Here is a 112,424-nt window from a genome sequence, read left to right as displayed (position 1 = left end):
GCGCGCCCCCCGGCCGGCCCGCCGACGAGGTGGAAGCCGACGAGGAGCCGGCCACCGGGCGCGAGGACGCCTCGCAGCCTCGCCAGGGCCCGCCGCTCGGTGCCCTCCGCGAGGAGGATGAAGACGTTGCCGACCGCGACGACGAGGTCGAACTCCGTCGGGCCCCCGCGAGCCCCGACTGCCTCCGGGGTGACCTCGAGGATGTCGAGAGGCAGCAGCCCGATGCCCGGGTAGGTGAGCTCCGCCTGCTCGACGAGCGACCGGTCCGGCTCGATGCCGGTGACGCCGTGCCCGCGTGCGCGCAGCGCTGCCGTCACCCGGCCCATGCCGGCGCCCGCGTCGAGCACCCGAGCACCACGGGGCACGAGGGCGTCGGCGAGCCGCGCCTCCCCGTCGACGTCCTCGCCCCGGGCGACGAGGTCGGCGAAGCGTCGGCCGTAGCCGAGGTGCGCCTCGCCACCGAGCGCCCAGCGGGTGGGCGGCAGCTCGCTCACGCCGCGTCCCCCGAGCCGAGCAGCTCGGGTGCACCGAGCCAGGCGTCCGGGATCGCGAAGGCGTCGACGAGCAGCCGGGCGTGTGGTGCCAGGTCCTTGCAGAGGACGCCGACGCTGCGGATGACCCGCTTGGACGCGGTCGGCGTGAGCCGGCCGTGCTCGAGGTACCACGCCCGGTGGCGCTCGATCGTCGAGAGCGCGAACAGGTCGGTCACGTCGTCGAGGAGCGCGGCCACCGCCTCGTTCTCGCACGCCTCCACCGCCGCGCACATCGCCTCGAGGAGCACCCGGTCGATGTGGGCCTCGGCCGCGGCGAGCATGTGGTCCTGCGCGTTGTTGAAGATGCGGAACGCGTCGGCCGGCCCCGCCTTGGCGGCCTTGGCGAGCCGCAGGGCGACACCCTCGAGGAGATGCTTCTCCCGGTCGAGGAAGAGCGAGAGCTGACGGCCCCGGTGGCGTTCCGCGTCGTCGTCGTCGGTGCTCGGGGTGCGCGCCATCAACCGGGCGATGAGCCCCGCCGCCGGCGTCTTCTCGAGGATGGACGAGGCCGTGAACCGCGAGGCGAAGCCGATCATCGCCAGCGGCGAGTTGTCCTCGAACGTGTCCTGGAACTCGGTGAGCAGCCCCTTGGCCACGAGCTGGAGCAGGACCGTGTTGTCGCCCTCGAAGGTGGTGAAGACGTCGGTGTCGGCCTTGAGGTCGGTGAGGCGGTTGCTCGCCATGTAGCCCGCTCCGCCGCAGGCCTCGCGGCAGACCTGGATCGTGTCGGTGGCGTGCCGGGTGGCGACCGCCTTGATCCCCGCCGCCCGGGCCTCCAGCTCGCGCTGGTGCTCCTCGGGTGCGCCACCCTCGTGACCGGCGACCTCGTGCATCATCTCGACGAGGTCGTTCTGGGCGAGCAGAAGCGCGTAGCTCTTGGCGATCGCCGGGAGGAGCTTGCGCTGGTGCGCGCGGTAGCTCATCAGGGTCAGCTCCTCACCGCCGCCGGGCGCGGCGAACTGCCGCCGGTGCAGTGCGTACCTCGTGGCGAGCGTCAGGGCGGACCGGGTCGCGGCGCCGGCGCCACCGGCGACCGAGATGCGACCGCGCACCAGGGTGCCGAGCATGGTGAAGAAGCGGCGCGAGGCGTTGTCGATGGGCGAGGTGTAGGTGCCGTCGTCGGTGATGTCGCCGTAGCGTCCCAGCAGGTTCTCGCGCGGCACGCGCACGTGGTCGAAGGACAGCGTCCCGTTGTCCACGCCCGGCAGCCCACCCTTCGCGCCGTTGTCACCGATGCTCACGCCGGGGATCGCGGTGCCGGTGTCGTCACGGATCGGGACGAGGACGCAGTGGACGCCGTGACCCTTCCCGTCGGCGGTGACGAGCTGGGCGAACACCGCCGCCATCCGACCGTCACGGGCGGCGTTGCCGATGTAGTTCTTCTGCGCGGCGGGCGTCGGCGAGTGCACGACGAGCTCGTCGGTGTCGAGGTCGTGCGTGGCGGTGGTCTCGAGGTGCTGCACGTCGGACCCGTGACCGGTCTCCGTCATGGCGAAGCACCCCATGAGGCTGCCGTCGACCATGCCGGGCAGGTATGCCGTGTGGTGCCGTTCCGTGCCCAGGTTGGCGATCGCCCCGCCGAACAACCCGAACTGGACGCCGGCCTTCACGAGGAGGGACAGGTCGCCGTGGCCGAGCATCTCGAAGGCGGTCACCGAGGCGCCGAAGTCGGCACTGCCGCCCATGCCCTTGGCCAGGCCGGCGCTGGCGAAGTCCTCGCCGGTCAGCGCCAGGAGCTGGGCGGTGGTGAAGGCGCGGTGGTCCTCGATCGACAGCTTCTCCGGCGGCGGCTGGATGCGCTCCGGGGCCTGGTGCTCGCGCAGTCGCCGGCGCACCTCCCCCCACCGTCCGTCGAGGATGCGGGTGAGGTCCTGGGTCAGGTCGTCCACGGTGTCTCCTTCGAGCGGGCGGTGGTGGTGGTGGCGGTCTCGCCGGCAGGATCGGGCAGCGGGAAGACCGCGGAGAGCCCTCCCCAGATGAGCTCGGTCAGGTGTTCCTTGAGGGTCTCGCGCGAGGTCCCCGAGCTGTCGGCGCCGGCGCGCAGCCAGTCGTCGCCGGCGGCGCGGACCATCCCGACCACCGCGTGGCCCCAGGTCGCGGCCGGCGCGGTGCTGCGCCCGGCGGCGCCGAGCGCGACGGCGATGAGGCCGCCGATCTGGACGGCGATCGACTGGCTCACGGTCGAGGCGAGGTCGATGGTCTCGGTGCGCTCGGACGGCGGCACCAGGGGAGCGGCGACGATGAACCGGTAGACCTCCGGGTCGGTCTCGACGAGCGACAGGTAGGCGTCGACCGCGGCGGCGAGCACGTCGCGCGGCGCCGCGGGCGGTGTCGCCGGTGCGCCGGCGAGCGCGAGGACGTCACCGACGGCACGGCTGATGTCGCGCAGGATGCTCGCGTTGACCCGCTCCGCCACGGCGCCGTAGAGCCCGGCACGGTCGGTGAAGTGCCGGTAGAAGACCGTCTTCGAGGTCCCGGCCGAGGTGGCGATGTCGTCGATGCCGACACCCGCCCCGCGCGTGCGGATGGCTCTGAGGGTGGCCTCGACGAGCTCGGTGCGTCGCTGGGCGCGGTGCTGGTCCCAGCGGCTGCTGCGCCCGTCGACCGCCGCGTCCCCGACGGGCGGGCCGCCGCCGTCGGACCCGGGGCTCGTGGTGCTGGTCACAGGTCGGACCGTAGCAGGCGGAAACGGGTACCTGCTACCGTCAGTACCGGATATGTGTCGCATCCCACGCGGCCCGCACGACCTCCGTCTCGACCCTTCCAGGAGCTCAGGGTGACCCCAGCCAGTCCTCGCCGCGCCGCCGTCCTCGGTGGCAACCGCATCCCCTTCGCCCGGCAGTTCGGGCCCTACGCCAAGGCCTCCAACCAGGACATGTTCACGGCCGCCCTCGAGGGGCTCGTCGCGCGCTACGGCCTGGCCGGCGAGCGCCTGGGCGAGGTCGTCGGTGGCGCCGTCATCAAGCACAGCCGCGACTTCAACCTGACGCGCGAAGCGGTCCTCGGGTCGAGCCTCGCACCGCAGACCACGGCATACGACGTCCAGCAGGCGTGCGGGACGGGCCTCGAGAACGCGATCCTCGTCTCGAACAAGATCAAGCTCGGCCAGATCGAGTCCGGCATCGCCGGCGGCGTCGACACCTCCTCCGACGCGCCGATCATGGTGAGCGAGAAGCTGCGTCGCAAGCTGCTGCGCCTCAACCGCGGGAAGACGACGCTCGACATGGCCAAGGGCGTCCTCGCGATCCGCCCCGGCGACATCGGCATCGAGACGCCGGCCAACACCGAGCCGCGCACCGGGCTGTCGATGGGCGAGCACATGGCGATCACCGCGAAGAAGTGGGGGATCACCCGCGAGGCGCAGGACCAGCTCGCCGTCGCGAGCCACCAGAACCTCGCCGCGGCCTACGACCGCGGGTTCTTCGACGACCTCATGACGTCCTACCTCGGCCTCGCCAAGGACCAGAACCTGCGCCCGGACTCCACCGTCGAGAAGCTCGCCGGGCTCAGGCCGGTCTTCGGCAAGGGCGAGAACGCGACGATGACGGCCGGCAACTCCACGCCGCTCACCGACGGTGCGTCCGCCGTGCTGCTCGGCTCGGAGGAGTGGGCCGCGGAGCACCAGCTCCCGGTGCAGGCGTGGTTCGTCGACGGCGAGGTCGCCGCGGTCGACTACGTCCACGGTGACGAGGGTCTGCTCATGGCTCCGGCGTATGCCGTCCCAGGCCTGCTCGCGCGCAACGGGCTCACGCTCCAGGACTTCGACTACTACGAGATCCACGAGGCCTTCGCCTCGACCGTCCTGTCGACGCTCAAGGCGTGGGAGGACGAGGAGTTCTGCACCGAGCGCCTCGGTCTCGAGAAGCCGCTCGGGTCGATCGACCGCTCGAAGCTCAACGTCAACGGCTCCTCGCTCGCCGCGGGACACCCCTTCGCCGCCACCGGCGGGCGCATCGTCGCCACCCTCGCCAAGATGCTTCACGAGAAGGGCCCGGGCAGCCGGGGACTCATCTCCATCTGCGCTGCCGGTGGGCAGGGCGTCGTCGCGATCCTCGAAGGAGCCTGAGCATGGTGTTCAGCTACGGCCAGTTCGTCAGTGGGGGAGTGGGCAAGCAGCTCGCCACCTCCTTGGGCCTCCCGCGTCCGTCGCGACTGCGCCGCCACACCGTCGGCGGTCCGCTCGTCCCCGGCGCCGTGCTCGTCGCAGGGCACGGTGACGCACCGGTCGCGGAGCGGGTGCATCACCTCCTCGAGGGCGCCGGGGTCCAGGTGGCCTCGCAGCCGTCGACGTCGGTCGTCGGTGTCGTCGTCGACCTCACCGCCATCGAGACGCCCGCGGACCTCGAGACCCTCCGTGGGATCGTCGGTCCGGCTCTCAAGACCCTTGCCCCGACCGGCCGCGTCGTCGTGATCGGTCGCCCGCCGGAGGACGCCGGGTCGGTCGCCCGGACCGCGGCTCGCCGATCGCTCGAGGGGGTCGTGCGCTCGATCGGCAAGGAGATGCGCGGTGGTGGCACCGCCAACCTCGTCCTCGTCGCCGAGGGCGCCGACGCCGGCATCGAGGCCACCGTCCGGTTCCTGCTCTCCGGCCGCTCGGCCTACGTCTCGGGCCAGGTGTTCCGGGTCGGCCAGCCGGTCGCCGACATCGTCGCACCCGCCGACTGGGACCAGCCGCTCGCCGGCAAGATCGCGGTCGTCACGGGTGCCGCCCGCGGCATCGGTGCCGCCATCGCGGACACCCTCGCGCGCGACGGGGCCACCATTCTCGCGGTGGACGTCCCCGCCGCCGGGGGACCGCTGGCGACGGTCGCCAACCGCCTCGGCGGCTCGGCCCTCCAGCTCGACGTCACCGCCGAGGACGCCGGCGCCAGGATCGTCGAGCATGCCCGGGCTCGCCACGGTGGCATCGACATCGTCGTCCACAACGCCGGCATCACCCGGGACAAGCTGCTCGCCAACACCGACGCCGACCGTTGGGACTCCGTCCTCCAGGTGAACCTGGTCTCGATCCTGCGGATGAACGAGGCGCTCGTGCCCGCGATGAACGACGGTGGCCACATCGTCAACGTCAGCTCCACCTCGGGCATCGCCGGCAACCGCGGGCAGAGCAACTACGCCGCGTCCAAGGCCGGCGTCATCGGCATGACGCAGGCGCTGGCCGCCGACGAGGTCGTGCTGGCCAAGGGCATCACGGTCAACGCCGTCGCCCCCGGCTTCATCGAGACCGAGATGACGGCCAAGGTGCCGCTTGCCACACGCGAGGTCGGTCGTCTGATGAACTCGCTGTCGCAGGGCGGGCTTCCCGTCGACGTCGCCGAGACCATCGGCTACTTCGCCTGGGACGCCAACCGCGCGGTGACCGGCAACGTCGTCCGTGTCTGTGGCCAGATGGTGCTGGGGGCCTGATGGGCACGACCGAAACGTTCAGCGAGGCGCCCTCTCTCGCAAGGGTGTTCGTCAAGGCTGCCCTGTCGGGCAAGAAGTCGGGCAGCACCCTGCCGAGCACCGAGCTGGTGTTCCCCGGCCACACCGTCGACCGCGGGCACCTCATGGACTACCAGCGGCTCTGCGGCTTCGCCGTCGACGACCTGCTGCCGCACACCTATCCGCACCTCCTCGGGTTCCCGCTCCAGGCCGAGCTCATGGGCCGCGGGTCGTTCCCCCTGCCGCTGGCCGGGCTCGTGCACATCGAGAACACCATCACGGTCCGGCGGGTGCTCACCGCGGAGGACGTCCTCGAGGTCGCCGTGCACGCCGAGGCGCTGCGCGACCACGCCAGGGGTCGCCAGGTCGACCTCGTGACCGAGGTGAGCGTCGAGGGCGAGTCCGTGTGGAGCGGCCGCTCCACCTATCTCGCCCGCGGCCGGGGCAACCCGGACGCCGAGCGCGGCGCGGAGGCGCCTGCCCTGCCCCGAGGCTTCCCAGCCGCGCAGTGGTCGCTGCCCGGTGACCTCGGTCGCCAGTATGCCGCCGTGTCCGGTGACGTGAACCCGATCCACCTGCACCCGCTGACCGCCAGGGCGATGGGCTTCCCGAAGGCGATCGCCCACGGCATGTGGACCTCCGCCCGGGTCCTCGGCGCCCTCGGCCGGTCGGCCGGCGGCCCGAGCACCTCGCACGTGTGGTTCCGCAAGCCGGTGCTGCTGCCCGGGAAGGTGGACCTGCTCGTCGACCGCACCGGACCAGTGGTCGTCGCCGGGCTGCGCTCGACGCGCAGGCCCGAGGTCGAGCACCTCGCCCTCACCCTCTCGCCCCCGCCTGCCTGACCCGCCCCCGCGACAGGAGTCGACCAATAGGTCACGAACGGCGTCAGCGATTCGTGACCTATTGGTCGATTCCTGGTGGCTGGACCAGACGATCAGGGGAGGGGGCTGGGGTGAAACCGAGGACGCGGCCGTAGAAGGCGAGCTCACGGGTCAGCGAGTCCTCGATGGTCGAGGCGGCGCGGAACCCGTGGCCCTCGTCGGGGTAGATCACGAGGTCCACCTCCTCGCCCGCCGCGCGCATGCCCTCTGCCATGCGCTCGGCCTGTGCCTGCGGCACGACCTCGTCGATCCCGCCCTGGAGCAGCAGCACCGCACCGTGCACCTCGTCCACGTGGTGGAGGGGGGAGCGCTCGACGTAGACGTCCCTCGCCTCCGGATAGGGCCCGACGAGGCGGTCGAGGTAGCGCGACTCGAACTTGTGGGTGTCCGTCGCCAGCGCCTCGAGGTCGGCGACGCCGAAGTAGCTCGTGCCCGCCGCGAAGGCGTCGCTCGTCGTCAGCGCACGCAGGACCGAGAACCCGCCGGCGCTGCCTCCGCGGATCGCGAGCCGGTTCCCGTCGACGAGCCCGGCCGCGGCCAGCGACCGGGCGCCGGTGACGATGTCGTCGATGTCCAGCACGCCCCACTGGCCGAGCAGCCGGTCGCGGTAGGCGCGCCCGTGGCCCGTGCTCCCCGAGTGGTTGACGTCGAGGACGGCGAACCCGCGCGTCGTCCAGAACGCCCGCGCGAGCTGGAGCCCCGCCTCGGCCCGGGCCGTCGGGCCGCCGTGCACGAACACGAGCAGGGGTGGCCGCTCACCCTCCGGCCCTTCCACCTCCGGGTGGCCCGGTGGCAGGAAGACCCCGTGCACCTCCTGCCCACCACTGTTGGTCCAGCTGCACGCCTGCGGCGCCGTGGCGTATGCCGGGTCCAGCCCTTCCTCGCGGCTGCGCCGGATCGTCGTGACCGGCCCGCCGACGCGACCCCGGACGATGACCGGCAGCTCGGTGGCCGTGCCGACCTTGACGACGAGCTCGTCGCCGGCGGCCTGGAGGTGGTCGAACTGCACGCCGTCGACCCCGGCGTCGGTGACGTCCCCAGAATCCGGGTCGAGGACCCCGAGGCGCCCCACCCCGTCGGCCCACCAGTGCACGAGCGCGCGACCGTCGTCGAGGAAGGCGAGGTCGCTCATGCCGAGGACCCACTGCGGCTGCATGAAGTCGGCCTCGACCCGGTGGACAGCGACTGGCCCCGACCCGGGATCCCGCAACAGGTTCCACCAGCCGGACGCGTCCGACAGGAACCACAGCGACCCATCGGGGGCGAACCGGGGATGGCCGACGCTGACGTCCTCGTCGGCGGCGACGACCTCCCAGGCGGCCGTTCCGTCGGCCCGCGCGGAGTCGAGCACCGCGCGCCGCAGCGTGGTCGTGTCCCATGGCATGTTCGGGTGGTCCCACGTCACGACGGCGACCTCGCGCTCGTCGGGCGAGAGCGCCGGTCGGCCGACGAAGTCGGTGCCCTCCCACAGGACCGTCCCTCCGTCCGCGTTGTCGCCGTCGAGCGCGAGGCGCACCAGGGTGTTGACCGGCTCGCCGTCGCCCGAGTGGTCCTCGCGGACCGCCACGACGAAGCCGTCACCGAGCACCAGCCCGCCGTAGCGGAAGCCGCCCTCGGGCGAGATCGCACGCATCGACCCGTCGGCCTCCACGAGGTGCACCCTGAGGTCCGGCATCGTCGTGACGACGACGGTTCCGGAGCGGACGGCATACGCACCGCCGCCGTACTCGTGGACCCGGGAACGCACGTTGACCGCGGGACCCACGACGTCCTCGACCGCCCCGCTCGAGCCGACGTGGCGGACGAGGACGACGCGGCCCTCCTCCCACGGGCGCGACTCAAGCCAGTAGGTGTCGGCACCGTCGACGCGGACCTCGTCGAGTCCGCGGGTCGCGGCGGTGAGGGCAGCGGGGGAGAGCGGCGAGGGCCAGGAGCCGAAGGGCAGTGACGTCATGTGACTCAACCTAGGCCGTCGGTGTCAGAGTCGGTGGTGGACCCAGACCCCGGGCTCCACATAGACCGCGTGGTCGTGCTCGACGCTGACGTGCACGGGGTTGAGGGCGTACGGCACCTCCACGTCGCCCGAGGCGTCGAACGGCAGCCCGGTCCAGGACCGCCACTCGGCGAGCGTCCCGGAGATCGTCATGGCCCGGGGGCAGACCTTGACGACCTCGCCGCCGATGCGGGCATGCAGGCGCAGCCACGGGTCCGCCGGGAGCCCGTCCTCGCGGAGCCGAGCCACGTAGTCGGGCATCGGCAGCCGCGGCTCGTGGTGCTTCTGGCTGGGACGCACCGGCGCCACGAGGTCGTGGAACCCGTGACGAGCAGCGTTCTGGCGCTTGGCCTCCAGCATGACCGAGGCGAGGCCCGTCCCCTGGAGGTCGGGCCGGATCGCGACCTCGAGCGCAGACACGTGGGTGGGTGTGCGCCCCGCGAGCTCGTCGTACCAGGCCCAGGTGATGACCCCGTCCCACCCGTCGTCGGGCAGCTCCGTCCGTCCGATGTCCTCGCCCATCGCGAAGGGGATGGAGTGCGACTTGGCCACGAGGCGGGTGGGCTCGGTGGCGTCCCAGGCGACGAGGGTCCATGCGGCGAAGATCGTGGACGCGCGTGAGTAGTAGTAGTCGCTCACCGGGTCCCACTTCATGAACTCCGGCCAGGGGTCGTCGAACGTCCCGAGCAGTGGCGCCAGGTCGGGTCGGTCCGCGAGGCTGGCGACGGCGAGGTCCATGGCCCGACGGTAGGGCCGTGGCGGGCCACGCCGCATCCGGTTTACGGGACGGGTCAGCCGGCGTCGACCGACATCTCACCCAGCTCGGACCAGTCGGTGCCCGGCACCACCGCGTTGACGATGCGCGGCGTCGCGGCGAGGTACGGAGGGAGCTCCTCCCGGGCGGCCCGGAAGTGGTCGGACCCGACGTGGGCGGCGCCCGCCTCGTCGTCGCGGAAGGCCTCGACGAGGACGTACTCGTCCGGGTCGTCGACGCTCCGCGACCAGTCGAACCACAGGCACCCGGCCTCGGCGCGCGTGGCCTCGGTGAACGCCCGCGAGATCTCCGGCCAGCGGTCGGCGTGCTCCGGACGGACGGCGAAGCGGGCAGTGATGAAGATCAAGGCGTTCTCCTGGACTCGGGAAAGGCGGCTGAGGTGCGACTGACCCTAGCGAGCACGCCCGGAACTGCGTCGCGCCCGTGGTTTTGCGGCGGATAGCATCGGTATGCCGTGCCGGGACGTCCGCACACGGCATACCTCCCGCAGTTCCCACCCCAGGAGAAGCCTGTGTCATCCCAGATCAGCGTCCACGTCGCCGGAGACGAGCGATCGGTGGCGTCGGGGACGACCGCGGCGGAGCTGTTCGAAGGACAGCGGGACGTGCTCGTCGCCCGCGTCAACGGCGAGCTGCGGGACCTCGCGCACGTCCTCGCCGACGGGGACGACATCGCTCCGGTGACGGCCCAGGAGCAGGACGGGCTGGACGTGCTGCGGCACAGCGCCGCCCACGTCCTCGCTCAGGCCGTGCAGCAGGTGAACCCCGACGCCAAGCTGGGCATCGGCCCGCCCGTGCGCGACGGCTTCTACTACGACTTCGACGTCGCCGAGCCGTTCACCCCGGACGACCTCAAGGCGCTCGAGAAGGTCATGCAGAAGATCGTCAACGAGGGCCAGACCTTCGTGCGGCGCGAGACCAGCGACGAGGACGCCCTCGTCGAGCTCAAGGACGAGCCCTACAAGTGCGAGCTCATCGGGCTCAAGGGCGGCGCGGCCGGCGACAAGGCGGAGGGCGCGGACGTCGAAGTCGGCGGGGCCCAGCTGACGATCTACGACAACGTCCGTCGCGACGGCACCCGCGCGTGGGGCGACCTCTGCCGCGGCCCGCACGTGCCCAGCACCAAGGTCCTCGGCAACGCGTTCAAGATCATGCGCAGCGCCGCCGCCTACTGGCGCGGGTCGGAGAAGAACCCGCAGCTGCAGCGCATCTACGGCACCGCCTGGCCGACCAAAGAGGATCTGCGAGCTCACCTGGAGAGGCTCGCCGAGGCCGAGAAGCGCGACCACCGCAAGCTGGGCGCCGAGCTCGACCTCTACTCGTTCCCCGACGAGATCGGCTCCGGCATGGCCGTCTTCCACCCCAAGGGCGGGGTCATCAAGCGGGAGATGGAGGACTACGTCCGTCGCCGCCACATCGAGGAGGGCTTCGACTACGTCGGCACCCCGCACATCAGCAAGGACGGGCTGTTCCACACCTCGGGTCACCTGCCCTACTACGCCGACACGATGTTCCCGCCCATGGAGATGGAGCACGCGGAGTACCGCCTCAAGGCGATGAACTGCCCGATGCACAACCTCATCTTCCGCTCGCGCGGTCGCTCCTACCGCGAGCTGCCGCTGCGCTTCTTCGAGTTCGGCTCGGTCTACCGCTACGAGAAGTCCGGGGTCGTCCACGGCCTCACCCGGGTGCGCGCCATGACGCAGGACGACTCGCACTCCTACGTCACCCCCGAGCAGGCGCCGACCGAGGTCGAGCACCTCCTCGACTTCGTCACCGGGCTGCTCAAGGACTTCGGCCTCGACGACTACTACTTCGAGCTCTCCACGCGCGACGCCGACGGCGACAAGGCCGACAAGTTCATCGGTTCGCCCGAGCAGTGGGAGACGGCCACGAAGGTCCTCGAGGAGGCCGCGGGCAAGTACGGCGTCGACCTCGTGCCCGACCCGGGCGGCGCCGCGTTCTACGGCCCGAAGATCTCGGTCCAGGCCCGTGACGCGATCGGCCGCACCTGGCAGATGTCGACGATCCAGTACGACTTCAACCAGCCCGAGCGCTTCGGCCTCGAGTACCAGGCCTCCGACGGCTCGCGCCAGCAGCCGGTGATGATCCACTCGGCGAAGTTCGGCTCGATCGAGCGCTTCATCGGGGTGCTCGTCGAGCACTACGCCGGGGCGTTCCCCGTGTGGCTGAGCCCGGTGCAGGTGCTCGGCGTGCCCGTGGCCGACGAGTACAACGACTACCTCTGGGACGTCCTGTCGCAGATGAAGGCCCAGGGCATCCGCGTCGAGCTCGACGAGACCGACGACCGCTTCCCCAAGAAGATCCGCAACGGGAGCAAGTCCAAGGTCCCCTTCATTCTCATTGCGGGCGAGGAGGACCGGGCGGCGGGCGCCGTGTCGTTCCGCTACCGCGACGGCTCGCAGAAGAACGGCGTGCCGGTGCAGGACGCCATCGCCGAGGTGCTCACCGCGGTCGAGACCCGCGCCCAGGTCTGAGGCGAGCCGTGGCGCCGGTCGTCCGCCTCGCCGAGCCTCGTGACGCGTTCGCCGTCGCGGCGCTGACGCTCCAGGACGACCGGGAGTGCGGCGCCGCGGTCCAGCCGGGCTTCCTCGACCGCTTCGCGGACGCCTGGCTGGCCGACCGCGCCCGGGTGACCTTCCTCGCCGAGGCCGGGGACGGCCGCCCGCTGGGTGTCGTCACGGCCGCGGTCGTCACGAAGCTGCCGAGCTCGCGCCGACCGGACGGCCGGTGGCTGCACGTGTCCCTGCTCTTCGTGACCCAGGATGCCCGTGGCGCCGGGCTCGGCGCCGCCCTCCTCGCTGCGCTGCTCACCTGGGCCGACGAGAACGGGGTCGACCGGATGCAGCTCAATGCGGCACCGCGGGCGCGCAGCCTCTACCAGCGCGCCGGCTTCACCGACCCGAGCCCCGGACTCATGGAGTGGCGCGCCGACGGCGCCCGGTGAGCGGACGGCATACCGGCAGGACACGTCGTATGCCGTCCGCCACCGTCCGCGCGGTCCCGTGCGTCAGGGGGTCCAGACCATTCGGACGTCCGGCGCGCGCTCCTCGTTGTCACCCTCGGTCTCCTCGACGGGCACGAAGCCGTGCCGCTCGTAGAAGCGCAGCGCCTCGGTGTTGCTCTGGAAGGCCCACAGCTGCAGTCCGCGCGGGAACCGCTCGCGAGCCAGCTCCAGGAACCGGGCGCCGAGGCCGCGGCCGGTGTGGTTCCTCGCGAGGTAGAGGTGGCCGAGCTCGTCGGGCTCCCGGAGCGCGAGGAACCCGACGAGGCCCTCGTCGGTCTCGGCCACCCACACCTCGTGCTCGGGCAGCAGGACCTCGCGGACGAAGGGCTCCACGGTGCTCCGGTCGTGCGGGATCGCGGGGATCTGCGGCACCGACTCGGCCCTGACCTCCCAGTACAGCTCAGCGAGGGCAGCGGCGTCGTCGGGGGCGGCAGCCCGGATGCGGGGGACGCCCGGGGAGGTGCTCGTCTCCATCCCTTCATAGGATCACGGGATGAGCGAGATCCTCGAGCCCGACACCGACTTCGCCGGCGCGCCGGACGGGTTCGACCGCCTCTGGACGCCCCACCGCATGGCCTACGTGACGGGGGAGCGGCCCTCGACGGAGGCGGGGGACGGCTGCCCGTTCTGCGCGGCACCGGGGAGGGGCGACGCCGAGGGCCTCATCGTGCACCGGGGGGCGCACTGCTACGTCGTCATGAACCTGTTCCCCTACAACCCCGGTCACGTCCTCGTATGCCCCTACCGGCACGTCTCGCTCTACGTCGACCTGACGGACGAGGAGACCACCGAGTTCACCGCCCTCACCAAGACGGCGATCCGGGCACTCACGGCGTCATCCGGGCCGGGGGGGTTCAACATCGGCATGAACCAGGGCGAGGTCGCGGGTGCCGGTGTCGCTGCCCACCTGCACCAGCACATCGTGCCGCGCTGGGGCGGCGACATGAACTTCCTGCCGGTCGTGGGGCAGACCAAGGCCCTCCCGGTGCTCCTCGAGGACGCGCGGCGCCGCCTCGCCGCGGCCTGGCCGGTGGCATGACATCGGCCCACTAGGCTGACCGCACCATGCTCAACAAGTACGCGCGCCCGTTCTTCACGAAGCTGTTCACCCCGCTGGCCTCGGTCCTCCTGCGACTCGGCGTCAGCCCTGACGTCGTGACGGTCGTCGGGACCCTCGGGGTGAGCCTGGGAGCGCTGCTCTTCTACCCCCGCGGTGAGTTCCTCGTCGGCACGCTCGTCATCACGGCCTTCGTGTTCTCCGACACGGTCGACGGGATCATGGCCCGCCGCTCGGGGCGGTCGAGCACCTGGGGCGCCTACCTCGACTCGACCCTCGACCGCGTCGCCGACGCCTCGATCTTCGGCGGGCTCGTGCTGTTCTACGCCGGGGGCCGCAGCGTGCGGCCGGGCGGGGCGCTCGAGGTCCGGCCGGGCCTCATGGCCGCCCTGGCGCTGGCCTGCCTCATCTTCGGCATGGTCGTGTCCTACGCCAAGGCCCGGGCCGAGGGCTTGGGCATGACCGCCGACGTCGGCATTGCCGAGCGTGCCGAGCGCCTCGTCGCCGTCCTCGTGACGACGGGCCTCGTCGGCCTGTTCCTCCCCGAGGTCTTCCTCACGGTCGTGCTCGCGCTGCTCGCCCTGGCGAGCCTGGTGACCGTGGTCCAGCGGATGCTCGAGGTCCGCCGTCAGGCCCTCGACGTCGCGTGAGCGCGCGTGCCGAAGGCGTGGTCTCCCGGGCGACCGACGCCGTGACCGTGGCCGGCTTCCGGGTCGGCTGGTCCCTCATCCGTCGTATGCCGGAGCGTGTGGCCCACGTCCTCTTCGACCGGATCGCGGACCTCACCGTCGCCCGCGGCGGCGGAGCGCGGATGCGCTCCAACTACGCCACGGTGCGGCCCGAGCTCGACGACGCGGCCCTCGACGAGCTCGTGCGCGACGGGATGCGGGCCTACATGCGCTACTACTGCGAGGCCTTCCGGCTGCCGGTGCTCTCCCCTGACGAGCTGGCCGCGAGGGTGCGGGTCGAGGGCGACGGCCCGGTCCGGGAGGTCCTCGCCGGGGACGGCTCGCTCGTGTGCTTCCTCGGCCACCTGGGCAACTGGGACCTCGCCGGAGCCTGGTGTGCCGTCCATCTGGGGCCGGTCACGACGGTCGCCGAGCGGCTCGAGCCCGAGGAGGTCTTCGAGGAGTTCCTCGGGTTCCGCACCGGGCTCGGCATGACGATCCACCCGCTCACCGGGGGTGACCCGCCGTTCCCGCTGCTCCGGCAGGCGGCCCGGCGCCGCGGTCTCATCCCGCTCCTGTCCGACCGCGACCTGTCGCGCGACGGCGTCGAGGTGAGCTTCTGCGGGGAGCCGGCGCGGATGGCCGCCGGACCCGCGGCCCTGGCCCTGGCCGAGCGGCGCCCGCTCTTCCCCGTGTCGATCCGGCACGAGCGCACCGGCCGACGCTGGGGGATCGTCATCACCTTCCACGACCCGGTGCCCGTCCCCACCTCGGGGACGACGCGCGAGAAGGTCACCGCGATGACCCAGACCTGCGCCGACGCGCTGGGGCAGACCGTGCGCGGCTCCACGGCCGACTGGCACATGCTGCAGCCGGTCTTCACCAAGGACCTCGACCCCGACCGACTCGCCCGGGCCGGTCGCGCATGAGGATCGGCCTCGTCTGCCCCTACGCGTTCGACGTCCCCGGAGGCGTCCAGTTCCACGTCCGTGACCTCGCCGAGTTCTTCACGCGCCAGGGCCACGACGTGGCGGTCCTCGCACCGGTGGACGACGCGGGAGCGGACCTGCCGGCATACGTCACATCCTGCGGTCGTGCGGTCCCGGTCCGCTACAACGGGTCCGTGGCCCGGCTGACCTTCGGGCCGGTGACGTCGTCGCGGGTCAGCCGCTGGCTGGAGGAGGGGGACTTCGACGTCCTGCACCTCCACGAGCCGATCACGCCCAGCGCCTCGGTCATGGCGCTCTGGGCGTCGTCCGAGCCCGTGGTCGCCACCTTCCACACGTCGAACCTGCGCTCCCGCGCGATGCACGCGGCGAACCCCCTGCTGCGACCCTCGACCGAGAAGATCCGGGCGCGCATCGCCGTGTCGGAGGAGGCTCGCCAGACCGTGCGTCGGCATCTCGGCGGGGACGCCTACATCATCCCCAACGGCGTGCACACGCAGCGGTTCGCGCCCGACGGCGCCGTGACCCGCTGGTCCGGGACGGCGGAGCGTCCGACGCTGGCCTTCCTCGGCCGGATCGACGAGCCCCGCAAGGGCCTCGACGTGCTCACCGCCGCGATGCCGGCCGTCCTCGAGGCGCTCCCGGGCGCCCGGCTGGTCGTCGCCGGGCCGGGCGACGTCGACGAGATCGCCGAGCGGCTCGACCCGCGGGTACGCGCTGCGACGGAGTTCCTCGGAGCGGTCTCGGAGGACGACAAGGTGGCCCTGCTGCGGTCGGCCGACCTCTACGTCGCCCCGCACACCGGCGGCGAGAGCTTCGGCATCGTGCTCGTCGAGGCCATGGCGTCGGGTGCGCCGGTGCTCGCCAGCGACCTCGAGGCGTTCACGGCCGTCCTCGGGGACGGGCCGGCGGGTCGGACCTTCCCCGTGGGGGACAGCGCCGCCCTGGCGCGCGCCGTCATCGAGCTGGTCGGGGACCCCGACGAGCGGCGCCGGCTGCGCGACCTCGGGCTGCGACGCGCCCGCTCCTTCGACTGGGGCGTCGTGGCCGAACGCGTCATGGCGGTCTACGAGACCGTGATCGAGGGCGCGGACAGCGCTCCCGTCGAGTCGGCCGTGCGCGCCGGCCTGCTCGGGCGGCTGCGCTGGCCGCAGAGAGGTGAGGTCTGATGGACGTCCTGCAGGTCTCGACGACGGTGGCCCTCGTGCTGCTCGCCGTCGCGTGGTACCTGTCCTACTCCGCGTCCCGGCTCGACCGCCTCCACGCCAAGGTCGAGGGAGCCGTGTCCGCGCTCGACGCGCAGCTGGTCCGGCGGGCCGAGGCCACCCTGGAGCTCGCGACGAGCGGCGCGCTCGACCCTGCCGCGTCGCTGCTCCTCGCCGACGCCGCGAGCGAGGCGCTCGAGCGCCACACGCACCACCCACTGAGCCACGACCCGCTCGACGGGCAGACGTTCGCGGGACGTGAGGACACCGAGACCAACCTCACCGAGGCCCTGCGCGCCGTCCTCCAGGAAGACACCGTGGCCGCCCTCCGCGCCGACGCCGACGGGCCCGGGGCGGGCGCGCTGTCGCGGGTCGAGGCCAGCGCCCTGCGGGTGCAGCTCGCCCGCCGGTTCCACAACGACGCGGTGCGCGAGGTCCGCAGGGTCAGAGCCAAGTGGGTGGTGCGGCTGTTCCGCCTCGCCGGTCACGCGGCCCTCCCGCAGCGGGTCGACTTCGACGACGACTTGCCCCCTGCAGTGGTCGACTGAGACGGATCTACACTGGCCCGCATGAGCGACTCCAGCCCCACCGCGGCAGCCTCCACGACCACTTCCCACACCGGCACCACCCGGGTCAAGCGCGGCATGGCCGAGATGCTCAAGGGCGGCGTCATCATGGACGTCGTCAACGTCGAGCAGGCCAAGATCGCCGAGGACGCCGGCGCGGTCGCCGTCATGGCGCTCGAGCGCGTGCCGGCCGACATCCGCGCCCAGGGCGGAGTCTCCCGCATGTCCGATCCCGACATGATCGACGGCATCATCGAGGCCGTCTCGATCCCGGTCATGGCCAAGGCCCGCATCGGCCACTTCGTCGAGGCGCAGGTGCTCCAGTCCCTCGGCGTCGACTACATCGACGAGTCCGAGGTGCTCACCCCCGCCGACTACGCCAACCACATCGACAAGTGGAACTTCACCGTGCCCTTCGTCTGCGGCGCCACCCACCTCGGTGAGGCCCTGCGCCGCATCACCGAGGGCGCGGCCATGATCCGCTCCAAGGGCGAGGCCGGCACCGGCGACGTGTCCAACGCGACGATGCACATGCGCAAGATCGGCGGCGAGATCCGACGCCTCCAGGGCATGGCCGAGGACGAGCTCTATGTCGCCGCCAAGGAGCTCCAGGCACCCTTCGACCTCGTCAAGGAGGTCGCGAAGGCCGGCAAGCTGCCCGTCGTGCTCTTCACCGCGGGCGGTATCGCCACGCCCGCCGACGCCGCCATGATGATGCAGCTCGGGGCCGAGGGCGTCTTCGTCGGCTCCGGCATCTTCAAGTCGGGCAACCCCGCCGAGCGGGCCGAGGCCATCGTCAAGGCGACGACCTTCCACGACGACCCCGACGTCATCGCCAAGGTGTCCCGCGGCCTCGGCGAGGCGATGGTCGGCATCAACGTCGACGAGATCCCCGAGCCGCACCGGCTGGCCGAGCGCGGCTGGTGACGCCGGCGCCGCTCGGACCACGGGCGGCGCGCATCCGGTCCAGCGGCGGAGCCCACCTCGGTGCGCCGCTCGCCGGGCTCGGTGCCGACGGTGCGACCTCGCGACGTCAGTGCGGGATGCGGTGGGCGTGCGTGTAGACGCTCATCCGTCGGCCGCGCGCGAACCCGACCAGCGTCACGCCGAGCCGGTCGGCGGCCTCGATCGCCAGCGACGACGGCGCGGAGACGCAGGCCAGCACGGCAACCTCCGACACCGCGGCCTTCTGAACGATCTCGAAGCTGGCCCGGCTCGACACGACGAGCAACGCGCCCGACGTGTCGATGTCGAGCACGAGGGCGCCTCCGAGCACCTTGTCGACGGCGTTGTGCCGCCCGATGTCCTCGCGCACGAGGGTGAGCCGGTCCGCGCCCACCGGCACCAGGCCGGCACCGTGGACACCGCCGGTGGCGCCGAACAGCTGCTGCCGGCCCCGCAGCTCGTCGAGGGCCGACGCGACCTGCTCGGCCTCCCACTGCACCTCGGGAGGGCGTGCGCCGGTCACCGCCTCGACCGCCTCGACCGCGGTGGTCCCGCACAGCCCGCACCCGCCGAGTGACGCGAGGTGGCGGGTCGACGTCACCGCCTCGCCGGACCTGGCCCCGGTGACCTGGACGTCGAGCACGTTGAGGCTGTCCAGGTCGGAGCAGAAGCGCGCGGAGCGGACGTCGTCGCGAGCGGCGATCAGTCCCTCGGCCCGGAGGAGCCCGTGCGCGAGGTCCACGTCGTGGCCGGGCGTGCGCATCGTGACGGTGAAGGTCTCGCCGCCCACCCTGATCTCGAGCGGCTCCTCGCCGGCGACGGTGTCGATCGCCCGCGTCACCCCGGAGTCGAGGTCGATGCGGACGACCTTGTGGCGCGAGCTGACCCGGCCCATCAGCGCTGCTCGGCGGACGTCGTCATGCCCTCATTGTCACCCGGCTCAGGTCACGGCGGCGCGAGACAGGTGCTCGGGTCGCTCGAACTCCCGGCCGTCGAGGACGTCGCGCAGGTGCACCGCGGCCGCGAGGGCGTCCTCGTGCGAGAGGTAGAGCGGCGCGAATCCCAGCCGCACGATGTTCGGCTCACGGAAGTCCCCGATGACCCCGCGGGCGATCAGGGCCTGCACGACGGCATACGCCTCGGGGTGGCGCAGGCTCACCTGCGAGCCTCGCCGCGCGTCCTCACGCGGGGTGGCGACGGGGAGCTCGACGCCGAGGGCGTCGAGCGCCTCGACGAAGAACGCGGTCAGCGACAGCGACCGACGGCGCACGTCCGCGACGTCCAGACCGTCGTATGCCGTGAGCGCGCCTTCCAGTGCGGCGATCCCGAGCACGGGCGGCGTCCCCACCCGGGCCCGGGTGATGCCGTCGGCGGGGGTGTGGTCCGGAGACATCGCGAAGGGGGTCGCATGGCCGTTCCACCCGAGGATCGGGTTGACGAAGGCGTCGAGGTGCTCGGGTGCGACGAAGAGAAAGGCCGGCGCGCCCGGTCCACCACTGAGGTACTTGTAGCCGCAGCCGACGGCGAAGTCGGCGCCACCCGCCGTGAGCGCGACGTCGACGACGCCTGCCGAGTGGCAGAGGTCCCAGCAGGCCAGGGCGCCGGCGTCGTGGAGGGCCGTGGTGAGGGCCGCGAGGTCCCACAGCTCGCCGGTCCGGTAGTCGACCTGGGAGTAGGACGCGAGCACGACGTCGTCGGAGCCACGGAGTCGCGCGACCGCCTCGGTGGGGGAGAGCAGCTCGAGGGTGAGACCGAGCTGCTCGCAGACTCCGCGCGTGACGTGGACGTCGGTGGGGAAGGAGTCGGGGTCGGTGAGGACGACGCGGCGGTCCGGGCGGAGTCGTGCGGCGGCGTGCACCGCCTTGTAGAGACTGACCGTCGTCGAGTCACCGACGACGACCGTCCCGACCGGTGCGCCCACCAGCTCGGCGATCCGGTCGCCGACCCGCTCGGGGGCCGACCACCAGGCCGACTCGTTCCAGGCGCGGATGAGCTGCTGGCCCCACTGGCGGGAGACCGCGTCGGCGGTGGCCACGCGGGCCGCTGTCGAGAGGGCGCCCAACGAGTTGCCGTCGAGGTAGACGACGCCTTCGGGCAGCTCGAAGGCGCCCCGGCGGTCGGTGGTGGAGTGCTCGACGTCCAGGGCGCGTGCACGCTGGGCGAGGGTCGTGACGGCGGTGTCGCTCATGCGTCGACCCTCTCATCCTCGAGGAGCATGAAGGCGAGGTCGGGTCGGTGGTCGGGCAGCCAGGGCGGGCGCGCGGTGCCGACCGTCCTCCAGCCGCGCCGGCGGTAGAAGTGGCCCGCGCCGGTGTCCTCGCCCACGACGTCGAGCATGGGGGTGAGGCCACGGCGACGGATCTCGGCCACTGCGGTGTCGAGCAGGACGCTGCCGATCCCGGAGCCACCGCGGCCGTCCGCCACGAAGAGGACGGACACCTCACCGAGCCCTTGGGCAGACAGACCGGTGGCGCGTTCCCACTCCCCGGCCATCCGGCCGCCGATGAGCTCGGTGACGGAGACATGACCGAGGACCGCCTCGTCCTCGACGGCCACCCACGCGGCGACCTCGCCGGGCCGGACGAGGAACTCCTCGGGCGGGAAGGGGAGAGGCCACCGCTGCGGGTACGAGGTCGACGGCTGCTGCGCGGCGAGCAGGTCGACGAGGACCGGGAGGTCGTCGGGACGGCGTTCGCGGATCGTCACGGGCACGCCAGAACGGTAGGCGCAGCTCATGCAGCGGCGCCCCCGGCCCCTTTCCGCAGGTCCGACCGTTATCGGAGCGTCACCAAAGAGGTCGAGGCCAATGTGGTCAACCTCACACGCGTGGGTATAGAACGGAGGTGGGCCGACGTCCTCCCGGTCGGCTCCCAGTCTCTGCGCACCCCAGGCGCGGCCGAACAAGGAGTCATCCCCATGTCACCCTCCGCCTCGTCATCCGACCTCTCCCGTCGTCTCCTGCTCACCTCCATCGGAGCGCTCGGTGCCAGCGCCGCGCTCTCCGCCTGCTCCGGGGGAAGCAGCACCCCACCGGGGGCAGCGCCCTCGAGCGGCTCCTTCGGCGAGGGCGACAAGTACGAGGGACCCAAGGTCGCCCTGGCCTTCTGGAACGGCTTCACCGGCGGTGACGGCCCGTTCATGAAGAAGATGGTGGACGAGTTCAACACGGCGAACCCCAACGTCACCGTCTCGATGAACACCCTCCAGTGGGCCGACTTCTACGCGAAGGTCCCCACCGCGGTGGCCTCCGGCGCCGGCCCCGACGTCGCCTGCATGCACATCGACCAGCTCGCCACCAACGCCGCACGCCGGGTCATCGTCCCGCTCGACGAGATCGCGACGGGACTGAAGCTCGAGGAGGACGACTTCGCCCCCGTGGTCTGGAACGCGGGCGAGTACAAGGACCAGCGCTACGGCATCCCGCTCGACATCCACCCGCTGGGGTTCTACGTCAACAAGTCCCTGATGACCAAGGCAGGGATCACCGAGATCCCGACCGACCGGGCCGGCTTCGAGGCCGCCGTCACGGAGCTCAAGGGCAAGGCCGGCGTCGCCACCCCGTTCTGGGTCACCGCCACCTGGCCGGCGCACCTCATCTTCACCTCGCTCATCGCCCAGTTCGGCGGCAGCATCTTCGACGAGGACGGTGCCAAGGCGACGTTCAACTCGGACGCCGGTGTCGAGTCGCTCGAGTGGATGCGCACGTTCATCGAGAACGGCTCCAGCCCCAAGAACGTCTCCAACGACGCCCAGGCGGTCGCCTTCCGGCAGCAGCGCAATGCGCTCACCTTCGACGGCATCTGGATGATGAACGAGTGGGCCAAGGTCAAGGGACTCGAGTGGGAGGCCGCCAAGTTCCCGACCATCGGCGACAAGCCGGCGGTGTGGGCCAGCTCGCACAACTTCGTCGTCACCAGCCAGTCGGCCAAGGACCAGAACAAGCTGGCCGCCTCACGTGCCTTCATCTCCTACATCTCCGGGAAGTCCCTCGAGTGGGCCAAGTCGGGACAGATCCCGGCCCGCGCGAGCGTGCGCGACTCGGCCGAGTTCAAGGAGCTCAAGGTGCAGTCGACCCTCGCGGAGCAGCTGCCCGACGTGCAGTTCCCGCCGTCGGTGCCGGGCATCGGCGGTGTCGTCGCCCCGACCTACGAGGCAGCGGTCAACGAGGTCATCCTCGGGAAGAAGGAGCCCAAGGCCGCACTCGACGAGGCAGCCAAGAAGGCCGACTCGTTGCTTGAAGCCGACCGGTCCAAGTACCAGGGCTGAGCGTGAGCGCCCTCGCGCCCGTTGCCGCTCAGGCGCCACCACAGGAGAAGGCAGGCGGCAAGGGGAAGGCTCCCAACGCCGATCCGGCCGTCATGCGTGCGGGGCTCGGGACGGCCCTGCTGTTCCTCGGGCCCTACCTCGTCCTGTTCGCCACGTTCGTCCTCGGGCCGATCCTCTACGGCCTGTGGATCAGCCTGCACCAGTGGGACTTCCTCCTGCCCGGGAAGCCCTTCGTGGGGCTCAAGAACTACGCCGACCTCTTCACGGGAGGGTCGACGACGTCGGGACCGTTCTGGAACTCGATGCGCGCCACCGGGATCTTCACCCTGCTGAGCGTGCCCCTGCTCATGGTGCTGCCGCTGGCCCTGGCCGTCGCCCTCAACAAGAAGTTCTGGGGCCGCAACGCGGTGCGCGCGATCTTCTTCGCGCCCTACGTCCTGGGTGTGGCCGTCATCGGCCTGCTCTGGCGCTACCTGCTGGACCCGAACGTCGGGGTCATCAACTACTACCTCGACCAGCTCGGCATGGACCGGATCCCGTTCACCACCGCGACCCCGTGGGTGTGGCTGGCCCTGGTCGTGCCGACGATCTGGTGGACCGCCGGCTACAACATGGTGATCTTCCTCGCGGGCCTGCAGGAGATCTCTCCCGACCTCTACGAGGCTGCCGAGCTCGACGGTGCCAGCGCCTGGCAGCGGTTCAGGCACGTCACGCTTCCCGGGCTGCGTCCGGTGACGATCTTCGTGCTCACGATCACGATCCTCGCCTCGGCCAACGTCTTCGGGCAGTCCTACCTCATCACCCAGGGACAGCCTGGCGAGGAGACCCGCACGGTCATCATGCAGATCGGTGAGGAGGGTCTGCGCCAGTTCAACATGGGCGCCGCCTCGGCGATGAGCACGATCCTCACCCTCGCGCTTCTCCTCATCAGCGTGCTGAGCCTCTCGTTCATGCGTGAGCGCACACCGAAGGAGTCGAAGGCATGAGCACGCACATCGCCGACGCGGACGTGGACGCGACCGAGGAGCCGAACCCGGAGCGGCCGGACGAGGGCGAGGGCGAGGGTCGGTCGCGCTCACCATGGCGAGTCGTCTTCGTCGGCCTGCTCGCTCTGCTCTTCCTCGCACCGATGCTGTGGATGGCCACCACGTCGCTCAAGTCCACGGCCGAGGTGTCACGGGCCGAGCTGAACTTCATCCCGGGCGAGGTGAGCACCGAGGGCTACCAGAAGATCCTCGATGCACCCCAGACCCCGGTCGGCACATGGTTCCTCAACTCGATGCTCGCCGCGACGGGGCAGACCCTGCTCGTGCTCGTCGTGGCCACGATGGCGGCGTACGCGCTCGCCCGGCTGTCCTTTCCCGGAAAGAAGATCCTCACCGGGCTGGTGCTGGCGACCCTGTTCGTCCCGCCCATCTCGCTGCTCATCCCCAACTACGTCATCGTGTCCAAGCTGGGGTGGCTCGACAGCCTCTCGGCAGTGATCGTGCCGGGGGCGGCCGGGGCGTTCGGGGTGTTCTTCCTGAGGCAGTTCTTCATGGGCCTGCCGATCGAGCTCGAGGAGGCTGCGATGCTCGACGGCGCCAGTCGTTTCAAGACCTTCCTCACCATCATCGTCCCCCTGTCGCGCCCGGCGCTGGCGACCCTTGCCCTGCTGACGTTCCTCGCCAACTGGAACGACTTCCTGTGGCCGCTGTACGTCCTGTTCAGCCCGGAACGGCTCACCATCCAACCGGGCCTGTCGACGCTGCAGAGCGCCTACACGACGGACTACGCCACGATCCTCGCCGGCGGAGCGATCGCCAGCATCCCGGTGCTCCTCCTGTTCCTCATCAGCCAGCGGTTCGTCATCGAGGGCATCGCCCGCGGTGGCGTCAAGGGCTGAGGACCATTCCCGACGAGACCGCGACCTCGGCCGTGCCGTCCGCCTCGGACGGCACGGCCGAGGCGCCACGCCCACTGCCACCGCTGTGGGACGGCTACTGCGCCGACCCGTTCGTGCTCCGCGCCCAGGACGGGGGCTACGTCATGTACGGCACGACCCCGCTGTCCCTCCCCGGGGGTCGCGCGTTCCAGATGCTCGTCAGCGAGGATCTCGAGACGTGGGAGGACGCCGGCGGGGCCCTGGTCGTCGGCGAGGAGCGGATGCCCGGGACGGAGTACTGGGCACCGGAGGTGGCCTTCGCCGACGGCCGCTACTGGATGTACTACTCGAGCGGCATCGGCGACAAGGACCACCGGCTCCGGGTTGCGAGTGCGACAAGCGCCACCGGTCCCTTCGAGGACCTCGGGCTGGTCCTCACCCCGGACGTGCCGTTCGCGATCGACCCCTCACCCTTCCGCCACCGTGACGGGTCGTGGTGGCTGTTCTACGCGACCGACCTCGTCGAGGGGGACCGCCCCGGCACCGTCCTCGCGGTGCAACGACTGCTCGACATGACCCGCCTCGAGGGCGACCCCACCATCATCCTGCGGGCCAGCGCGGAGTGGCAGCGCTACGAGGCGGACCGCGAGATGTACGGCGGGATCCACGACTGGCACACCCTCGAGGGGCCCTCCGTGCTGGACGACGGCGCGGGTGGCTGCGCCCTGCTGTACTCCGGCGGCAACTGGCAGACGCCCGGCTACGGCGTCGCGGTGGCCACGGCCGACTCTCCTGGCGGCCCGTGGCACGAGGACCCCGAGCAGGGCCCTCTCGTCACGAGCGCGGGCACCGGCCTCATCGGGCCCGGCCACTGCAGCGTGCTGGTCGACGAGGACGGCTCGCGGCACCTGTTCCTGCACGCCTGGGACCCGACCCTCGAACGACGTCGCCCCCACCGGCTGACGCTCCGCATCGAGGACCAGCACATCTCGGTGTCAGCCGAGCCACCGACACGATCCCCCCGACACGACCAACGGTGAAGGACACGTCCATGAGAAGGAACGCACCAACGACCGGACAGATCACCCCATCAAGGCATGGTCGACGGAAGCCGTGGGCGCTGCTGGCGCCGACGCTCGCGGCCTTCAGCCTGCTGCTCGTCGGCCCGACAGCCACGTCGGCCGCGGGCGCCCCCAGCCTGGCTCCCACCAAGGCGAAGCCGGTCACAACCAGCTACGAGAACCCGCTGGCACCGCAGATCCCGGGTGACGGCACGGTCGACAGCTGCGCCGACCCGATGATCCTCCAGGGCCAGGACGGCGAGACGATCAACGGGGAGCAGGTCTGGTACATGTACTGCACGACCGACCCGCTCAACGACGAGGACGTCGACGCCGAGGGCGACCCGATCTTCCACCGGATCCCGATGAACGTGTCCACGGACCTGGTCAACTGGACCTACGTCGGTGACGCGTTCCCGCTCGAGAACTCCGACCTGCCGGACTGGATCGACCCGAGTGCCGCCTTCTGGGCGCCGGACGTCGTCTACTCCAGTGCGACCGACCAGTACTACCTCTTCACCACCGTCACCGAGACGACCGCCGCGGGCGGGGGCTCGGACACCTGCCGTGGTGACAGTGCCATCGGCGTGGCGGTCGCGGACAGCCCGACCGGTCCCTGGGTGTGGAGTGATGAGCCGGTCATCCAGCCGCGCAAGGACACCACCAGTGGTGACCCGTGTGCCTACTTCTGGACCTTCGACCCCGACGTGCTCGGTGACACCGTCACCGACGAGGGGATCCTCTACTACGGCTCCTACTACGGCGGGATCTTCGCCACCCAGGTCGACTTCACCGAGACCGGCGTGACGGCGGAGACCGAGACCACGGCGGACGACCCTCGCATCACCATCGGCAACCGGTATGAGGGCGCCAACGTCGTCTACAACGAGGAGGAGGGCTACTACTACCTCTTCGCCTCCGCGACGAACTGCTGCAACGGAGCCCTCACGGGCTACAGCGTCTTCGTCGGGCGCTCGGAGAGCCCCTTCGGGCCGTTCGTCGACAAGGAGGGCAACTCCTTCCTCGACGCCAACGTCGGCGGCACGCCGTTCCTCACGATGAACGGCAACCGGTGGATCGGGACCGGACACAACTCGGTCTTCGTCGACGAGGGTGGCCAGTGGTGGACCGTCTACCACGCGGTCGACCAGGAGGACCCGTTCTACGACTTCGCCCCCGGCTTCACCAAGCGGCCCGCACTCCTCGACCCGGTGGACTGGGTCAACGGATGGCCCGTCGTCAATGGCGGCTACATGGCGTCCGACACGAAGATGCCGGCACCGGCCGCCCAACCGGGGGAGCGCACGCGCTACCGGCCGACGCTCGTCAAGCCCGACACGGTCAACCAGCTTCTCGACCGCGACGAGTTCTCGGGCAGCACCCTCGACACGAGCTGGTCCTGGGCAGATCCCGCCGAGCAGGGCGACGTGAGCGTCGCGGGAGGGGTGCTGCGCTACGAGGTGGAGCACACGGACCTCTTCGTCGACAGCAACACGGCCTCGGTGCTCGTCCGGGATGCCCCCTCGGGCGACTACGTCGTCGAGACCAAGGTGCGCCTCGAGGGCCTGCCCGACGAGGGCTGCTGCTTCAACTACGCCCAGGCAGGGCTGGTCATCTACGAGGACGACGACGACTTCATCAAGCTGACGAGCGCCTCGATCTGGGAGACGCGGCAGACGGAGTTCGCCAAGGAGCTCTCCGAGGTGAGTCCGGGGCAGAACCGCTACGGCAACACCGTCGTCGGTCCGCCCGGTGACGACTGGACCTACCTGCGGATCGTGGTGGAGCGGCTCACCGGCGCCGAGCAGGCGGCCGCGGGCGGCGACACCGAGCGCTACACGGCATACACGAGCCAGGACGGTGTGACGTGGGTGCGTGGCGGCACGTGGACCCACAGCCTGGGCGAGGACGCCCTCATCGGGCTGGTGTCCATGGGAGCCACCAACCAGGTGACCACACCCATCACGGCCGAGTTCGACTACGTGCGGGTGTACTCGCTCAAGGGCACCGCGCGGCCGCAGCCCTGACCGCGAAATCCGGCGTCCGCCGTCTCCTCAGGAGAGGAAGCGGCGGACGTCGGTGTGCTCGGCGCCCTCGTGGACGTGCTCGACGATGCGCTCCCGCGTCGCGTCGTCGAGATCGAGGCCGACCTCGTCCAGTGCCTTGTCGAGCTCCTCCCGAACGGTGCCCTCGGGGGCGCTCTCCTGCCACGACAGCACGCGGTCGACCACGGCTTGCAGTGACTCGACGCGCGCCTCCTGGAGCTCGGCGGCCTGGTCGTCTCCGGTCCCTGGTGTCGTCATGACCCCAGCCTAGACATGGCCCGGTCAGGCGCCCTCGGCCAGCATCTGCGCGAGCTTGCGCTTGGGGACACCGCCGAACTTCTCACGCACCCGCAGGACGTGGTTGCGGGCCGTGCCGATCGAGATGTGCAGCTGGTCGGCGATCTCCTGCGCCGTGTAGCCCTGCGCGGCGAGCGTCGCGACCTCACGCTCCCGCGTCGTGAGTCCCGCCGTGGCCACGAGCCGCTGGCTCGCCGGGACGGCTGGGAGGTCCTGCCCGCGGTGCAGCCGCCGGTCGCGGAGCACCCCGGCCAACGACCTGTCCGCCGCGTGGGTCTGGAACAGCTCGATCGCCTGCCGCCTGAGGAGGTTGCCGGTGCTCGCGTCCGGGGCCACGCCCGCAGCGGCATGCAGGAGCCGGCCGGCGGTGAGGGGCTCCGGCAGCGCCCGGAAGCGCTCCGCCGCCTCCAGCAGCACGGCATGCCCGTCGACGCCTCGCACCAGCCCTTCGACGGCGAGCCTGACGGCGATGCCGCGGGGATTGACCGGCCACAACGACGCCATCGACTCCAGGACCTCACGGGCCTGCTCTGGGTCCTCGTGCGCCATGACGAGCACGAGGTCCTCCCACCCGAAACGGACCTCCATGCCTGCTGCCGTGCTCAGCGCCTGCGGGAGGTCGCGCAGGGGGAAGGGCTCCTGGCGCGCAACCCGGTGCGTGGCGCGGACGGCCAGGGCCAGCCAGAGCATCTGCTCGTCGAACTCGATGTGTCCGAGCGAGTCGTCGAGGATCTTCGGGTCCGGGCGGCCCTCGCGCTCGAGGGCGACCGCGCCCAGGACGATGCCCGCCATCCCCGTGGCCATCTGCGGACGTCCTGCCCGAGCTGCCCTCGCGGAGGCCGCGGCCGCGTCCAGGTCACCGGTGCGCCACTGCACGAGCGCCTCGACCGCAGCGAACTTGCGCGCCCACGTGCTGCCGTGGGCCAGCAGCTTGCCCTCGCGCGCCACCCGCCCTGCGAGCGCGTAGTTCCCGTGGCCGTATGCCGTGTGGGCCCAGTTGAACTGGTTGAGGCTGGCGATCTCGGCGGTCACCGCATCAGGACTCGAGGGGAGGACCTCGGCCGCATCCCGCCAGTGCTCGAGGGCCTCCGGTCGGTCGAGATAGGTCTCGCAGCCGGCCAGCCGCCCGGCGCAGAAGGCGATGGCCCAGGGGTCCTTGGTCCGGCGGGCGAGCGCGAGGCCCTCCCTCCCCACGGTGACGCGGTAGTCGCCGCTCAGCCCGTCCTCGCGGGGCCAGCACAGCTCACCCAGCGTGACGGCCTGTCCGCGGATGTCCCCTGCGAGGCGGAACTCGGACAGGGCTCGCTGCAGGATCTCGGGGGTCTCGGCGGCGGTGCCGGCACGGCCGCGGGTGAACAGCAGCGCCCCACGAGCACCCGGGGAGCTCACCTGGGTGGCCAGCGACTCCAGGAAGGGGTGCGCGTCGATGAGCTCGCTGCCCCAGGCGCTGACCACCACGGCGAGCTCGCCGATGGCGACCCGGTCGTCGTCCCGGGCTCCTGAGGGGAGCGCCGCCGCGGTCTCGATGAGCAGGTCGAGTGCGGGGCGGGTGTCGCCGCGCAGCCCCATGGCCTCCGCCTCGCGCAGCACCGGCCGCAGACGCGGTGAGACGGTGTGGGCGAACGACGCGAGCGCGGACCGGGACGAGACCCGACGTCGCGTCGCCGGTGGCGCCTGCCGGCGGGACGCGAGAGGGGTCTGAGCGGGCATGTGACGAGAATATAGGTAGTTTTGACAGGTCCGCGCAGGCATGGCGGAGGCGTTTGCTGGTTCCCTGGCGCGCACACCCCGGCGGGCCACGTCACTGAAGGATGCCCATGCGTTCCATGACCTCGAGGGCCGTGGCCCTCTCGACCGCCGCACTGGTGGTCGCCGCGTTGGCCGCGACCGGGTCGGCCTCGGCGTCGACACCGGGAAACACCACCCTCGAGCCGCCCACGAGTGGCGACACGAGCCGGGTCACCTGGACCGGTGGCCCCTACAGCGGTGCGGTGCTGGCTCCCGAGTCCTGCACGGCCACCACGTGCGACTCGCACACGGTGGACCTCCGCATCCCGGCCGACCACTGGGAGACGCACGAGGGGGGTGTCGAGGTCGCGATCAGCTGGGGCTCGACCTCCGACGATTTCGACCTCTACGTCGACGACGCCTCCGGGCGCCAGATCGGGTCGAGCGCCGCCGGGAGCACGACGAGCGAGTCGGTCGACCTGGGCGCCCTGGCTCCCGGGTCCTACACGGTCCGGGTCGTGCCCTACGCCACGGCAGGTTCCTCCTACACGGGCACGGCCACGCTCAGCGCGACCGCCCTGCCGACCGGCATGAAGTACCCCGAGACCCGCAAGGCCGTCGAGGACGAGCTGGTCGTCGACTACCCGCTCAACGTCGTCTTCGTCGGGCGGCGACCGACCGCGGCAGAGGCGGCCGAGCTGAAGCAGTGGACGCCGGCGAAGTACCGCCCGACGGTGTCCACCAAGACGTCCGCGTCGGGGGAGACGACCCAGGTCGCAGCCGGCCTGCTGAACTGGAACAAGGACCACTTCGAGGGCACCCCCTACTTCCAGGGCATCACCTACAACTACAAGATCAACGTCCTGGCGGCCTCGGACGAGTACGCCAAGGCCCTGTACCAGGTCGCCGAGAACGCGACCGCCCAGGCCCAGACCTACCACGCGGGTGCTGCCAGCACCCGGACCGCGAACCAGGTGAAGTACGACGCCGCGTTCGGCGCGCACCGGGTGACCGCGAAGGGCGGCGACCCGGCATACAAGGTCACCGACCCGGCCAAGACGGACCTGGTCGACGCCTACGCCGTCGAGGACTGGATCTTCCAGAGCCGGTACGACACCAAGTGGTCGTGCGCCTTCACCAACGTCGAGACGGGCGCCTGCGCCGACCCCTCGGTCGTGAACCCGGACAAGGGCGCGTACCACGACCCCTACTACGACAAGAACGGCCTGAACCTCGACCGGATGCCCCAGGGCCCCAACCAGGGCTCGTCGTTCTTCTTCCTCGACACGTTCACACCCGCCTATGCCAAGGACTACTTCCGCCCGAACGCGTACCACACCTACGGCACCGACAAGGTCGTCGACGGGGCGATCATCCCGAAGCGGGTCGAGGACGGTGGCTCGTGGCGGATCACCGACCCGGACACCGGTGACTGGGACGGCATCGACTACGCCCGGACCTGGGGCGGTCGCTACCGGTTCCACTTCGTCGACCTCGGCGCCGCTCCCAACGACTTCGAGGCGGCCACCTGGGCCGGTCGGGGGCTCGGCATGTCGAGCGACTACCCCCACGGTGACCCGCCGGTGTGGCAGTACGCTTCCGACCCGCTGTGGAAGCAGCAGGGCGACAGCTGCGCCACCGACGGGACGCCGGTGGCGGGCATGGACCTGCCCTACAACAACACCACCCCCTGCCGGATGATGCCGCGACTGGCCCGGGACGTGGCCTACGGGCTGTTCTTCCGGTCGACCCCCGGCTTCCTGTACCGGCCGATCCCTCGCGGTGACACCTACTGGCTCGCCGTGTCGAACTGGACCGACTTCTACTCGCGTCCGCAGTGGGTCAACGGCCAGCTCACCAACGCGCCGTACTACGGCACCTGGTGGACCGACATGGACAAGCTCTACAAGATCGGCGACGTCAGCGGCGGCACGCAGCAGGACGACACGCTGCGCTGGCTCTCGTCGGCGACGCCCTACGCCCGCTGGGTGGGTCGCAAGAACGAGACCATCCCTCTCTACGACCCGACGAACAACCAGCCGACCGGCGAGGTGCTCGACACCTCACCCAAGTACGCCGACCTCCCGGCGCCCTCGCACCACGTGCAGACCAAGGACGGCGCGACGAAGGTCCCCGAGCCGTTGCACGACGGCGAGCACAAGCACGCCCACTACGGCGAGAAGTCGGTCGACCTGACCGCGGTCCAGGAGGCGCTGGAGAAGGCGAAGGCGACCGGTTCCGGCCTCGGCCCGGGCTACGACGGCGCCGTCTCGCACGAGTCGTTCCGCGACTTCATCGACGCCAACCCCGACGGGATCGCCGACCAGGTCGAGGGCGTCAACACCATCCCTGCGATCAACGTCGTCTTCGAGAAGGCGTTCACCTGGGCCCTCCCGGCGATCGTCGGCGGCATCGCCGTCGGCACGGCGGACGGCGAGGCCTGGGGTGTCATGAACAACGTCAACGACCGCTTCAAGTCGAGCGCGTCGCACTACCCCGGAGTCCAGGCCGGTGACGCGCCCGGATCCAAGCGCTCGATGACCGACGCCTCGCTGCCGACCCAGGACAGCGGCGGCGGCTTCAGCTACACGATCGAGCACGAGGCGGCGCACAACCTCGGCCTGAGCCACCCGCACGACGGCTCCTACGGGGTCGACAGGTGTCCGAAGGGCCACCCGCAGGCCGGCCAGTGGGAGTGCTACTGGCAGGGGCTGGGCTGGATGTACGACGTCTCCGCGGCCCCGACGACCTACGCCATGTCCTACCGCCCCTACGAGGTCGAGGACCAGGACCAGCTCCAGCGCGGTCACACGGCCGAGTACCTCATCGGCGCCCAGGACGCCCTCCGCACGCGTCTCTCCGACGAGGCGGCAGCGGGCCGGACGACCCCCTCCGATGCGTGGAACGCCGACTTCGGGCGGATGAAGCAGTGGCGGGCCCAGGCCGGTGAGCTGTTCCGCAAGGGCGACTACCTGCACGCGGAGTATGCCGCTCGCAACGGTGCGCTGGCGGCCCGCGGCGTCCCCCAGACCGCCGCCAACACCTCGGCTCCCAAGCTCGTCGAGGCCGGACAGGTCTTCTACTTCACCGTGAACCCCCAGGGCGACGGTCGCCCGACGGCGGTGACCAACCTGAAGCCGACGACGGTCGAGGCGTCCCAGCCGGAGCGCAAGCAGACGACGCTGTCGGTGGCGGTGACCAACAGCGGCACCGCTGCGGCGTCCGGCGTCGTCGTCGAGCTGTTCGACGGCGCGACGTCGCTGGGCCGGACGGCCCCCGTCGAGCTCGCGGCCGGCGCCAGCACCAGGGTGAGCACGGTGTGGGACACCAGGGGCGTCTCCGGAGACCGCGTCGTGCGGGCGGTGGTCGACCCGGCCAACACGGTCAAGGAGTCGAGCGAGAGCGACAACTCCCTGACCCGGACGGTGACCATCAAGGGCAATCGCGTGACCAACGGGTCGTACGAGGTGTCGGCCACGGGCACGGCGCCGGACGGGTGGTCCTCCACCGGCTCGACGACGTACGACCGGTCGGGGGAGCACGCCACCGACGGCCAGTCGGCGGTGGGCCTCACCGGCGGCCTGACCGGGGCCGGGTGGACGAGCGCACCGGTGGACGTGGCGGCGGGGTCGACGTACTCCCTGGCCATGTCGGCGACGGGTGGTTCACCGGCGGTGTCGGCGACGTTCCTCGACGCCACCGGGAAGGTCGTCAGCAAGATCAGCTCGGTCGACGTGGTGGTGAGCAAGATCGACGAGTCGGTGAGCAAGATCGACGGCGCCGTGAGCAAGATCGACGAGACGGTGAGCAAGATCGACGGCGCCGTGAGCAAGATCAGCGGCACCCTCACCGTCCCGGCGGGGGCATCTCGCCTCGTCCTCAGCACCAAGGCACCGGCCACCCTGCCGGCCGGTTCCACGGTGTGGCTCGACGACGTGTGGGTCTGGTGACCGGCACGCGTCCCTGAGGAAGGTGGAGGGGGCAGCCCACGGGTCCCGGCGGTTCCGCCGACCCGTGGGCTGCCGCCGGTCCGGGGGACGTAGTGTCGACGCGTGACCGCGTCCCCCACCATCGGTGTCCTCGCCGTCCAGGGCGACGTGCGTGAGCACGTGCGGGCCCTGGAGTCGGCCGGTGCCACGGCCGTCCCCGTCCGCCGCCCCCGTGAGGTCGAGACCATCGACGGTCTCGTCATCCCCGGCGGCGAGTCGACCACGATGGACAAGCTCGTCCGCATCTTCGAGCTGCGCGACCCGCTGGTCGCCCGCCTGCGCGAGGGACTTCCGGCGTACGGGTCCTGCGCGGGCATGATCATGCTCGCCGACCGGATCCTCGACGGGCACCACGACCAGCAGACCCTCGGCGGCCTCGACATCACGGTGCGCCGCAACGCCTTCGGCCGTCAGGTGGACTCCTTCGAGGAGGACCTGCGCATCCGCGAGATCGGGCCCGAGCCGGTGCGCGCCGTGTTCATCCGCGCCCCGTGGGTCGAGGACGTCGGCCCCGACGTGCAGGTGCTCGCGTCGGTCCACGTCGCCGGCGGAGACCACCCGGTCGCGGTCCGCGAGGGCAACGTGCTCGCCACGAGCTTCCACCCCGAGGTGACGGGTGACCACCGTTTCCACCAGCTCTTCGTGGACCTCGTCCGCACGTCCTGACACCACTGGGCGGGTGACGCCGTCGCGGGGTGACGCACGCGGCAGCGTCCGGCCTACCGCTTAGGATCATCGGCGAACGCCGCACGAACCCCAGCACGAGGAGATCTCTTGTCCGGCCACAGCAAATGGGCGACCACGAAGCACAAGAAGGCCGCCATCGACGCCAAGCGCGGCAAGCTCTTCGCCAAGCTCATCAAGAACATCGAGGTCGCGGCCCGCACCGGCGGCGGCGACATCAGCGGCAACCCGACGCTCTACGACGCGGTCCAGAAGGCCAAGAAGAGCTCGGTGCCCAACAACAACATCGACAACGCCGTCAAGCGCGGATCCGGAGCCACGGCCGGCGGCGCCGACTGGGAGACCATCACCTACGAGGGCTACGCGCCCGGCGGGGTCGCGATCCTCATCGAGTGCCTCACCGACAACCGCAACCGCGCCGCGGCCGAGGTCCGCACGGCACTGACCCGCAACGGCGGCCAGCTCGGCGACCCCGGTTCGGTGTCCTACGTCTTCGACCGCAAGGGCGTGGTCGTCGTCCCCAAGGACCAGGGCGGGACCGAGCTGAGCGAGGACAGCATCCTCGAGGTCGTCCTCGAAGCCGGTGCCGACGAGGTCAACGACCTGGGGGAGGCGTTCGAGGTCATCTCCGCGGCGACCGACTTCGTCTCCGTGCGCAAGGCCGTCCAGGACGCCGGCATCGACTACGACTCGGCCGAGGCCTCGTGGGTCCCCAACCTCCAGGTTCCGCTCGACCTCGACGGCGCCAAGAAGATGATCCGTGTCATCGAGGCGCTGGAGGACTCCGACGACGTCCAGGACGTCTTCGCCAACGGTGACATCCCCGACGACGTGCTCGCCGAGCTCAACGCCGAGGACTGACCTGCGTGTTGCTGCGCGTCGCCTCCGACCACGCTGTGTAGCGTGGCACCGAACACCTGTTCGGTTCTCACGGAAGGCGGCGCGCGTGCGCGTTCTCGGCATCGATCCCGGGCTCACCCGGTGCGGCCTCGGTGTCGTCGACGGTCGCGCCGGTCGCGCCGCGATGGTCGCCGTGGGTGTCGTGCGCACGCCCTCGGACGCGGAGCCGTCGCAGCGCCTGATCTTCCTCGAGCGCGAGCTCGACGGCTGGCTCGACCGGTTCGAGCCCGACGTCGTCGCGGTCGAGCGGGTCTTCGCGGACACCAATGTCACCCAGGTCATGAACACCGCGCACGCCACGGCGGTGGCGCTGCTCACCGCCGGCAAGCGGGGCATCCCCGTCGTCTTCCACACCCCGACCGAGGTCAAGGCCTCGGTCACGGGCTCCGGCCGGGCCGACAAGGCCCAGGTCACGGTGATGGTGACCCGTATCCTCAAGCTCGAGACGCCGCCCCGACCCGCCGACGCCGCGGACGCGCTGGCGCTGGCGATCTGCCACCTCTGGCGTGGCGCAGCGACGGCTCGCCTCGACGCCCTCGCCGTCGCCGCGAAGGCGAGCGTCCGATGATCGCCTCACTGTCGGGCCGCGTCGGCCACGTCGGTCTCGACCGCCTCGTCGTCGAGGTCGGGGGAGTCGGGATGCTCGTCCACACCACGCCCCGCACCGTCGCCGACGTCCGCAGCGGCCAGGACGTCACGGTGTCGACGACGCTCGTCGTGCGCGAGGACTCCCTGACGCTCTTCGGCTTCGGCTCGGCGAGTGAACGTGACATGTTCGAGACGGTGCAGACCGTCTCCGGCGTCGGGCCGCGACTCGCGCTGGCGATGCTGTCGGTGCTCACCCCCGACGAGGTGAGCACCGCGTTGCGCTCCGGCGACCTCGTTACGCTGACCAAGATCCCGGGCGTCGGCAAGAAGAGCGCCGAACGTCTCGTGCTCGAGCTCAAGGACAAGGTCGGTATGCCGTCCGCCTCCGCCGGTGGCGACGTCACCACCCCGGCGGCGCCCCTCGGGGACGCGCGTCGCGACCAGGTGGCAGAGGCGCTCGTCGGGCTCGGCTGGTCGGCCAAGCAGGCGGCCGACGCGGTCTCGACCGTCTCCGGCTCCGCCGACCCCGATGCCTCCGTCGCGGCCCTGCTGCGGATGGCCCTGCGCGAGCTCGGCCGATGACGGAGGCGTCGATGAGACCCACGGCGACGAGCGAGGACGACATGGGCGGGACGGTGAGGGGATTCCGGTCCGACATCGTGGAGGCCGACGAGCGCCACGAGGACGGCTCGCTCGACGCCACGGCGCGCATCGTCGACGCGGGCGCCGAGGACGACGAGCGGGTCGTCGAGGCCGCCCTGCGGCCGAAGCGCCTCTCGGAGTTCCCGGGGCAGACCCGGGTGCGCGACCAGCTCGGCCTCGTCCTCGAGGCCGCCCGGCGGCGGGGGAGCGTCCCCGACCACGTCCTGCTCTCGGGCCCACCGGGGCTCGGCAAGACCACGCTCGCCCTCATCATCGCGGCCGAGCTGGAGCGACCGATCCGGATCACCTCCGGCCCCGCCATCCAGCACGCCGGTGACCTCGCGGCGGTGCTGTCCTCGCTCGACGAGGGAGAGGTGCTCTTCCTCGACGAGATCCACCGCATGTCGCGGGCCGCCGAGGAGATGCTCTACCTCGCGATGGAGGACTTCCGCGTCGACGTCATCGTCGGCAAGGGGCCGGGGGCGACCGCGATCCCGCTCGAGCTGCCGCCGTTCACCGTCGTCGGGGCGACGACCCGCTCCGGCCTGCTCCCGGCGCCGCTGCGTGACCGGTTCGGCTTCACCGGCCACCTCGACTACTACGACGCCTCCGACCTCACGACGATCCTGCGCCGCTCGGCCGGCCTGCTCGGGGTCGAGGCCGACGAGCCGGGCATCGTCGAGATCGCCGGGCGCTCCCGTGGCACGCCCCGCATCGCCAACCGGCTGCTGCGCCGGGTGCGCGACTGGGCGCAGGTGCACGGCTCCGGCGTGGTCGACGAGGCGGCCGCCCACGCGGCGCTGCGGCTCTTCGACGTCGACGACGCCGGGCTCGACCGGCTCGACCGGGCCGTCCTCGACGCCCTCTGCCGCCGCTTCGGCGGGGGACCGGTGGGCCTGTCCACGCTCGCGATCGCCGTGGGCGAGGAGTCCGACACCGTCGAGACCGTCGCCGAGCCCTACCTCGTGCGCGAGGGCTTCATGGTGCGCACCCCGCGCGGCCGTGCCGCCTCGGGCAAGGCCTGGCGCCACCTCGGCCTCACCCCGCCGCGCGACGTCGCGGCCCAGGACGTCCTCCCGCTCGACGAGGGTCCCGGCCGACTCGGCGGCTGAGCGAGCCCAGGTTCGGAGGCCGGTCCTCACCTCGGACCCTCGACCGGACCCCTGCACCCCGACGTGCACGTGCCCCACCTCACGACGCAATGACACCCCCATGCGCTCCCCACGGCGACGCAACGGGCCGCTGCATCACGATCGAGCAGCAAAGGGGGTGTCTTTGCGTCAGGGTGCGGCGCACAGGCACGTCCCTGCAGGGGTGGATGTGCGGGGCGGGAGTCGTGGGCGGGCACTGAGAGCGGGTGTGGCGCGTTGGTCGAGGATGAACACGTCACCTATGCTGACCCGACGGCCCGGCGTCGCCCGGGCCGCTGACGCGCCCGGCCCCACGCGGTCGAGCTGAACCAGACTCGAAGGACTTCCCATGAATTCCGGTGCCGGCTTCGGCAACCTGCTCGTGCTCGCCCTGCCCCTGCTGCTGCTGGCGTTCCTCATGCTCACGCAGCGCAAGCGCGGACGCGAGGTGCAGGCGTTCCAGTCGGCCCTCAACGTCGGCGACGCGGTCGTCATGACCTCGGGGCTCTACGGCACGATCCGGACCCTCGACGACACGACGGCGCTCCTCGAGATCGCCCCCGGCGTGCAGGTGCGCGTCGACCGTCGTGCCATCGGCATGGCCCAGCCCGGTGTCATGGACACGCCCCTCGCACCCGAGGCGGACTGACATGGCGCAGATGAGCCACACCACTTTCGCCCGCCGCGCGCTGGCCGGCATGGCCGTCCTCGCGCTGGCGCTCATGGGTCTGCTCGTCGGCTCGAACCAGTTCGGCGACGGCAGCTACGCCCCCAAGCTCGGCCTCGACCTCGAGGGTGGCACCCAGATCATCCTCGAGCCTCGCGTCACCGGGAACCGCGAGGTCTCGCCGGAGCAGATCGCGCAGGCTCGCGACATCATCGTCCAGCGCGTCGACGCCGGTGGCGTCGCCGGCGCCGAGGTCACCACGCAGGGTGGCCGCAACATCGTCGTCAGCATGCCGGGCACCCCGAGCAAGAGCACCGAGGACGCGATCCGTCGCTCCTCGCAGCTCCAGTTCCGGCCGGTGCTCGCCATCGCGGCCGGCTCCCCCCAGCCCGCTCCGACCGGGTCGGCCAGCCCGTCCCCGAGCGCGCCGGCCAGCCCCGGAGCCAGCGGCACCGCGACGCCGAGTGCGTCGCCGTCCGCCAGCGTGCCGTCGGCGAACCCGGCCAGCCCGTCGGCGACCAACAACTCCGCCATCCCCGGTGCCCTGACAACCGGCACCACGAGCCCCTCGCCGTCGGCGACGCCGTCGGCCAGCCCCTCAGCCGCGCCCAGCCCCAGCCCCAGCCCGAGCCCGAGCGGCTCCGCCTCGACTCCGGCCGCCGGTGACCCGCTCAGCCTCGAGCAGATCACCCCGGAGCTGACCGCCCAGTTCACCGCGCTCAACTGTGCCGAGGACGGTGCGCTCGACGACCTCGTCGACGACGACTCCAAGCCCATGGTCACGTGCGACGCGGACGGCGCCGCCAAGTACATCCTCGGTCCGGTCGTCGTCTCCGGCGACAAGATCAGCGACGCCACCGCCGGCTACCAGGTCGGCCCCAACGGCCAGCAGACCAGCCGCGTCGAGATCCAGCTCAACCTCAACGACGAGGGCGCCGAGCAGTACGCCGACGTCTCCAAGAAGATGGTCGTCCTGCAGCAGCCGCAGAACCAGCTGGCCGCCACCCTCGACTCCCGCGTCATCGTCGCGCCGAGCTTCAACGAGGCGATCCTCGACGGCAACGCGAGCATCACCGGTGGCTTCACCATCGACGAGGCCCGCGACCTGGCCCAGCAGCTGAAGTTCGGTGCCCTGCCGATCTCCTTCGACCTGCAGACCCGCGAGCAGATCAGCCCGACCCTGGGCAGCGAGCAGCTCCGCTACGGCCTCTACGCCGGGCTCGTCGGCCTGCTCCTCGTCGTCCTGTACTCGCTCGCCCAGTACCGGATGCTCGGCCTCGTCACCGTCGCCTCCATCGTCGCCGCCGGACTGCTCACCTACCTCGCCATCACCATCCTCGGCTGGTCGCACAACTACCGCCTCGACATGGCCGGCGTCACCGGCCTCATCGTCGCCATCGGCTTCACCGCGGACTCGTTCATCGTCTACTTCGAACGCATCCGGGACGAGCTGCGTGAGGGCCGCTCCCTCGAGAGCGCCGTCGCCACCGGGTGGAACCGCGCCAAGCGCACGATCCTCATCGCCGACGGCGTCAACTTCCTCGCGGCGATCGTCCTCTACGTCCTCGCGAGCTCGAGCGTGCGCGGCTTCGCGTTCACCCTCGGCCTCACGACCCTGCTCGACATCCTCATCGTCTTCCTGTTCACCCACCCCCTCGTCACGCTGCTCGCGCGACTGCCGTTCTTCCGTGACGGTCACCGGTGGTCGGGTCTGGACCCGCAGAAGCTCGGTGCCGTCAAGAAGACCTCGTATGCCGGCCGCGGCCGGGTCACGACGAGACCGCCCCGTGTCGCGGGCGGCGAAGGGAGCCCGTCGTGAAGTTCTCCGACCTCGGGAACGACCTCTACACCGGCAAGCAATCGATCCCGGTCGTCCGCAGGCGCGCGAGGTTCTACCTCGTCTCGCTGATCCTCATGGCCATCGCCGTGTCCGGCCTGGCCATCAACAAGCTCAACCTCGGCCTCGAGTTCTCCGGTGGCTCCGAGTTCCGGGTGACGAGCACGTCGGTGCCGAGCGACTACGAGGCCACGGCCCGCGAGGCCCTCGGTGCCGCGGACGACTCCCAGGGCGTGCGCGTCTCCAAGCTCGGCGCCGGCACGGTCCGCGTGCAGACCGAGCGACTCGACGACGCCGAGAGCGCCCGGGTCCGCACGGAGCTCGCCGAGAGCTTCTCGGTGCCCGAGGAGAACGTCAGCGCGACCTTCATCGGCCCGTCGTGGGGTGACTCGGTCACCAAGCAGGCGTTGCGCGCCCTCGTCATCTTCATCGTGCTCGTGGCCGCCGTCCTGGCGATCTACTTCCGCAACTGGAAGATGGCCCTGGCCGCGCTGATCGCGCTGGTGCACGACCTCGTCATCACCGTCGGCATCTACTCGTTCAGCAAGTTCGAGGTCTCCCCGGCGACGATGATCGGCTTCCTCACCGTCCTCGGGTACTCGATCTACGACACGGTCGTCGTCTTCGACAAGGTGCGCGAGAACACCAACGAGGCGTTCGCCAACGGGCGGATGAGCTTCGCGAAGGCGGCCAACCTCGCCGTCAACCAGACCCTCGTCCGGTCGATCAACACCACGGTCATCGGCATCCTGCCGATCCTCGCCGTGCTCGTCGTCGGCGCGATCTTCCTCGGTCCCGGCACGCTGCTCGACCTCGCCCTCGTCCTCTTCATCGGCATCCTCGTCGGCGCCTACTCCTCGATCTTCCTCGCCACGCCGCTCCTCGTGAGCCTGCGCGCCAAGGACGCCGCGGTCGTCGAGCTGGACAAGCGGTCGGCCCGGTCGCAGGTCAAGCGTGACAAGGAGAGCCGAGCCACCGCTGGCGCGGGCACAGGCACCGGTGCGACGGCCGTCGACCCCGACGGGCTCGTCGAGGACCCCGAGCGCGACGGCGTCCTCGCCGCGTCCGGCCCGATGGCGCGGTCGGAGGACTCCGCGACGATCACCGGCCGGCAGGTGCACAAGTACGCGCAGGCCGGTCCTCGGAACCAGCCCAAGCGCCCCCCGAAGTCACGACGCAAGTAGCCGTGAGCGACCTCGACGCGATCTCCGGGCTCGTCGCCGGCCGCCTTCGCGACGTCCCCGACTTTCCGAGGGCCGGCGTGGTGTTCAAGGACATCACGCCGCTCCTCGGTGACGGGAACGCGTTCGGTGAGGTGGTCCGCGCGCTGGCGGCACGGCATACGCACACTCCTGGTCGGGTGGACGCCGTCGCCGGCGTGGAGGCGCGAGGCTTCATCATCGGTGCCGCCCTGGCGCACGAGCTGGGCGTGGGCTTCGTCCCGGTCCGCAAGGTCGGCAAGCTGCCCGGCGAGACGGTGCAGCGGAGCTACGACCTCGAGTACGGCACCGCGACGATCGAGATCCACTCCGACGCCGTGACACCGGGGCAGCGCGTGCTGCTCGTCGACGACGTCCTCGCGACGGGGGGCACCGCGATCGCCGCCTGGGACCTGCTCACCGAATGCGGGGCCGAGGTCCTCGAGCTCGCCACCATCGTCGAGCTGGCCTTCCTCGGTGGACGGGCGGCCATGGGGGAGCGCGCGGTCCACGCCCTGCACGTCGTCGGCGGCGAGACGGACGCCTAGACTCGCTCCATGGCAGAGGAGACCACGCCGATCCCGGTGCGCAGTGGGGCGTCAGGCTCCAACCGCGCCCGGGCGCGTGCCCGCCTCGCCCGCTTCGGTGGCGCGCGGCCCTCGGCCCACCCCGTGCTCGAGCCGCTGCTGACCTCCGTCCGGCTGACCCACCCGAAGTCCGACGTCTCCGTCATCGAGCGGGCCTACGAGGTCGCCGAGCGCGCCCACGAGGGCCAGATGCGCAAGAGCGGCGACGCCTACATCACCCACCCGCTCGCCGTGACGACCATCCTGGCCGAGCTGGGCATGACCCCGCCGACGCTCGCGGCGGCGCTGCTGCACGACACGGTCGAGGACACCGACTACAACCTCACCCAGCTCGAGAAGGACTTCGGCGCCGAGATCGCCATGCTCGTCGACGGCGTCACCAAGCTCGACAAGGTCACCTACGGCCAGGCGGCGCAGGCCGAGACCGTCCGCAAGATGGTCGTGGCGATGGCCCGCGACATCCGCGTCCTCGTCATCAAGCTCGCCGACCGGCTCCACAATGCGCGCACCTGGCGCTACGTCTCGCGCGAGTCGGCCCAGCGCAAGGCCCGCGAGACGCTCGAGATCTACGCCCCGCTGGCCCACCGGCTAGGCATGAACACGATCAAGTGGGAGCTCGAGGACCTCTCGTTCCAGACGCTCTACCCCAAGGTCTACGACGAGATCGTGCGTCTCGTGGCCGAGCGTGCCCCGGCCCGTGAGGAGTACCTCGCGACCGTGCGCGAGAGCGTCGAGGGAGACCTGCGCGCCGCCAAGCTCAAGGCGACCGTCACCGGGCGCCCGAAGCACTACTACTCCGTCTACCAGAAGATGATCGTCGGCGGCCGGGACTTCGAGCAGATCTACGACCTCGTCGCGGTGCGCGTCCTCGTCGACACCGTGCGCGACTGCTACGCCGCCCTCGGCGCGATGCACGCCCGCTGGACGCCCGTGCCGGGTCGCTTCAAGGACTACATCGCGACGCCGAAGTTCAACATGTACCAGTCGCTGCACACGACGGTCATCGGCCCGGAGGGCAAGCCGGTCGAGATCCAGATCCGCACGCACACGATGCACCGCCGCGCCGAGTACGGCGTCGCCGCGCACTGGAAGTACAAGGAGAAGGACGGCGCTGCGGCCCCCGAGGCGCCGTCGACGAGCCACACCGGCGCCAACGACATGGCGTGGCTGCGCCAGCTGCTCGACTGGCAGAACGAGACCGCCGACCCCGGCGAGTTCCTCGAGTCGCTCCGCTTCGAGATCAACGCGAGCGAGGTCTACGTCTTCACCCCCAAGGGCCAGCTCGTCGGCCTGCCCGCGGGCTCCACCCCCGTCGACTTCGCGTATGCCGTGCACACCGAGGTCGGTCACCGCACCATCGGTGCCCGGGTGAACGGCCGCCTCGTGCCGCTGGAGTCGCGTCTCGACAACGGCGACACCGTCGAGGTACTCACCTCCAAGGCGGACGGCGCCGGACCGTCACGCGACTGGCTCGGCTTCGTGAAGTCCGCGCGTGCGCGCAACAAGATCCGTCACTGGTTCACCCGCGAGCGCCGCGAGGAGATGATCGACAACGGCAAGGAGTCGCTCGTCAAGGCGATGCGCAAGCGGACCCTGCCGGTCGCCCGCCTGTCCTCGGTCGAGTCCCTGACCGGTGTCGCCGAGGAGCTCCGTCTCGGGGGGATCGACGCGCTGTACGCCGCGATCGGCGAGGGCCACGTCAGCGCCCAGCACGTCGTGGCGCGCCTGCTCGCCGCCCAGGGCGGCGAGGAGTCGAGCGAGGACCTCGCCGAGACGACGATGCCGCGCCCGGTGTCGAACCGTCGCCGCCGCGCCGGCGACCCGGGCGTGGTCGTCACGGACATGTCGGACGTCTGGGTCAAGCTCGCGCGCTGCTGCACCCCGGTGCCGGGCGACGACATCATCGGGTTCGTCACGCGCGGGGCGGGCGTCTCGGTCCACCGGCGCGACTGCACCAACGCCGAGTCGCTGCTGCGCCAGGACGACAAGATCATCGCGGTCGAGTGGGCGCCGACGGCCAACAGCATCTTCCTCGTGCAGCTCCAGGTCGAGGCGCTCGACCGGTCGGCGCTGCTGTCGGACGTCACCCGGGTCCTCTCCGAGAGCGGCGTCAACATCCTCAGCGCGACGGTGCACACCTCACGCGACCGCGTGGCCGGCCTGAAGTTCACCTTCGAGATGGGTGACCCGAGCCACCTCGACCACGTCATCCGCAGCGTGCGAGGGGTCGGAGGCGTCTTCGACGCCTACCGCGTCACCCAGACCTGACCCACGGTCCGACTTATTGCCCATTCCGGTCACCTGCCCGGGTCGTGGAGACTGCGGAGTGACCGGAATGGGCAATACGTCGGGGGATGGCCGGCGCCGGGCGCCGGGCGCGTCAGTCGATGATCCGAGGCCGTCGGACATGCACTGAGCTGCAGGGGCGGCACCGGTGCGCACGCCGGGATGCGTGCACGGGCGCTGTGCATGTCCGCGGGGCCCGCACCGGTTGGACCGGCGGTGGGTGTCGGGGATCCGGTGCCACTGGCCCCACCCAGGACCCCGGATCGCCGACACCCAGCGGCGTCAGGCGCCGAACTCGTCGCCTGCGGCCTCGGCCTGCCTGAGCCAGACCTGCTGGGACTCGAGGCGGGCGGTGAGGTCCTTGACCTTCCTCTCGTTGCCGGAGGCGGTGGCCTTGGCGAGGTCGGCCTCGATCGTCTCAATGGAGGAGCGAAGCTGGGTCACCATCGAGTTGGCACGAGCGGCGACCTCGGGGTTCGAGGACTTCCACTTCTTGTCCTCGACCTCGCGCACGGCGGTCTCGACGCGACGCATCACCTTCTCGGTGCGCTCGATGTCGGCACGCGGCACCTTGCCCGCGGCGTCCCACTTGTCCTGGATCACGCGGAGCTGGGACTTCGCCGACTCGAGGTCGGTCACGGGAAGGATCTTCTCGGCCTCCATCATGAGCGCCTCCTTGACCGCGAGGTTGGCCCGGAACTCCTCCTCCTCGGCGGCCGAGACCTCGTCCTTGGCGTTGAAGAACGCGTCCTGGGCGGCCTTGAAGCGCTCCCACAGGGCGTCGTCCTCGGTGCGCGAGGCCCGGCCGGCCTGGCGCCACTGGTCCATGAGGTTCTTGAAGGCGCGTGCGGTCGGGCCCCAGTCCTTGCTGGCAGAGAGGGCCTCGGCCTCGCGCACGAGTGACTCCTTGGCCGAGCGAGCCTCGGCGCGCGAGGAGTCGAGCTGCGCGAAGTAGGTGCGACGGCCCTTGTCGAAGTGGTTGCGCGCGTGGCTGAAGCGCTGCCACAGCGAGGTCTCGGTGGGCTTGTCGAGCTTGGCGCCGGAGCGCTGGTGGCTCTTCCACTGGTCGAGGAGGGCACGCATCCGCTCGCCGCTCTGCTTCCACTGGGTGTGCTCCGGGTCCTGCCCCGCGATGGCCTCGGCCTCGGCGACGATCGCCTCTCGCTGGGCAGCGGCCGCGGCGCGCGCCTGGGCTCGGGCGGCCTGCTCGGTCTCGCGCTTGGTGGCGAGACCGGACTCGATGGCGGCGACCGTGGCGTCGAGCGCCGCAAGGTCTCCGACGACCTTGGCCTCGGCGACGTGCTCCTTGAGCGTCGAGAGGCCGTCGGCGATCTCCTTGGCGGGCACGTCGGCGTTCGCCAGCCGCTGCTGGAGCAGGTCGGCGGAGGCGGCAATCTCGTCGTACTTGCGGGCGAAGTACTGCAGCGCGTCCTCCGGCGTGGCGCCGGGGTAGGAGCCGACCTCGCGCTCCTCCTCGCCGACCGTGACGAAGACGTGGCCCTCGTCGTCGACGCGACCGAAACGGGCGGAGTCGGAGTGCTCGTGCACCGGGGCCGCGACCGGCGGTGCCGGGCGAGCGGCCATCCGGGAGGCGAGCGCGGCGGGGGAGGGGACCGGCGGACGCGGGACGGCGGGCGACGGGGCCGCGGCCGCGGGTTCCTCGGCAGGTGCTGCCGGCGCCTCGTCTGCGGGCGCCTCGGCCTCGGCCGGAGCGGACACCTCGTCGGCGGGCGCGGCCGGGGCGGGCTCGTCGGAGGGGACCGTCGACTCCTCGACGACCTCGGCCGGCGTTGCCGCGGACTCCTCGGCGGGCACCTCCACGGACTCGGTCCCGCTGGTGCTGCTCGTCGTCTCGTCGCTCACGGCTGTGCCTTCTTCTCTGTCACGGCAACCCGAAGGATGCTGATGGGTGCCTTGGGGGCACCGATGGTCTCCGACTCGCCGCCGGGCTCGACACCCGCTGCGGCGACCTTGTCGACGATATCCAAACCCTGGGTGATCGTGCCGAAGATCGTGTACCCCGTCGCGTCGGGAAGCTTCGTGTCCCCGTTGACGAGGAAGAACTGGCCTCCGTTGCCCTTCGCCGGGTCCTGGGTGCGGGCCATGGCGACCGTGCCCCGGGGATAGGTCCCGTTCGCGGGCGCGTTCTCGACGCCGAACCCGTAGCCGGGGTTGCCCTGCCCGGTGCCCGTCGGGTCCCCGCACTGCAGCAGCTTGAAGCCCTCGCCGACACCGAGCCGCTGGCAGGGGGAGTTGAGCCAGTAGTCGGCCCGTGCGAGCTGGATGAACGAGGCGACCGCCTGCGGCGCCTTGGCACCGTCGAGCTCGAGGACGATGTCGCCGCAGTTCGTGGTGAGCGTGGCGGTCCAGGTCGTGGCCTTGGCCGTCGCCTTGTCGGGGAGCTCGAGCTTCGCGGCGGTGCCCAGCGGCTGCGGCGGCTGCTCGCACCCGGCCGCGGTCGTCTTCGAGGCGGTCGGCGTCTCGGCCTCGGGCTCCGGCTTCAGCGCCACCGCCAGGCCGGCGACGAGACCGGCGACGACGATCCCGGTCCCGAGGATCGCGACAAGTCGCTTGGTGCGCTCACGCCTCTCGGCACGCTGCGCCTGGATCCTCTGCTGCTTCTCCCACCGGCGGCGAGCGCGGTCGCGCTCCTGCTTCTTCGTCACGCGGGGCAGTCTAGGGAGCGGACGTGTGCTCCGCGCACCCGACTAGGGTTGGGCGCCGTGCTGACCATCGCCTTCCCCGCCGCGGCCTTCGCGACCAACTGCTACGTCATCGCTGCCGCCGAGGGGGAGGAGTGCCTCGTCGTGGACCCGGGCATCGGCGTCGAGGAGACGCTGCGCGAGGTCCTCACCGAGCACCGCCTCAAGCCGGCCGCGGTCCTGCTCACCCACGGGCACGTCGACCACGTCTACTCGGTGACGCCGGTCTGCGGGGGCGACACCGCGGCATACATCCACTCCGACGACCGCTACCGCCTCACCGACCCGCTCGGGTCGGCCAGCCCCGGGCTCGTCGAGATGCTCGAGCAGCAGTTCGGCCGGGTGGCGACGTGGCAGGAGCCCAGCACGGTCGTCGAGGTCCGTGACCGGGAGCGGCTCACCCTCGCCGGTCTGGAGGTCGACGTGCTGCACGCGCCGGGTCACACCGAGGGCTCGGTGATGTTCGGGCTCGACCGGCTGCCCGAGGGGGTCCGCGCACCCGAGGAGCTCGACCGCACGATGGTCACGGGCGACGTCCTCTTCGCCGGGTCGATCGGGCGCACCGACCTGCCCGGCGGTGACGGTGACGCGATGCAGCGGTCGCTGCGCGATGTCGTCCTTCCGCTTCCCGACTCCACCCTCGTCCTTCCCGGCCACGGCCCGGCGACGACGATGCGGCGTGAACGGGGCACCAACCCCTACCTGCAAGGATTGGGCGCGTGAAGGTCACCAAGCTGAGCGGGTTCCCCGAGTACCTCCCGGTCGAGAGGATCGTGGAGCAGCACTTCCTCGACGTCATCCGCGAGACCTTCGAGCTGCACGGGTTCACCTCGCTCGAGACGCGAGCCGTCGAGCCGGTGGAGCGGCTCCTAGGCAAGGGCGGCGACGCCGACAAGGAGATCTACGGGGTCACGCGCCTCGCCGAGGAGAGCGTCGAGAACCCGTCCCGCGACGTGGCCCTCGGTCTGCACTTCGACCTCACCGTGCCGTTCGCGCGCTTCGTCCTCGAGAACGCCGGCAGGCTGACCTTCCCCTACCGCCGCTACCAGATCCAGAAGGTGTGGCGCGGCGAGCGCCCCCAGGAGGGCCGCTACCGCGAGTTCACCCAGGCCGACATCGACGTCGTCGACGTCGGGAAGCTCAGCGCCCACTTCGAGGCCGAGATGCCGCTCGTCATCGCCGAGGTCTTCGCGAAGCTGCCGATCGGACGCATGACGATCCAGGTCAACAACCGCAAGATCCCCGAGGGCTTCTACCGGGGCATCGGGATCGGGGTCGAGGACCCCGCGGAGATCCAGGGGACCCTGCGCATCGTCGACAAGCTCGACAAGATCGGGCCGGCCAAGGTCGCGACGCTCCTGCAGGAGGCCGGGCGCACCGCGCAGCAGGCGGAGCAGTGCCTGGCGCTGGCGGCGATCCGCACCGAGGACCTGTCGTTCGTCGACGAGGTGCGCGCGCTCGGCGTCGAGCACCCCACCCTCGACGAGGGCCTCGACGCCTTGGCCGCCGTCATCCGCGCCGGGCTCGAGAACGCGCCCGGCGCCATGGTCGCCGACCTCAAGATCGCCCGCGGCCTCGACTACTACACCGGCACCGTCTACGAGACCCAGCTCGAGGGCCACGAGTCGTGGGGCTCGTTCTGCTCGGGCGGCCGCTACGACGCGCTCGCCAGCGACGGCAGGACGACCTACCCGGGCGTCGGCATCTCGATCGGCGTCTCGCGCCTGCTCGGCCTGCTCCTGTCGCAGGGCCTCGTCACCGCCTCGCGGGCCACTCCCGCCGCTGTGCTCGTCGCCGTAGTCGAGGAGGAGTCACGCCCGCACTCCGACGCGGTCGCCCGCGCGCTGCGCGCCCGCGGGATCCCGTGCGAGGTCGCGCCCACCGCGGCGAAGTTCGGCAAGCAGATCCGGTATGCCGACCGGCGCGGAATCCCCTTCGTCTGGTTCCCCGGGTCGGGCGACGTGGCCCACCAGGTCAAGGACATCCGCTCGGGTGAGCAGGTCGACGCGGACCCCGCCACGTGGTCGCCGCCCGCCGAGGACCTCAGGCCGACCGTGGGGGCGCCAGTCCCGAGTCCCTGAGCTCGAGCAGGGCCAACGCCCGGATCGTCTCGCGGTCACCACGGCGCCACGCCCCACTCGGGTCCGACGAGACCCTGGCCAGGGCGGCCATCGGCTGGTTGGCCATGGCGCGCAGCGCGAAGAGGTCCAGGTCGTCGTCGGCGTCGATGAAGCGCTGCGCCGCCGACGCCCGCCGCACGAAGCGGCCACGCGCGACAGCCCACCAGATGCCCACGACGAGGATGGGGACGAGGGCGGTGGTCCAGCCGAGCAGCACCGCGAGCCGTTCGACGGCGCCGACGAGGTCGGCGCCCGCCTGCTCGATGTCCGTGCCCGCCCCGGCAGCCGAACGGAAGGGCCCGGCGACCCGGTCCTCGAGGATCGGCAGGTCGTCCACGCCGTCACCTGCGCCGGTCATCGTCTCGCGGAAGCCGGAACCCGCGCTCTCGAGCCGGCGCCCGGGCTCGGCGAGCGCCATCGTCACGTCGTGGACGCGCCCGCCGACCCACGCCCACAGCGCGACCCACGCGAGCAGGGAGACGTCGGCGAGGATCTGGACGAGGCGGCGACCGGGGAGGTCTGCATAGAGCTTCACGGGTCCTAGACTCGCATCGCGGCACACCTCCCGCAGCCCACGACGAAGGAGTCACCGGTGCGCATCGGCATCCCCAGCGAAGTCAAGAACAACGAGTTCCGCGTCGGCATCACGCCCGTGGGCGTGCACGAGCTGGTGGGCCGCGGCCACGAGATCCTCATCCAGAAGGGCGCCGGCCTCGGCTCGTCGATCCCCGACGAGGAGTTCGTCTCGCAGGGCGCCCGGATCGTCGACAGCGCCGACGACGTGTGGGGCGATGCCGAGATGGTCATGAAGGTCAAGGAGCCCATCGCCGAGGAGTACCACCGGCTCCGCGAGGACCTCACCCTCTTCACCTACCTGCACCTCGCCGCCGACGAGCGCCTCACCAAGGAGCTCGTCGCCAAGCGGACGACCTCCATCGCCTACGAGACGGTGCAGCTCCCGTCGGGCTTGCTCCCGCTGCTCTACCCGATGTCCGAGGTCGCCGGGTGCCTCGCACCCCAGGTCGGCGCGCACTCGCTGATGAAGCCGCAGGGCGGCCGGGGCGTCCTCATGGGCGGCGTAGGCGGCGTCGCCAACGCCAAGGTCGTCATCATCGGCGCGGGCGTCTCCGGCCAGAACGCCGCCAACATCGCGCTCGGCATGGGCGCCGACGTCACGCTCCTCGACACCGACCTGGACAAGCTGCGGATGAGCTTCTGGCGCTACAACAACCGGGTGCACGGGCTTGCCTCGTCGACGCTGACGATCCGCCAGCAGGTCATGGAGGCCGACATGGTCATCGGGGCCGTGCTCGTCCCCGGCGCCAAGGCCCCGACGCTGGTGTCCAACGAGCTCGTGTCGCAGATGAAGCCGGGCTCGGTGCTCGTCGACATCGCCGTCGACCAGGGCGGATGCTTCGAGGACACGCACGCGACCACGCACGCCGACCCGACCTACGAGGTCCACGACTCGATCTTCTACTGCGTCGCGAACATGCCCGGCTCCGTGCCCAACACAAGCACGTGGGCCCTCACCAACGCCACCCTCCCGTATGCCGTCCGGCTGGCCGAGAAGGGCTGGCTGGACGCGTCCCGTGCGGACAGGTCGCTGGGGCTGGGCCTCAACACCCACGCCGGTGAGGTCGTCTACGCGCCCGTCGCGGAGGCGCACGGACTCGGCCACCGCGACCTGGCGGAGGTCCTCGCCTGAACGCGGTCGACCGCTCGGCGCGCGCGTGGCTGACCCACCTCGACGTCGAGCGGGGGGTGTCGGCCAACACGCTCACGGCGTACCGGCGAGACCTCGCCCGCTGGACGGCATACCTCGCTTCCGTCGGGGTCGACGACCCCGCACGGGTGACGGAGCAGCACGTGACCGAGTTCCTCATGCGCCTGCGTGAGGGGAGCGAGGAGCATCCGGCGCTGGCGGCCAGCTCCGCGGCGCGCACCCTCGTGGCGGTCCGTGGGCTGCACCGGTTCCTCGCGCTCGAGGGCGACGTCGACGCCGACCCGGCGGCCGCGGTCAGCCCACCGCCCTCGCCGTCACGGCTGCCCAAGGCGATCACCGTCGACGAGGTCGGCCGCCTGCTCGAGGCCGCGGCCGTGGGCGACACCCCGGCCTCGCTGCGCGACACCGCCCTGCTCGAGGTGCTCTACGGAACCGGCGCCCGCATCTCGGAGGCCGTGGGGCTCGACATCGACGACGTCGACGTGGACGCCGGGGTCGTCCGGCTCCGGGGCAAGGGCGGGAAGCAGCGGCTCGTCCCGCTGGGGTCGTACGCGCGAGACGCGCTCACGGCATACCTCGTGCGGGGGAGGGGCACGTTCTCGACCCGCGGGAAGGGGACGCCGGCGATCTTCCTCAACCAGAGGGGGTCCCGGCTGTCGCGCCAGAGCGCCTGGACGATCCTGCGTGCTGCCGCCGACCGTGCGGGGCTCGGCGGGCACCTGTCGCCGCACACCCTGCGGCACTCGTTCGCCACCCACCTGCTGGAGGGGGGCGCCGACGTGCGCGTCGTGCAGGAGCTCCTGGGGCACGCGTCGGTGACCACCACGCAGGTCTACACGCTCGTCACGGTGCAGCAGCTGCGCGAGGTCTGGGCGCAGAGCCACCCTCGGGCCCGCTGATAGGGTCCTCCTGATCAGCGGGATGCTGACCGCCTGCACGCCAGTTCCGGGAGAGAGATGGATTCGTCAGACATCGACGCCGTGGTGACCACCGTGGATGACCCCACGAGCACCGCGAGCCGACACGGACACCTGCCCGGGACGGAGAACGCCGGCAACGGGCAGCTCGGCCCCACCGGTCGTCCGCTCCCCGTCTTTCCCGAGCCGCCGCCGCTCGCGAGCCACGGCCCGGCGCGGGTCATCGCCATGTGCAACCAGAAGGGCGGCGTCGGCAAGACGACGACGACCATCAACCTGGGCGCGACCCTCGCGGAGTACGGCCGGCGGGTGCTCCTCGTCGACTTCGACCCGCAGGGCGCCCTCTCGGTGGGCCTGGGCATCCCGGCGCACCAGCTCGACGTCACCGTCTACAACCTGCTCACCGAGCGGGGTCACGACGTGCGCGACGTCATCCAGAAGACCAAGGTCGCGAACCTTGACGTCATCCCGGCCAACATCGACCTCTCCGCGGCCGAGGTGCAGCTCGTCGGCGAGGTCGCCCGGGAGCAGATCCTCGCCCGGGTGCTCCGCCCGGTCCTCGACGACTACGACGTCATCCTCATCGACTGCCAGCCCTCGCTGGGCCTGCTCACGGTCAACGCGCTCACGGCGGCGCACGGCGTGCTCATCCCGCTCGAGTGCGAGTTCTTCGCGATGCGCGGGGTCGCCCTGCTCGTCGAGACCATCGAGAAGATCACCGACCGGCTCAACCCGCGTCTGCAGGTCGACGGCATCCTCGCGACGATGTACGACAGCCGCACCCTCCACTCCAAGGAGGTCGTGGCCAGCGTCGTCGAGCACTTCGGCGAGCGCGTCTTCCACACCGTCATCAGCCGCACCGTGAAGTTCCCCGACGCCTCGCTCGCGGCCGAGCCGATCACGACCTACGACTCGACCCACAAGGGGGCCGGGGCGTACCGCCAGCTGGCCAGGGAGCTCATCGCCCGTGGCGGAGCAGCCTGACACCATGACCGAGGCCCCCGGCGGAGTTCTCACCCGACGGGCGGCGACGACGGCCTTCGAGGTGCACCTCGACGTCTTCTCCGGGCCGTTCGACCTCCTCCTCGGTCTCATCTCCAAGCACAAGCTCGACATCACCGAGATCGCCCTCGCCAAGGTCACCGACGAGTTCATCTCGCACATCAGGACCGAGCAGGCCAAGGGCGGCGACGTCTGGGACCTCTCGCAGGCGTCCGAGTTCCTCCTCGTCGCGGCGACGCTGCTCGACATCAAGGCGGCGCGGCTGCTGCCGCAGGTCGGGCCCGAGGACGAGGACGACCTCGCGCTCATCGAGGCGCGCGACCTCCTCTTCGCCCGGCTGCTCCAGTACCGCGCGTTCAAGGACATCGCCGCCACCTTCGGCGAGCGGATGACGGCCGCGGGTCGGATGACCGCACGCCAGGCGGGGCTCGAGCCGCAGTTCGCGGCGCTGCTGCCGGAGCTCGTCATGACGATCACGCCCGAGCAGCTGGCGATGATCGCCGCCGGTGCCCTGGCGCCGAGGGTTCCGGACACGGTCGGGCTCGGCCACCTCCACGCCCCCACGGTGAGCGTGCGCGAGCAGGCCACCATCCTCGGCGAGCGCCTCCGCCGCGAGGGTGTGTCGTCCTTCCGCACCCTCGTGCGCGACGCCGACAACACCCTCGTCATCGTCGCCCGCTTCCTCGCCCTGCTCGAGCTCTTCCGCGAGTCCTCGATCACCTTCGAGCAGGCCGAGGCCCTGGGGGAGCTCACCGTCCGTTGGACGGGCACCATGGAGGGGGACATCGAGGTCGACGACGAGTTCGACGACGAGGCCCCACCGTCCACCGATCAGCGAGAGGCTGACCATGACTGACCCGTCCGTGACGACCACGGAGCTCCCCGACGAGGGAGTCGTCGAGGAGGTCCCCCAGGACCAGCTGGCCTTCGACGTCGACCAGTTCCCGGGTGGCCGCACGAGCGCCATCGAGGCGGTGCTCATGGTCGTCGACGAGCCGGTCACCGAGCTCGCGCTCGCCTCGGCGCTCGAGATCCCGGTGCCCGACGTCGAGGCCGCCCTCGCCGAGCTCCAGGAGGGGTACGCCGCCCAGCAGCGGGGCTTCACCCTCCGGCAGGTGGGCGGTGGCTGGCGCATCTACAGCCGGCCCGACTTCGCACCCGTCGTCGGCAAGTTCATCCTCGACGGACAGCAGGCCCGTCTCACCCAGGCCTCGCTCGAGACCCTCGCGGTCATCGCCTACCGCCAGCCCGTGTCACGCTCCCGGGTGGCGGCGGTGCGCGGCGTCAACGTCGACGGCGTCATCCGCACCCTCCTCTCCCGTGGGCTCATCGAGGAGCGGGGCTCCGACGAGGAGTCGACCGCCACCCTCTACGGCACCACCCCCTACTTCCTCGAGCGGCTCGGCCTGCAGTCGCTCGACGACCTGCCCGCCCTTGCTCCCTACCTTCCGGAGGTCGACGTGCTCGACGAGATCGCAGAAAGTGGTCGGTCATGACACCGCCCCCCAGCCGACGCGGCGGACCCGCGAAGAAGCCGTCCGGTGGACGAGGCCGAGGCGGCGCTCCCGGTGGCCGGGGTGACGGACCCGCCCGTCGCCCCAGCGGTGTCGGCACGACCAAGGCGAGCCAGCCGACCCAGCTGCCCACGCGGCGGCCGGCCGAGACCGTCGACGTGCACGACCCGGACGGCGTGCGGCTCCAGAAGCTGCTGGCCGCAGCCGGTGTTGGCTCGCGCCGGGTCTGCGAGCAGATGATCGCCGACGGCCGCGTCGAGGTCGACGGTCACGTCGTCACCGAGCTCGGGGTCCGGATCAACGCCGACCAGGTGGTCCACGTCGACGGCGTCCGGGTCACCCTGGACGAGTCCCGGGTCTACCTCGCCTTCAACAAGCCGCTCAACGTCGTGACGTCGATGAACGACGACCTCGGCCGCATCGACATCGGTGACTACTTCGGGGACCGCAAGGAGCGGCTCTTCCACGTGGGCCGCCTCGACGCGGACACCGAGGGGCTGCTGCTCCTCACCAACGACGGCGACCTGGCCCACCGGCTCCAGCACCCCAGGTACGGCGTGCTCAAGACCTACCTCGCCCAGATTCGCGGCCCCGTCCCTCGTGACCTCGGCAAGCGGCTGCGCGAGGGCATCGAGCTCGACGACGGCCCGGTCGCGGTCGACTCGTTCCGGGTCGTCGACCACCAGCCGGGCAAGGCGATCGTCGAGGTCATCCTCCACGAGGGTCGCAAGCACATCGTCCGCCGGATGCTGGCCGAGGTCGGCTTCCCCGTCCTCTCGCTGGTCCGCACCCAGGTCGGCCCGATCCGGCTCGGTGACACCAAGCCCGGCAAGTTCCGCAGGCTCACCAAGGGCGAGGTCGGCGAGCTCTACTCCGCGGCGGGGATGTGACGCAGGGCTCGGTCCCCGCGCGCGTCCACGTCGTCGGCACCGGTCTCATCGGGACCAGCCTCGGCCTGGCGCTGGTGCGTGCAGGCACCGACGTGACGCTCGAGGACATCTCCTCGACCAACGCGGCGCTGGCCCGCGACCTCGGTGCCGGGTCGGTGGCGTATGCCGGTGACGCACCGTCCGCTGCTGCTCCCGAGCTCGTCGTGGTCGCCACACCTCCCGACGTCACCGCCGCCACGGTCGCGGCAGCGCTGGAGCGGTGGCCCGAGGCGTCGGTCACCGACGTGGCCTCCGTCAAGGGGGCGGTCATCAACGGTCTGCGTGCCCGCGGCGCCGACCTCAGCCGCTACTGCGGCTCCCACCCGATGGCCGGGCGGGAGCGCAGCGGTGCGGTGGCCGGGCGCCACGACCTGTTCCACGGTCGGGCCTGGGTGCTCAGCCCGACCGCCGAGACGTCCGCGGCGGCGGTGGCCCTCGTGCGAGCCGTCGCGACCTGCGTCGGCGCGGCCGTCCTGACGCTGGACCCGGCCGAGCACGACGCGGCCGTCGCCTCCGTCTCGCACGTCCCCCAGCTCGTCGCCAGCCTCGTCGCGGCCCGGCTCGAGCACCTCGACGACTCCTCGGTGGCGCTGGCCGGCCAGGGCCTGCGCGACGTCACCCGCATCGCGGCGAGCGACCCCCACCTGTGGACGCAGATTCTGTCCGGCAACGCGTCGGCTGTGCGGGACGTGCTCGCGCTGCTGGCCACCGACCTCGACGACGTCATCGGCGCGCTCGACGCCCTCGACGCGGACTTCGACGCCCCCGGAGCCCGCGGAACGCTGGCCCGGGCGATCGCCGCCGGCAACGCCGGCCACGCACGGATCCCCGGCAAGCACGGAGCCGCGCCCACGGCATACACGACGGTCCGGGTCCTCATCCCGGACGAGCCGGGACAGCTCGGCAGGCTCTTCGCCGACGTGGGCGCGACCGGGACCAACATCGAGGAGTTCCACCTCGACCACGGGCTCGGGCAGGCCTTCGGCCTCGCGGAGATCGACGTCGTCCCGGGTTCGGCGGCGGCGCTGGCCGAGGGTCTCGAGCAACGTGGGTGGCGGCTGCACGGCTGAGGCCCGGCCCTAGGCTGACCGCCATGACCCGCGAGACGCCACCGCTCACCATTGCCATCGACGGACCCTCGGGCTCGGGGAAGTCGAGCGTCTCCAAGGCCGTGGCCGGACGGCTGGGCATCGGCTACCTCGACACCGGTGCAATGTACCGGGCGCTCACGTGGTGGTGCGTCGAGCAGGGCATCGACCTCGCCGACCACCCCGCCGTGGCCCTCGCCGCCACGGAGCTGCCCTTGGTGCTGTCGACCGACCCGGACGACCAGCGCGTCCTCGTCGGCGGCACCGACGTCACGGCGGACATCCGCACCACCGCCATCAGCGCCGAGGTCTCCAAGGTCGCCACCAACACCGACGTGCGCCCGATCCTCCAGCAGGCGCAGCGCGACCGCATGGCCGCCATCACGGCCGAGACCGGCGGAGTCGTCGCCGAGGGCCGCGACATCACGACCGTCGTGGCTCCCGACGCGCTGGTGCGGCTGCTCCTCACGGCGAGCGAGGACGCACGGCTGCGGCGGCGGTCCGCCGAGGTGCACGGCACCGCGGACGAGCGGGCCATCGCGGCGACGCGTGACCAGGTGCTGCGACGCGACCGTGACGACTCCGCCGTCTCCCAGTTCACCGTCGCGGCCGACGGGGTCGTCACCGTCGACACCTCCGACCTCGACTTCGACGAGAGCGTCGAGGCGGTCCTCGCGGTCGTCGCCTCGGTCGCCGGGCACGCCTCCACCGACGTGCCGTGACCCCGGAGCCGCCCGCCGCGTGGCGGGCGAGCGCTGGTCGAGTCGTCAGCCGCACGCTCGTGCGGTCGCTGTATGCCGCGCAGGCGCACGGTGTCGAGCACGTCCCGACCTCGGGCCCGGTGATCCTCGCCGCGAACCACACCGGCTACCTGGACGGCGCCGTCGTGCACGGGCTGTCGCCGCGGCCGGCGCACTTCCTCGTGCTCGCGTCGACGTTCGACCGGGCGATCGGTCCGGTGCTCCGCCACAGCGGGCAGGTCCCGCTCGAGCAGGGCACCGGCTCCCGGGAGGGGCTCACGGCGGCGCTCGGGATCCTCGGGCGTGGGGGAGTGGTGGGCATCTTCCCCGAGGGTGGTCGCGGCCTGGGCGACCTCGCCCGCGCCGAGAAGGGGGTGGCGTGGCTCGCCGTCCGGGCCGGTGCCCCGGTGGTGCCGGTCGCCTGCCTCGGGACCCGGGCGACCGGTGCCCTGGCCGACTCGTGGCCGAGGCTCCGCAGCCGGCTCGTCGCCGACTTCGGGACGCCGGTCGTGCTGGCGGGGGCGCGGGTTCCACGCTCTGCGTGGGCCGGCACACCGGGTCGTGCCCGAGTGGAGCGGGCCGCCGAAGAGCTGCGCGTCGCCCTGGCGCGGCACGTCGCCGGGGCGAGCGCCCGGCACGGCATCCCCCTGCCGACGGACGTGCCGCCCGACCTCCGGGACTGAGCACCACGTCGGCTGGGGGAGAATGGGGCGCATGAACACCCCCGAGACCGACGAGACCGTGACCGACGACGGGTCGCTGGACGAGTCCGTCACGCACGCCCTGCGCGCCGGCCTGGAAGACTTCGAGCTCAGCGACGAGGACCTCGCGCTCGTCGACCGGGGTGACAACTCGCCCGACGACGACGAGCCGCAGGGCGCCGTGCCGGTCGTCGCGGTCGTGGGACGGCCCAACGTCGGCAAGTCCACGCTCGTCAACCGCATCATCGGCCGCCGCGAGGCCGTCGTCGAGGACGTGCCCGGGGTGACGCGTGACCGCGTCGCCTACGACGCCGAGTGGACCGGCACCCGCTTCACGCTCGTCGACACCGGTGGCTGGGCCATCGACGCCAAGGGCATCCACCTCCGCGTCGCCGAGCAGGCCGAGATCGCCGTCGAGCTCGCGGACGCCGTCCTCTTCGTCGTCGACGCCGTCGTGGGTGCGACCGACGACGACGCGGCGGTGGTCAAGCTGCTGCGTCGCTCCGGCAAGCCGGTCATCCTCGTCGCCAACAAGGTTGACGACCAGCGCACCGAGGCCGACGCCGCGGCGCTGTGGAACCTCGGGCTGGGGCAGCCGTGGCCGGTCTCGGCGCTGCACGGACGTGGCAGCGGCGACGTGCTCGACGCGGTCGTCGACGTGCTCCCCGACGTGTCCGCGGTGGGTGCCTACCAGCGGGGTGGGCCGCGCCGCGTCGCCCTGCTGGGGCGGCCGAACGTCGGCAAGTCCTCGATGCTCAACAAGCTCGCCGGGACCGACCGGGTCGTCGTCGACGACGTCGCGGGCACGACCCGTGACCCGGTCGACGAGTTCATCGAGCTGGGCGGCACGACGTGGCGGTTCGTCGACACCGCCGGCATCCGCCGCCGGGTCCACCAGACCCGGGGTGCCGACTTCTACGCGTCGCTGCGCACCCAGACCGCGCTGGAGAAGGCCGAGGTGGCCGTCGTCCTCGTCGACGCCTCCACCCCGATCACCGAGCAGGACATCCGCGTCGTCCAGCAGGTCGTCGACTCCGGGCGCGCGCTCGTCATCGCCTACAACAAGTGGGACCTCACCGACGAGGAGCGCCGCCACTTCCTCGAGCGCGAGATCGAGCGCGAGCTCGTCCAGATCCCGTGGGCACCGCGCGTCAACGTCTCGGCGTCGACCGGGCGCCACATGGACCGGCTCGTACCGGCCCTCAACACCGCCCTCGAGTCGTGGGACACGCGCATCCCCACCGGGCGGCTCAACGCCTTCCTCGGCGAGATCGTCGCCGGGCACCCCCACCCGGTGCGCGGTGGCAAGCAGCCGCGCATCCTCTTTGCCACCCAGGCCTCGACCCGGCCCCCGCGCTTCGTGCTCTTCGCGTCCGGCTTCATCGAGGCGGGGTACCGTCGGTTCGTCGAGCGCCGCATCCGTGAGGAGTTCGGCTTCGAGGGCACCCCGATCGAGGTGTCGGTGAGGGTGCGCGAGAAGCGCTCCCGCCGCTGACCCCTCGCCCCACCGTCCGACCGACGCGAGGACCGACCCATGAGCACGATGGACCGCTTCAGCCTCGAGGGCCGCGTCGCGGTCGTCACCGGTGGGACCCGGGGACTCGGCGAGGGGTTCGCCGGCGCCCTCGCGGACGCCGGGGCCTCCGTCCTGCTCGTCGGGCGTGACGAGGAACGCGGCGAGGTCGTGGCCCGCGCCATGCGCGAGCGCGGCCTGACGGCGGACTTCCTCGCCGCCGACGTCACCGTCCCCGACGACGTGACCCGCATGCTCGAGGTGGTCCTCGACCGGTTCGGCCGGGTGGACGTCCTCATCAACAACGCGGGCGCCTGCGTCCACGCGCCGGCGCTCGAGGTCACCGACGAGGACTGGCGCCACGTCATGGACGTCAACCTCGACGCGGTGTGGCGGTGCGCGCGGACGTTCGGACGGTACTTCGTCGACCAGCGGTCGGGGGTCGTCGTCAACATCGGCTCCATGTCCGGCTTCGTCGTCAACCGCCCGCAGTGGCAACCGGCATACAACGCGTCGAAGGCTGCGGTGCACCACCTCACCCGCAGCCTGGCCGCCGAGTGGGGACCCCATGGCGTGCGGGTCAACGCGCTCGCGCCGGGCTACATCAAGACCGACATGTCACCGGTGGACGAGCCCCGCTTCCGGCGGCACTGGATCGAGGACGCGCCGCTCGAGCGGTACGGCACGGTGGAGGAGCTGGCCCCGGCCATCGTGTTCCTCGCCAGCGACGCCTCGTCCTTCGTCACGGGGTCCGTCCTCGTCGCCGACGGCGGCTACACCGCCTTCTGACCACCACCTGTCGGGCCTCCGGGCGCTGCACGGCCGGGTGCTGACGTGGCCGGCAGCGACTAGGGCGACTCGGACACCCCCATGACGAGACCCTCGATCGTGTGACGCTGCTCGTGGGGCTCCAGCTCCGCGACGGTGCGCACGTGGAGGTGCCGGCGCAGCTCCGCGTCGAGGGAGTCCCAGAACGCCTGGGTGACGACCATGTCGTGCCGCTCCTCGTGGTCACCGGGGGCGTCGACGCCGAGGATGACCACGGGTCGGGCGACGTCGCTGTGGTTCGCCGTGCCCCGGTGCAGGGCCAGGGCGGAGCGGGCCGAGACGTCGCCGCGCCGGGGCATGCGCAGCTCGGAGATCTCCTGCAGCCGCCCCCACTCCTCACGCGGGGGGAACATCCCGTGCTCCCAGTCCTGACCGGCTTCGTACTGCGTCCCGGGGGCGATCTGGAACGGGCCCATCTCCGGCGTGGTGTCCACCGTGGTGAGGTTGAACGCCAACGACGTGAGGCGCCGGTCCCGGTGGGTGTCCACGGGCGAGCGGAAGTCCCGGTGCCACGGCTGGTCCATCGCCCCCGCGAACGGCACGTCGAACCCGATCTCCACGATCTGGTAGTCCGGGCCGAGCACCGCCTCGGACACCGCGCGGACCCACGGGTGGGTCGCGAGCTCGACGAAGCCGCTGAGCTGTTCCGGGTGCACCTCGACGTACCACCGGTTAGGGCCCCGGCTCAGGGCGCCCCCGTCCCGGCTGCGGGCCTCGGCGAAGGCGGTCATGACGTCCTCGTGCATCCGGTCGACCCACGGGACCGGGAAGGCACCGGGCAGACCGGTGATCCCGCTCGTCTCGAGGGCGTGGACGGCCGAGGTGACGTCGAGGGAAGGGGTGGTGGTGGGCATGGGCGCTCCTTTTGACCTATGCGGGGAAAAGACCGTTGTACGCGCTGCTCCGGCGCATGTAAACACCCTGCCCAGGTCGTGTCGGTGCAGGCGGGGCGCGGTGGGGCGTCCCCCGTCCGGAGCACGAAGGAGGCCGTCCCCGGGTCTGCCGGGAACGGCCTCCTTCGTGCACCACCACTGGTCGGGCTGACAGGATTTGAACCTGCGACCCCTTGACCCCCAGTCAAGTGCGCTACCAAGCTGCGCCACAGCCCGTGGCTTGCTCCCGCGTCACCGTGAGAGCGAACGAAACCCTATCCCATGGGATGGGCGGCGACCGAATCGGTTCGGCGGGGCCATCCGCGGGTCAGTAGGAGTGGCGCCGGCGCAGGGCCGACGGCCTCCCGTCGGGGTCGCCGAGCAGCCGTTGGGGCACCTCCAGCACGCGGCGCAGCGCGCGACCGATGTCGGGCTCGTGCACCCGCCGGAGCCGGCCGGCCGGGCGCCGGCCGAGCATCCCGCCATCGCGCCACTCCTGCAGTGACGTGGCGGCCGTCGCGTACGCGTCGAACATGCCCGACGCCGACACGCAGTCGGCCATGGCGACCTCGTGCTCCGGACCGCAGAGCGGGCGGTCGAGGTGCTCGGCGGCCAGTCGCAGGCGCAGCGACCGGGCGAACGGTGAGTGGTCGGTCGCCGCCTCGTCGAGCACGAGCGCGGCCAGCTCGGAGTCGTGGGTCCAGGAGCGCCGGTTGACGTTGTCGGAGCCGATGGTCGCGTACCAGTCGTCGATGACGAACACCTTGGCGTGCACGTAGACCGGCCAGCCCGCGTGGTTCTCGATGCCGTATGCCGCGAACCGGTCGGGTGCCGCCTCGGTCAGCTGGGCGATCGCCTCGAACCGGCCCTCGAGCTGGAGCAGCTCCGCCGTGCCCATGAGGTCGGGACGGTGGGGGAGGACCGAGATGAGGTGCAGCGACGGGTTCGAGCGCAGGGCGTCGGCGAGCGCCGAGGTCACCGAGGAGGACCAGAGGTACTGCTCCTCGACGTAGATGAGGTCGCGTGCCTGCGCGATCGCCTTGAGGTGGCCCCGGGCGATGGACCGCTCACCGCGGGGCGCGAACGGGTACGCCCGGCCGAAGTGGCGGTGCGGGTACGTGCGGAGCAGCTGTACCACGTGGGTGCCGCCCTCGACGGGTTCGGGGGCGGGGCGTGTGGGCGGCAGAGGCGTCGCCTCGTGCTTGACCCGGCTGAGGCGGTCACGCAGTCGCGAGTGCCAGGCCGGTGTGAGCGGGTCCGGGTCCTCCCAGCGCTCCCGGAAGACCGTCTCGACGTCGCCGACCGCGGGCCCGGTGATGGCGCAGTGGACGTCGTGCCACCCCGGGCTGGGGCCGTACTCGTCGGCGAGCGTCTGCCGCTGCGGGTCGCCGTGGTGGTCGGAGTCGTCACGGCGCGAGTGCGCGACGTCGATGCCGCCGACGAAGGCGATGTCGCGCGAGGGGTCGTCGCGGTGGCGCACGACGACGAACTTCTGGTGGTGCGACCCCCCACGGCGCACCCTCATGTCGAGCAGCACCTCGGCGTGCTCGTCGTCCTCGTCGGCGAGCTCCTCCGCCACCTCCCGGTTCTTCTCGGCGGAGAAGTCGAGCTGCTCGGTGTGCGAGCGCCAGACGAGGACACGGACGTGCACCCTGCGGTTCTCGGCCCGGTCGAGGACGGCGAGCAGGGCGCTCGACGGGTCGTCGGTGAGCTGCTGGTCGCCGTCGATCCGCCACCCGGCGAACATGACGAGGTCACCCTCGGTGGTCGCCTCCAGCACGTCGTGCAGCTCGGCGAAGTACGTCGCGCCGTCGACGAGGGGCCGCACGAGGTTGCCCGTGCTCCATGCCTGCTCCCCGGGGTGCGCGTCGTCCAGCCGGGTGTGCGGGTTGTCGCGCTCGCTCGCGGTGAGCAGCCATCGGGTCAGGTCGGGGTTCACCCGAGCGACCCTGCCATGCGCGCGACCGCCTCGGTGACGATGTCGGGCGACGTCGCGAGGTTGACGCGCACGTGGCCCCGTCCGGTCGTGCCGAACGACGGCCCGGACGAGAAGGCCACTCGGCCCTTCTCGCGGAAGTGCGCGGCCGGGTCGTCCCCCAGGCCGAGCGCCCGGCAGTCGAGCCAGGCGAGGTAGGTCGCCGCCGGCGCGGTGTACCCCACCGAGGGCAGCTGCTCGTCCAGCAGCCGGCCCAGCAGCTCACGGTTCGCGGCGATCTCCCGGCTCACCTGCTCCAGCCAGCCGCGTCCCTCCGTCCAGGCCGCGGCGCCGGCGATCTCGCCGAGGTGGCTCGCACCGTGGGAGTGCACCTCGTGCAGGGTCGCCCCGGGCACCGCCTCGGCGCCCGTGACGACCAGGGCCGCCTTGAGCCCGGCGAGGTTCCAGGCCTTGGACGGCGAGAGGAGGCTCACCCCTCGCTGCCCGCCCTCCACCGTGAGGTAGGGCGTGAAGGTGCCCTCGTGCACGATCGGTGCGTGGATCTCGTCGGAGACCACGGTCACGCCGTGCCGGTCCGCGATCTCGGCGAGCGTCTCGAGCTCGGCTCCGGTGTGCACGGTGCCGGTGGGGTTCTGGGGGTTGCACAGGACGTATGCCGCCCGCTCACCGTCCGCGGTCGCCTCGCCGAACGCGCGCTCGAGCGCCTCCGGGTCCAGCCGGCCGCCCGGGGTGAGCGGCGCGTCCACGACGCGCCGGTCCAGCATGTCGAGGACGTCGAAGAAGGCGTTGTAGACGGGCGAGGAGAGGATGACGGGGCCGCCGGGGTCGGTGACGCCGCGCAGCACCTCGCCCACGCCGATCATCACGTCCGCGACCGGCGACGTGCGCGAGGCGTCGATGGTCCAGTCCCAGGTGTCCGCGGCATACGCCTGTCCCGCCTCGACGAGCTCGCGGCCCAGCGGGTACCCCGTGTCACCGCGCGAGAGGGCCGCCGCCACGGCGTCGACGACCGGCCGGCAGGGCTCGGCGTCCATCTCGGCGACCCAGAGCGGCAGCACGTCGGGCGCGTACAGGCCCCACTTCACGCCGGTGCGGCGCGCGCGCCAGCCGTCGGGGTCACCGGTGAGGATCGGGGTGCTCATGCGCCGACTGTAGACACGGCTCCGGGCCGGGCGTGCTGGGCAGCGACAGCCGAGCGAATAGGCTGCAGCCATGACGGCCGGGGAGAGCGTGCGGGGGACCGACAGCGCTCCCATCGACCGCGTCCTCACCCTGCCCAACGCCCTGTCCGCCCTGCGCCTGCTGGGCGTCCCCGCGTTCATCTGGGCGATCGCGACGCGGCACGACGCCATTGCGCTGGTTCTCCTCATGGCGTCGGGCATCACCGACTACCTCGACGGCAAGATCGCCCGCCACTACGGCCTGGTCTCCCGGGTCGGCCAGCTGCTCGACCCGATCGCCGACCGCCTCTACATCGTCACGACGCTCGTCGGGCTCGCCTGGCGCGACATCATCCCGTGGTGGCTGGTCGTCGTGCTCTTCGCGCGCGAGGCGTTCATGGGTGTCGTCGTCCTCGTGGCGAAGCGCTACGGCTGGACCGGCCTGCCCGTGCACTTCATCGGCAAGGCCGCGACGTTCAACCTCCTCTACGCGTTCCCCGCCCTGCTCATGGCCGACGGTGACGGTGCGCTCGCCGCCTTCATGCGGCCGGTCGGGTGGGGCTTCGCCTGGTGGGGCATCGTCCTCTACTGGGTCGCCGGGATCCTGTATGCCGTCCAGCTCCGTCGCCTGCTCGCCCACCGGGGTGCCCCGTGAGTCCGCAGCTGACCACGCCGCCGCGTCGGCCGGACGCGTCCATGACGCTCCTCACGTCGATGATCGAGCGTCCGCTGGACCCGGGGTACGCCGCTGCGGCCGAGCGGCGCGAGCGTGCCGGGCTGCCGCGCGCCACGAGCCTGCGATCCGCGCGCCTGCTGGTCTTCGCCGTCGTCGTGGGCCTGCTCGTCGGCATCGCCGCCGTCCAGCTCCGGGGGAGCGAGACCACGAAGCAGCGGACGAAGTCGAGCCTCATCGAGCGGATCCAGCGCCAGCAGGAGGTCGTCGACACGCGGGCCGCCGAGGCTGGCGCGCTGCGCTCCGAGATCGCCGCGCTCGACGCCGAGACCCTGCGCGAGGTCAGCGCCTCGCTCGCCGCCGACGTCGAGCGGCTCTCGTTGGTGGCGGGCGCGGTCCCGGTGCGCGGTCCGGCCTTCGTCGTCACGGTCGACGACGCCCCCACCACGGAGGACGAGGCCTCCGGCCCCGACCCGCGCCAGGACAGCATCAGCACCGACGGCAAGGTCATCGCCCGCGACCTGCAGATCCTCACCAACAGCCTCTGGGAGGCCGGAGCGGAGGCGATCTCCATCAACGGGCAGCGACTGACCACCACGGCGTCGATCCGCTTCGCCGGCGAGGCGATCCTCGTCGACTACCGCCCGCTGAAGCGGCCCTACGTCCTCACCGCCATCGGCGACCCCGGACAGCTGCCCGCGCGGTTCGGCGACGGCAACGGCGGCACCTACCTCGCCACGCTCAAGAGCTCCTTCGGGATCCGTGCGGAGACCGCCGTCCGCAAGCAGGCCACCATCCCGGCGTCGGCCACGCTGCGGACCAGGGCCGCCGTGCCCCCGGTTACGCTCGACCCGTCAGCAACGCCGACACCGGCCACGTCGTCCGAAGGAGACCCGTCGTGATCCCCGCCCTGGGCCTCGTCATCGGGATCGTCGTCGGCGTGCTGCTGCAGCCCGAGGTCCCGCTGTGGCTCCAGCCCTACCTCCCCATCGCGGTCATCGCAGCGCTCGACGCCGTCTTCGGTGCCGTGCGGGCGGTCCTGGACGGCATCTTCAACGACAAGGTGTTCGTCATCTCGTTCCTGTCCAACGTCGTCGTCGCCGGCTTCATCGTCTTCCTCGGTGACCAGCTCGGCGTGGGCAGCCAGCTCTCCACCGGCGTCGTCGTCGTCCTCGGCGTCCGCATCTTCTCCAACGTGGCCTCGATCCGCCGACACCTCTTCAACGCGTGAGCGAACACCCGATGAGCACCGAGACGCAGACCTCCCGCCGGGCGTGGCGCCGCCTGCGTCGCGCCGGCGCGCCCCGCCCCACCAAGGGCAACGTCCTGGCGACGATCCTCGCGCTCGGGCTGGGGTTCGCCATCGCCGCCCAGGTGCGACAGACCTCGATCGAGGGGCTCGAGGACCTGCGCGAGGACGAGCTGATCCGCATCCTCGACACCGTCGACCAGGACGGCAACCGGCTCGCCGAGGAGATCCAGACGCTGCGCCTGTCGCGCGACCGGCTCCAGAGCGACACCACGAGCCTCACCGAGGCCCGCGAGGCCGCCCAGCAGCGTCTCGACTCCCTCGCCATCCTCGCCGGCACCGCGCCCGCCCGCGGCCCGGGCATCGTCCTCACGATCCGCGACCCCGAGAACCGCGTCACCGCACCGCTGCTCCTCGACACCCTGCAGGAGCTGCGCGACGCCGGCGCCGAGGCGATCGAGATCAACAGCATCCGCGTCGTCGCCAGCACGTTCTTCACCGACGGCGAGGGCAGCATCTCGATCTCCGGGACGGAGGTCTCCGCTCCCTACGTCGTCACCGCGATCGGGGACGGGTCGACCCTCGCGTCGGCCATGGAGATTCCCGGCGGGGTCACCAACTCGGTCCGCAGCGTCGGCGGAGAGGCCGGCGTGGAGACCAAGGACGAGGTCACGGTGTCCGCGTTGCGGTCCGTTTCCGAGCCTCAGTACGCTCGACCCGTACCCAGCTCGACCACGTCCTGACACCTGCCCTCACCCACGTCCTGACCGGACCAGAAGGAGCCCAACGATGAGCGACCTCGAGTACCCGAGCGACCTGCGCTACACCGCCGAGCACGAGTGGGTGCGCTCGGCCGACGGCGACACGGTCCGGATCGGGATCACCTCGTTCGCGCAGGACTCCCTCGGCGACGTGGTCTACGTCAGCCTCCCGGCCGTCGGCGACACCGTGTCCGTCGGCGACGCGTGCGGCGAGGTCGAGTCCACCAAGTCCGTGAGCGACCTCTACGCCCCGCTGGCCGGCGAGGTGACCGCGGTCAACGAGGCGCTCGACGCGTCGCCCGAGCTGGTCAACTCCGACCCCTACGGCGAGGGCTGGATGTACGAGCTGCGGCCCACCGACGCGGCCGCCGTCGACGGGCTCCTGGACGTCGAGGGCTACCAGCAGCAGCTCGGCTGATTTCCAGCCCGTTCACCGGTGGCCGCCTGTTCATGCCTCGACCGGTCATCTAGGGTGAGGAGTTCAGATGGACGCGATCAGACAAGGAGCCGCACTGATGAGTGACCGAAGTCGTGAGATCCCGGGCCGTGAGCCGGAGTCGTCGACGACGATGCACATCCCTGCGGTGGAGGGCCTCGAGCAGTCGGACGTCGTCCACGAGAGCGAGCACGTCCTCACCCGGGCCGACCAGGCCACCGTCGAGGCGCTGCGCCCCGGCACGGCCCTGCTCGTCGTGCTGCGCGGCCCCAACACCGGCGCGCGCTTCCTGCTCGACGACGACCTCGTCACCTCGGGCCGCCACCCGGAGAGCGACATCTTCCTCGACGACGTGACCGTGTCGCGCAAGCACGCGACCTTCGAGCGCACCGGCGGCCGGTTCGTCGTCAAGGACGTCGGGTCCCTCAACGGCACCTACGTCAACCGCGAGCGGATCGACGAGTCGGTGCTGCAGACCGGCGACGAGGTGCAGATCGGCAAGTACCGCCTCGTCTTCTATGCCGCCAAGCAGGCCTGAGCGGCCGCTGACCATCGGGAAGGTCCTCGCCGCCCTGCGCGAGGAGTTCCCCGAGGTCAGCATCTCCAAGATCCGCTTCCTCGAGGGTGAAGGTCTCGTCGAGCCCCAGCGCACGCCGTCGGGCTACCGCACCTACACCCACGACGACGTCGCCCGGCTCCAGTACGTCCTGCGGGCGCAGCGCGACCGGTTCTGGCCGCTCAAGGTCATCCGTGAGTCGCTGGACGCCCTCGACCGCGGGCTCGAGCCCTCGCCACGGGACGACGCCCGGCCACGACCGCCCGAGCCGCAGGCCGATCCCGACGTCCCGGACGCCCGGGCGCTCGAGGCCGGTCGCGACGTCCGCCTCACCCGGGCCGAGCTCGGCACCGCGACCGGTCTGGACCCCGAGGTCCTCACCTCGCTCGAGGGGTTCGGCCTGCTGCGCCCGGACAGCGGGGGGCACTACTCCGGCACCGACCTCCAAGCCGCGCACGCCGCGGCCGGACTCGCGGCCTACGGCATCGAGGCGCGGCACCTGCGCCCCTTCCGGACCGCCGCGGACCGCGAGGTGGGACTGGTCGAGCAGGCGATGAGCACGAGACGCGCCGGTGGGCGGGCCCGCGAGCAGGCCGAGGTGGCGCGCCTCTGCCTGCAGCTGCACGCCGCCCTGGTCAAGGGTGGTCTGGCCCGTCCCTGACGACGTACGGTGGACGCGTGAAGCCACTGGACGTCCTCGGGGTTCGTGTCGAGATGCCGACCAACCAGCCCATCGTCCTGCTCCGCGAGCGCGACGGCACCCGCTACCTGCCGATCTGGGTGGGTGCCGCCGAGGCCGCGGCGATCGCCTACGCCCAGCAGGGGGTGGTACCGCCACGTCCGCTGACCCACGACCTGCTGAAGAACCTGCTCGACGAGCTGGGCCACAGTCTCGACCGGGTGCGCATCACCTCGCTCCAGGACGGGGTCTTCCACGCCGTCCTCGACATCGACGGCGGCGCCGACGGGGGAGGGCAGAGCATCGACTCCCGCTCCTCGGACGCCATCGCCCTGGCCCTGCGGGCGGGGGTGGACATCCTGACGACCGAGGACCTGCTCGAGGAGGCCGGCGTCGCCATGGCCGGCGAGCAGGAGGAGGACGAGGTGGAGAAGTTCAAGGAGTTCCTCGACCACGTCTCACCTGAGGACTTCGACACCGGAGACAAACCCTCCAGTTGACAGTTAGTGTTACCGATGGGGCGCACGACACGCCTGAGGTCAGGGTCGAGTGGTAGTTGACCCCGGGTCGGTCGAGCCCTAGCGTCACCTCCAAGAGAACGACGTCCGTGTAGTTACAGCGCACCTCGGTGCAGCAGGAGGCTGGCGTGAACGCCATCGAAGAGAACCCCCAGGGTCGGTTGCCGATCGGGGCGCAGGGCCTGCTGTTCACCGACGACCTGCCCGAGCTCGACGAGGAGATGGGCTTTCGCGGCCCCACGGCCTGCAAGGCGGCGGGCATCACCTACCGCCAGCTCGACTACTGGGCCCGCACCTCGCTGGTCGAGCCGTCCGTGCGCGGTGCGGCGGGCTCGGGGTCGCAGCGCCTCTACGGCTTCCGCGACGTCCTCGCCCTCAAGATCGTCAAGCGGCTCCTCGACACGGGAGTGTCCCTCCAGCAGATCCGTGGCGCCGTCCAGGTGCTGCGTGACCGCGGCGTCGACGACCTCGCCCAGATCACCCTGATGAGCGACGGCGCCTCCGTCTACGAGTGCACCTCCGACGAGGAGGTCATCGACCTGCTGCAGGGTGGTCAGGGCGTCTTCGGCATCGCCGTGGGCAAGGTGTGGCGCGAGGTCGAGGGCGACCTGTCGCACCTGCCGAGCGAGCGCCTCGCCGACGAGGTCCCCGCGGCCCACCCCGACGACGAGCTCAGCGCCCGGCGGGCGGCCCGTCTCGCCTGAGCGGGCCCTACGGCATACGCAGGTCTGCATGGCGCGCACCCCGGCCGGGGTGCGCGCCGTTTGTTACCCTGTGCATGCCGCCAACACCGTGCGGGAGAGTCCCCGGTCCGTTCGCGGAGCCGGGGCGCCGAAGGGGCAAACTCCCCGGAACCTCTCAGGCGCAAAGGACCGCACGGATCAGGCACCTCTGAGACGGCTCGTGCCGCGACAGATGGGGAGGCCCGTGCCCGCCCGTGCGCCAGGAGCCTCACCACATGACTGACACCATGCCGAACCCGACCGTGCTGCCCGCCTTCGCCGAGCGCCACATCGGCCCGGACGACTCGCAGGTCGCCGAGATGCTCCGCGCCATCGGGCGTGAGAGTCTCGACGACCTCACCGGCGTCGCCGTCCCGGACGCCATCCGCGCCACGCAGGCGATGGACATCGTGCCCGCCGACTCCGAGCAGGCCGTCGTGGAGGAGCTGCGTGGCCTGGCCTCGCGCAACCGCGTCCTCACCTCGATGATCGGTCTGGGCTACTACGGCACGGTCACGCCTGCGGTCATCCAGCGCAACGTGCTCGAGAACCCGGCCTGGTACACCGCCTACACGCCGTACCAGCCCGAGATCTCCCAGGGCCGGCTCGAGGCCCTGCTCAACTTCCAGACCGTCGTCTCGGACCTCACCGGTCTCAGCACCGCCGGAGCCTCGCTGCTCGACGAGGCGACCGCCGCCGCCGAGGCGATGACCCTGATGCGCCGGTCGAGCAAGGCGGCCAAGGACGCCGTGCTCGTCGTCGACCACGCCGTCTTCCCGCAGACGCTCGCCGTCATGCAGACCCGGGCGGTGCCGCTCGGCATCGAGGTCGTCGTCGGCGACCTCACCGGTGTCGCCTCCAGCGACGCGCTGCGCGAGGCCGCCGGTGGGCGTGAGGTCTTCGGCGTGCTCGTCCAGTACCCCGACCTGCACGGACGCCTGCGCGACCACCGCGCCCTCGCCGAGGCGGCGCACGACGCCGGTGCGCTCGTCACCGCGGCCGCCGACCTCATGGCGCTCACCCTGGCGACCGCGCCGGGGGAGTGGGGAGCCGACATCGCCGTGGGCACCTCCCAGCGCTTCGGGGTCCCGATGGCCTTCGGCGGTCCGCACGCCGGCTACATGTCGGTCCGGTCCGGCCTCGAGCGCACGCTTCCCGGCCGCCTCGTCGGTGTGTCGGTCGACGTGACCGGCGCGCCGGCCTACCGCCTGGCCCTGCAGACCCGCGAGCAGCACATCCGCCGTGAGAAGGCGACGTCCAACATCTGCACGGCGCAGGTGCTCCTCGCCGTCATGGCGAGCATGTATGCCGTCTACCACGGTCCTCGTGGGCTGCGGGCGATCGCGCTGCGCATCCACGCGCACGCGACCACCCTTGCCGAGGCGCTGCGCGAGGGTGGCGTGGAGGTGGCCTTCGAACCGGGCTTCGACACCCTGTCCATCCGGGTGCCGGGCCGGGCCGACGAGCTCGTCGCGGCGGTGCTCGCGGAGGGCGCCAACGTCTGGCGGCACGACGCCGACACCGTGCTGCTCTCGCTCGACGAGACCACGGACCACGACGACCTCTCCAAGGTCTGCCGGGCCTTCGGCGTCTCGCAGCCGGGGCGGGTCACCATCGCCGAGCCCGCCTGGGACGACGCGCTGGTGCGCACGTCCGAGTACCTCACCCACCCCGTGTTCACCAGCCACCACAGCGAGACGGCGATGCTGCGCTACCTCCGGCGCCTCTCGGACCGCGACTTCGCGCTGGACCGCGGGATGATCCCGCTCGGCTCCTGCACGATGAAGCTCAACGCGACCACGGAGATGCTGGCCATCACGTGGCCGGAGTTCGCGAACCTCCACCCGTTCGCTCCGCTGGACCAGACCGAGGGCATCCGCCACCTCATCGGCGAGCTGTCCGAGTGGCTGTGCGACATCACCGGCTACGACGCCGTGTCGCTGCAGCCGAACGCCGGGTCCCAGGGTGAGCTCGCCGGCCTGCTCGCCATCGCGGGCTACCACCGTGCCCAGGGCGACGACGAGCGGACCGTCTGCCTCATCCCCGCCAGCGCGCACGGCACCAACGCGGCCAGCGCCGTCATGGCGGGCATGAAGGTCGTCGTCGTCAAGACCGCCGAGATCACCGGCAACGTCGACATGGACGACCTCAAGGCGAAGGTCGAGCAGCACCGCGACCAGCTCGCGGCGATCATGGTGACCTACCCGTCCACGCACGGGGTCTTCGAGGACACCATCACCGACCTCTGCGCCATGGTCCACGACGCCGGCGGCCAGGTCTACGTCGACGGCGCCAACCTCAACGCGCTCGTCGGCCTGGCCCAGCCGGGGCGCTTCGGCGCGGACGTCTCGCACCTCAACCTGCACAAGACGTTCTGCATCCCGCACGGCGGTGGTGGACCGGGTGTGGGTCCGGTCGCGTGCCGCGAGCATCTCGCGCCGTTCCTGCCCAACCACCCGCTCGACGCCGAGGCCGGTCCGTCGACCGGCGTCGGCCCGGTGTCGGCCGCGCCCTACGGCTCCGCCGGGATTCTGCCGATCTCGTGGGCGTACGTGCGCCTCATGGGTGCCTCGGGGCTGCGGCGCGCCACGGAGGTCGCCGTGCTCAACGCCAACTACGTCGCGGCTCGCCTGCGCGAGCACTACCCGGTCCTCTACTCCGGTGAGGGCGGCCTCGTGGCTCACGAGTGCATCCTCGACGTGCGTCCGCTCACCAAGGAGACCGGTGTCAGCGTCGACGACATCGCCAAGCGCCTCATCGACTACGGCTTCCACGCGCCGACCATGTCCTTCCCGGTGGCCGGCACCCTCATGGTGGAGCCGACCGAGAGCGAGGACAAGGCCGAGCTGGACCGCTTCTGTGACGCCATGATCGCGATCCGGCGAGAGATCGACGCGGTCGGCGCGGCAGGCAACGCAGCGACGAGCGTCCTGCGCGGGGCGCCGCACACCGCCCAGTCGCTCGCGGGCGAGTGGGACGTCGACTACAGCCGGCAGGACGCGGCCTACCCGCCGGGGGTCGACCCGCTGGCGAAGTACTGGCCGCCGGTGCGTCGCATCGACGGGGCGTACGGCGACCGTCACCTCGTCTGCTCGTGCCCCCCGCCGGAGGCCTTCGAGGACTGAGCCGCAGCCCGGACGGGTGGCAGGACCGAGCGCCGCGTGACCTCCCGGGTCACGCGGCGCTCTCGGCTCCAGGGGTCGAGACGACGACGGTGCTGCCGCTCGCGGTCTTGCGGACCGAGAGCTGGCTGGTGATGCGGCTGCGGAGCTCGGCGACGTGCGACACGACACCGACGGCACGACCGCCCTCACGGAGGGTGTCGAGGACGGAGATCACCTGCTCCAGGCTCTCGTCGTCGAGCGTGCCGAAGCCCTCGTCGACGAAGAGGGTGCCGATGTCGAACCCTCCGGACTCCTCGCGGACGGCGTCGGCGAGACCGAGGGCCAGGGCCAGGGAGGCCATGAACGCCTCGCCACCGGAGAGGGTGGACGTCTCGCGGCTGACACCGGTCCACTGGTCGAGCACGCGCAGGCCCAGGCCGCTCCGGGCGCCGCGGGCCGCCAGGCGGTCGGAGTGCTCGAGACGGTAGCGACCGTCGCCCATGATGCGCAGGCGCTCGTTGGCGAGCTGGGCCACCTTCTCGAGGCGCGCCGCGAGGACGTAGGCGGTGAGCCGCATCCGCAGGGAGTTGTTGCTCCCGGCACCGGTGAAGGTGTCGGCGAGCTCCTTGACGCGGTGGTGGCGTTCGAGCGCGGGGCCGGAGGCGTCGAGGGCGGCCGTCAGACTGGAGCTGACACCGAGGAACGACGTGCGTGCGCTCATGGCCCCCGTCTGCGCGGACTGTGCCGCGAGCAGGGCCGTCCGGGCCACCTGGGCCGAGAGCATCAGGGCGTCGAGATCGGGCGCGGGAGCCGCCTCGGCCTCGCGGACGTCGGGGTCCGCCAGGACGGACTCGGCCGCCGCGCGCGCCCGGTCGTGGTCGTGCAGCCGGTCCCGGAGCCGGTCGACCGTGGCGGGCGAGCGCACGGCGGCCGCAGCGTCGTCGAGGGTGGCGAAACCGGCCTCTCGCGCGGCGGCGGCCACCGTCGACTGCGCGGCGGAAAGCCGGGCGTCCGTGGCCTCATGGGCCGCCACGGCGTCACGCCAGCCCTCGGCGGCGGCAACGGCATCGCGGTGCGCGCGCAGCAGCGCGTGGGCGTCCGGGACGCCGTCTCGGTCCCCGGCAGTGTCGCGGGCGGTGCGGTCGAGGACGGGCTCGTCACCAGCCCGGCCGCTCCGGCAGGGGCAGTGTGCGTGCGCCGCGACGAGGCGTCGTGCCGCCTCGGCATCGACTCGCTCGTCCTGCTGGGCCCGTTCGGCGACGGTGCTGGCCCGGGCGAGGTCGTGTCGCGCCTCGGTCACCCCCACCTCCACCCGCGCCGCCGTGTCCCGGGCCGCGGCCAGACGGCGCTCGAGGCCCGGGCGGGCTCCGGCGCGAACGCGCACCACCTGCACGGCGTCCGCCGCGGCGTCCGCGACGGCGGCAAGCTCGGAGAGGTCCAGATCTCGTGCCTCGGTCGCTCCGAGGACACTGAGCGCCTCGGTGAGCACGGCTCGGGCCGCAGCGGCGGCGGACTCGGCCTCCTGCGCCGAGCGCGCGAGGTCGGCATGGGCCCGGCGCGCGAGGTCGAGCTCTGCGGCGGTGACCCGGTCGGTGCCCCGTGCGGGAGCCGGGTGCTCGTGAGCGCCACACACGGGACAGGACGAGCCGTCCACGAGACCCTCGGCCAGCTCGGCCGCCATCTGGGAGAGGCGCTGTCCGACGAGGTCCTGCTCGTGATCTCGGGCGTCCTGGGCGGCCGTGCGGGCTGCGACGGAGGCAGCGACCAGCAGGGAGACCGCCTCCTCGTCCCGGACGACCCGCTCTGCGAGGCGATGCCGGTCGGCCGCTGCGCGAGCGGTCTGCTCGACGCCGTCGAGCGTGGCCTCGGCCTCGACCGCGCCGGCGAGGGCGGTTTCGGCTGCGACGACCTCGGTCCGGGCGTGCTCGCGGTCTGCGTCGGCAGAGTCGAGGACGGCCGTGGCCACCTCGACCGCCTCGAGGTGCTGGCGCAGGAGCTGGGCCCGGACCTCGCGTGCCGCGCCGAGACGCACCAGCTCGCGGACGGCGTCGTCGTGCAGGTGCAGCGCGTCGAGGACGGCGTCGGGGTCCCCGGCCGTCGGGACGAAGGCGAGCACCCCGCGGTGGGCGAGCGACACGGTCGAGCAGGTCGCCTCTGCCTCCGCCTCGGCGCGGGCGAGCGCGGCGAGGTGCCCGCTCAGCCCGGCGGCCCGGCTCGCGGCGGAGTGCTCGAGCCGCACCGCGCTGACGTCACCCTCGTGGAGGTCCAGTGTGGCAAGGGACTCGCGGGCGGTCCGTGCCCGCTGGCGCAGCGTCGCGACGGCGCGTCCCTGCTCCGCCGCAACTGCGGCGGTCCGTTCGTCCGCGAGGGCGGCATCGAGGGCCACCATCGCCTCGGACAGGTGTGCGTCGAGCGCCTCGCCCAGCTCGTCCAGTCGCTGCCGGATCTCCTGCGGAGACTCGGCGTCCACCACCTCGTGCTGCTCCCGGGTCGCCGGCGTGAGATCCGCGTCGGGATCCGGGCCGGCCAGGCCACTCGCGGCGACGACGTCGGCGAGGCGGGCGAGGTCGGTGTCGATGCCGGTGCGACGCGACCGCACCTCCGCCTCGCTCGCCCGACGCTGCTCGACGAGCCAGTCCTCGACGTCGGCGAACCGGGAGATGTCGAACAGCTTCTCGAGCAGACCCCGCCGGTCCTCGTCCTTGGCGGTGAGGAAGGCGGCGAACTCACCCTGGGGGAGCATCGCCACCTTGGCGAACTGCTCCTTGCCCATCCCCACGACGTCGTGGATGACCTCGGCAGCCTCGTCGTTGCGCGTGGAGAGCACCGTCCACTCCCCGCCGCGGTGCTCCGAGAGGGTCACCGTCGCGGGTGCCTCGATCGTGCCGGTCCCGCGCTTCTTGGGTCGCGCGTGGGCGGGGGAGCGGTGCAGCCGGAAGCGCCTGGTGCCGGAGGTGAACTCGAGCTCGACCGCAGGGGTGGCGGTGGGAGCGGCGTGGTCGCTGACGATGCCGCGCTTGTCGCGCAGGCCGGGCACGTCGGCGAAGAGCGCGAAGCAGATGGCGTCGAGCAGGCTCGTCTTGCCGGCGCCGGTCGGGCCGTGGATGAGGAAGAGACCGGCCGCGGTGAGGGCGTCGAAGTCGACCTCCACCTCGTCGGGGAACGGACCGAACGCCGTGGCGCTGAGCCGGTGGATCCTCATGCCGCCCCTGACCGGCGGGGGGCCGTCTCGCCCTCGCCGTCGCTGCCGGCCCGACCAAGGCGAGCCCCCTCGACCGCGTCGGCGAGCAGCTCCCGCTCCGTCTCGTCGGCACCGTGCCCGCCCCTGACGTGGGCCAGGAAGTCGCAGCACACGTCGAGGTCGGAGCGCTCGGTGAGCGACGCGGCATACGCGCTCATCGTCGTGACGGAACCCGTCGGGGCGAAGCGCAGGTCGAGGGTGTGCGGGAAGCGCGCGCGCAGCCGCTCCATCGCGCCGAGCGGCCGGAGCGGGTCGGTGAGCGTCACCTGGCACCAGGCCGACTCGGCGGACGCGTGCTCGCGGCCGGTGAGGAGCTCGTCGAGCGTGCCGCGCAGCAGCGCGAGCGGTCGCTCGACGGGGGCGGCGACGAAGTCGACGACGGGGTCGCCCTCGCCGGAGAGGTCGACCAGCCACGACCCCTTGGTGTGGCGTGCCTCGCTGAACGACATGGCCACGGGGGAGCCGGAGTAGCGCACGCCGTCGGCCACCTGCTGGCGACCGTGCAGGTGCCCCAGGGCGGCGTAGTCGACACCGTCGAAGACCTCGGGCGGGACCGCCGCCACCCCGCCCACCGAGATGTCGCGCTCCGAGTCGCTCGTGGCCCCACCGGTGACGAAGGCGTGCGCCATGACCACCATGCGCCGGTGCGAACCGGTGGTCAGCGACTCCCGGACCCGCGCCATGGCGGCGCGCAGGACGGAGGCGTGGGTGCGCTCGGTCGCGCCGAGGCGGCCGGCGGTGAGCGACGGCTCGAGGTAGGGGAGGGGGTAGATCGCGACGTCGCCGACGAGGACGGGCCGGCCGATGTCGTCGAGGCTGGTGCGGATGTGCACGCCCGAGCGCTCGAGGACACGGGACGCGAAGCCCAGCCGGATGGCCGAGTCGTGGTTGCCGCTGGAGAGGACCACGGCGGCACCCGCGTCGACGATGCGCTCGACGACGTCGGAGAGCAGCGCCACGGTGTCGGGTGCGGGCAGCGCGCGGTCGTAGACGTCGCCCGAGACGAGCACGGCGTCCACCGACTCCGAGCGCACGACGTCGACCAGGGAGTCGAGGTAGGCCGACTGGGCGTCGTGCAGCCCGACCTGGTGGAAGGCCCGGCCCAAGTGCCAGTCGGAGGTGTGGATCATGCGCACGCCCCGAGGCTAGGTCGGTCCACCGACACCACCCGGGACCGAAACGCGGATTGGAGCGCGTTCCGCTCGCCCGGTGTGTTCGGATGGTGATTGAGTGGGCCCGTCGGCCACAGCGCAGGAGAGTCGGAGGTGATGGGCGTGGGTGCGGAGGTCAGCGCACAGAGCTACACCCGTGAGGAGCGCCAGCGCTACCGGGAGAAGGTCCGCCAGAACCTCGACGTGTTCGAGCGCATGCTCACCCAGCACTCGTTCGAGTTCGACCGTCCGCTCACCGGCCTCGAGATCGAGCTCAACCTCGTCAACGAGGACTTCGACCCGCACTTCGCGAACGCCGAGGTCCTCGCGTCGATCGCCGACCCCGGCTACCAGACCGAGCTGGCGCGGTACAACATCGAGCTCAACGTGCCCCCGAGGCCGCTGCCCGGCGACTCCGCCCTGGAGCTCGAGGCGGACCTGCGCGACTCGCTCAACGCCGCCGACGCCAAGGCCCGGGAGGTCGGCTCACGGCTCGTCGCCATCGGCATCCTGCCGACGATCATGCCCGAGCACTACGAGGGCGAGTGGATCAGCGACAACAACCGCTACACGGCCCTCAACGACTCGATCTTCGTGGCCCGCGGCGAGGACATCTTCCTCGACATCACCGGGCCCGGCGGTGAGCGGGTCGCCACCTACTGCGACTCCATCGCGCCCGAGTCCGCGTGCACGAGCGTCCAGCTCCACCTCCAGGTCGCCCCGGCGGACTTCGCGGACCACTGGAACGCCGCCCAGGCCCTGTCGCCGGTGCAGGTGGCCCTCGCCGCGAACTCGCCGTTCTTCTTCGGTCAGCGGCTGCACGCCGAGACCCGCATCGAGCTGTTCAAGCAGGCGACCGACACCCGACCGATCGAGCTGAAGAACCAGGGGGTGCGGCCGCGCGTCTTCTTCGGCGAGCGCTGGATCACCTCGATCTTCGACCTCTTCGAGGAGAACGTCCGCTACTTCCCGGCGCTGCTCGCGGAGAGCACCGACGAGGACCCCATGGCCAAGCTGGAGGCGGGGGATGCCCCCGACCTCGCCGAGCTGCGCCTGCACAACGGGACCGTCTACCGGTGGAACCGGCCGATCTACGACATCGTCAAGGGACGGCCCCACCTGCGGGTCGAGAACCGGGTCCTTCCCGCCGGCCCGACGATCGTCGACACGCTGGCCAACGCCGCGTTCTACTACGGCGCCGTGCGCCGTCTCGCCAACACCGAGCGGCCCGTGTGGACGAAGATGAGCTTCGCGGCCTGCGAGGAGAACTTCCACCGCGCCGCCCGGGACGGCATCGACTCCCGGCTGTACTGGCCGGGCTACGGCGAGGTTGGCGTCGACGAGCTCGTCCTGCGCCACCTCCTGCCCCTGGCGCACGAGGGCCTCGAGGAGTGGGGGGTCTCGCAGGCGGTGCGCGACCGCTTCCTCGGCGTCATCGAGGCGCGCTGCCAGGAGGGCGTCAACGGCGCCACGTGGCAGACCTCCGCCGTGCGGGCCTTCGAGTCCCGCGGCTCCGACCGCCGCACGGCGCTGCACCAGATGCTCGAGCTCTACACCGAGCACATGAGCACCAACGAGCCGGTGCACACCTGGCCGCTGCCCTGACCCGAACGGCGGGCCCGCCGTCAGCCCAGGCTGTTCCAGAGCCGGATCGCCGGCTGCTCCCGCTCGTGCTCGAGGACGCTGACCGAGCCGGCGTCGAGCAGCAGCTTGGCGGCGCCGCGCGGCTGCTCGCGCAGGAACACCGTCGCGAGGATGCGCAGGGCGTGGCCGTGCCCGAAGAGCAGGACGTCGCGCGACGCGAGCACGGGCGCGGCCCGCAGCAGCACCCGCGAGGCGCGGGCGGCGACCTCCTCGACGGTCTCGCCGGCCGACGCCCCAGGCACGACCCCGTGCTCGAAGACGGTCCAGTCGTAGCCGAGCTCGGCCCGGATCTCCTTGGTCGTGCGGCCCTCGTAGGCGCCGTAGTCCCACTCGACGAGGTTGTCGTCGATCTCGGGGGAGTAGCCCGCGATCTCGGCGGTGCGCCGGGCGCGCTGCCTCGGGGAGGAGAGCACGAGACCGAAGTCGAAGCCGGAGAGCCGTGCGCCCAGCGTGGCGGCGTCCGCCTCGCCCTGCTCGGTCAGGACGATGTCGGTGGTGCCGGTGTGCTGCCCGGACTCGCTCCACTCGGTCTTGCCGTGGCGGACGAGGACGATGCGGCCTTCGGGGACAGCGGGTGCGCCGGTCATGACCGTCACTCTGGCAGGATCCGAGTATGCCGCGCCACATCGCCTTCCTGCGGGCCGTGAACCTGGGGCCGGTCCGCAAGGTGCCGATGGCGGAGCTGCGCGAGCGCCTCACCGCCGCGGGGTTCGCCGACGTCGAGACGCACATCCAGACGGGCAACATCGCCCTGTCGTCGGCCATGCGGTCGGGGGCCAGGGTCGAGGCGGCGATCGAGGCCCTGCTGGCCGACTGGTGCGGCTTCGAGGTGCCGACGATGGTCCGCTCGCCGCGTGAGCTCCACGACCTCGCGACGCAGGTCGAGGCGACGCCACCACTGCTCCACGACGGAGCCCGACGCTACGTCGCGTTCGCCAAGACCGAGCCGAGCGCGTCCGCGGTCGCGGCGCTCACGGCATACGCGGAGACTCCGGAACGCGCACGAGTGGTGGGGCGGGACGTCCTGCTCGAGTACGAGAGCGGCTTCCCGAGCTCGAAGCTCGCCGGCGCCCGGCTGGAGAGGATGGTCGGCAGCCCGGTCACCACGCGCGACCTCAAGGTCGTGCGAGCCCTGAACGAGAAATGGAGCACCCCATGAGCGACACCCCCGCCGCCACCGAGCCGGAGACCGGTGGCACCGGTCCGGGGCACCGGAGCGTCACCCTCACCCGCACGTCGCACGGCGAGTTCGACGTGACCAACGTGCGCGGCGGCACCATCCACATCGGCACCGGCGAGAGCGACGACTTCACCCCGGTCGAGCTCCTGCTCACGGCCATCGCGGGCTGCAGCGCCGTCGACGTCGACTTCATCACGAGCCGCCGGGCCGAGCCCCGGGAGTTCACCGTCACCGGCAGCGGCGAGAAGCTGCGCGACCCGGACAAGGGCAACTCCATGGAGGAGCTGGAGGTGACCTTCCGGGTCCGCTTTCCGGAGGGTGCCGACGGCGACCGGGCACGGGACATGCTGCCGCGGGCGATCGCCCAGTCCCACGACCGGCTCTGCACGGTGTCGCGGACCGTCCAGCTCGGCACGCCCATCGCCATGCGGGAGGACTGACGTGGCCCGCTACCTCGACGTCCACCCCGACGACCCGCAGCCGCGCTCGATCCGCCAGACGGTCCAGACGCTGCGGGACGGAGGGCTGGTCGCCTACCCGACGGACTCCGGCTACGCCCTCGGGGCGGCGCTGGGCAACCAGTCCGCCAAGGACCGGATCCGCGACATCCGTCGGCTCGACGACAAGCACCACTACACGCTGGTCTGCGCCGACTTCGCCCAGCTCGGCCACTTCGTCCACGTCGACAACGCGGTGTTCCGCGCGGTCAAGGCCTCGACACCGGGGCCGTACACGTTCATCCTGCCGGCGACCGGCGAGGTGCCGCGGCGCGTGCTGCACCCGAAGAAGAAGACCGTCGGCGTGCGCATCCCCGACAACGCGGTCGTGCGCGCGCTGCTCGCCGAGCTGGGGGAGCCGATGCTCACCTCGACGCTCATCCTGCCGGGGGAGAGCGAGCCGATGACCGACGGCTGGCAGGTCAAGGAGGCGCTGGACCACGTCGTCGACACGGTGATCGACTCGGGGGAGTGCGGCACCGAGCCGACGACCGTCATCGACCTGTCCGGGGACGTACCCGAGGTGCTGCGGGTCGGTGCCGGGGACCCGACCCGCTTCGAGGGCTGAGCCTCGGCACCGGTGGGGGAGACACGTCACCCCCACCGGTGCCTGAGCCCCTGGACCGGTGGGGGTGACGAGGACTGCTCGGGAGGATCGAGCAGTCCTCAGCTGCCGTAGAGCGCCCGCACTCCCACGCGGTCGCTCTCGGTCATGCTGAGGTCGTCGGACGATCCGTTGCACTGGGGGTAGTGCATGATCGACGCGCTGTCGTAGGCGGTCAGCGGACGCCAGTTGTTGTCCTCGAAGCAGGTGCCGGCCTCGGGACGGGTGTGCTCGTGGCGGAAGCCCAGGGTGTGGCCGAGCTCGTGCGCCATGATGTTGGACGGGGTCCACGACCCGCTGCTGTAGAGCGAGCGGGCGTTGACGAGCACGTTGCGGCCGGACTTCGGGGTGCTGGGGAAGAAGGCCCGTGCGATGTACTGCGTGGTCTTGGTCGGCTCGACCGAGAACAGCACCGAGGTGTTGCGCGTGGTGCAGTTGCCGTCCTGGGCCGTGACGTGGGTGAAGTTCACCTTGCTCGTCGCTGCCTCCCACTGGCCGACACCGGCGGTCATGGCCGACACGACGCGGCTGTAGTCGGCGCCGAACTTGCTGCTCACGCAGTAGGTGAGGTTGAGCGCCTGCGTGGCGGACCACTTGTCGTCGCGGCCGCTCACCGTGTTGACGATGAGGCCGTCCTCGTGGGTCTCCTGCGGTGCCACCAGTGCGTCGTAGAACTGGCGCAGGGCGCCGTCGCTGTTGACCGGCTCGTCACCGTTGACGATGAACTTGCGGTCGAGGTCCTGGAACGTCGAGGCCTTGAACTCGGTGTAGCTCGGAGCCTGTCCCTCGGTGGCGGTGGCCTGACCGGTGAAGATGGCGCCGCCGGCGAGGGCGGACGCGGCGAGGACGGCGAGCGTGCGACTGGTGGTCGTCATGAGTTCTCCTTGGCAGGGGTCGACCGCGGGAAGCGGCCGTGCGCCAACGTATGAACCGCTCGGTCAGTGCCGGGTACGGCGCGGGTCAAGAGTTGGTATGCCGGGTCAAGAGTTGGTCGAGACCTCGCGCGGGGTCCGCCGGTCACCTCGCGGACCTAGGTTGTCGTCATGACGGCGCTCGAGTTCACCGGAGAGGTGTGGGAGTGGCGTGGGCCGGCGCCCTACCACTTCGTGTCGGTCCCGGCCGACCGGTGCGAGGAGGTGCGGGACGCGGCCGAGGTCGTAAGCTACGGGTGGGGGATGGTGCCCGTCTCGCTGCGGCTGGGGGGCACCTCGTGGACGACATCGTTGTGGCCCAAGGACGGTGGCTACGTCGTGCCGCTCAAGGATGCGGTGCGTCGCGCCGAGCGGGTCGAGCTCGGCGACCTCGTCACGCTGACGGTGCAGATCTCCCTGGACACCTGAGACGCTCGGCGTGGTGGCGTCGTCACCGCGCAGGGTCATGGGGGAGGGGCTCCAGCAGGAAGACACGAACCTGCCGCCTGCCGGCGAGACGTCGCCGGTAGCGCCGATAGCCGGGATAGAAGGTGGCCGACCGCTCGAACACCCTTCCGGCCTCTTCCGGTGTGGCAGGCCGCGCCACGACATCGCGGGACGTGTTGCGGTACGTGACGACGGCTCGGGGGTCGGCCTCGAGGTTGAGGACCCAGGTCGGCGTCGACGGCTGGCCGAAGTTCGTGCCGATGAGGGCCAGGGTGCCCTCGAGAGGTGTCGCGATGAGGTGGCTGGTGCGTGGAGCGCCGGACCTCCGACCCGTGGTCGTGAGCCGCAGGACCGAGATTCCCGTGAAGAGGCTCGGAACGCTGTGGCGCCCACCGGTCAGCCGTTCGACGAGGGCGTCGGCGTGACGCAGGCTGTGCGAGAAGGCCTTCGCTCCCGCTCTCGTCCCGCCGACCCAGCGGATCGCCCGCTGCACGGGGTTGCCGGGGCGGTGCCGGTAGCCCAGCTCCTGCGCCAGGTCGGGGCTCACGTGACGGCCTCGATGTGGCGGCTGACGACCCGGGCGTGCTTGCCGACCTGGCGGACGCGCTCGAAACCCAGGTCGTCGAACAGCTCGAGGGTGGCGCTGAAGAGGAACCGGCGGGCGGCCTGACGTCCCTCGTCCCGAGTCTTCGGGCCGAGGGCGGTGGCGGTGGCGGAGCAGCTCATCCGCAGGGTCTCCTCTCGCAGGCTGCCCCCATCGTGCCGCCCCGCGAGGCCGGCTGTCCCGGGCATGAGCCGACCCCGCGGCATACGGTGGGCCGATGACCGGTTCGGCGGAGGTGGACGTCAGCGCGTTGGCGATCAACGTGAGCATCCCGACGTCGTTGCAGTGGCACGACACCCGGCGCGGTGAGGAGTTCGTACTGACGTCGCTCAACGTCCGCCTGCTCCCGGACGGACACCTCGCCGCCAAGGCGTACGGACGCCCGGTGGCCGGTGGTCGCGGCGGCTACACGTCGTTCCGGGTCCCGGACCGGCCCGAGCTCACGGCGCTGGTCGACGCTGCGGCGACGCGGGCGAGTGAGCTGTGGAGCGCCCATCGAGGTCTGGGCTGAGGCCTGCGGGGGACGCCGCCTCATGGCTGTTGGCTCTGTTGGTTGACATAATGTTGATTATCGGCGTTGTTCGAGCGTGCCGGAAAGGCCCTCACAGCGGTGCGCCCGGTGGCGCCTCCGGTCTCCGGACCCCGACTGAAGACCCTCACGCTGGCCGCCGTCAGCCTCGACGCCACCGATCCACCGGTCGCGCCCGGTCTGGGCCGGCGTCCTCGGCTCGCAGGCTCTCGAACATGTGTCCGACGAGGTGAGCGTGGTGCCACTGGAGGGAACGTTCGACCTCACCGTCCGTCGGAGCGGGCTCCCGAAGCCCGGTCCCAACCGGATCCACGCCGACGTGACGACCATCTCGCGGAGGGACATGGACGAGCGTCGTCTCGGCGCCCGGTGGGTGCCGCGGAACGGTCAGGGCCCTGACGATGCGGTCATGACCGACCCCGACGGGCGACGAGTTCCGCCTGTCAGCTCGACGCTGAGCGCGTCACCCGCAGGTCACCACTGCCAGCCCTTGTCCATCCCGGCCTCCTCAGTCGGCGCGTGCGACGCGGTGCAGCGCCTTTCTCGAAGGCTAGGTCGGTGCGCAGGGCGTCCGTCCTCTGACGTCGGGCTGTTTCCCCATAGCGCCGATCGACGCGACCGTCGTCGAACGAACTAGTCCGACGGCGAGGTCCCGCAGCCGCAGTGCCGGAACGCCGTCGTCACCCACGAGGAGACCCTGCCCTCCCTTCACCGGCGGATTGCTAGCCTCGGAGGATGGAGGTTGCCAGAGTCGCGCGAACGATGAACGACTTGCGCTGTGCCGCAACCCTGTTCGCCGACTTCCAGAGTGAGTACGACGACCCGGTTCCCGAGGTCGACTGGATGCAGGGCCACCTGAGCCGGCTCGTCGAAGGTGGGGACACCAGTGTCCTCCTCGCCGGGGACCCCGCCGTCGGGCTGGCCATCCTGAGGTTCCGCACCGCCACCTGGGCGGACGTCCTCGAGGCCCACCTCGCCGAGCTCTACGTCGCGCCCGAACACCGCAACCGGGGCATCGGGCGCGCGTTCCTCACGGACCTGCTCGGCCACTGTCGCAGCCGCGGCGCGGCGTACGTCGATCTCAACACGTCCGAGGACGACGAGGCGGCGCGCCACCTCTACGAGTCGTTCGGGTTCGACTGCCACGAAGGCCGTGGTGAGGGGCCGCTCGCGATCTACTACGAGAAGGACCTCTGACACAGAACACCCGTCGACGGAGCGGGTTTGCCCCTCGCTCTCCCCGCGTGACACTCTCGGAGGCAGAGCCTGCACGAGGCTCCCGGACGAGGGGCGCCGTACCCGGAACGCGACAAGACGGCCCGCAGGAGCCCTGTCATGTCATGGATCGTCCTCGTCATCTCCGGTGTCCTCGAGGCCGTCTGGGCCACCGCACTCGGCCGCTCGGAGGGGCTGACCCGCCTGGCGCCCTCGATGACCTTCGGTGTGGCCCTCGTGCTGAGCATGGGCGGGCTCGCCTGGGCGATGCGCGAGCTCCCGGTCGGCACGGCGTATGCCGTGTGGGTGGGGATCGGCGCCGTCGGCACGGTCGGGTGGGCGATGGCCACCGGGCAGGAACCGGCCTCGGCGCTCCGTCTCCTGCTCGTGGGCCTCATCGTCGCCGGTGTCGTCGGGCTGAAGCTCACCCAGTGAGCCGGCGCCGCGACAGCGTCGTGACCTCGACCTCGTAGCGGCTTCCCGCACCTCCCGGCGTCCGGAAGAAGCGGCGACGCAGCGCGCCGGTGACCCGCACGGTGTCACCGTCGGTGAGGCGCCCGGCCGCCCGGCGCGACGAGGCCGACCAGCAGGCCAGGTCGATGGTGTCGACCGGTCCACCGCCGGGTCGGGGCACGACGAGCCGGAGGGTGACGAGGCCGTCGCCGGAGGGCAGCTCGCGCGCCTCCGGGTCTCCGCTCACCCGCCCGACCAGCTCGACGCTGTTGACCGCCGCGCGCGTGTCGTCCTTGGCCTTCGCTACCATCGTGCACTCCCCCATCCGCCGCTCACGGCACCGTGTGTCAGGGTCCGAGCGTGCCGTTGCAGGCAGAGGTGCCACCAGTGGGAGCGGCTGAACCTGTGGACGACGCACCACCGTCCGCCGCCCTGTGGAGGGCGACGGACGGCGGACGGCTTCACACGACCCGGGTGCTCACTGCATCGTCAGCGCGTACATCTCGAACCGCACGTCCCTGGGCAGGGTGATCGACTGAAGCTGCTTCGAGGGATCGGTTGCGCCGGATGCCGCGAAGAGCTGCACCGGAGGTCCGTCGACCCCCTGACCGGCGCGGATGCGGTGGTCCATCGCCCGCGCCACCGTGTTGCCGTTGCGACCGCTCCCGGCAGCCCAGTCGGTGAGCGCGACGGGGACGTCCTTGACCGAGCCGTCGGTGTAGGTCACGCGTAGCGCCGTCGTGACGTCACCGCCGTGCGACGCCCCGACGAGGCGCAGCGTCGAGTGGGCGCCGGCCGGCACGAGCAGGGTCTGCCCACGAGCTTCCACGAAGTTGGGCGTGGCCCCTTCTGGTGACGGGACGGCATACGTCACACCGTCCTGCACCCAGGAACCGGCCTCCGGCATCAGGGCGGCATCGTAGCTCCACCCGCCACCGTCGAAGTTGCCCTGGGTCGAGGCAGCCACCGTGGCAGTCCCGTCGTGGTTGCGCTCCCCTGCGAGGTCGACCGCACAGGGTGAGGCCCCGGCGGCGCAGGTCAGCGGCGTCTTGAGCGTCACGGTGAGGGTGCGCACGACGTCCGGGACCCCGGGCGCCGACGCGGTCACCACGACCTCGTGGTCCCCGGCCGAGACACCGGCGGGAAGCCCGAGGGTCACCGGGACGGCGGCCGAGGCCGGCACGCCGTTGCTCTTGAGCACCGTCTCGCTCGTCACCGGCGCCGTCGTCCACCCCGCAGGGGGGTCGACGGTCACCGTGGCCGGCAGGCTCTTCTGCGCCTGGCCAATGAGGTCGACGACGAAGCGCCCCGAGGTGGAGCCGGTCGGCAGAACGAGCGGGCTCGGGCGGAGCGACATGCTCAGGCTGACCGCGGACGACCCCTTGGAGGTCGACACGGTGGGCGGCACGTCCGACGGGAGCGTGCCCCACGCGCTGGGAGTCGTGCCGACCGTGTGGGCGAGGGACCCACCCGAGCGGATCGCGTCCCAGTCGACCCAGCTCTTCGTCGAGCGGGACCCGTTGACCGAGAGCGTCTGCACGTAGCGGCGCTCGTCGGAGACGCCGGGGGCGGTGATCGTGAGGGTGCCGCCCTGACGCGCCGTGCCCGTCTGCGGGCGCGCGACGGTGATGTCGGTCCGCTCGAACTGCGGCGACGAGACGACGAAGTAGTTCGCTCCGCTCATGGACGGGTGCAGGCCCCACGAGGACAGGACGTACCACGCGGACATCGTGCCGAGGTCGTCGTTGCCGGTCATGCCGTCGGGGCCGGGGTTGAACAGCGTGTATGCCGCCCGCGCCACCGTTGCCGTCTTGGCCGGCTCCCGGACCCACGCGTACATGTAGGGGGCGAGCAGGTCGGGCTCGTTGTTCGGGTTGTAGGTCGGCTTGCTGTAGTAGGCATAGGTCGCCTCGATCCAGTCCTCGCGCACCGTCCGCTCGGGGTCCACGAGCAGGTCGTCGTACGCGAAGAAGGCGTCGAGGCGCTCCGAGGTGGCCTCACGCCCGCCCATGAGCCGGACGAGGTCGGCCGGGTCCTGGGGAACCAGCCACTGGTACTGGTAGGCGCCGCCCTCATGGAAGGCGCGCGCCGCGGCCACCGGCTCGTACGGGTCGAGCCAGGCGCCGTCCTCGAGTCGGGGCCGGAACGTACCCGTCGTCGCGTCGAAGAGGTTGCGGTAGCTGCGTCCGCGCTCGTCGAACATCACCGCGTCCGCGGTCCGGCCCAGGCCCTTGGCCATGATCGCCAGCGAGGCGTCCGCCGCGGCGTACTCGAGCGTCGCCGACGCCGGGTGCACGCAGTCGTTGTCGCCGCCGTGGTGAACGCAGTCCGTGCCGAGCTCGAGCCCGAACGGGATGTAGCCGAGCTTCTCGTAGTAGTGCTGGCCGCTGCGGCCGTTGAACGGGCTGTCGACCGGGGGTCGCTCCGTGGCGTTCTGGCGCAGCAGCGCGTAGGCCTCCTCCTCGTGGCCGGCGAGGAAGCCCTTGGACCAGCCCTCGACGAGGAACGGGGTCACCGGGTCGCCGGTCATGATGTTGGTCTCGCTGCTGGCCAACGCCCACCGCGGCAGCCACCCACCTTCGCGACCGATCGCGAGCAGCGACAGGTAGGAGTCGCGGGCGACGTCGGGCTCGAGGATCTCGAGGAGCTGGTTCTGCGGGCGGTAGGTGTCCCACAGCGAGAAGTTCTGGCGGGCCGTCCAGCCGTCGGCCACGTGGACCTTGCCGTCCCACCCGAAGTACTTCCCGTCGACGTCCTCGGCGAGGTTGGGGTGGAGCTGGGCGTGGTAGAGCGAGGTGTAGTACGCCGTCCGCCGTGCCGGCGTGCCGCCGGTGATCCGGGCCTTGCCCAGCTGCCGCTCCCACCGGCTGGTGAGCGCGGCGCGGGTGGCGTCGAAGTCGAAGGAGTCCGTGGTCTCCGCCGCGAGGTTGGCCCGCGCCCCGGCGACTCCCGTGTAGCTGACCCCTACCTTGAGAACGCTGCTCGAGGTGCCCTCCGGGAAGGTCACCCAGGCGCCGTTGGCGCCGTTCCTCGTCGACGCGTCGCGGTCCCCGGGTGTACGGGTGGAGCCGGACCAGGTGCCGAAGCTCTCGAAGGGCGCGTCGAACTGGGCCGAGAAGTAGATCGTGTGCTGGTCCTTGCCGGCGCAGAAGTTGCCGTTGGAGATGCGGCCCTCGATCGTCCGGTCCCCCACGACCGTCACTTCGGACTCGAACACCGTGCTGTTGGCCTTGCCCGTGTTGAACAGCACGTTCGCCTGCGTGCCCTCGGGGAAGGTGTAGCGCTGCCACCCGGTCCGGTCCGTCGCGGTCAGCTCCACGTCGATGTCGTACTCCGACAGCCCGACCCGGTAGTACCCCGGAGTCGCCTCCTCGTCGTCGTGCGAGAAACCGCTGCGGTATGCCGTGGAGTCCGTCGTCGTGACCGCTCCCGTCGTCGGCATCACCGGGAGCTCACCCACCACCGGGCAGCCGACGCCGGAGAGGTGGGTCTGGCTGAAGCCGTGGATCATGGACTGGGAGTAGTCGTAGCCGCCCTCTCCCCCGGTGTCCGGGCTGACCTGCACCATCCCGAAGGGCGCGCTCGCGCCGGGGAAGGTGTTGCCGTTGTCCTGGGTGCCGACGAAGGGGTTCACCTCCGACGTGAGCGAGGTGGCGGCCAGCACGGGGTCGGCGAGGACCACCGGGACGACGGCCACGGTGGAGGCGGCGACGCCGAGGACGACGGCGGCGGAGAGGGCGGACCGGGGCAGAAGGCGACGCATGGTGCTCCTAGTGGGGCGACGGTGATCCACGAGCGGGTTCCCTCACCCTCCCGACGGTCCTCGGAGGGGTCAAACGGGAAGCGCGCTCCTGTCCGATGAGGTGTCCCGACCGGACAGGACCCACCTCCCTCTCCTGTCGCGGGCGCCGTGGAACACTGCACCCCATGAACGACCGCCTCAAGAACGGCGCACTGGCAGGTCTGCTCGTCCTGACTCTCGTGCTCGTCGGGTTCTCCCTGCGCAGCCCGGCGACGCCCTCGGTAACCCCCGGCGCGGGCTCCGGCGCCGGCGCTGGCGCCGGCTCGCGTGCGGGCACCGGTGCGGCCACCGGGTCGGTCCGCCCCTCCCCCTCGGCCACTGCTCCCGCGACCTCCGGACCGGTGGTCTTCCTCGGGGACTCCGTCACCGAGGGCACGGCGGCATCGAGCCCGGCCAAGCGCTGGACCGCTCTGGTCGCGGCCGAGCTGGGTCAGAAGGAGGTCAACCTCGGGCACGCCCGCACCGGCTACCTGCGGAAGGGACCGGCCGACTCCTGCGGCGGGGACCGCTGCCCGAGCTTCGAGGAGGCCGTCGCGGACGTCGTCGCCGCCAAACCGTCGACGGTCGTCGTCACCGGCGGCGGGAACGACACCGGTCTCCCGGCCGAGGACGTTGCCGAGGCCGTCTCGACCACGCTGGCGTCCCTGCGCAAGGGCCTCCCGGAGGCCCGGGTCTACGTGGTCAACCCGTGGTGGGACCTGCGTGAGGTGCCGGACTCGCTGGCTGCGCTCACCGCCACCGTCAGGGCCGCTGCGACGACGGCGGGGGCGACCTTCCTCGACACCAAGCAGCCCCTCGTCGGGCAGCCGGACCTCATGGTCGAGGGCGGCACCAACCCCAACGACGCCGGTCACGAGGCCCTCGCCGAGGCAGTCACGGCCGCGATCGGACAGCAGCCGAACGCCTGACAGGCCCCCCTTGCGCCCTCTAGTCTGAGGGTCACGGACCGCCGGGCAGTTCCCGGCAGCGCAGGGGCGCACGAGCGCCCCGGGAAGTTGACCTCGGACATGCGACGCATTCGCCCCTCGCGGGTCGCGGCAGGACTCGCCGCGTCCGTGGTCGCCGTTGCGCTGACGGTCGGTGGTGCAGCCGCCGAGCCCGTCGACCCGAGTCCGTCGAGCGTTCTCGAGCCGACATCGGAACCCACTCCGACGCCTGACCCGACACCCACCCCCGACCCGACGCCCACCCCCACGCCGGAACCATCGGTCACGCCGCAGCCCACCGAGACACCGGCGCCCACCACGACGCCGACCACGACGCCGACCACGTCGCCGAGCGCCACTCCGGCGCCCACGACCACACCGGAGCCGGGGTCGACGCCGCGCCCGACGACCCGACCGACTCCGCGACCCCCGGCTCCGTGGCAGCCGCCCCGCATCGACGACCCCGACAATGGTCCGCGGTCCTTCGACCCCGACGTCACCCTCAGCACCACCGAGCTCGGCAGCCAGGTCGCGGCGGCCGAGCAGATCTGGGCGCAGATCACCGCCTCCAACACCGGCCTGTCGGTCGCGCTCAAGGAGCAGCAGTCCCTCGCGAGCAGGTCCAACGCCCTCCTGGAGTCGCTGACCGAGGCGAGGGCGACGGAGCAGGCCGCCACCGCCTCCGCAGCGCAGGCTGCCGTCGAGCTGGGCGTCCTGAAGGGGCGCCTCGACCGGGCCCGGGCGATCGTGCGCGAGTGGGCCTTCCAGGCCTACGCCGAGGGCGGGTCCGGCGGTGAGCTGCTCTCCTTCCTCGACGCCATGCAGGCCGAGGAGGCAGAGGTGGGCGACCCGCTCGGCGACCTCTCCTACCTCACCGACCAACGGGTCCGTGCCGTGGACGAGGTGCGCGTGCTCACCACGCGCCAGGACGAGCTCACCGCCAGCCGCACCGCCGCACAGAAGGCGGCAACCGCGGCCTCCGCCAAGATCGCCCGCGAGAAGGCCGCGCTGGACGTCCTCGTCCGCACCCAGCAGGCCAAGCTGGTGCAGCTCCAGAAGTCGCACGCCGCCGACGTCGCCAAGGCCGGCCCGATCGCCGCCTACCTCGCGGGCATCCAGACTCCCGCGGCCAAGGCGGCATACGCCAAGCTCGTCGAGGTTCTCGGAAGGACCTTCGAGAGCAGCCGCCCCATCGACCAGCCCTGCAGCACCGCGTCCGGGGCCTACCCCAACGGCATGTACCCGACGAGCGCGCTGTGCCCGTTGTGGCAGGCCCCCGCCGAGATGCTGTCGCCACGGGCGGCAGCCGCGTTCAACGCGATGACCCAGGCCTATGCCAAGCAGACCGGAAGCCCGATCTGCGTCACCGACTCCTACCGCTCGTTGAGCCAGCAGTACGTCACCAAGGCCAAGCGCGGACGCTTCGCGGCCCGTCCCGGCACGAGCCGTCACGGCCTTGGCATGGCCCTGGACCTCTGTGGCGGGATCAACAACTTCGGCTCCCCCGCCCACCTGTGGATGAAGCAGAACGCGCCCCTCTACGGGTGGTTCCACCCCAGCTGGGCAGGCCCGAACGGCGCGACCCCCGAGCCGTGGCACTGGGAGTTCGCGGGCTGAGTCGTCGTACTCGCGCGGACCCCCCGTCCGATGTGCGACAGTTCGGCGCATGACGACGCAGTCAGACCTCGCCCGCGCGGAGGACTACGCCACGAACGAGCACTACCAGCGCCCCTGGTACTGGTACGACTGGGCCAACTCGGCCTTCGTGACGACGACGGCGACGGTGCTCTTCGGGCCCTACCTCACCTCGATCGCGACCGAGGCGGCCTGTCCGGGGCTGGCCGAGAACGCCGACTGCACGACCGACCTCAACGTCCTCGGACTGCCCATCGACCCGGGCTCGCTGCACCCCTACACCGTCGGCCTCTCGACCTTCGTCGGTGCGCTGCTCCTCATCTTCGTCGGGGCGATCGCCGACCGGACCAAGCGGCCCGCCCGCCTCATGGCGCTCTTCGCCGGCATCGGCGCGGTGGCCGCCTCGGCGATGTTCTTCGTCGAGGGCACCAACTGGGGTCTCGGCGTCCTGCTGCTCATGGTTGCCAGCATCGCGCTGGGGGCCTCGCTCGTCGTCTACGACGCCATCCTCGTGCGCATCGCCCACCCCGACGACCGCGACAAGGTGTCGTCGCGCGGCTGGGCGCTGGGCTACCTGGGCGGGGGGATCCTGCTCGCGATCAACTTCCTCATGCTGAGCCGGTCGGACGCCTTCGGCGGGACCGGGCAGGCCGTGCGGATCAGCATGCTCATGGCGGGCCTCTGGTGGGGCCTGTTCACGCTCATCCCGGTGCTCGGCATGTGGCAGCTCCGTGGTGTCCAGCGTCCGGTGGTCGCGGCCCGTGCCGGCGTGCTCGGCGGCACGTTCCGCCAGCTCGCGGACACGTTCCGCCACCTGCGTTCCCTGCGCCAGACGCTGCTCTTCCTCGTCGCCTACATGTTCTTCAACGACGGCATCCAGACCGTCATCGGGCAGTCCAGCCTGTACGGGACGGCCGAGCTCGGCTTCTCGGAGACGACGATGCTCACGCTGTTCCTCATGGTGCAGTTCGTCGCCTTCGGGGGTGCCCTCCTCTTCGGTCAGGTCGCCCGCCGGCTGGGGGCCTGGCGCACCGTGCTCGGCGGGATCGGGCTGTGGGTGCTCGTCATCATCGCGGCCTACTTCGTCCCCGAGAAGGCCCTGACCGCGCTCTTCGCGCTCGGGGTCGGCATCGGACTCGTCCTGGGCGGCACCCAGGCACTGGCCCGCTCGATGTACTCCCAGCTCGTCCCCCGCGACCGCGAGGCGGAGTTCTTCAGCCTCTACCAGGCGCTCGAGCGCGGCACGAGCTGGTTCGGGGCGGTCATCTTCGGCGTCGTGCACCAGGTGACCGACTCCTACCGGCCGGCGATCCTCGCGCTCATCGTGTTCTTCGTCCTCGGCGGGGTGCTCCTGGCCAAGGTCGACATGCCGCGCGGGATCCGGGAGGCCGGCAACGAGGTCCCGGCGGTCGTCTGAGTCCGCTAGACTGAGGGGTCGCGCCGATTGGGCGTGAGCCACGTCACAGGGGGAACGCTCACCCCGCAGAGGGTGCAGTGAAGTCATCGCTGCCCCGGAACAACACCCGTTCCTCGCGCGTTCCACCCTATGACACCCGGTGTTGGACCCATCCGCCGGGATCCACGAAACTCGTTGGGAGTAACCCCATGGCAGAACGCAGCCTGCGCGGCAGCCGTCTCGGCGCCCTCAGCATGGAGACGGACGAGAACGTCGTCCCGAGCGAGCGTCAGATCACCACCTACCTGTGCCCCCAGGGCCACCGGATCGAGCTCCCCTTCTCGATCGAGGCCGAGATCCCCGCCGTGTGGGAGTGCCGTTGCGGCGAGGAGGCCAAGCTCCAGGGCGGCGGCCCCGAGCCCGAGGCCAAGCCCGTCAAGCACGTCCGCACCCACTGGGACATGCTGCTCGAGCGCCGCTCCATCCCCGAGCTCGAGGAGCTCCTCGAGGAGCGCCTCACGCTGCTGCGGGCCAGCCGCGGCGAGAAGCCGGGCAAGAAGAAGTCCGCCTGAGGCGGTCCCCGACCAGCATTCGTATGCCGTGTGCCCGACGTGGGCACACGGCATACGTGCGTCTGGAGCGGGGACGCCCCGTCGCTCAGTCGACGACCTCGCCGCGGATCGTGCCCTGGGGGCCGGACTCCCCCGGTCCCCCGCGGAACGGCATCCGCACGAGGACCCGGCTGGCGACGAACGCCTCGAGGAGGCGGCGGGCGAACACCCGGGTGAAGGGCAGGACGAAGATGAGCCCGACGAGGTCGCTGACGAACCCGGGCAGCAGCAGGAAGGCCCCGCCGATGAGGACGAGCACCCCGTCGGCGATCTCGCGGTTGGGCATCCGGCCGGTCCGCGAGGCCTCGCGCAGCGCCTTCCAGGTGCGTGATCCCTCACGCCGCATGAGCCACGTCCCGAGCAGGGTGAGCAGAAGCAGCGCGAGCAGCGTCCAGCCCAGCCCGACCGTCCTGCCCACGGCGACGAGCACGGCGATCTCGACAATGGGCGCGACGACCAGCCCGACGAGCACGAAGGTGAGCCAGCGCGGCCGGCGCCGACGTCGCGCGTAGGGGGTGGAGCCGATCGGATGGGTCACAACTGGTGCCAACGCGCGCGCCCGGCGAGCCGTTCCCTCACCTGGTCGGCGCGACGCCGCACTCCCCAGACGGTGATCCGCCCGAGCGACTCGCGCACGATGCTCTGGTCCATCTTGGACTCCCCGATCTCTCGCTCGACGAAGGTGATCGGCACCTCCACGACGTCGAGCCCGGCCGCGACGGCGCGACGGGTGAGGTCGACCTGGAAGCAGTACCCCGCGGACTCGACGCTGTGCAGGTCGAGGCTGCGCAGGGCGTCCGCGCGGTACACCCGGTATCCGGCGGTGGCGTCATGCACGGACATCCCGAGCAGGATCCGGGTGTAGATGTTGCCGCCCACGCTCAGCACCTTGCGGTGGGTCGGCCAGTTGACGACCTTGCCCCCGGGCACCCAGCGGGAGCCGATGACGAGGTCGGCGTGCTGCGCCGCCGCCAGCAGGCGGCGGAGGTCCTCGGGTCGGTGGGACCCGTCGGCGTCCATCTCGACGACCGCGTCGTAGCCCTGCTCGAGGGCCCAGGCGAAGCCGTGGAGGTAGGCCGCCCCGAGACCTTCCTTGCCGGCGCGGTGGATGACGTGCACCTGGTCGTCGCCGCCGGCCAGCTCGTCGGCGACCTCCCCGGTGCCGTCCGGCGAGCTGTCGTCGAGCACGCAGACGTCGACCTCGGGGACCGCACGGCGCACCCGCTCGACGATGGTCGGCAGGTTCTCGCGCTCGTTGTAGGTCGGGATGAGCACGACGACGCGGTCGAGGCTCGGACGCTCAGTCACACGTGGTCCTTCGGGGGTCGCTCGGTTTCAGGTCGCTCGACCCTAACGCCTCGCCCACGCACGCCCGCGACGAGGACGAACACCAGGAGCACCGCAACCGCCAGCCGCTCCGGCCAGGGCCCCAGGCGGTCGGCGAGCGTGAGGTCGGTGCGGATGGGGACCGAGGCGATGCGCTGCTCGGCCGTGAACAGCCCGGTCTTGCCGGTGACCGACCCGTCGGGGGCGATGAAGCCCGAGACGCCGACGGTGGACACGTGGGCGACGGACCGGCCGTGCTCGATGGCCCGGATCCGGGAGATGGCGAACTGCTGCTCGGACTCGGCGGTGTAGCCGAACGTCGCGTTGTTGGTCTGGACGAGCAGGAGGCTCGCGGCCTTGCCCGGCTGGGTCACCGAGTCGCGCATGAGGCCGTCGTAGGCCACCTCGAAGCAGATCGTCGGCAGCGCCCAGTAGGCGTCGGAGGGGGCGTCGACGCGGAAGGCGCCGAGGCCCTTGCCCTTGACGAAGTCCCGCGTGACGAGGTCGACCTTGTCGCTGAACTTCCGGAAGAACGAGCGGTAGGGGATGTACTCGGCGAACGGCACCGGGTGGTTCTTGACGTAGCGCTCGGGCTCCCCTCCCCCGGGCCGGTACAGCAGGGAGGCGTTGGAGACGTCGGGCTGGGGCTCCTGGAGGACGGCCCCGACGATGACGGGCACCCCGACCGCCGTCACCGCGTGCTGCACCTGCGCCGCCGCGTCCGGGTTGCGGAGGGGGTCGATGTCCGAGGCGTTCTCGGGCCAGACGACGAGGCTGAGGTCATCGGGCGCCGTCGCACCGACCGCCTCCGTGCCGCGGACGTGGTTGTCGAGCACCGCCCGGCGCTCGGCGTTGAAGTCGAGGCCGGGCCGCGGGACGTTGCCCTGCACCAGAGCGACGGTGACCTGCCGCCCCCCGGTGGCAGGAGTGGCCAGGCCGGGAAGCGCGAGGGCGAGCCCTCCGAGGGCGACCGCGGCCACGGCCCGGCGTGGGTGCCGACGGGCGGTGGCTGCGGCCAGGAGCAGCGCCGTTCCCACGAGCGCCACCGCGAAGCTGACACCGGGTGCGCCGAGCCACTGCGCCACGTTGGCGAGGGGGCTGTCGGCCTGGCTGAACGCGAGCCGGGCCCACGGGAACCCGCCGAACGGTGTCGTGCTCCGGGCCAGCTCCTGGGCGACCCAGGCGAACGGCACGACAACAGCGGTCCGCAGCCCCCACCGTGGTCCCAGCCGCTGCCCGATGAACCCCACGACGGCACACATGGCGCCCACGTAGAGGGCCTGCAGGGTCGCGAGGGCGAACCACGGCAGCTTGCCGACGTAGATGCCCGACCACGACAGGACGGGCACGAAGAAGGCCCACCCAGCGAGCATCCCGAGGCCGAACCCGCGGCGTGCCCCGACGTCGAGCGTCACTCCGCCGAGCAGCGCCACGGCTACCGGCGCCAGCCACCACAGGTCGTGCTCGGGGAAGGCCAGCCAGAGCAGCACACCCGAGACGAGCGCGCCGAGGAGGCGAAGGGCATACGGGATTCGCGGTGGCACGGAGCCACCGTAGGTCACCGACCTCAGCGCGGTGGCACCACCACGACGCCGCGGGCCGTCGTCGCGACGACGGGCGGGTCGAGGACGTCCGCTGCCGACTCGCCGCGCTCCGGGTTGCCCCGGGCGACGACGCGGACAGCGAACTCCATCTCGCGGCTGCGGGTGCCCACGCGGACCAGTCTCGCCTCGATCTCGATGCAGTCCCCGGCGCGCACGGGGGCGAGGAACTGCACGTCGCTGTAGGACGCGAACAGGCCTTCGTCGCCGTCGGTGACGATGCACATCTCGGTGGCGACGTCGCCGAAGGCGGCGAGCGAGTAGGCGCCGTCCACGAGGTTGCCGGCGTAGTGGGCATGGCTGTAGGGGACGTAGCGGCGGTGCAGGACCGTCGTGCCCGTCGGGTCGTCGCGTTCGGTCATGGTGCTCATGCTCCCTTGCTGTGGGCCGCGGAGCCCTGGGGGACGAGGGCGTGGACGAGGTAGCTGGCCACCTCGCCGGGGGTGGTCCCGCGCCCGAAGATGCGGTCGACACCGAGAGCCGCCTGCGAGCCCTCCTCGAAGCGCGGGCCGCCGACGACGAGGAGCGGCACCTTGCCGGCCGGGAAGGCCTCTCGGAAGGCGGCCGACATCGCGGTCGTGTTGTGGATGTGCGCGTCGCGCTGGGTGACGACCTGGCTGACGAGGACGGCGTCGGCCTTCTCCTCGCGGGCGCGCTCGACGAGGTCGGGCACGAGGACCTGGGCGCCGAGGTTCACGACCTTGATCTCGCGGTGGTACTCGAGGCCCTTCTCCCCCGCGAACCCCTTGATGTTGAGGATGGCGTCGATGCCCACGGTGTGCGCGTCGGTGCCGATGCAGGCGCCGACGACGACGAGCTTGCGGTGGAGCCGGCGCTTGATCGCGGCGTTGATCTCCTTGCCGGAGAGCAGCGGGAACTCGCGCTCCACGACCTCGACGAGGCCGGGCTCGACGAGGTGCTTCACCGAGCCGTAGACGACGAAGAAGGTGAACGCGTCCCCGATGGACTTGTGGTGCACGACGATCGCCGGCTCGATGCCCATCCTCCCGGCGAGCTGGAGGGCGGCCCCCTCGGCGCGCTTGCCGTTCGGCATGGGCAGCGTGAAGGAGACCTGCACCATGCCGTCGCCGGTCTGGTCGCCGTAGGGACGGATCACTTGGGGGACGGCGCCGACGTCGTCGGCGGGGCGGCTCGACGCGCTCATCGGGTCTGTCCGTTCTCGAGGAGGGTGATCGCGGGGTTGTCGTAGCCGGCCGCGCGCTCGACGACGCCGTCGAGGCCCTTGCCGGCCGTGGCCGGTCGCTTCATCTCGCCGAAGGTGCCGTCGGCGATGGCCTCGAGGAGCGGAGCCTTCCCGGGCTCGTCGGTGATCTGCTGCAGGAGGTCGATCGCCTCGGAGAGCACCTGGCGGGCGCGGGTCTGGATGAAGCCGTCGCGCGGCGGGTGGAAGTCCTCGGTCAGTCCCCCGGCGGCGCCCAGGACGTAGCGGACGTTCTGCAGGGCGATGTCGCGGTCGGAGATCCACGGCGTCACGACCGCCTCGGTCATCATCCCGACGAGCAGGATGCTCTGGCCGGTGAGGGCGCCGGCGAGGTTGAAGAACCCGTCGAGCAGGTTGCCCCGGAACACGTCCCCCGTCATGTGCTTCGTCGGCGGCATCCACTTCAGCGGCGCGTCGGGGAAGAGCGTGCGGGCCAGCAGGGCGTGCGCGAGCTCCATGCGGAAGCTGTCGGGCAGCTCGGGGTTGATCTCGAAGGCGTGGCCCAGCCCGAGCTGCCAGTCCTCGAGCCCGGCCTCCTTGGCGAAGTACTCGTTGAGCAGCTGGCTCACCGTCACGGTGTGCGCCGCCTCGACCGCGTCGCTGGTCGTGAGGTAGTTGTCCTCGCCGGTGTTGATGATGATCCCGGCCCGGGCGTGGACCTGGCGGCTGAAGCGCTGGTCGACGAACGTGCGGATCGGGTTGATGTCGCGGAAGAGGATGCCGTACATCGAGTCGTTGAGCATCATGTCGAGGCGCTCGAGGCCGGCGAGCGCCGCGATCTCGGGCATGCACAGGCCGCTCGCGTAGTTGGTCAGTCGGATGTAGCGTCCGACCTCCTTGCTCGTCTCGTCGAGCGCGGCCCGCATGAGCCGGAAGTTCTCCTGGGTGGCGTAGGTTCCGGCATACCCCTCACGGGTCGCGCCCTCGGGCACGTAGTCGAGCAGGCTCTGCCCGGTCGAGCGGATGACGGCGATGACGTCCGCGCCCTCGCGGGCGGCGGCCTGCGCCTGCGGGATGTCCTCGTGGATGTCGCCGGTGGCGACGATGAGGTAGATCCACGGGCGCTGAGCCGGGTCGCCGTGGCGCCTGACCAGCCGGTCCCGCTTCGCCCGCTGCGCGTCGATGGTCCGTATGCCGCGTGCCACGGCCGAGCGCGACTGCTTCGCTGCCGCCGTGGCGTCCTTGCCCTCGGGGACCCGGAAGTCGACCGAGCGGCTGCTCGCCATCTGCGCGAGGGTCAGCAGGTCGGGTGCGGCACCGCGACGCAGGGCGTCCCACACGGGCAGGGTGACCCCGTGCTCCAGGCCGGCGCCCTCGCGGACGGCGTCGACGAGGTGGTTGACCCACGGCACGCGCTCGTGGTCGGCGCCGGCCAGACCGGCCAGCCGCAGGGTGGCCCGCTCGACCGAGACGGTCGTGTGCCGGTTGGCGATGCGGACGACGGGCCGGCCCACGGTGCGGGCGAGTGAGCGCGCGCGGCGGACGTCGGCCCGGTCGAGCTCGAGGAGGGGGCGGGGGCGTGGAGACACGACGGCAGGCTACCAATGATGCCGACGATCTTCCGGCCGCCACGGTCCTGCGCCGCAAGATCACCGGTGAGCGTGCCGGTCAGCCCAGTACGGCAAGGCAGGCGCGGGCGATCTCGAGCTCCTCGTTGGTCGGCACCACCCAGGCCGCGACCCGGCTGCCCGCCGTGGTGACCCGTCGCTCGGTGCCACGGCCGTCGTTCGCGGCCTCGTCGAGCTCGACACCGAGGACCTCGAGGTCGGAGAGGACGGCCGAGCGCACGGCGCTGCTGTTCTCCCCGATGCCACCGGTGAAGGCGATGGCATCGACACGCCCCAGTAGGACGGCATACGCGCCGACGTACTTCCGCAGGCGGTGGACCATGACGTCGAAGGCGAGCGTGGCGTCGGGATCGCCGGCGGCCCGGCGGTCCTCGACCTCGCGCAGGTCGGACGCACCGGTGAGCCCCTTGAGTCCGCTGGCCTTGTTGAGCGCGTCGTCGTAGGCCGACGGGTCGAGCCCGGCGACCCGTCCGAGGTAGGCGCCGAGCGCCGGGTCGACGTCACCGGAGCGGGTGCCCATGACGAGACCCTCGAGCGGCGACATCCCCATGGAGGTGTCGACGCTGCGGCCACTGCGCACGGCACAGGCGCTGGCGCCGTTGCCGAGGTGCAGGACGATGACGTTGCAGTCCTCGGGGGCGCGTCCGAGCAGCTCGGCGGTGCGGCGGGACACGTAGCGGTGGCTCGTGCCGTGGAAGCCGTAGCGACGCACGCGGTGCTGCTCTCGCCACGGCGCCGGCACGGCATACGTGAAGGCCTCGGCCGGGAGCGTCTGGTGGAAGGCGGTGTCGAAGACCGCGACCTGCGGGACGTCGGGGAAGGCGGCGCGGGCCCCGCGGATGCCTTCGAGGTTGCCCGGGTTGTGCAGTGGCGCCAGCGGGACCAGGTCCGTGATGGTCGCGACGACGTCGTCGTCGATGACGACCGGCTCGGTGAAGTCGGGGCCGCCGTGGACCACCCGGTGCCCGACGGCGAAGAGCCCCAGCTCGCCGAGGTCCGGCCCGTGCTCGCGCAGGGCCGTGCGAGCCGCGTCGAGGGCCTCCGTGTGGTCGCGGCAGGTGACGTCCTGCTCATGGGTCTCGCAGTCGGAGGTGTGCCGGAGGCGGCCCGGCCCGCCGATGCGCTCGACGAGGCCGGTGGCGGAGGTCTCGCCGGTGTCGGCGTCGAGCACCTGGTACTTGAGCGAGGACGACCCGGCGTTGACGACGAGGACCGTGCGCGGCATCACCATCAGGCGCCGGCCTGGACCGCGGTGATCGCGACGGTGTTGACGATGTCGCGCACGAGGGCGCCGCGCGACAGGTCGTTGACCGGCCGGTTGAGCCCCTGGAGGACCGGCCCGATCGCGACGGCAGACGCACTCCGCTGCACCGCCTTGTAGGTGTTGTTGCCCGTGTTGAGGTCGGGGAAGACGAGCACGGTGGCACGGCCGGCCACCGGGCTGTCGCGGAGCTTGGTCGCGGCAACGTACGGGTCGACGGCGGCGTCGTACTGGATGGGTCCCTCGACGAGCAGCTCGGGCGCCCGCTCGTGGACGAGGGCGGTGGCGGACCGCACCTTGTCGACGTCGGCACCCGTGCCCGACTCCCCCGTGGAGTAGGACAGCATCGCCACGCGCGGCTCGATGCCGAAGCCCTTCGCGGTGCGCGCCGAGGAGATGGCGATGTCGGCGAGCTGCTCGGCGGTGGGGTCGGGGTTGACGGCGCAGTCGCCGTAGACGAGCACCCGGTCGGCCAGGCACATGAGGAAGACGCTCGACACCACCGACACGTCGGGTGCCGTCCGCACGATCTCGAGCGCCGGACGGATCGTGTGGGCCGTGGTCGTGATGCAGCCGGACACCATCCCGTCGGCGAGCCGCTGGTGCACCATCATCGTCCCGAAGTACGACGGGTCGACCACGCGGTCGCGGGCCTGGTCGAGGGTCACGCCCTTGTGCGAGCGCAGCGCGGCGTACTCCGCCGCGAAACCCTCTCGCAGAGGGCTCGTCGCCGGGTCGACGATCTCCGCGCGCGTGATGTCGACCCCCAGCCGGGCGGCGTTCGCCCTCACCCTCTCCTCGCTGCCGAGGAGGGTGAGCCGGGCGATGCCCCGGGCCAGCACGGTGTCGGCGGCGAGCAGGATCCGGTCCTCGGCGCCCTCGGGCAGGACGATGTGGGCGTCGGCGGCGCGGGCGGCGTCGACGAGGCGGTGCTCGAACATCAGCGGCGTCACGGCTCCGCCGCCGGTCGTCGGGACCGGTCCGAGCAGGGCCTCGGCGTCGAGCTCCCGCTCCACCATGGCCACCGCCGCATCGAGCTTGCGGGTGGAGTCCGGGGTGAGCCGGCCGCGAGCGGCGCCCAGGCTGCTCGCGGTGGCCATCGTGCCGCCGTCGGTGGCGATGATCGGCAGGACGACGTCGAGCCCGTCGATGAGGCGCTCCACCTGGGGCGGCAGCGGGAACCCGCCGTTGAGCACGATCCCCGACAGGCTGGGGAACGTCTTCGACCGGTGCGCCAGGAGCACGCCGATCACGACGTCCTCGCGGTCGCCCGGCACGATGACGACACCACCGTCGATGAGCCGGTCCAGGACGTGGGGCATCGTCATGGCGGCGACGACGAGGCCCAGGGACTCGCGGTCGAGCGCCGCCTCGTCGCCGTGGACGAGTCGGCCCGAGCACGCATCCATGAGGTCGCGCACGGTGGGCGCGCGCAGCAGCGGCGTCTCGGGTAGTGCCTGCGCCGGCACACCGACCCGGTCGCCGACGGCCGCCCGCGTCTCGTCGAGCACCGCCGGGTCGACCTGGTTGGCGACCACACCGGTCACGTGCGCATGGACCCCACGGGCGGCGACGACCGCCATCTCCGCGGAGGTGGCGATCTCGGCCGGCGTCTGTCCGCGAGCCGGGACGACGAGGAGGAGCCGGGAGCCCAGGTGGGCGGCCACGGTCGCGTTGACGGTGAACTCGGTGGGTGCCGCGACGTCCGTGAAGTCGGACCCCACGACGAGCACGACGTCGTGCGCGCCGGCGACGTCGTGGTAGCGGTCGACGATGGTGCCCATGGCGCGCTCGGGCGAGTCGTGGAGGTCGTCGTAGGTGACCCCGCACGCCTCCTCGACCGACTGGGTGCCGGGCAGCCGGGCCAGCAGGGTCCGCACCAGCTCGTCGGGCTCCCCTGCCCGGACGATCGGCCGGAACACCCCCACGCGACCGGCTCGTCGGCTCAGCTGGTCCAGCAGGCCGACCGCCACGGCCGACTTGCCGGACCGTGCCTGAGTTCCCGCGATGTAGATGCTCGTGACCACACGAGCGAAACTACCGTGCCTCGGCGAGCCGGCCTTCGAACAGCGCCCGGACCGCGTCGTTGCCGCGGATGAGGTCCAGCGCGTAGGCCGCGTGACCCGGGACGTAGCCGTTGCCGACGAGCATCGTGACGTCCGCGGCGACACCCTCCGCCCCGAGTGCGGCGGCCGCGAAGTTCGTCGCCATCGAGAAGAAGATCACCGTGCCGCCGTCCCTCGTGACGAGGATCGCCGGCTGCTCGCAGCCGGTGACGTCGACGCACACGACGGTGAGGTCGGCCGGTCCCCCGGCGGCCTCCAGAGCCTCGGCGAGGCCGAGCGGGTCGCGGGCATCGGCCACGACGACGTGGGTCGCCAGACCGGTGCCCTCGAGGACAGCCGCCTCCGCAGCGTCACGCACCACCGCCACCCGGCGGGTCGCGCCCGCGTCCGCCGCCGCGGCCAGGGAGAGGGAGCCGGACTTGCCCGCTCCCCCGAGCACCACGACCGACGGGCCGGCCTCAGCGGGGTCCTCGGGACTGGTGCGGACGGCATACGTGGAGACGGTGCGGGACACGAGCGCGGGTGCGCCGCAGACATCCATCACCATGAGCGCGAGCTCGGGCGACAGGTCCTCCGGCAGCGTCGCCGCGATGGAGCGGCCGAAGAGGATGGCGTGTCCACGGGCGGGGACGCGCTCGCCCAGCCCGTCCCACCGCTCGAGGCCGTCGCTGATCGCGAGCGGGGTGAGGGAGAGCGAGACCAGGCTCGCCACGCGGTCCCCGACCTCGAGCCCGAGCGGGGAGCGCGGGCCGACCTCGGCGACCGTGCCGATGAGCATTCCGCCGCTGCCGGTGACGGGGTTCTGCATCTTGCCCCGCTCCCCCACGATCTGGAGGACCTCGGCGCGGATCGCGGCCCCCTCACCGGCGTGCTTGTCGTGCAGCTGCCGGTAGGAGGCGGCGTCGAGGTTGAGCGTCTCGATGTCGATGCGCACCTCGTCCGGCCAGATCTCGGCGCGCGGATCGAGGACACGTGCGGCCTGGGGCAGCGAGCCGGCGGGCTCGAGCACGCGGTGGACCCCCAACGGCGAGGAGGTGGTGCGGACGGGCGGGCCGGGCAACACGGGCACGCAAGTTCTCCTGTCTGGCGACACGCGGCGACAAATATTGCGGTAGGGATGTGACGAACGAGTCATCTGTCCGTATCCTCGCAGACATGACGACGAACATCGAGCAGCCCTACGTCTACCGGCGCCGGGAGCTCGTCGAGCCGGACTGGACCCGCTTCCCGGGATGGCGCGCGGTGACCGCCGCCGACTGGGCCAGCGCCCAGTGGCAGCGGGCCCACTGCGTCAAGAACGTCGGGCAGCTGCGCGAGCTCATGGGCGACCTGCTCACCGAGGAGTTCTACGCGGACCTCGAGCGCGACCAGGCCGAGCGCGCGACGATGTCGATGCTCGTCCCGCCGCAGATGCTCAACACGATGGTCAGCGAGATGAGCTGGGCCGACGGCTCGATGCCCGCCGCGGGTGATGCCTTCACCGAGGCGTTCCTCGCCGACCCGGTGCGGCGCTACATGCTCCCCGTCTTCAGCGACCGCCGCACGGACTGGGCCTCGCACCCCTTCGCCGCCCGTGACAGCCTCCACGAGCACGACATGTGGGCGGTCGAGGGCCTGACGCACCGCTACCCCACGAAGGTGCTCGCCGAGATGCTGCCGACGTGCCCCCAGTACTGCGGCCACTGCACGCGGATGGACCTCGTCGGCAACTCCACGCCGCAGGTGCTCAAGCTCAAGCTCGCCGGCAAGCCGGTCGACCGGCACGCCGCGATGCTCGACTACCTCCAGCGCACCCCGCAGGTCCGCGACGTCGTGGTCTCCGGCGGCGACGTGGCCAACATGCCGTGGAAGAACCTCGAGGGCTTCCTCGACAAGCTCCTGCGGATCGACAACATCCGCGACATCCGGCTCGCGACCAAGGCGCTCATGGGGCTGCCGCAGCACTGGCTCCAGGACGACGTCGTCGAGGGCGTGGCCCGCGTCTCCGCGCTGGCCCGCTCGCGCGGCGTCTCGCTCGCCATCCACACCCACGTCAACCACGCCCAGTCGGTCACTCCGCTCGTCGCCGCGGCGTCGAAGGCGATGCTCGAGGCGGGCGTGCGCGACGTCCGCAACCAGGGCGTGCTCATGCGTGGCGTGAACGACACCAGCGCGGACCTGCTGGACCTCTGCTTCGCCCTGCAGGACGAGGCGATGGTCACGCCGTACTACTTCTACATGTGCGACATGATCCCCTTCTCGGAGCACTGGCGGCTCGCGCTGCACGAGGCCCAGCACCTGCAGCACACGATCATGGGCTACCTCCCCGGCTTCGCGACGCCGCGCATCGTCTGCGACGTCCCGTTCGTCGGCAAGCGGTGGGTGCACCAGGTCGACAGCTACGACCGGGACAAGGGAATGTCGTTCTGGCGCAAGAACTACCGCACCTCCATCGAGGGTGAGGATGCGGCTGCCCTGTCGCGCGAGTACGTCTACTACGACCCGATCTACACCCTGCCCGAGGCCGGGCAGGCCTGGTGGCGCAGCAACACCGACGTCGAGCAGGTGCACGCCGCGGCCCTCGCCGGTGCGGGTGCCAGCCGCGACGCCTCGGCACGCGACCTGGACTAGGAGGGTGAGCGGGCGGCATACGCTCGCGACATGGGACGCAAGGACCGCGGTGGTTCCGTCGGCACTCCGGCGACGGTCGCGTTGACCCGCGCGGGAGTCAGGTATGCCGTCCGGGCCTACGAGCACGACCCTGCGGCCGAGTCGTTCGGACTCGAGGCCGCCGAGGCGCTGGGCGTCGACCCGGCGCGGGTCTTCAAGACGCTGCTCGTCGACACGGGCTCGGGGCTCGCCGTGGGCGTGCTCCCGGTCGACCGGCTGCTCGACCTCAAGGCGATGGCCTCCGTGCTGGGGGCCAAGCGAGTGACCATGGCCGATCCCACTGCGGCAGAACGCAGCTCGGGCTACGTCGTGGGAGGCATCTCCCCCATCGGGCAGAAGCGAGCACTTCCCACGGTGGTCGACTCCTCGGCTGACGAGCACGACACCGTGCTCGTCTCCGGCGGCAGGCGTGGCCTCGACCTCGAGCTGGCGCCGGCCGACCTCGTGGCCGTCACCGCCGCCCGCAGGGGGCCGATCGCTCGTTAGGACGCCAGCCTGAGGTGGTCGGGCATCTCGCGAACCGCGTTGTCGGAGGCGAGGTAGGTGCCGAGCAGGGTGATGCCGCGAGCGCGGCAGGCCTCGACGACCGCTTGGTGGCAGGCCCGGTCGGCGTCGGTGAAGAGGCCGGAACCGGGGCGTCCGACGGCCGCGACGAGGCCCGGGATCTCGAGCTGCCCCAGGACCGTGCCGAGGACCTGCTGCACCTGCTCCGGCTGGGGCACCCCCATCTCCTCGACGAGCATCGGTGTCGTGCAGACGTGGTCGTCGTCGAGCAGGAGCAGGGCCAGGCAGCCACCCTCGCGAGCGGCCAGCGAGACGACGAGGTCGACGAGGTCTGCTCGCAGGGTCGGGTCGTCGAGGGGCAGGTCGCGCGAGTGCGGTGGCAGGTCGTGGAAGGTCATGCGGCGATCGTGCCGCGAATCCCGCGAGCGGCCCCCGGGTTTTCCACAGGGCTCCGGAACGGCCCTGCTGCTGCTGCTACTCCCAGGGCGTCGAGAGGACCACCGTCGTCTTGGTGGAGACGTTGGCCGCCGCCCGGATCCGGGCCAGGAGCTCCTCGAGCTCGAGCGGCGTGGCCACCCGCACCTTGAGGATGTAGTTCATGTCGCCCGCGACCGAGTGGCACTCCTCCACGGCGTGCAGGTCCCGCAGCCGCTCGGGGATGTCGTCCGGTGCGGCGGGGTCGAGCGGGGTGATCGAGATGAAGGCGGTCATCGCGACACCGACCGCGGCATGGTCGACCCGGGCGGTGTAGCCCTTGATGACCCCGCGCTTCTCGAGCCGCCGGACGCGCTGGTGCACCGCCGACGTCGACATCCCGAGCGCCCGGCCCAGGTCGGTGTAGCTCATCCGTCCGTCGCTCGAGAGCTGCTCCACGATCTTGCGGTCCAGGTCCTCCACGTCGCCAACCCTAGTTCCGGCAGGGCACGATGCTCGGCATGCGCACCGCGAACGCCTCCCGGCGAGCCCCGCGCGGCGCGCCGATCGTCCTCGCAATAGTGCTGGTGTCGTGGCTGGTCTGGCTCGGCTGGTTCGTCACCGCTCCGGACACGAACGCCAACGGGCAGTGCGAGGGGCTGTTCTTCGGGTGCCGGCTCACGCCTCACGACTCGGCCGCATTCGTGGGCTCCCTGGTGCTGCTGCCGCTCAGTCTGCTCGTCGTCGCGGTGACCGGTGTGGTGCGGCTGGTGAGGGTCCGCAGGGGCTCTCCACGCACCGTCTGGGACCTCGTGCTGGGGGTGCTGCTTGCCGCAGCCGTCGTCGCCTGGGTCGTGGGCTCGCTGGCCGGCGCCTTCTGACGGGCGGTGCAATACCCTCGGCGTCATGTCGTCCACGCCGCCTCCTGTTGGCAAGCTGCTCCTGCTCGACTCCGCCTCGCTCTACTTCCGGGCCTTCTTCGGCGTCCCCGACCAGCGGGAGTCCACCGACGAGCCGCCGACCAACGCGCTGCGCGGGTTCCTCGACATGATCGCCACGCTGGTCAACGCCCACCGGCCGACCCACCTCGTCGCGTGCTGGGACGACGACTGGCGGCCCCAGTTCCGGGTGGACCTCATCCCGACCTACAAGACCCACCGGCTCACCGAGGGCAGCGACGTCGTCGAGGAGTCCCCCGACGACCTCACCCCGCAGGTGCCCCTCATCCGTGACGCGCTGACCGCACTCGGCATCCCGCGACTTGGGGCGCCGGGGTTCGAGGCCGACGACGTCATCGGCACGCTCGTCGAGCGTCACCGCGGGCAGATGCCCATCGACGTGGTGACCGGGGACCGGGACCTGCTGCAGCTGATCGACGACGCCCACGGCGTGCGCGTCCTCTACACCGGCAAGGGTGGCGTTCGGGAGCCCGACATCGGGACCCAGGGCTACCTGCAGGAGAAGTACTCCGTCCAGGACGGCGATGCCTACGCCGACATGTCGATCCTGCGCGGCGACACCAGCGACGGCCTGCCCGGCGTCAAGGGCATCGGTGACAAGACAGCGGCGCAGCTCATCGCGGCATACGGCTCCCTCGAGGGACTGCGACGGGCCGTCGCCGACGGCGACCCCGCCATCAAGGGTGCCCGGCGCACCAACCTCGAGGCGGCCAGCGCCTACCTCGACGTGGCACCGCGCGTCGTCCGCGTGGCGCGGGACGCCCCGGTGGCCGAGGTCGACCTCGCCCTGCCCACCACCGTGGCGGACACGCGGCTGCTCAGCGAGCTCGCCTCGACCTACGGCGTGACGAACCCGATCAACCGCGTGCTCGCCGCCCTCCAGATCCCCTGACCCCGGCGCGCCGGTCGGGGGTCAGTCCAGACGGTCGGCGGCCACGACGCCGCGGCGGACGCCGTCGATGGCCTTGCGCGCCGTACGACGGAGCTCGGAGTCGGGGGCGGCGTCGCCGATCTGACCGAGCAGGTCGACGATCTGCTTGCACCGCCGCACGAAGTCACCGGCCGCCATCTCCTGGCCGCGCAGCACCGCGTCGAGTCCCGAGCCGCTGGCCCAGCGGTGCACCATCCATGCCATGCCACCGTCGGGAGCCTCGGTGCGCTGGAGACCGTGCTGCTCCTCGAGGTCGTCGAGCTGGCTCCACAGGCGCTGCATCTCGGTGATGGCCACGGCCACCTCCTCCGTCGGCATGCGCGGTGACGGGTCGGCCTGCTCGTGCCGAGGGGTGTGGACCAGCGTCGAGACGCAGGCGGCCAGGCCCGGCGCGTCGAGCCGCTTCCACACGTCGGAGCGCAGGCACTCCGCAGCGAGGAGGTCGCGCTCGGTGTAGAGGCGTCGCAGCCGCTCGCCGCGGTCGGTCACCGCTCCCTCGGCGTCGAGGTAGCCGAGGTCGGTGAGCACGACGCAGATGCGGTCGAAGGTGCGGGCGACCGAGTTGGTGCGCCCCTCGACCTTGCGCTGCAGGCCGCTCGTCTCGCGCTTGAGGCGGTGCCAGCGCTCGGCCCAGCGGGCGTGGTCCTCCCGCTCGGGGCACTGGTGGCAGGGGTGCGCCTTGAGCTCGCGGCGCAGGTGCTCGATGCGGTCGCTCTCCTGAGCCTCGTCCGCCGCCCGCTCCCTGGCCCGCTTCGGTGGCGGGTCGTGCGGCACCGCGATGCGCATGGTCGTGGCGAGGTCGCGACGCGCCTTCGGCGACTTGGGGTTGAAGTGCCTCGGGACGGCGATCCGCACCGTGGCCTCCACCGGCACGGGCACGTCGGTGAGGGTGAGCCGTCGGAACTGCCGGTCCTCGGTGACGACGCCGGGACCGCTGGGGGTGCCCTTGCCGGAGCGGGCCTCCTGGACGACGACGGCCCACCCGGAGCGCCGGCCGGCGGGCACCTTGATGACGTCGCCGACCTTGAGCACGTCGAGGCTGACCGCCGCCTCCGCGCGCCGACTCGCGGACCGCTTCTTGGCACCGTCCTTCTCGGCGTCGGCGATGGCCCGACGGATCCCGGCGTACTCGCGGAAGTCGCCGAGGTGGCAGTGCATCGACTCGGCGTAGCCGGCGAGTGCCTCGTCGTTGCGCCGCACCTTGGTCGCGAGCCCGACGACGGCCCGGTCGGCCTGGAACTGGGCGAACGAGGTCTCGAGGATCTCGCGGGCCACCTGCCGCCCGACCTGGGTGACGAGGTTGACGGCCATGTTGTAGGTCGGCCGGAAGCTGGAGCGCAGCGGGTAGGTCCGGGTCGAGGCGAGCCCACCGACGGCGAGCGGGTCGAGGCCACGGCTCCACTGCACGACGGCGTGGCCCTCGATGTCGATGCCACGTCGGCCGGCGCGTCCCGTGAGCTGGGTGTACTCGGCCGGCGTGACGTCGGCGTGGGTCTCGCCGTTGAACTTCACGAGCTTCTCGAGGACGACGGTCCGGGCGGGCATGTTGATGCCGAGAGCGAGGGTCTCCGTCGCGAACACCGCCCGGATGCGGCCACCGGTGAAGAGCTCCTCGACGATCTCGCGGAACAGCGGGAGCATGCCGGCGTGGTGGCAGGCGAAGCCGCGCGACAGGCCCTCGACGAAGTCGAAGTAGCCCAGGACGCCGAGGTCCTCGTCGGCCAGGGAGCCCATCCGCTCCTCGACGAGGCGCCGGATCCGCTCGCCCTCGCGCTGCGGGATGAGCCGCGTGTCGGCCGACAGCAGCTGGCCCACGGCGCCCTCACACCCCATGCGGCTGAAGATGAACGTGATGGCCGGGAGCAGCCCGTCACGGTCGAGCTGGGCGATGACCTCGGCCCGGGTCGCTCCCCCGCCGGGCCGTCCACCGCGCACGAACCCGCCCCGCCCACCACTGCCACCGTTGCCCCCGCCCGGGCCCCCGCGCGACACGTGCCCCGTGTGCGAGCGGTCGACGCCACGACCGGGCCCGCGCCCACGCTCCGGCACGGCGTGCCGACCGCGACCGTGCTCGCGGGTGCTCCCCCGCACCCAGCCGTCGTCGGCCCGCCGCTGGTCGGCCGAGCGGATGGCCTGCAGCAGGTCGGGGTTGACCCGGGGCGTGGACCCGTCCTCGCGCGGCTCGGCCGTCTCGTCGACGAAGAGGTCGAACAGCGTGCTGCCCACGAGCATGTGCTGCCACAGTGGGACCGGTCGGTGCTCCGAGACGACGACGGCGTGGTTGCCGCGCACCTCGGCGAGCCAGTCGCCGAACTCCTCGGCGTTGCTCACCGTGGCCGACAGCGAGATCACCTGCACCGACTCGGGCAGGTGGATGATGACCTCCTCCCAGACCGCACCGCGGAAGCGGTCGGCGAGGTAGTGGACCTCGTCCATGACGACGAAGCCGAGTCCCTCGAGGGTGGAGCTGCCGGCATACACCATGTTGCGCAGCACCTCGGTGGTCATGACGACCACGGGAGCGTGCCCGTTGACGGACGAGTCGCCGGTGAGCAGCCCGACCTGGTCGACGCCGTGGACGGCCACGAGGTCGTGGTACTTCTGGTTCGACAGCGCCTTGATCGGTGTCGTGTAGAACGCCTTGCGCCCGGTGGCGAGGGCCATGTGGACGGCGAACTCGCCGACGACCGTCTTGCCCGCGCCGGTGGGGGCGGCGACGAGGACGCCCTTCCCCGCCTCCACGGCGCGACAGCCCTGCACCTGGAAGTCGTCCAGTGGGAACTCCAGCGAGGCCGTGAATGCCGCGAGATGGGGTCCCGGAGTGTCCATGCCGTCAGGCTACGTCAGGACGGTCACCGCGCCCGGGACGACCTCGCACTCCATCGGCAGCGGCCCGAAGCGCTCACCGTCGGCGTACGACACGATGCCCCTGGCCTCGAGCCGGACGCGCCGCCCCTGGAGGATCTCGACCGCCGGGTGGCTCACGTGGGCACCTCGGAAGACCTGCGGGAAGACGCGCAGCAGGGTGGGCGTCGAGACCTCGTGGAGGATGAGCACGTCGAGCAGGCCGTCGTCGTACGAGGCGGCGGGGACGACCCTCATGCCTCCTCCGTATGCCGGCCCGTTGCCCACCGCGACGAGCATCGCCCTGGTCTCGTAGCGGGTGCCGTCGACCTCGATGACGTAGGGAATCGGCCGGAAGACCCCGAGCTCGCGCAGGAGAGCGAGGTTGTAGCGCATCTGGCCCTTGGGCCACCGCCACCCGTTGGCGCGCTCGTTGACGACGGCGTCGAAGCCGGCCGCGAGCACGCCGACGAACCAGCGGTCCTCGCCGCGGGGCGTGGTGCGGCGGATGGCGTCGATCCGACGGGTGGCCCCGTGGGTCACCCGCTCGACGGCCCTGGCGGCGTCGCGCACCGGGAGGTCGAGCTCGCGGGCGTTGTCGTTGCCCGTGCCCGCGGCGATGATCCCGAGCGGGATGTCGGTCCCGGCGACGAGGTTGACGCCGAGGTGGACCATCCCGTCACCCCCCGCGACGACGATGCAGTCGACCGCGTGGTCCGCGATCGCCGCGCGGCCCCGCTCCAGTGCGTGGGCCCCGTCCATCGCGGAGAGATCGACGACGTCGTGGCCGGCCGCCGCGAGCAGGGCCGCCGCCTCACGACCGATCCGGGCCCCGGTGTTCTTGCCGGCTGTGGGGTTGACGACCATCCCGATGCGCTGCCGCGCGCTCACAGGGAGGAGGCCTCGTCGTCCGAGGTGTCGAGCCAGTCGGGTCGGGCCTTCTCGCGCCGGCGGTCGATGAGCCGGGCGATGCCGTAGGCGACGAAGTACAGCAGGACGAGCGGCGCGGCCAGCAGGAACATCGTCATCGGGTCGGCCGTGGGCGTGGCGACGGCCGCGAAGACGAAGATCAGCACCACCGCCACCCGCCAGCCCTTGATCATCTTCGAGGCCGGCAGGATCCCGACGGCGTTGAAGGCGACGAGGAAGACCGGGAAGAGGAAGCCCCCACCGAAGACGAGGATGAAGCGGGTGACGAAGGAGAAGTAGGCCGAGACCTGCTGGATGTTCGAGGTGCCGGACGGTGAGAAGCCGTAGAGCAGCTGCAGGGACTGGGGCAGCACGAGGTACCCGAGGAAGCAGCCGCCCAGGAAGAGAGGGACGGTCGCCGCGATGAACAGCAGCGAGACCTGCTTCTCCTTCTTCGTCAGGCCCGGGACGACGAACGCCCAGGCCTGGTAGAGCCACACCGGGCTCGCCGCGATGACCCCGACGAAGACCGACAGGGTGATGAGGTTGGAGAACGCCGAGGTCGCCTCGCCGAAGTTGAGGCTGATCGCGCTCTGCGGGTTGGACTGCTTGTAGGAGTTGAACGGTGCCGCGAGGAAGTCGAAGATCCGTTCGTAGTTCAGCGCGGCGGCGACCGCCAGGACGACCACGGCCACCGCGGCGATGAGCACGCGACGGCGGAACTCGCGCAGGTGGTCGCCGAGCGACATCCTGCCTTCGGGGTCACGCTCGCGCCGTCGAGGCAGGCGAGGCCGACCGGGTCTCGCGACGCGGGCCATCGACAGGGTGCGTCAGCCGATGGTGCCGGAGCGGGGGCCCGACGTGTTGTCGGTCTGCGGGGCGTTCTCGTCGATGGGCGAAGGGGCGGGGCGCGTCGTGGGGTCGACGTCGGCCTCGCGGCGCACGGTCTCACCGGCAACGGTCTCGGACGACTTCTTGTCCTTGCCGTCGTTCTTCATCTCGTCGACCTCGGACTTGAAGACGCGCGCCGAGCGACCGAGGCTGCGCGCCGCGTCGGGCAGGCGCTTCCATCCGAAGATGACGATGA

108 protein-coding genes, 1 tRNA gene and 2 riboswitches (2 of these 111 running past the window's edge) are annotated in these 112,424 nt (G+C 71.6%); of the genes, 67 read left to right on the top strand and 42 right to left on the bottom strand.

Annotated features, from left to right (window positions below; translation table 11 throughout):
* The 3 genes in view from ACOJV9_RS06535 to ACOJV9_RS06525 are tightly spaced (each overlapping or abutting the next) and all read right to left on the bottom strand, a layout consistent with a single transcriptional unit that may run on beyond the window.
* Positions 1–494, bottom strand: the 5' portion of a protein-coding gene (locus tag ACOJV9_RS06535) for a class I SAM-dependent methyltransferase (protein WP_420184384.1). It extends 139 nt beyond the left edge of the window; 494 of the gene's 633 nt are visible here — the first part of the coding sequence; it begins with the start codon at positions 492–494; its stop codon lies off the left edge, out of view.
* Positions 491–2,422, bottom strand: coding sequence for an acyl-CoA dehydrogenase family protein (locus tag ACOJV9_RS06530; RefSeq protein ID WP_420184383.1), 1,932 nt, complete (start codon positions 2,420–2,422; stop codon positions 491–493). The genes ACOJV9_RS06535 and ACOJV9_RS06530 overlap by 4 nt, the downstream gene beginning before the upstream one ends.
* Positions 2,410–3,198 carry a TetR family transcriptional regulator gene (locus ACOJV9_RS06525; RefSeq protein ID WP_420184382.1) on the bottom strand — a complete coding sequence of 263 codons (789 nt, stop codon included), beginning with the start codon at positions 3,196–3,198 and terminating at the stop codon, positions 2,410–2,412. Before ACOJV9_RS06525 ends, ACOJV9_RS06530 begins: the two co-directional genes overlap by 13 nt.
* 111 nt (positions 3,199–3,309) lie before the next feature.
* On the opposite strand from ACOJV9_RS06525, the gene ACOJV9_RS06520 reads away from it, so the two are divergent.
* Genes ACOJV9_RS06520 through ACOJV9_RS06510 form a run of 3 tightly spaced genes read left to right on the top strand, consistent with a single transcriptional unit; the run spans position 3,310 to position 6,799 of the window.
* Complete coding sequence (locus ACOJV9_RS06520) at positions 3,310–4,599, top strand: acetyl-CoA C-acetyltransferase (RefSeq protein WP_420184381.1); 1,290 nt, start codon at positions 3,310–3,312, stop codon at positions 4,597–4,599.
* Between the two features lie 2 nt (positions 4,600–4,601).
* Positions 4,602–5,939, top strand: coding sequence for a 3-oxoacyl-ACP reductase (locus ACOJV9_RS06515; RefSeq protein ID WP_420184380.1), 1,338 nt, complete (start codon positions 4,602–4,604; stop codon positions 5,937–5,939).
* The gene (locus ACOJV9_RS06510) at positions 5,939–6,799 is read left to right on the top strand and encodes a MaoC/PaaZ C-terminal domain-containing protein (protein WP_420184379.1); all 861 of its coding nucleotides are present in this window, start codon (positions 5,939–5,941) and stop codon (positions 6,797–6,799) included. Before ACOJV9_RS06515 ends, ACOJV9_RS06510 begins: the two co-directional genes overlap by 1 nt.
* A 58-nt stretch (positions 6,800–6,857) precedes the next feature.
* Here the strand turns inward: ACOJV9_RS06510 and ACOJV9_RS06505 are convergent, their stop codons facing one another.
* The 3 genes from ACOJV9_RS06505 to ACOJV9_RS06495 are packed head-to-tail and all read right to left on the bottom strand — an operon-like array spanning position 6,858 to position 9,952.
* Complete coding sequence (locus ACOJV9_RS06505; RefSeq protein WP_420184378.1) at positions 6,858–8,792, bottom strand: S9 family peptidase; 1,935 nt, start codon at positions 8,790–8,792, stop codon at positions 6,858–6,860.
* A gap of 24 nt (positions 8,793–8,816) precedes the next feature.
* On the bottom strand, positions 8,817–9,569 hold the full coding sequence (locus ACOJV9_RS06500; protein ID WP_420184377.1) for an N-acetyltransferase: 753 nt from the start codon (positions 9,567–9,569) through the stop codon (positions 8,817–8,819).
* Between the two features lie 53 nt (positions 9,570–9,622).
* On the bottom strand, positions 9,623–9,952 hold the full coding sequence (locus ACOJV9_RS06495; protein ID WP_420184376.1) for a putative quinol monooxygenase: 330 nt from the start codon (positions 9,950–9,952) through the stop codon (positions 9,623–9,625).
* 165 nt (positions 9,953–10,117) lie between these two features.
* Here ACOJV9_RS06495 and thrS point away from each other — a divergent pair, with 165 nt between their 5' ends.
* Both thrS and ACOJV9_RS06485 read left to right on the top strand, forming a co-directional pair.
* Positions 10,118–12,103 (top strand): threonine--tRNA ligase, encoded by a 1,986-nt coding sequence (thrS, locus tag ACOJV9_RS06490; protein ID WP_420184375.1) that lies wholly within the window; start codon positions 10,118–10,120, stop codon positions 12,101–12,103.
* Between the two features lie 8 nt (positions 12,104–12,111).
* On the top strand, positions 12,112–12,573 hold the full coding sequence (locus ACOJV9_RS06485; protein ID WP_420184374.1) for a GNAT family N-acetyltransferase: 462 nt from the start codon (positions 12,112–12,114) through the stop codon (positions 12,571–12,573).
* Positions 12,574–12,636: 63 nt separating this feature from the next.
* Here ACOJV9_RS06485 and ACOJV9_RS06480 read toward each other — a convergent pair whose 3' ends face one another.
* Positions 12,637–13,107, bottom strand: a complete 471-nt coding sequence (locus ACOJV9_RS06480; RefSeq protein WP_420184373.1) for a GNAT family N-acetyltransferase — start codon at positions 13,105–13,107, stop codon at positions 12,637–12,639.
* A gap of 19 nt (positions 13,108–13,126) precedes the next feature.
* Here ACOJV9_RS06480 and ACOJV9_RS06475 point away from each other — a divergent pair, with 19 nt between their 5' ends.
* From ACOJV9_RS06475 to pdxS, 6 genes are read left to right on the top strand one after another with little or no spacing between them, the layout of a single operon-like run.
* Positions 13,127–13,672 (top strand): HIT family protein, encoded by a 546-nt coding sequence (locus tag ACOJV9_RS06475; protein ID WP_420184372.1) that lies wholly within the window; start codon positions 13,127–13,129, stop codon positions 13,670–13,672.
* 26 nt (positions 13,673–13,698) lie between these two features.
* Complete coding sequence (gene pgsA, locus ACOJV9_RS06470) at positions 13,699–14,340, top strand: phosphatidylinositol phosphate synthase (protein WP_420184371.1); 642 nt, start codon at positions 13,699–13,701, stop codon at positions 14,338–14,340.
* On the top strand, positions 14,337–15,287 hold the full coding sequence (locus ACOJV9_RS06465) for a phosphatidylinositol mannoside acyltransferase (protein ID WP_420184370.1): 951 nt from the start codon (positions 14,337–14,339) through the stop codon (positions 15,285–15,287). Before pgsA ends, ACOJV9_RS06465 begins: the two co-directional genes overlap by 4 nt.
* Positions 15,284–16,474, top strand: a complete 1,191-nt coding sequence (locus ACOJV9_RS06460) for a glycosyltransferase family 4 protein (protein WP_420184369.1) — start codon at positions 15,284–15,286, stop codon at positions 16,472–16,474. The genes ACOJV9_RS06465 and ACOJV9_RS06460 overlap by 4 nt, the downstream gene beginning before the upstream one ends.
* Complete coding sequence (locus ACOJV9_RS06455) at positions 16,474–17,058, top strand: hypothetical protein (RefSeq protein ID WP_420184368.1); 585 nt, start codon at positions 16,474–16,476, stop codon at positions 17,056–17,058. Before ACOJV9_RS06460 ends, ACOJV9_RS06455 begins: the two co-directional genes overlap by 1 nt.
* A gap of 21 nt (positions 17,059–17,079) precedes the next feature.
* Complete coding sequence (gene pdxS, locus ACOJV9_RS06450; protein WP_420184367.1) at positions 17,080–18,003, top strand: pyridoxal 5'-phosphate synthase lyase subunit PdxS; 924 nt, start codon at positions 17,080–17,082, stop codon at positions 18,001–18,003.
* Between the two features lie 106 nt (positions 18,004–18,109).
* Here the strand turns inward: pdxS and fdhD are convergent, their stop codons facing one another.
* From fdhD to ACOJV9_RS06435, 3 genes are read right to left on the bottom strand one after another with little or no spacing between them, the layout of a single operon-like run.
* On the bottom strand, positions 18,110–18,916 hold the full coding sequence (gene fdhD, locus ACOJV9_RS06445) for a formate dehydrogenase accessory sulfurtransferase FdhD (RefSeq protein WP_420184366.1): 807 nt from the start codon (positions 18,914–18,916) through the stop codon (positions 18,110–18,112).
* Between the two features lie 45 nt (positions 18,917–18,961).
* The gene (locus tag ACOJV9_RS06440; protein WP_420184365.1) at positions 18,962–20,209 is read right to left on the bottom strand and encodes a kynureninase; all 1,248 of its coding nucleotides are present in this window, start codon (positions 20,207–20,209) and stop codon (positions 18,962–18,964) included.
* Positions 20,206–20,733, bottom strand: coding sequence for a GNAT family N-acetyltransferase (locus tag ACOJV9_RS06435; protein ID WP_420184364.1), 528 nt, complete (start codon positions 20,731–20,733; stop codon positions 20,206–20,208). Before ACOJV9_RS06435 ends, ACOJV9_RS06440 begins: the two co-directional genes overlap by 4 nt.
* A 204-nt stretch (positions 20,734–20,937) precedes the next feature.
* Between ACOJV9_RS06435 and ACOJV9_RS06430 the strand changes: the two genes are divergently transcribed.
* The 5 genes from ACOJV9_RS06430 to ACOJV9_RS06410 are packed head-to-tail and all read left to right on the top strand — an operon-like array spanning position 20,938 to position 27,239.
* Entirely contained in the window at positions 20,938–22,287 is a 1,350-nt protein-coding gene (locus ACOJV9_RS06430) for an ABC transporter substrate-binding protein (RefSeq protein ID WP_420184363.1), read from the top strand.
* A 2-nt stretch (positions 22,288–22,289) separates the two neighbouring features.
* A complete protein-coding gene (locus tag ACOJV9_RS06425; RefSeq protein ID WP_420184362.1) occupies positions 22,290–23,273 on the top strand; it encodes a carbohydrate ABC transporter permease in 984 nt (327 codons plus the stop codon).
* Positions 23,270–24,172 (top strand): carbohydrate ABC transporter permease, encoded by a 903-nt coding sequence (locus ACOJV9_RS06420; protein ID WP_420184361.1) that lies wholly within the window; start codon positions 23,270–23,272, stop codon positions 24,170–24,172. The genes ACOJV9_RS06425 and ACOJV9_RS06420 overlap by 4 nt, the downstream gene beginning before the upstream one ends.
* A gap of 32 nt (positions 24,173–24,204) precedes the next feature.
* Entirely contained in the window at positions 24,205–25,191 is a 987-nt protein-coding gene (locus tag ACOJV9_RS06415) for a glycoside hydrolase family 43 protein (RefSeq protein WP_420184360.1), read from the top strand.
* A gap of 11 nt (positions 25,192–25,202) precedes the next feature.
* Complete coding sequence (locus tag ACOJV9_RS06410) at positions 25,203–27,239, top strand: family 43 glycosylhydrolase (protein WP_420184359.1); 2,037 nt, start codon at positions 25,203–25,205, stop codon at positions 27,237–27,239.
* A 27-nt stretch (positions 27,240–27,266) separates the two neighbouring features.
* On the opposite strand, the gene ACOJV9_RS06405 is transcribed toward ACOJV9_RS06410, so the two are convergent.
* Both ACOJV9_RS06405 and ACOJV9_RS06400 read right to left on the bottom strand, forming a co-directional pair.
* Positions 27,267–27,515, bottom strand: a complete 249-nt coding sequence (locus ACOJV9_RS06405; protein WP_420184358.1) for a hypothetical protein — start codon at positions 27,513–27,515, stop codon at positions 27,267–27,269.
* 24 nt (positions 27,516–27,539) lie between these two features.
* On the bottom strand, positions 27,540–29,264 hold the full coding sequence (locus tag ACOJV9_RS06400; protein WP_420184357.1) for a helix-turn-helix transcriptional regulator: 1,725 nt from the start codon (positions 29,262–29,264) through the stop codon (positions 27,540–27,542).
* 107 nt (positions 29,265–29,371) lie between these two features.
* Between ACOJV9_RS06400 and ACOJV9_RS06395 the strand changes: the two genes are divergently transcribed.
* The 11 genes from ACOJV9_RS06395 to ACOJV9_RS06345 all read left to right on the top strand — a co-directional run bounded on the left by ACOJV9_RS06395 (position 29,372) and on the right by ACOJV9_RS06345 (position 43,773).
* On the top strand, positions 29,372–33,232 hold the full coding sequence (locus ACOJV9_RS06395) for a CARDB domain-containing protein (protein WP_420184356.1): 3,861 nt from the start codon (positions 29,372–29,374) through the stop codon (positions 33,230–33,232).
* Between the two features lie 102 nt (positions 33,233–33,334).
* Complete coding sequence (gene pdxT, locus ACOJV9_RS06390) at positions 33,335–33,937, top strand: pyridoxal 5'-phosphate synthase glutaminase subunit PdxT (protein ID WP_420184355.1); 603 nt, start codon at positions 33,335–33,337, stop codon at positions 33,935–33,937.
* 108 nt (positions 33,938–34,045) lie between these two features.
* Positions 34,046–34,816: a YebC/PmpR family DNA-binding transcriptional regulator gene (locus ACOJV9_RS06385; protein ID WP_420184354.1), complete on the top strand. Its 771-nt coding sequence runs from the start codon at positions 34,046–34,048 to the stop codon at positions 34,814–34,816.
* 85 nt (positions 34,817–34,901) lie between these two features.
* The gene (gene ruvC / locus ACOJV9_RS06380) at positions 34,902–35,423 is read left to right on the top strand and encodes a crossover junction endodeoxyribonuclease RuvC (RefSeq protein ID WP_420184353.1); all 522 of its coding nucleotides are present in this window, start codon (positions 34,902–34,904) and stop codon (positions 35,421–35,423) included.
* Positions 35,420–36,025 carry a Holliday junction branch migration protein RuvA gene (gene ruvA, locus ACOJV9_RS06375; RefSeq protein WP_420184352.1) on the top strand — a complete coding sequence of 202 codons (606 nt, stop codon included), beginning with the start codon at positions 35,420–35,422 and terminating at the stop codon, positions 36,023–36,025. The genes ruvC and ruvA overlap by 4 nt, the downstream gene beginning before the upstream one ends.
* Before the next feature lie 41 nt (positions 36,026–36,066).
* Entirely contained in the window at positions 36,067–37,197 is a 1,131-nt protein-coding gene (ruvB, locus tag ACOJV9_RS06370; RefSeq protein ID WP_420184471.1) for a Holliday junction branch migration DNA helicase RuvB, read from the top strand.
* 367 nt (positions 37,198–37,564) lie between these two features.
* Entirely contained in the window at positions 37,565–37,864 is a 300-nt protein-coding gene (gene yajC / locus ACOJV9_RS06365; protein WP_420184351.1) for a preprotein translocase subunit YajC, read from the top strand.
* A gap of 10 nt (positions 37,865–37,874) precedes the next feature.
* Positions 37,875–39,701 carry a protein translocase subunit SecD gene (gene secD, locus ACOJV9_RS06360; protein WP_420184350.1) on the top strand — a complete coding sequence of 609 codons (1,827 nt, stop codon included), beginning with the start codon at positions 37,875–37,877 and terminating at the stop codon, positions 39,699–39,701.
* Positions 39,698–40,903 (top strand): protein translocase subunit SecF, encoded by a 1,206-nt coding sequence (secF, locus tag ACOJV9_RS06355; RefSeq protein ID WP_420184349.1) that lies wholly within the window; start codon positions 39,698–39,700, stop codon positions 40,901–40,903. The genes secD and secF overlap by 4 nt, the downstream gene beginning before the upstream one ends.
* 2 nt (positions 40,904–40,905) lie before the next feature.
* Positions 40,906–41,466, top strand: coding sequence for an adenine phosphoribosyltransferase (locus tag ACOJV9_RS06350; RefSeq protein ID WP_420184348.1), 561 nt, complete (start codon positions 40,906–40,908; stop codon positions 41,464–41,466).
* A gap of 9 nt (positions 41,467–41,475) precedes the next feature.
* Positions 41,476–43,773: a RelA/SpoT family protein gene (locus ACOJV9_RS06345; protein ID WP_420184347.1), complete on the top strand. Its 2,298-nt coding sequence runs from the start codon at positions 41,476–41,478 to the stop codon at positions 43,771–43,773.
* Between the two features lie 300 nt (positions 43,774–44,073).
* On the opposite strand, the gene ACOJV9_RS06340 is transcribed toward ACOJV9_RS06345, so the two are convergent.
* On the bottom strand, positions 44,074–45,654 hold the full coding sequence (locus tag ACOJV9_RS06340; RefSeq protein WP_420184346.1) for a DUF349 domain-containing protein: 1,581 nt from the start codon (positions 45,652–45,654) through the stop codon (positions 44,074–44,076).
* Positions 45,651–46,457, bottom strand: a complete 807-nt coding sequence (locus ACOJV9_RS06335; RefSeq protein ID WP_420184345.1) for a peptidylprolyl isomerase — start codon at positions 46,455–46,457, stop codon at positions 45,651–45,653. Before ACOJV9_RS06335 ends, ACOJV9_RS06340 begins: the two co-directional genes overlap by 4 nt.
* A gap of 57 nt (positions 46,458–46,514) precedes the next feature.
* Here ACOJV9_RS06335 and ACOJV9_RS06330 point away from each other — a divergent pair, with 57 nt between their 5' ends.
* Together ACOJV9_RS06330 and hisS are read left to right on the top strand one after the other, a co-directional pair.
* Positions 46,515–47,216, top strand: a complete 702-nt coding sequence (locus ACOJV9_RS06330) for an MBL fold metallo-hydrolase (protein ID WP_420184344.1) — start codon at positions 46,515–46,517, stop codon at positions 47,214–47,216.
* Complete coding sequence (hisS, locus tag ACOJV9_RS06325; protein ID WP_420184343.1) at positions 47,213–48,574, top strand: histidine--tRNA ligase; 1,362 nt, start codon at positions 47,213–47,215, stop codon at positions 48,572–48,574. Before ACOJV9_RS06330 ends, hisS begins: the two co-directional genes overlap by 4 nt.
* Here the strand turns inward: hisS and ACOJV9_RS06320 are convergent.
* Positions 48,537–49,148 carry a hypothetical protein gene (locus ACOJV9_RS06320; protein ID WP_420184342.1) on the bottom strand — a complete coding sequence of 204 codons (612 nt, stop codon included), beginning with the start codon at positions 49,146–49,148 and terminating at the stop codon, positions 48,537–48,539. The two genes, hisS and ACOJV9_RS06320, sit on opposite strands and share 38 nt — an antisense overlap.
* Positions 49,149–49,205: 57 nt before the next feature.
* Here ACOJV9_RS06320 and ald point away from each other — a divergent pair, with 57 nt between their 5' ends.
* From ald to ACOJV9_RS06265, 11 genes are read left to right on the top strand one after another with little or no spacing between them, the layout of a single operon-like run.
* The gene (ald, locus tag ACOJV9_RS06315; RefSeq protein ID WP_420184341.1) at positions 49,206–50,321 is read left to right on the top strand and encodes an alanine dehydrogenase; all 1,116 of its coding nucleotides are present in this window, start codon (positions 49,206–49,208) and stop codon (positions 50,319–50,321) included.
* On the top strand, positions 50,318–51,238 hold the full coding sequence (xerD, locus tag ACOJV9_RS06310) for a site-specific tyrosine recombinase XerD (RefSeq protein ID WP_420184470.1): 921 nt from the start codon (positions 50,318–50,320) through the stop codon (positions 51,236–51,238). Before ald ends, xerD begins: the two co-directional genes overlap by 4 nt.
* A 57-nt stretch (positions 51,239–51,295) precedes the next feature.
* Positions 51,296–52,240, top strand: coding sequence for a ParA family protein (locus ACOJV9_RS06305; protein WP_420184340.1), 945 nt, complete (start codon positions 51,296–51,298; stop codon positions 52,238–52,240).
* A gap of 4 nt (positions 52,241–52,244) precedes the next feature.
* Positions 52,245–53,114, top strand: coding sequence for a segregation and condensation protein A (locus ACOJV9_RS06300; RefSeq protein ID WP_420184339.1), 870 nt, complete (start codon positions 52,245–52,247; stop codon positions 53,112–53,114).
* On the top strand, positions 53,107–53,754 hold the full coding sequence (gene scpB / locus ACOJV9_RS06295) for an SMC-Scp complex subunit ScpB (RefSeq protein ID WP_420184338.1): 648 nt from the start codon (positions 53,107–53,109) through the stop codon (positions 53,752–53,754). Before ACOJV9_RS06300 ends, scpB begins: the two co-directional genes overlap by 8 nt.
* Positions 53,751–54,662, top strand: a complete 912-nt coding sequence (locus tag ACOJV9_RS06290) for a pseudouridine synthase (RefSeq protein ID WP_420184337.1) — start codon at positions 53,751–53,753, stop codon at positions 54,660–54,662. The genes scpB and ACOJV9_RS06290 overlap by 4 nt, the downstream gene beginning before the upstream one ends.
* On the top strand, positions 54,659–55,771 hold the full coding sequence (locus ACOJV9_RS06285) for a prephenate dehydrogenase (RefSeq protein WP_420184336.1): 1,113 nt from the start codon (positions 54,659–54,661) through the stop codon (positions 55,769–55,771). Before ACOJV9_RS06290 ends, ACOJV9_RS06285 begins: the two co-directional genes overlap by 4 nt.
* Before the next feature lie 23 nt (positions 55,772–55,794).
* Positions 55,795–56,511: a (d)CMP kinase gene (gene cmk / locus ACOJV9_RS06280; protein ID WP_420184335.1), complete on the top strand. Its 717-nt coding sequence runs from the start codon at positions 55,795–55,797 to the stop codon at positions 56,509–56,511.
* Positions 56,508–57,212: a lysophospholipid acyltransferase family protein gene (locus ACOJV9_RS06275; protein WP_420184334.1), complete on the top strand. Its 705-nt coding sequence runs from the start codon at positions 56,508–56,510 to the stop codon at positions 57,210–57,212. Before cmk ends, ACOJV9_RS06275 begins: the two co-directional genes overlap by 4 nt.
* Positions 57,213–57,243: 31 nt before the next feature.
* Positions 57,244–58,725, top strand: coding sequence for a ribosome biogenesis GTPase Der (gene der / locus ACOJV9_RS06270; protein ID WP_474544374.1), 1,482 nt, complete (start codon positions 57,244–57,246; stop codon positions 58,723–58,725).
* A gap of 39 nt (positions 58,726–58,764) precedes the next feature.
* Positions 58,765–59,532 carry an SDR family NAD(P)-dependent oxidoreductase gene (locus ACOJV9_RS06265; protein WP_420184332.1) on the top strand — a complete coding sequence of 256 codons (768 nt, stop codon included), beginning with the start codon at positions 58,765–58,767 and terminating at the stop codon, positions 59,530–59,532.
* A 59-nt stretch (positions 59,533–59,591) separates the two neighbouring features.
* On the opposite strand, the gene ACOJV9_RS06260 is transcribed toward ACOJV9_RS06265, so the two are convergent.
* The 4 genes from ACOJV9_RS06260 to ACOJV9_RS06245 all read right to left on the bottom strand — a co-directional run bounded on the left by ACOJV9_RS06260 (position 59,592) and on the right by ACOJV9_RS06245 (position 63,521).
* The gene (locus tag ACOJV9_RS06260; RefSeq protein WP_420184331.1) at positions 59,592–60,425 is read right to left on the bottom strand and encodes a phytanoyl-CoA dioxygenase family protein; all 834 of its coding nucleotides are present in this window, start codon (positions 60,423–60,425) and stop codon (positions 59,592–59,594) included.
* Positions 60,426–60,603: 178 nt separating this feature from the next.
* Positions 60,604–60,680 (bottom strand) — tRNA-Pro (locus ACOJV9_RS06255).
* 91 nt (positions 60,681–60,771) lie between these two features.
* Positions 60,772–62,382 carry a phospholipase D family protein gene (locus ACOJV9_RS06250; protein ID WP_420184330.1) on the bottom strand — a complete coding sequence of 537 codons (1,611 nt, stop codon included), beginning with the start codon at positions 62,380–62,382 and terminating at the stop codon, positions 60,772–60,774.
* The gene (locus tag ACOJV9_RS06245) at positions 62,379–63,521 is read right to left on the bottom strand and encodes a MalY/PatB family protein (protein ID WP_420184329.1); all 1,143 of its coding nucleotides are present in this window, start codon (positions 63,519–63,521) and stop codon (positions 62,379–62,381) included. The genes ACOJV9_RS06250 and ACOJV9_RS06245 overlap by 4 nt, the downstream gene beginning before the upstream one ends.
* Before the next feature lie 70 nt (positions 63,522–63,591).
* Between ACOJV9_RS06245 and clsA the strand changes: the two genes are divergently transcribed.
* The 10 genes from clsA (at position 63,592) to gcvP (ending at position 72,258) form a co-directional block, all read left to right on the top strand.
* Positions 63,592–64,194 (top strand): cardiolipin synthase ClsA, encoded by a 603-nt coding sequence (clsA, locus tag ACOJV9_RS06240; RefSeq protein WP_420184328.1) that lies wholly within the window; start codon positions 63,592–63,594, stop codon positions 64,192–64,194.
* A gap of 41 nt (positions 64,195–64,235) precedes the next feature.
* Positions 64,236–65,114, top strand: coding sequence for a DUF881 domain-containing protein (locus ACOJV9_RS06235; RefSeq protein ID WP_420184327.1), 879 nt, complete (start codon positions 64,236–64,238; stop codon positions 65,112–65,114).
* A complete protein-coding gene (locus ACOJV9_RS06230) occupies positions 65,111–65,443 on the top strand; it encodes a small basic family protein (RefSeq protein ID WP_420184326.1) in 333 nt (110 codons plus the stop codon). The genes ACOJV9_RS06235 and ACOJV9_RS06230 overlap by 4 nt, the downstream gene beginning before the upstream one ends.
* A gap of 11 nt (positions 65,444–65,454) precedes the next feature.
* Entirely contained in the window at positions 65,455–66,204 is a 750-nt protein-coding gene (locus ACOJV9_RS06225; protein WP_420184325.1) for a DUF881 domain-containing protein, read from the top strand.
* A 46-nt stretch (positions 66,205–66,250) separates the two neighbouring features.
* On the top strand, positions 66,251–66,640 hold the full coding sequence (gene gcvH, locus ACOJV9_RS06220) for a glycine cleavage system protein GcvH (protein ID WP_420184324.1): 390 nt from the start codon (positions 66,251–66,253) through the stop codon (positions 66,638–66,640).
* Positions 66,641–66,737: 97 nt separating this feature from the next.
* Positions 66,738–67,196 (top strand): FHA domain-containing protein, encoded by a 459-nt coding sequence (locus ACOJV9_RS06215; RefSeq protein WP_420184323.1) that lies wholly within the window; start codon positions 66,738–66,740, stop codon positions 67,194–67,196.
* On the top strand, positions 67,177–67,875 hold the full coding sequence (gene ftsR, locus ACOJV9_RS06210) for a transcriptional regulator FtsR (RefSeq protein WP_420184322.1): 699 nt from the start codon (positions 67,177–67,179) through the stop codon (positions 67,873–67,875). Before ACOJV9_RS06215 ends, ftsR begins: the two co-directional genes overlap by 20 nt.
* 17 nt (positions 67,876–67,892) lie before the next feature.
* Positions 67,893–68,393: a bifunctional nuclease family protein gene (locus ACOJV9_RS06205; RefSeq protein WP_420184321.1), complete on the top strand. Its 501-nt coding sequence runs from the start codon at positions 67,893–67,895 to the stop codon at positions 68,391–68,393.
* Positions 68,394–68,539: 146 nt separating this feature from the next.
* The gene (locus ACOJV9_RS06200; protein WP_420184320.1) at positions 68,540–69,115 is read left to right on the top strand and encodes a MerR family transcriptional regulator; all 576 of its coding nucleotides are present in this window, start codon (positions 68,540–68,542) and stop codon (positions 69,113–69,115) included.
* Positions 69,116–69,196: 81 nt separating this feature from the next.
* Positions 69,197–69,296: riboswitch (glycine riboswitch) on the top strand.
* A 73-nt stretch (positions 69,297–69,369) separates the two neighbouring features.
* Complete coding sequence (gcvP, locus tag ACOJV9_RS06195) at positions 69,370–72,258, top strand: aminomethyl-transferring glycine dehydrogenase (RefSeq protein WP_420184319.1); 2,889 nt, start codon at positions 69,370–69,372, stop codon at positions 72,256–72,258.
* A gap of 49 nt (positions 72,259–72,307) precedes the next feature.
* Here the strand turns inward: gcvP and ACOJV9_RS06190 are convergent, their stop codons facing one another.
* Positions 72,308–75,439: an AAA family ATPase gene (locus ACOJV9_RS06190; RefSeq protein ID WP_420184318.1), complete on the bottom strand. Its 3,132-nt coding sequence runs from the start codon at positions 75,437–75,439 to the stop codon at positions 72,308–72,310.
* Entirely contained in the window at positions 75,436–76,614 is a 1,179-nt protein-coding gene (locus ACOJV9_RS06185) for an exonuclease SbcCD subunit D (protein WP_420184317.1), read from the bottom strand. Before ACOJV9_RS06185 ends, ACOJV9_RS06190 begins: the two co-directional genes overlap by 4 nt.
* 132 nt (positions 76,615–76,746) lie before the next feature.
* Here ACOJV9_RS06185 and ACOJV9_RS06180 point away from each other — a divergent pair, with 132 nt between their 5' ends.
* The gene (locus ACOJV9_RS06180; protein ID WP_420184316.1) at positions 76,747–78,234 is read left to right on the top strand and encodes a glutamate-cysteine ligase family protein; all 1,488 of its coding nucleotides are present in this window, start codon (positions 76,747–76,749) and stop codon (positions 78,232–78,234) included.
* A gap of 20 nt (positions 78,235–78,254) precedes the next feature.
* On the opposite strand, the gene ACOJV9_RS06175 is transcribed toward ACOJV9_RS06180, so the two are convergent.
* Complete coding sequence (locus ACOJV9_RS06175; RefSeq protein WP_420184315.1) at positions 78,255–78,860, bottom strand: histidine phosphatase family protein; 606 nt, start codon at positions 78,858–78,860, stop codon at positions 78,255–78,257.
* A 26-nt stretch (positions 78,861–78,886) separates the two neighbouring features.
* On the opposite strand from ACOJV9_RS06175, the gene ACOJV9_RS06170 reads away from it, so the two are divergent.
* The 3 genes from ACOJV9_RS06170 to ACOJV9_RS06160 are packed head-to-tail and all read left to right on the top strand — an operon-like array spanning position 78,887 to position 80,518.
* Positions 78,887–79,432, top strand: coding sequence for a DUF1697 domain-containing protein (locus ACOJV9_RS06170; protein WP_420184314.1), 546 nt, complete (start codon positions 78,887–78,889; stop codon positions 79,430–79,432).
* Positions 79,429–79,893 (top strand): OsmC family protein, encoded by a 465-nt coding sequence (locus tag ACOJV9_RS06165; protein WP_420184313.1) that lies wholly within the window; start codon positions 79,429–79,431, stop codon positions 79,891–79,893. The genes ACOJV9_RS06170 and ACOJV9_RS06165 overlap by 4 nt, the downstream gene beginning before the upstream one ends.
* A gap of 1 nt (position 79,894) precedes the next feature.
* The gene (locus ACOJV9_RS06160; protein WP_420184312.1) at positions 79,895–80,518 is read left to right on the top strand and encodes an L-threonylcarbamoyladenylate synthase; all 624 of its coding nucleotides are present in this window, start codon (positions 79,895–79,897) and stop codon (positions 80,516–80,518) included.
* A gap of 98 nt (positions 80,519–80,616) precedes the next feature.
* Here the strand turns inward: ACOJV9_RS06160 and ACOJV9_RS06155 are convergent, their stop codons facing one another.
* Positions 80,617–81,429: a M57 family metalloprotease gene (locus ACOJV9_RS06155; protein ID WP_420184311.1), complete on the bottom strand. Its 813-nt coding sequence runs from the start codon at positions 81,427–81,429 to the stop codon at positions 80,617–80,619.
* 168 nt (positions 81,430–81,597) lie between these two features.
* On the opposite strand from ACOJV9_RS06155, the gene ACOJV9_RS06150 reads away from it, so the two are divergent.
* Entirely contained in the window at positions 81,598–81,894 is a 297-nt protein-coding gene (locus ACOJV9_RS06150) for a DUF1905 domain-containing protein (protein ID WP_420184310.1), read from the top strand.
* A gap of 22 nt (positions 81,895–81,916) precedes the next feature.
* On the opposite strand, the gene ACOJV9_RS06145 is transcribed toward ACOJV9_RS06150, so the two are convergent.
* Together ACOJV9_RS06145 and ACOJV9_RS06140 are read right to left on the bottom strand one after the other, a co-directional pair.
* Complete coding sequence (locus tag ACOJV9_RS06145) at positions 81,917–82,459, bottom strand: nitroreductase family deazaflavin-dependent oxidoreductase (RefSeq protein WP_420184309.1); 543 nt, start codon at positions 82,457–82,459, stop codon at positions 81,917–81,919.
* The gene (locus ACOJV9_RS06140; RefSeq protein WP_420184308.1) at positions 82,456–82,704 is read right to left on the bottom strand and encodes a hypothetical protein; all 249 of its coding nucleotides are present in this window, start codon (positions 82,702–82,704) and stop codon (positions 82,456–82,458) included. Before ACOJV9_RS06140 ends, ACOJV9_RS06145 begins: the two co-directional genes overlap by 4 nt.
* Before the next feature lie 29 nt (positions 82,705–82,733).
* Here ACOJV9_RS06140 and ACOJV9_RS06135 point away from each other — a divergent pair, with 29 nt between their 5' ends.
* From ACOJV9_RS06135 to ACOJV9_RS06120, 4 genes are all read left to right on the top strand, one after another.
* A complete protein-coding gene (locus ACOJV9_RS06135) occupies positions 82,734–83,027 on the top strand; it encodes a hypothetical protein (protein WP_420184307.1) in 294 nt (97 codons plus the stop codon).
* A 178-nt stretch (positions 83,028–83,205) separates the two neighbouring features.
* Positions 83,206–83,682: a VOC family protein gene (locus ACOJV9_RS06130; RefSeq protein ID WP_420184469.1), complete on the top strand. Its 477-nt coding sequence runs from the start codon at positions 83,206–83,208 to the stop codon at positions 83,680–83,682.
* A 125-nt stretch (positions 83,683–83,807) separates the two neighbouring features.
* Positions 83,808–84,242, top strand: a complete 435-nt coding sequence (locus tag ACOJV9_RS06125; RefSeq protein ID WP_420184306.1) for a GNAT family N-acetyltransferase — start codon at positions 83,808–83,810, stop codon at positions 84,240–84,242.
* A gap of 62 nt (positions 84,243–84,304) precedes the next feature.
* Positions 84,305–84,369: riboswitch (guanidine-III (ykkC-III) riboswitch) on the top strand.
* 11 nt (positions 84,370–84,380) lie between these two features.
* Complete coding sequence (locus ACOJV9_RS06120) at positions 84,381–84,695, top strand: DMT family transporter (protein ID WP_420184305.1); 315 nt, start codon at positions 84,381–84,383, stop codon at positions 84,693–84,695.
* Here the strand turns inward: ACOJV9_RS06120 and ACOJV9_RS06115 are convergent.
* The gene (locus ACOJV9_RS06115; RefSeq protein ID WP_420184304.1) at positions 84,685–85,023 is read right to left on the bottom strand and encodes a single-stranded DNA-binding protein; all 339 of its coding nucleotides are present in this window, start codon (positions 85,021–85,023) and stop codon (positions 84,685–84,687) included. The two genes, ACOJV9_RS06120 and ACOJV9_RS06115, sit on opposite strands and share 11 nt — an antisense overlap.
* A gap of 168 nt (positions 85,024–85,191) precedes the next feature.
* Positions 85,192–88,476, bottom strand: coding sequence for a GH92 family glycosyl hydrolase (locus ACOJV9_RS06110; RefSeq protein WP_420184303.1), 3,285 nt, complete (start codon positions 88,474–88,476; stop codon positions 85,192–85,194).
* A gap of 164 nt (positions 88,477–88,640) precedes the next feature.
* Between ACOJV9_RS06110 and ACOJV9_RS06105 the strand changes: the two genes are divergently transcribed.
* The 4 genes from ACOJV9_RS06105 (at position 88,641) to ACOJV9_RS06090 (ending at position 93,044) form a co-directional block, all read left to right on the top strand.
* Positions 88,641–89,423: an SGNH/GDSL hydrolase family protein gene (locus ACOJV9_RS06105; RefSeq protein ID WP_420184302.1), complete on the top strand. Its 783-nt coding sequence runs from the start codon at positions 88,641–88,643 to the stop codon at positions 89,421–89,423.
* 99 nt (positions 89,424–89,522) lie between these two features.
* Positions 89,523–91,058, top strand: a complete 1,536-nt coding sequence (locus tag ACOJV9_RS06100) for a M15 family metallopeptidase (RefSeq protein WP_420184301.1) — start codon at positions 89,523–89,525, stop codon at positions 91,056–91,058.
* Positions 91,059–91,107: 49 nt separating this feature from the next.
* On the top strand, positions 91,108–92,493 hold the full coding sequence (locus ACOJV9_RS06095) for an MFS transporter (protein ID WP_420184300.1): 1,386 nt from the start codon (positions 91,108–91,110) through the stop codon (positions 92,491–92,493).
* Between the two features lie 188 nt (positions 92,494–92,681).
* Complete coding sequence (locus ACOJV9_RS06090; RefSeq protein ID WP_420184299.1) at positions 92,682–93,044, top strand: RNA polymerase-binding protein RbpA; 363 nt, start codon at positions 92,682–92,684, stop codon at positions 93,042–93,044.
* A gap of 85 nt (positions 93,045–93,129) precedes the next feature.
* Here the strand turns inward: ACOJV9_RS06090 and ACOJV9_RS06085 are convergent, their stop codons facing one another.
* The 9 genes from ACOJV9_RS06085 to kdd all read right to left on the bottom strand — a co-directional run bounded on the left by ACOJV9_RS06085 (position 93,130) and on the right by kdd (position 103,196).
* Positions 93,130–93,621 carry an FxsA family protein gene (locus ACOJV9_RS06085; RefSeq protein WP_420184298.1) on the bottom strand — a complete coding sequence of 164 codons (492 nt, stop codon included), beginning with the start codon at positions 93,619–93,621 and terminating at the stop codon, positions 93,130–93,132.
* Positions 93,618–94,391 carry a polyprenol monophosphomannose synthase gene (locus ACOJV9_RS06080; RefSeq protein WP_420184297.1) on the bottom strand — a complete coding sequence of 258 codons (774 nt, stop codon included), beginning with the start codon at positions 94,389–94,391 and terminating at the stop codon, positions 93,618–93,620. The genes ACOJV9_RS06085 and ACOJV9_RS06080 overlap by 4 nt, the downstream gene beginning before the upstream one ends.
* Positions 94,388–95,953 (bottom strand): apolipoprotein N-acyltransferase, encoded by a 1,566-nt coding sequence (lnt, locus tag ACOJV9_RS06075; protein WP_420184296.1) that lies wholly within the window; start codon positions 95,951–95,953, stop codon positions 94,388–94,390. The genes ACOJV9_RS06080 and lnt overlap by 4 nt, the downstream gene beginning before the upstream one ends.
* Before the next feature lie 23 nt (positions 95,954–95,976).
* Positions 95,977–96,381, bottom strand: coding sequence for a 3-aminobutyryl-CoA ammonia lyase (kal, locus tag ACOJV9_RS06070; RefSeq protein WP_420184295.1), 405 nt, complete (start codon positions 96,379–96,381; stop codon positions 95,977–95,979).
* Positions 96,378–97,175, bottom strand: a complete 798-nt coding sequence (gene kamE / locus ACOJV9_RS06065) for a lysine 5,6-aminomutase subunit beta (protein ID WP_420184294.1) — start codon at positions 97,173–97,175, stop codon at positions 96,378–96,380. The genes kal and kamE overlap by 4 nt, the downstream gene beginning before the upstream one ends.
* Positions 97,172–98,761 carry a lysine 5,6-aminomutase subunit alpha gene (kamD, locus tag ACOJV9_RS06060; RefSeq protein WP_420184293.1) on the bottom strand — a complete coding sequence of 530 codons (1,590 nt, stop codon included), beginning with the start codon at positions 98,759–98,761 and terminating at the stop codon, positions 97,172–97,174. The genes kamE and kamD overlap by 4 nt, the downstream gene beginning before the upstream one ends.
* 79 nt (positions 98,762–98,840) lie before the next feature.
* A complete protein-coding gene (locus ACOJV9_RS06055; RefSeq protein ID WP_420184468.1) occupies positions 98,841–100,025 on the bottom strand; it encodes an acetate/propionate family kinase in 1,185 nt (394 codons plus the stop codon).
* Positions 100,026–100,030: 5 nt separating this feature from the next.
* Complete coding sequence (pta, locus tag ACOJV9_RS06050; protein ID WP_420184292.1) at positions 100,031–102,088, bottom strand: phosphate acetyltransferase; 2,058 nt, start codon at positions 102,086–102,088, stop codon at positions 100,031–100,033.
* 10 nt (positions 102,089–102,098) lie between these two features.
* Positions 102,099–103,196 (bottom strand): L-erythro-3,5-diaminohexanoate dehydrogenase, encoded by a 1,098-nt coding sequence (gene kdd, locus ACOJV9_RS06045; protein ID WP_420184291.1) that lies wholly within the window; start codon positions 103,194–103,196, stop codon positions 102,099–102,101.
* An 86-nt stretch (positions 103,197–103,282) separates the two neighbouring features.
* On the opposite strand from kdd, the gene ACOJV9_RS06040 reads away from it, so the two are divergent.
* Both ACOJV9_RS06040 and ybaK read left to right on the top strand, forming a co-directional pair.
* Positions 103,283–104,737 carry a KamA family radical SAM protein gene (locus ACOJV9_RS06040; protein ID WP_420184290.1) on the top strand — a complete coding sequence of 485 codons (1,455 nt, stop codon included), beginning with the start codon at positions 103,283–103,285 and terminating at the stop codon, positions 104,735–104,737.
* A 30-nt stretch (positions 104,738–104,767) separates the two neighbouring features.
* Positions 104,768–105,262, top strand: a complete 495-nt coding sequence (gene ybaK / locus ACOJV9_RS06035) for a Cys-tRNA(Pro) deacylase (protein ID WP_420184289.1) — start codon at positions 104,768–104,770, stop codon at positions 105,260–105,262.
* On the opposite strand, the gene ACOJV9_RS06030 is transcribed toward ybaK, so the two are convergent.
* Complete coding sequence (locus ACOJV9_RS06030; protein ID WP_420184288.1) at positions 105,259–105,678, bottom strand: hypothetical protein; 420 nt, start codon at positions 105,676–105,678, stop codon at positions 105,259–105,261. The two genes, ybaK and ACOJV9_RS06030, sit on opposite strands and share 4 nt — an antisense overlap.
* Before the next feature lie 76 nt (positions 105,679–105,754).
* Positions 105,755–106,177, bottom strand: coding sequence for an Lrp/AsnC family transcriptional regulator (locus ACOJV9_RS06025; RefSeq protein ID WP_420184287.1), 423 nt, complete (start codon positions 106,175–106,177; stop codon positions 105,755–105,757).
* A gap of 38 nt (positions 106,178–106,215) precedes the next feature.
* Here ACOJV9_RS06025 and ACOJV9_RS06020 point away from each other — a divergent pair, with 38 nt between their 5' ends.
* Both ACOJV9_RS06020 and ACOJV9_RS06015 read left to right on the top strand, forming a co-directional pair.
* Entirely contained in the window at positions 106,216–106,575 is a 360-nt protein-coding gene (locus ACOJV9_RS06020; RefSeq protein WP_420184286.1) for a hypothetical protein, read from the top strand.
* Positions 106,576–106,600: 25 nt separating this feature from the next.
* Entirely contained in the window at positions 106,601–107,545 is a 945-nt protein-coding gene (locus ACOJV9_RS06015) for a 5'-3' exonuclease (RefSeq protein WP_420184285.1), read from the top strand.
* Positions 107,546–107,566: 21 nt separating this feature from the next.
* On the opposite strand, the gene ACOJV9_RS06010 is transcribed toward ACOJV9_RS06015, so the two are convergent.
* From ACOJV9_RS06010 to tatA, 4 genes are all read right to left on the bottom strand, one after another.
* Positions 107,567–110,413 (bottom strand): DEAD/DEAH box helicase, encoded by a 2,847-nt coding sequence (locus ACOJV9_RS06010; protein WP_420184284.1) that lies wholly within the window; start codon positions 110,411–110,413, stop codon positions 107,567–107,569.
* A 9-nt stretch (positions 110,414–110,422) separates the two neighbouring features.
* Positions 110,423–111,295 carry a YegS/Rv2252/BmrU family lipid kinase gene (locus ACOJV9_RS06005; protein ID WP_420184467.1) on the bottom strand — a complete coding sequence of 291 codons (873 nt, stop codon included), beginning with the start codon at positions 111,293–111,295 and terminating at the stop codon, positions 110,423–110,425.
* Between the two features lie 20 nt (positions 111,296–111,315).
* Positions 111,316–112,086, bottom strand: a complete 771-nt coding sequence (gene tatC / locus ACOJV9_RS06000) for a twin-arginine translocase subunit TatC (protein ID WP_420184283.1) — start codon at positions 112,084–112,086, stop codon at positions 111,316–111,318.
* A gap of 81 nt (positions 112,087–112,167) precedes the next feature.
* A protein-coding gene (tatA, locus tag ACOJV9_RS05995; RefSeq protein WP_420184282.1) for a Sec-independent protein translocase subunit TatA crosses the window boundary here: on the bottom strand, positions 112,168–112,424 show its 3' portion. The gene runs 49 nt beyond the window's last position; only the last 257 of its 306 coding nucleotides appear in the window; its start codon lies beyond the right edge, outside the window; its stop codon occupies positions 112,168–112,170.

Origin of the sequence: Knoellia terrae, from assembly GCF_048606435.1 — a bacterium.
GTDB lineage: Bacteria > Actinomycetota > Actinomycetes > Actinomycetales > Dermatophilaceae > Knoellia > Knoellia terrae.
This window is presented reverse-complemented; position numbering and strand designations above follow the sequence as displayed.

Coding starts and splice junctions, on each gene's coding strand:
- kal (WP_420184295.1), bottom strand. CDS start 96,381: ATGAGCACCATGACCGAACGCGACGACCCGACGGGCACGACGGTCCTG.
- ACOJV9_RS06010 (WP_420184284.1), bottom strand. CDS start 110,413: ATGGACACTCCGGGACCCCATCTCGCGGCATTCACGGCCTCGCTGGAG.
- ACOJV9_RS06235 (WP_420184327.1), top strand. CDS start 64,236: ATGACGCTCCTCACGTCGATGATCGAGCGTCCGCTGGACCCGGGGTAC.
- ACOJV9_RS06150 (WP_420184310.1), top strand. CDS start 81,598: ATGACGGCGCTCGAGTTCACCGGAGAGGTGTGGGAGTGGCGTGGGCCG.
- ACOJV9_RS06515 (WP_420184380.1), top strand. CDS start 4,602: ATGGTGTTCAGCTACGGCCAGTTCGTCAGTGGGGGAGTGGGCAAGCAG.
- der (WP_474544374.1), top strand. CDS start 57,244: ATGAACACCCCCGAGACCGACGAGACCGTGACCGACGACGGGTCGCTG.
- pgsA (WP_420184371.1), top strand. CDS start 13,699: ATGCTCAACAAGTACGCGCGCCCGTTCTTCACGAAGCTGTTCACCCCG.
- ACOJV9_RS06505 (WP_420184378.1), bottom strand. CDS start 8,792: ATGACGTCACTGCCCTTCGGCTCCTGGCCCTCGCCGCTCTCCCCCGCT.
- ACOJV9_RS06120 (WP_420184305.1), top strand. CDS start 84,381: ATGTCATGGATCGTCCTCGTCATCTCCGGTGTCCTCGAGGCCGTCTGG.
- ruvA (WP_420184352.1), top strand. CDS start 35,420: ATGATCGCCTCACTGTCGGGCCGCGTCGGCCACGTCGGTCTCGACCGC.
- secD (WP_420184350.1), top strand. CDS start 37,875: ATGAGCCACACCACTTTCGCCCGCCGCGCGCTGGCCGGCATGGCCGTC.
- clsA (WP_420184328.1), top strand. CDS start 63,592: ATGACGGCCGGGGAGAGCGTGCGGGGGACCGACAGCGCTCCCATCGAC.
- ACOJV9_RS06265 (WP_420184332.1), top strand. CDS start 58,765: ATGAGCACGATGGACCGCTTCAGCCTCGAGGGCCGCGTCGCGGTCGTC.
- ACOJV9_RS06165 (WP_420184313.1), top strand. CDS start 79,429: ATGAGCGACACCCCCGCCGCCACCGAGCCGGAGACCGGTGGCACCGGT.
- cmk (WP_420184335.1), top strand. CDS start 55,795: ATGACCCGCGAGACGCCACCGCTCACCATTGCCATCGACGGACCCTCG.
- ACOJV9_RS06170 (WP_420184314.1), top strand. CDS start 78,887: ATGCCGCGCCACATCGCCTTCCTGCGGGCCGTGAACCTGGGGCCGGTC.
- kamE (WP_420184294.1), bottom strand. CDS start 97,175: ATGAGCGCGTCGAGCCGCCCCGCCGACGACGTCGGCGCCGTCCCCCAA.
- ACOJV9_RS06110 (WP_420184303.1), bottom strand. CDS start 88,476: ATGCGTCGCCTTCTGCCCCGGTCCGCCCTCTCCGCCGCCGTCGTCCTC.
- ACOJV9_RS06105 (WP_420184302.1), top strand. CDS start 88,641: ATGAACGACCGCCTCAAGAACGGCGCACTGGCAGGTCTGCTCGTCCTG.
- ACOJV9_RS06115 (WP_420184304.1), bottom strand. CDS start 85,023: ATGGTAGCGAAGGCCAAGGACGACACGCGCGCGGCGGTCAACAGCGTC.
- ACOJV9_RS06245 (WP_420184329.1), bottom strand. CDS start 63,521: ATGAGCACCCCGATCCTCACCGGTGACCCCGACGGCTGGCGCGCGCGC.
- ACOJV9_RS06475 (WP_420184372.1), top strand. CDS start 13,127: ATGAGCGAGATCCTCGAGCCCGACACCGACTTCGCCGGCGCGCCGGAC.
- ACOJV9_RS06410 (WP_420184359.1), top strand. CDS start 25,203: ATGAGAAGGAACGCACCAACGACCGGACAGATCACCCCATCAAGGCAT.
- ACOJV9_RS06480 (WP_420184373.1), bottom strand. CDS start 13,107: ATGGAGACGAGCACCTCCCCGGGCGTCCCCCGCATCCGGGCTGCCGCC.
- ybaK (WP_420184289.1), top strand. CDS start 104,768: ATGGGACGCAAGGACCGCGGTGGTTCCGTCGGCACTCCGGCGACGGTC.
- ACOJV9_RS06395 (WP_420184356.1), top strand. CDS start 29,372: ATGCGTTCCATGACCTCGAGGGCCGTGGCCCTCTCGACCGCCGCACTG.
- ACOJV9_RS06460 (WP_420184369.1), top strand. CDS start 15,284: ATGAGGATCGGCCTCGTCTGCCCCTACGCGTTCGACGTCCCCGGAGGC.
- ACOJV9_RS06345 (WP_420184347.1), top strand. CDS start 41,476: ATGGCAGAGGAGACCACGCCGATCCCGGTGCGCAGTGGGGCGTCAGGC.
- ruvB (WP_420184471.1), top strand. CDS start 36,067: ATGGGCGGGACGGTGAGGGGATTCCGGTCCGACATCGTGGAGGCCGAC.
- ACOJV9_RS06290 (WP_420184337.1), top strand. CDS start 53,751: ATGACACCGCCCCCCAGCCGACGCGGCGGACCCGCGAAGAAGCCGTCC.
- ACOJV9_RS06180 (WP_420184316.1), top strand. CDS start 76,747: ATGGGCGTGGGTGCGGAGGTCAGCGCACAGAGCTACACCCGTGAGGAG.
- ACOJV9_RS06100 (WP_420184301.1), top strand. CDS start 89,523: ATGCGACGCATTCGCCCCTCGCGGGTCGCGGCAGGACTCGCCGCGTCC.
- ACOJV9_RS06225 (WP_420184325.1), top strand. CDS start 65,455: ATGAGCACCGAGACGCAGACCTCCCGCCGGGCGTGGCGCCGCCTGCGT.
- ACOJV9_RS06215 (WP_420184323.1), top strand. CDS start 66,738: ATGAGTGACCGAAGTCGTGAGATCCCGGGCCGTGAGCCGGAGTCGTCG.
- ACOJV9_RS06305 (WP_420184340.1), top strand. CDS start 51,296: ATGGATTCGTCAGACATCGACGCCGTGGTGACCACCGTGGATGACCCC.
- ACOJV9_RS06430 (WP_420184363.1), top strand. CDS start 20,938: ATGTCACCCTCCGCCTCGTCATCCGACCTCTCCCGTCGTCTCCTGCTC.
- ACOJV9_RS06040 (WP_420184290.1), top strand. CDS start 103,283: ATGACGACGAACATCGAGCAGCCCTACGTCTACCGGCGCCGGGAGCTC.
- ACOJV9_RS06455 (WP_420184368.1), top strand. CDS start 16,474: ATGGACGTCCTGCAGGTCTCGACGACGGTGGCCCTCGTGCTGCTCGCC.
- ACOJV9_RS06155 (WP_420184311.1), bottom strand. CDS start 81,429: ATGACGACCACCAGTCGCACGCTCGCCGTCCTCGCCGCGTCCGCCCTC.
- ACOJV9_RS06510 (WP_420184379.1), top strand. CDS start 5,939: ATGGGCACGACCGAAACGTTCAGCGAGGCGCCCTCTCTCGCAAGGGTG.
- ACOJV9_RS06005 (WP_420184467.1), bottom strand. CDS start 111,295: ATGGTCGTCAACCCCACAGCCGGCAAGAACACCGGGGCCCGGATCGGT.
- gcvH (WP_420184324.1), top strand. CDS start 66,251: ATGAGCGACCTCGAGTACCCGAGCGACCTGCGCTACACCGCCGAGCAC.
- scpB (WP_420184338.1), top strand. CDS start 53,107: ATGACTGACCCGTCCGTGACGACCACGGAGCTCCCCGACGAGGGAGTC.
- ACOJV9_RS06015 (WP_420184285.1), top strand. CDS start 106,601: ATGTCGTCCACGCCGCCTCCTGTTGGCAAGCTGCTCCTGCTCGACTCC.
- ACOJV9_RS06030 (WP_420184288.1), bottom strand. CDS start 105,678: ATGACCTTCCACGACCTGCCACCGCACTCGCGCGACCTGCCCCTCGAC.
- ACOJV9_RS06405 (WP_420184358.1), bottom strand. CDS start 27,515: ATGACGACACCAGGGACCGGAGACGACCAGGCCGCCGAGCTCCAGGAG.
- ACOJV9_RS06400 (WP_420184357.1), bottom strand. CDS start 29,264: ATGCCCGCTCAGACCCCTCTCGCGTCCCGCCGGCAGGCGCCACCGGCG.
- ACOJV9_RS06140 (WP_420184308.1), bottom strand. CDS start 82,704: ATGCCCGGGACAGCCGGCCTCGCGGGGCGGCACGATGGGGGCAGCCTG.
- tatC (WP_420184283.1), bottom strand. CDS start 112,086: ATGTCGCTCGGCGACCACCTGCGCGAGTTCCGCCGTCGCGTGCTCATC.
- ACOJV9_RS06190 (WP_420184318.1), bottom strand. CDS start 75,439: ATGAGGATCCACCGGCTCAGCGCCACGGCGTTCGGTCCGTTCCCCGAC.
- pdxS (WP_420184367.1), top strand. CDS start 17,080: ATGAGCGACTCCAGCCCCACCGCGGCAGCCTCCACGACCACTTCCCAC.
- ACOJV9_RS06175 (WP_420184315.1), bottom strand. CDS start 78,860: ATGACCGGCGCACCCGCTGTCCCCGAAGGCCGCATCGTCCTCGTCCGC.
- ACOJV9_RS06090 (WP_420184299.1), top strand. CDS start 92,682: ATGGCAGAACGCAGCCTGCGCGGCAGCCGTCTCGGCGCCCTCAGCATG.
- ACOJV9_RS06135 (WP_420184307.1), top strand. CDS start 82,734: ATGACCGGTTCGGCGGAGGTGGACGTCAGCGCGTTGGCGATCAACGTG.
- yajC (WP_420184351.1), top strand. CDS start 37,565: ATGAATTCCGGTGCCGGCTTCGGCAACCTGCTCGTGCTCGCCCTGCCC.
- ACOJV9_RS06500 (WP_420184377.1), bottom strand. CDS start 9,569: ATGGACCTCGCCGTCGCCAGCCTCGCGGACCGACCCGACCTGGCGCCA.
- ACOJV9_RS06300 (WP_420184339.1), top strand. CDS start 52,245: ATGACCGAGGCCCCCGGCGGAGTTCTCACCCGACGGGCGGCGACGACG.
- ACOJV9_RS06020 (WP_420184286.1), top strand. CDS start 106,216: ATGCGCACCGCGAACGCCTCCCGGCGAGCCCCGCGCGGCGCGCCGATC.
- ACOJV9_RS06440 (WP_420184365.1), bottom strand. CDS start 20,209: ATGAGCGACACCGCCGTCACGACCCTCGCCCAGCGTGCACGCGCCCTG.
- ftsR (WP_420184322.1), top strand. CDS start 67,177: ATGCCGCCAAGCAGGCCTGAGCGGCCGCTGACCATCGGGAAGGTCCTC.
- gcvP (WP_420184319.1), top strand. CDS start 69,370: ATGACTGACACCATGCCGAACCCGACCGTGCTGCCCGCCTTCGCCGAG.
- ACOJV9_RS06055 (WP_420184468.1), bottom strand. CDS start 100,025: ATGCCGCGCACGGTCCTCGTCGTCAACGCCGGGTCGTCCTCGCTCAAG.
- ACOJV9_RS06125 (WP_420184306.1), top strand. CDS start 83,808: ATGAACGACTTGCGCTGTGCCGCAACCCTGTTCGCCGACTTCCAGAGT.
- fdhD (WP_420184366.1), bottom strand. CDS start 18,916: ATGGGCCGGGTCAGCTCGCGCCACAAGGTCGTCCGCATCGACCTCGAC.
- ACOJV9_RS06095 (WP_420184300.1), top strand. CDS start 91,108: ATGACGACGCAGTCAGACCTCGCCCGCGCGGAGGACTACGCCACGAAC.
- ACOJV9_RS06420 (WP_420184361.1), top strand. CDS start 23,270: ATGAGCACGCACATCGCCGACGCGGACGTGGACGCGACCGAGGAGCCG.
- ACOJV9_RS06260 (WP_420184331.1), bottom strand. CDS start 60,425: ATGCCCACCACCACCCCTTCCCTCGACGTCACCTCGGCCGTCCACGCC.